The organism is Desulfoplanes formicivorans (genome assembly GCF_001748225.1).
GTDB lineage: Bacteria > Desulfobacterota > Desulfovibrionia > Desulfovibrionales > Desulfomicrobiaceae > Desulfoplanes > Desulfoplanes formicivorans.
On record NZ_BDFE01000020.1, the window covers coordinates 132,138 to 247,480 of the forward strand.

The 115,343-nt window shown below is 54.1% G+C and carries 105 protein-coding genes and 2 tRNA genes (1 of these 107 only partly in view); 74 read left to right on the top strand and 33 right to left on the bottom strand.

Annotated elements, in window-relative coordinates; translation table 11 throughout:
- From DPF_RS12115 to DPF_RS12170, 12 genes are all read left to right on the top strand, one after another.
- A partial coding sequence (locus DPF_RS12115) for an ABC transporter permease subunit (protein ID WP_069859940.1) occupies nt 1-876 on the top strand: 876 nt, incomplete at its 5' end.
- 34 nt (nt 877-910) lie between these two features.
- The gene (locus DPF_RS12120; protein WP_069859941.1) at nt 911-2,104 is read left to right on the top strand and encodes an ABC transporter permease subunit; all 1,194 of its coding nucleotides are present in this window, start codon (nt 911-913) and stop codon (nt 2,102-2,104) included.
- Nucleotides 2,105-2,142: 38 nt separating this feature from the next.
- Entirely contained in the window at nt 2,143-2,943 is an 801-nt protein-coding gene (locus DPF_RS12125; RefSeq protein ID WP_069859942.1) for an ABC transporter ATP-binding protein, read from the top strand.
- Entirely contained in the window at nt 2,936-3,643 is a 708-nt protein-coding gene (locus DPF_RS12130) for an ABC transporter ATP-binding protein (protein ID WP_069859943.1), read from the top strand. Before DPF_RS12125 ends, DPF_RS12130 begins: the two co-directional genes overlap by 8 nt.
- A 119-nt stretch (nt 3,644-3,762) precedes the next feature.
- Nucleotides 3,763-5,226, top strand: coding sequence for an IMP dehydrogenase (guaB, locus tag DPF_RS12135; protein WP_069859944.1), 1,464 nt, complete (start codon nt 3,763-3,765; stop codon nt 5,224-5,226).
- A 129-nt stretch (nt 5,227-5,355) separates the two neighbouring features.
- Nucleotides 5,356-6,903 (top strand): glutamine-hydrolyzing GMP synthase, encoded by a 1,548-nt coding sequence (guaA, locus tag DPF_RS12140; protein WP_069859945.1) that lies wholly within the window; start codon nt 5,356-5,358, stop codon nt 6,901-6,903.
- Nucleotides 6,904-7,084: 181 nt separating this feature from the next.
- Entirely contained in the window at nt 7,085-7,423 is a 339-nt protein-coding gene (gene tatB, locus DPF_RS12145) for a Sec-independent protein translocase protein TatB (protein ID WP_069859946.1), read from the top strand.
- Nucleotides 7,424-7,495: 72 nt separating this feature from the next.
- Nucleotides 7,496-8,254: a twin-arginine translocase subunit TatC gene (gene tatC, locus DPF_RS12150; RefSeq protein WP_069860158.1), complete on the top strand. Its 759-nt coding sequence runs from the start codon at nt 7,496-7,498 to the stop codon at nt 8,252-8,254.
- Nucleotides 8,255-8,301: 47 nt separating this feature from the next.
- Nucleotides 8,302-8,892: an imidazoleglycerol-phosphate dehydratase HisB gene (gene hisB, locus DPF_RS12155; protein ID WP_069859947.1), complete on the top strand. Its 591-nt coding sequence runs from the start codon at nt 8,302-8,304 to the stop codon at nt 8,890-8,892.
- Nucleotides 8,889-9,530, top strand: coding sequence for a hypothetical protein (locus DPF_RS12160; protein WP_069859948.1), 642 nt, complete (start codon nt 8,889-8,891; stop codon nt 9,528-9,530). The genes hisB and DPF_RS12160 overlap by 4 nt, the downstream gene beginning before the upstream one ends.
- The gene (gene hisA / locus DPF_RS12165) at nt 9,527-10,276 is read left to right on the top strand and encodes a 1-(5-phosphoribosyl)-5-[(5-phosphoribosylamino)methylideneamino]imidazole-4-carboxamide isomerase (protein ID WP_069859949.1); all 750 of its coding nucleotides are present in this window, start codon (nt 9,527-9,529) and stop codon (nt 10,274-10,276) included. The genes DPF_RS12160 and hisA overlap by 4 nt, the downstream gene beginning before the upstream one ends.
- An 84-nt stretch (nt 10,277-10,360) precedes the next feature.
- Nucleotides 10,361-11,845 (top strand): UTP--glucose-1-phosphate uridylyltransferase, encoded by a 1,485-nt coding sequence (locus DPF_RS12170; RefSeq protein ID WP_069859950.1) that lies wholly within the window; start codon nt 10,361-10,363, stop codon nt 11,843-11,845.
- Nucleotides 11,846-11,925: 80 nt separating this feature from the next.
- Here DPF_RS12170 and DPF_RS12175 read toward each other — a convergent pair whose 3' ends face one another.
- Complete coding sequence (locus DPF_RS12175) at nt 11,926-14,379, bottom strand: ATP-binding protein (protein ID WP_069859951.1); 2,454 nt, start codon at nt 14,377-14,379, stop codon at nt 11,926-11,928.
- Nucleotides 14,380-14,445: 66 nt separating this feature from the next.
- Nucleotides 14,446-14,877, bottom strand: a complete 432-nt coding sequence (locus DPF_RS12180) for an Hsp20/alpha crystallin family protein (RefSeq protein WP_176724261.1) — start codon at nt 14,875-14,877, stop codon at nt 14,446-14,448.
- A gap of 134 nt (nt 14,878-15,011) precedes the next feature.
- Here DPF_RS12180 and DPF_RS12185 point away from each other — a divergent pair, with 134 nt between their 5' ends.
- The 3 genes from DPF_RS12185 to DPF_RS12190 all read left to right on the top strand — a co-directional run bounded on the left by DPF_RS12185 (nt 15,012) and on the right by DPF_RS12190 (nt 18,718).
- Nucleotides 15,012-15,893, top strand: coding sequence for a deoxyribonuclease IV (locus DPF_RS12185; protein WP_069859953.1), 882 nt, complete (start codon nt 15,012-15,014; stop codon nt 15,891-15,893).
- 95 nt (nt 15,894-15,988) lie between these two features.
- Entirely contained in the window at nt 15,989-16,222 is a 234-nt protein-coding gene (locus tag DPF_RS13930) for a hypothetical protein (protein ID WP_141721126.1), read from the top strand.
- A 45-nt stretch (nt 16,223-16,267) separates the two neighbouring features.
- The gene (locus DPF_RS12190) at nt 16,268-18,718 is read left to right on the top strand and encodes a methyl-accepting chemotaxis protein (RefSeq protein WP_069859954.1); all 2,451 of its coding nucleotides are present in this window, start codon (nt 16,268-16,270) and stop codon (nt 18,716-18,718) included.
- Between the two features lie 240 nt (nt 18,719-18,958).
- Here the strand turns inward: DPF_RS12190 and DPF_RS12195 are convergent, their stop codons facing one another.
- On the bottom strand, nt 18,959-19,393 hold the full coding sequence (locus DPF_RS12195; RefSeq protein WP_069859955.1) for a hypothetical protein: 435 nt from the start codon (nt 19,391-19,393) through the stop codon (nt 18,959-18,961).
- A 195-nt stretch (nt 19,394-19,588) separates the two neighbouring features.
- Here DPF_RS12195 and DPF_RS12200 point away from each other — a divergent pair, with 195 nt between their 5' ends.
- The 8 genes from DPF_RS12200 to DPF_RS12235 all read left to right on the top strand — a co-directional run bounded on the left by DPF_RS12200 (nt 19,589) and on the right by DPF_RS12235 (nt 28,159).
- Nucleotides 19,589-20,359 carry an enoyl-CoA hydratase/isomerase family protein gene (locus DPF_RS12200; RefSeq protein WP_069859956.1) on the top strand — a complete coding sequence of 257 codons (771 nt, stop codon included), beginning with the start codon at nt 19,589-19,591 and terminating at the stop codon, nt 20,357-20,359.
- Nucleotides 20,356-21,594, top strand: a complete 1,239-nt coding sequence (locus tag DPF_RS12205) for a two-component system sensor histidine kinase NtrB (RefSeq protein ID WP_141721127.1) — start codon at nt 20,356-20,358, stop codon at nt 21,592-21,594. Before DPF_RS12200 ends, DPF_RS12205 begins: the two co-directional genes overlap by 4 nt.
- Nucleotides 21,595-21,895: 301 nt before the next feature.
- Complete coding sequence (locus DPF_RS12210) at nt 21,896-22,522, top strand: FMN-dependent NADH-azoreductase (RefSeq protein ID WP_069859958.1); 627 nt, start codon at nt 21,896-21,898, stop codon at nt 22,520-22,522.
- Nucleotides 22,523-22,769: 247 nt separating this feature from the next.
- Nucleotides 22,770-23,687 carry an ArsR/SmtB family transcription factor gene (locus DPF_RS12215; protein WP_069859959.1) on the top strand — a complete coding sequence of 306 codons (918 nt, stop codon included), beginning with the start codon at nt 22,770-22,772 and terminating at the stop codon, nt 23,685-23,687.
- Nucleotides 23,688-23,916: 229 nt separating this feature from the next.
- Nucleotides 23,917-25,338, top strand: coding sequence for an adenosylhomocysteinase (gene ahcY / locus DPF_RS12220; protein ID WP_069859960.1), 1,422 nt, complete (start codon nt 23,917-23,919; stop codon nt 25,336-25,338).
- Nucleotides 25,339-25,452: 114 nt separating this feature from the next.
- The gene (locus DPF_RS12225; RefSeq protein ID WP_069860159.1) at nt 25,453-26,145 is read left to right on the top strand and encodes a DUF502 domain-containing protein; all 693 of its coding nucleotides are present in this window, start codon (nt 25,453-25,455) and stop codon (nt 26,143-26,145) included.
- Nucleotides 26,146-26,161: 16 nt separating this feature from the next.
- Nucleotides 26,162-27,331: a methionine adenosyltransferase gene (gene metK, locus DPF_RS12230; RefSeq protein WP_069859961.1), complete on the top strand. Its 1,170-nt coding sequence runs from the start codon at nt 26,162-26,164 to the stop codon at nt 27,329-27,331.
- A 213-nt stretch (nt 27,332-27,544) separates the two neighbouring features.
- Complete coding sequence (locus DPF_RS12235) at nt 27,545-28,159, top strand: metal-dependent transcriptional regulator (RefSeq protein ID WP_218069987.1); 615 nt, start codon at nt 27,545-27,547, stop codon at nt 28,157-28,159.
- A 210-nt stretch (nt 28,160-28,369) separates the two neighbouring features.
- On the opposite strand, the gene DPF_RS12240 is transcribed toward DPF_RS12235, so the two are convergent.
- A complete protein-coding gene (locus tag DPF_RS12240) occupies nt 28,370-30,214 on the bottom strand; it encodes an SLC13 family permease (RefSeq protein WP_069859963.1) in 1,845 nt (614 codons plus the stop codon).
- A 740-nt stretch (nt 30,215-30,954) separates the two neighbouring features.
- Here DPF_RS12240 and DPF_RS12250 point away from each other — a divergent pair.
- From DPF_RS12250 to DPF_RS12290, 9 genes are all read left to right on the top strand, one after another.
- Nucleotides 30,955-31,242 (top strand): FeoA family protein, encoded by a 288-nt coding sequence (locus tag DPF_RS12250; protein ID WP_083254701.1) that lies wholly within the window; start codon nt 30,955-30,957, stop codon nt 31,240-31,242.
- Between the two features lie 4 nt (nt 31,243-31,246).
- Entirely contained in the window at nt 31,247-31,486 is a 240-nt protein-coding gene (locus tag DPF_RS12255; protein ID WP_069859965.1) for a FeoA family protein, read from the top strand.
- On the top strand, nt 31,483-33,825 hold the full coding sequence (gene feoB / locus DPF_RS12260) for a Fe(2+) transporter permease subunit FeoB (RefSeq protein WP_069859966.1): 2,343 nt from the start codon (nt 31,483-31,485) through the stop codon (nt 33,823-33,825). Before DPF_RS12255 ends, feoB begins: the two co-directional genes overlap by 4 nt.
- A gap of 68 nt (nt 33,826-33,893) precedes the next feature.
- The gene (locus DPF_RS12265) at nt 33,894-34,115 is read left to right on the top strand and encodes a FeoC-like transcriptional regulator (RefSeq protein ID WP_069859967.1); all 222 of its coding nucleotides are present in this window, start codon (nt 33,894-33,896) and stop codon (nt 34,113-34,115) included.
- 289 nt (nt 34,116-34,404) lie between these two features.
- On the top strand, nt 34,405-34,569 hold the full coding sequence (locus DPF_RS14160) for a hypothetical protein (RefSeq protein WP_176724262.1): 165 nt from the start codon (nt 34,405-34,407) through the stop codon (nt 34,567-34,569).
- A gap of 77 nt (nt 34,570-34,646) precedes the next feature.
- Complete coding sequence (locus tag DPF_RS12270; protein ID WP_141721129.1) at nt 34,647-35,036, top strand: hypothetical protein; 390 nt, start codon at nt 34,647-34,649, stop codon at nt 35,034-35,036.
- 341 nt (nt 35,037-35,377) lie between these two features.
- Complete coding sequence (locus DPF_RS12280; protein ID WP_083254703.1) at nt 35,378-36,064, top strand: HD-GYP domain-containing protein; 687 nt, start codon at nt 35,378-35,380, stop codon at nt 36,062-36,064.
- 743 nt (nt 36,065-36,807) lie between these two features.
- The gene (locus tag DPF_RS12285; RefSeq protein ID WP_176724263.1) at nt 36,808-37,449 is read left to right on the top strand and encodes a DUF1007 family protein; all 642 of its coding nucleotides are present in this window, start codon (nt 36,808-36,810) and stop codon (nt 37,447-37,449) included.
- The gene (locus DPF_RS12290) at nt 37,446-38,342 is read left to right on the top strand and encodes a nickel/cobalt transporter (protein ID WP_069859971.1); all 897 of its coding nucleotides are present in this window, start codon (nt 37,446-37,448) and stop codon (nt 38,340-38,342) included. The genes DPF_RS12285 and DPF_RS12290 overlap by 4 nt, the downstream gene beginning before the upstream one ends.
- Nucleotides 38,343-38,443: 101 nt before the next feature.
- Here the strand turns inward: DPF_RS12290 and DPF_RS12295 are convergent, their stop codons facing one another.
- The 3 genes from DPF_RS12295 to DPF_RS12305 all read right to left on the bottom strand — a co-directional run bounded on the left by DPF_RS12295 (nt 38,444) and on the right by DPF_RS12305 (nt 41,915).
- On the bottom strand, nt 38,444-40,216 hold the full coding sequence (locus tag DPF_RS12295) for a VTT domain-containing protein (RefSeq protein ID WP_141721130.1): 1,773 nt from the start codon (nt 40,214-40,216) through the stop codon (nt 38,444-38,446).
- Nucleotides 40,217-40,386: 170 nt separating this feature from the next.
- Nucleotides 40,387-41,220, bottom strand: a complete 834-nt coding sequence (locus DPF_RS12300; protein WP_069859973.1) for a sulfurtransferase — start codon at nt 41,218-41,220, stop codon at nt 40,387-40,389.
- Between the two features lie 11 nt (nt 41,221-41,231).
- Nucleotides 41,232-41,915, bottom strand: coding sequence for a TVP38/TMEM64 family protein (locus DPF_RS12305; RefSeq protein ID WP_083254731.1), 684 nt, complete (start codon nt 41,913-41,915; stop codon nt 41,232-41,234).
- 873 nt (nt 41,916-42,788) lie between these two features.
- Between DPF_RS12305 and DPF_RS12315 the strand changes: the two genes are divergently transcribed.
- From DPF_RS12315 to DPF_RS12325, 3 genes are all read left to right on the top strand, one after another.
- Entirely contained in the window at nt 42,789-43,760 is a 972-nt protein-coding gene (locus tag DPF_RS12315) for an ABC transporter substrate-binding protein (RefSeq protein WP_069859976.1), read from the top strand.
- 110 nt (nt 43,761-43,870) lie between these two features.
- Complete coding sequence (locus DPF_RS12320) at nt 43,871-44,554, top strand: ABC transporter permease (RefSeq protein WP_231702181.1); 684 nt, start codon at nt 43,871-43,873, stop codon at nt 44,552-44,554.
- A gap of 2 nt (nt 44,555-44,556) precedes the next feature.
- A complete protein-coding gene (locus tag DPF_RS12325; protein ID WP_069859978.1) occupies nt 44,557-45,312 on the top strand; it encodes an ABC transporter ATP-binding protein in 756 nt (251 codons plus the stop codon).
- Nucleotides 45,313-45,502: 190 nt separating this feature from the next.
- Here DPF_RS12325 and DPF_RS12330 read toward each other — a convergent pair whose 3' ends face one another.
- From DPF_RS12330 to DPF_RS12345, 4 genes are all read right to left on the bottom strand, one after another.
- Nucleotides 45,503-47,023, bottom strand: a complete 1,521-nt coding sequence (locus DPF_RS12330; protein ID WP_083254733.1) for an MltF family protein — start codon at nt 47,021-47,023, stop codon at nt 45,503-45,505.
- Between the two features lie 313 nt (nt 47,024-47,336).
- Nucleotides 47,337-47,846, bottom strand: coding sequence for a GNAT family N-acetyltransferase (locus tag DPF_RS12335; RefSeq protein ID WP_069859980.1), 510 nt, complete (start codon nt 47,844-47,846; stop codon nt 47,337-47,339).
- On the bottom strand, nt 47,843-48,121 hold the full coding sequence (locus DPF_RS12340; RefSeq protein ID WP_069859981.1) for a type II toxin-antitoxin system TacA family antitoxin: 279 nt from the start codon (nt 48,119-48,121) through the stop codon (nt 47,843-47,845). Before DPF_RS12340 ends, DPF_RS12335 begins: the two co-directional genes overlap by 4 nt.
- A 235-nt stretch (nt 48,122-48,356) precedes the next feature.
- Nucleotides 48,357-48,443: transfer RNA gene (locus DPF_RS12345), tRNA-Leu, on the bottom strand.
- 192 nt (nt 48,444-48,635) lie between these two features.
- Between DPF_RS12345 and DPF_RS12350 the strand changes: the two genes are divergently transcribed.
- Complete coding sequence (locus DPF_RS12350) at nt 48,636-48,974, top strand: hypothetical protein (RefSeq protein ID WP_141721131.1); 339 nt, start codon at nt 48,636-48,638, stop codon at nt 48,972-48,974.
- Between the two features lie 81 nt (nt 48,975-49,055).
- Here the strand turns inward: DPF_RS12350 and DPF_RS12355 are convergent, their stop codons facing one another.
- A complete protein-coding gene (locus DPF_RS12355) occupies nt 49,056-50,036 on the bottom strand; it encodes a hypothetical protein (RefSeq protein ID WP_069859982.1) in 981 nt (326 codons plus the stop codon).
- A gap of 235 nt (nt 50,037-50,271) precedes the next feature.
- Here DPF_RS12355 and ybgF point away from each other — a divergent pair, with 235 nt between their 5' ends.
- The 6 genes from ybgF (at nt 50,272) to DPF_RS12385 (ending at nt 55,394) form a co-directional block, all read left to right on the top strand.
- Complete coding sequence (ybgF, locus tag DPF_RS12360) at nt 50,272-51,024, top strand: tol-pal system protein YbgF (protein ID WP_083254706.1); 753 nt, start codon at nt 50,272-50,274, stop codon at nt 51,022-51,024.
- 11 nt (nt 51,025-51,035) lie between these two features.
- A complete protein-coding gene (gene dprA / locus DPF_RS12365) occupies nt 51,036-52,211 on the top strand; it encodes a DNA-processing protein DprA (protein ID WP_069859984.1) in 1,176 nt (391 codons plus the stop codon).
- 64 nt (nt 52,212-52,275) lie between these two features.
- Nucleotides 52,276-52,632, top strand: a complete 357-nt coding sequence (locus DPF_RS12370) for a hypothetical protein (protein WP_069859985.1) — start codon at nt 52,276-52,278, stop codon at nt 52,630-52,632.
- Nucleotides 52,629-53,459 carry an HDOD domain-containing protein gene (locus DPF_RS12375; protein ID WP_069859986.1) on the top strand — a complete coding sequence of 277 codons (831 nt, stop codon included), beginning with the start codon at nt 52,629-52,631 and terminating at the stop codon, nt 53,457-53,459. The genes DPF_RS12370 and DPF_RS12375 overlap by 4 nt, the downstream gene beginning before the upstream one ends.
- A gap of 98 nt (nt 53,460-53,557) precedes the next feature.
- Nucleotides 53,558-54,493 carry a GGDEF domain-containing response regulator gene (locus tag DPF_RS12380; protein ID WP_069860163.1) on the top strand — a complete coding sequence of 312 codons (936 nt, stop codon included), beginning with the start codon at nt 53,558-53,560 and terminating at the stop codon, nt 54,491-54,493.
- Complete coding sequence (locus DPF_RS12385; RefSeq protein WP_069859987.1) at nt 54,468-55,394, top strand: tyrosine recombinase XerC; 927 nt, start codon at nt 54,468-54,470, stop codon at nt 55,392-55,394. The genes DPF_RS12380 and DPF_RS12385 overlap by 26 nt, the downstream gene beginning before the upstream one ends.
- A 71-nt stretch (nt 55,395-55,465) precedes the next feature.
- Here DPF_RS12385 and DPF_RS12390 read toward each other — a convergent pair whose 3' ends face one another.
- The 13 genes from DPF_RS12390 to DPF_RS12455 all read right to left on the bottom strand — a co-directional run bounded on the left by DPF_RS12390 (nt 55,466) and on the right by DPF_RS12455 (nt 75,409).
- Nucleotides 55,466-55,888: a response regulator gene (locus DPF_RS12390; protein ID WP_069859988.1), complete on the bottom strand. Its 423-nt coding sequence runs from the start codon at nt 55,886-55,888 to the stop codon at nt 55,466-55,468.
- A 210-nt stretch (nt 55,889-56,098) separates the two neighbouring features.
- A complete protein-coding gene (locus tag DPF_RS12395; RefSeq protein ID WP_069859989.1) occupies nt 56,099-57,538 on the bottom strand; it encodes a sigma-54-dependent transcriptional regulator in 1,440 nt (479 codons plus the stop codon).
- A gap of 10 nt (nt 57,539-57,548) precedes the next feature.
- Nucleotides 57,549-59,018, bottom strand: coding sequence for an ATP-binding protein (locus tag DPF_RS12400; RefSeq protein WP_069859990.1), 1,470 nt, complete (start codon nt 59,016-59,018; stop codon nt 57,549-57,551).
- A 257-nt stretch (nt 59,019-59,275) separates the two neighbouring features.
- Nucleotides 59,276-60,613, bottom strand: coding sequence for an ArsB/NhaD family transporter (locus tag DPF_RS12405; RefSeq protein ID WP_069859991.1), 1,338 nt, complete (start codon nt 60,611-60,613; stop codon nt 59,276-59,278).
- 134 nt (nt 60,614-60,747) lie between these two features.
- Complete coding sequence (locus DPF_RS12410; protein ID WP_069859992.1) at nt 60,748-61,239, bottom strand: CBS domain-containing protein; 492 nt, start codon at nt 61,237-61,239, stop codon at nt 60,748-60,750.
- A 330-nt stretch (nt 61,240-61,569) separates the two neighbouring features.
- Nucleotides 61,570-62,556, bottom strand: coding sequence for a DUF4434 domain-containing protein (locus tag DPF_RS12415; RefSeq protein WP_231702182.1), 987 nt, complete (start codon nt 62,554-62,556; stop codon nt 61,570-61,572).
- A 14-nt stretch (nt 62,557-62,570) separates the two neighbouring features.
- The gene (locus DPF_RS12420) at nt 62,571-66,236 is read right to left on the bottom strand and encodes a tetratricopeptide repeat protein (RefSeq protein ID WP_069859994.1); all 3,666 of its coding nucleotides are present in this window, start codon (nt 66,234-66,236) and stop codon (nt 62,571-62,573) included.
- The gene (locus DPF_RS12425; RefSeq protein ID WP_083254708.1) at nt 66,236-68,506 is read right to left on the bottom strand and encodes a glycosyl transferase family protein; all 2,271 of its coding nucleotides are present in this window, start codon (nt 68,504-68,506) and stop codon (nt 66,236-66,238) included. Before DPF_RS12425 ends, DPF_RS12420 begins: the two co-directional genes overlap by 1 nt.
- Before the next feature lie 25 nt (nt 68,507-68,531).
- The gene (wecB, locus tag DPF_RS12430; protein ID WP_083254709.1) at nt 68,532-69,707 is read right to left on the bottom strand and encodes a non-hydrolyzing UDP-N-acetylglucosamine 2-epimerase; all 1,176 of its coding nucleotides are present in this window, start codon (nt 69,705-69,707) and stop codon (nt 68,532-68,534) included.
- Between the two features lie 1,219 nt (nt 69,708-70,926).
- Nucleotides 70,927-71,631, bottom strand: coding sequence for a hypothetical protein (locus DPF_RS12435; RefSeq protein WP_069859996.1), 705 nt, complete (start codon nt 71,629-71,631; stop codon nt 70,927-70,929).
- 411 nt (nt 71,632-72,042) lie between these two features.
- Nucleotides 72,043-72,285 carry a hypothetical protein gene (locus tag DPF_RS12445; protein ID WP_141721132.1) on the bottom strand — a complete coding sequence of 81 codons (243 nt, stop codon included), beginning with the start codon at nt 72,283-72,285 and terminating at the stop codon, nt 72,043-72,045.
- A 1,372-nt stretch (nt 72,286-73,657) separates the two neighbouring features.
- Nucleotides 73,658-75,160 (bottom strand): transporter substrate-binding domain-containing diguanylate cyclase, encoded by a 1,503-nt coding sequence (locus tag DPF_RS12450; RefSeq protein WP_069859999.1) that lies wholly within the window; start codon nt 75,158-75,160, stop codon nt 73,658-73,660.
- Nucleotides 75,161-75,332: 172 nt separating this feature from the next.
- A tRNA-Pro gene (locus tag DPF_RS12455) sits at nt 75,333-75,409 on the bottom strand.
- A gap of 262 nt (nt 75,410-75,671) precedes the next feature.
- On the opposite strand from DPF_RS12455, the gene DPF_RS12460 reads away from it, so the two are divergent.
- The 10 genes from DPF_RS12460 to DPF_RS13835 all read left to right on the top strand — a co-directional run bounded on the left by DPF_RS12460 (nt 75,672) and on the right by DPF_RS13835 (nt 85,021).
- On the top strand, nt 75,672-76,781 hold the full coding sequence (locus DPF_RS12460) for an NAD(P)/FAD-dependent oxidoreductase (protein ID WP_069860000.1): 1,110 nt from the start codon (nt 75,672-75,674) through the stop codon (nt 76,779-76,781).
- On the top strand, nt 76,778-77,467 hold the full coding sequence (locus DPF_RS12465) for a TIGR04283 family arsenosugar biosynthesis glycosyltransferase (protein ID WP_069860001.1): 690 nt from the start codon (nt 76,778-76,780) through the stop codon (nt 77,465-77,467). The genes DPF_RS12460 and DPF_RS12465 overlap by 4 nt, the downstream gene beginning before the upstream one ends.
- Nucleotides 77,468-77,482: 15 nt before the next feature.
- The gene (locus tag DPF_RS12470; protein WP_176724264.1) at nt 77,483-78,208 is read left to right on the top strand and encodes a TIGR04282 family arsenosugar biosynthesis glycosyltransferase; all 726 of its coding nucleotides are present in this window, start codon (nt 77,483-77,485) and stop codon (nt 78,206-78,208) included.
- 70 nt (nt 78,209-78,278) lie between these two features.
- The gene (locus tag DPF_RS12475) at nt 78,279-79,241 is read left to right on the top strand and encodes a phosphotransferase family protein (RefSeq protein WP_069860003.1); all 963 of its coding nucleotides are present in this window, start codon (nt 78,279-78,281) and stop codon (nt 79,239-79,241) included.
- A complete protein-coding gene (locus DPF_RS12480) occupies nt 79,217-80,179 on the top strand; it encodes an ABC transporter ATP-binding protein (RefSeq protein WP_069860004.1) in 963 nt (320 codons plus the stop codon). The genes DPF_RS12475 and DPF_RS12480 overlap by 25 nt, the downstream gene beginning before the upstream one ends.
- Nucleotides 80,180-80,401: 222 nt before the next feature.
- Nucleotides 80,402-81,625 carry an ABC transporter substrate-binding protein gene (locus DPF_RS12485; protein WP_069860005.1) on the top strand — a complete coding sequence of 408 codons (1,224 nt, stop codon included), beginning with the start codon at nt 80,402-80,404 and terminating at the stop codon, nt 81,623-81,625.
- Between the two features lie 10 nt (nt 81,626-81,635).
- Nucleotides 81,636-82,502 (top strand): ABC transporter permease, encoded by an 867-nt coding sequence (locus DPF_RS12490; protein WP_069860165.1) that lies wholly within the window; start codon nt 81,636-81,638, stop codon nt 82,500-82,502.
- Entirely contained in the window at nt 82,499-83,290 is a 792-nt protein-coding gene (locus tag DPF_RS12495; RefSeq protein ID WP_069860006.1) for an ABC transporter permease, read from the top strand. Before DPF_RS12490 ends, DPF_RS12495 begins: the two co-directional genes overlap by 4 nt.
- Before the next feature lie 130 nt (nt 83,291-83,420).
- On the top strand, nt 83,421-84,926 hold the full coding sequence (locus DPF_RS12500) for a sodium-dependent transporter (protein ID WP_069860007.1): 1,506 nt from the start codon (nt 83,421-83,423) through the stop codon (nt 84,924-84,926).
- Nucleotides 84,926-85,021, top strand: a complete 96-nt coding sequence (locus DPF_RS13835) for a MetS family NSS transporter small subunit (protein ID WP_088178346.1) — start codon at nt 84,926-84,928, stop codon at nt 85,019-85,021. Before DPF_RS12500 ends, DPF_RS13835 begins: the two co-directional genes overlap by 1 nt.
- Nucleotides 85,022-85,123: 102 nt before the next feature.
- Here the strand turns inward: DPF_RS13835 and DPF_RS12505 are convergent, their stop codons facing one another.
- Nucleotides 85,124-85,987 carry a DMT family transporter gene (locus DPF_RS12505; protein WP_176724265.1) on the bottom strand — a complete coding sequence of 288 codons (864 nt, stop codon included), beginning with the start codon at nt 85,985-85,987 and terminating at the stop codon, nt 85,124-85,126.
- Between the two features lie 420 nt (nt 85,988-86,407).
- Here DPF_RS12505 and DPF_RS12510 point away from each other — a divergent pair, with 420 nt between their 5' ends.
- The 15 genes from DPF_RS12510 (at nt 86,408) to DPF_RS12580 (ending at nt 98,315) form a co-directional block, all read left to right on the top strand.
- A complete protein-coding gene (locus DPF_RS12510) occupies nt 86,408-87,487 on the top strand; it encodes a phosphotransferase family protein (RefSeq protein ID WP_069860008.1) in 1,080 nt (359 codons plus the stop codon).
- A 65-nt stretch (nt 87,488-87,552) separates the two neighbouring features.
- Nucleotides 87,553-88,176: an adenylyl-sulfate kinase gene (locus DPF_RS12515; RefSeq protein ID WP_069860009.1), complete on the top strand. Its 624-nt coding sequence runs from the start codon at nt 87,553-87,555 to the stop codon at nt 88,174-88,176.
- A 69-nt stretch (nt 88,177-88,245) separates the two neighbouring features.
- Nucleotides 88,246-89,580 carry a tRNA (N6-isopentenyl adenosine(37)-C2)-methylthiotransferase MiaB gene (gene miaB, locus DPF_RS12520; protein ID WP_069860010.1) on the top strand — a complete coding sequence of 445 codons (1,335 nt, stop codon included), beginning with the start codon at nt 88,246-88,248 and terminating at the stop codon, nt 89,578-89,580.
- 41 nt (nt 89,581-89,621) lie between these two features.
- Nucleotides 89,622-90,068, top strand: coding sequence for a bifunctional nuclease family protein (locus tag DPF_RS12525; protein WP_369689598.1), 447 nt, complete (start codon nt 89,622-89,624; stop codon nt 90,066-90,068).
- 22 nt (nt 90,069-90,090) lie between these two features.
- On the top strand, nt 90,091-90,813 hold the full coding sequence (locus DPF_RS12530; RefSeq protein ID WP_083254711.1) for a histidinol phosphate phosphatase domain-containing protein: 723 nt from the start codon (nt 90,091-90,093) through the stop codon (nt 90,811-90,813).
- A gap of 77 nt (nt 90,814-90,890) precedes the next feature.
- Nucleotides 90,891-91,601: a MotA/TolQ/ExbB proton channel family protein gene (locus DPF_RS12535; protein ID WP_069860012.1), complete on the top strand. Its 711-nt coding sequence runs from the start codon at nt 90,891-90,893 to the stop codon at nt 91,599-91,601.
- Nucleotides 91,602-91,608: 7 nt separating this feature from the next.
- Nucleotides 91,609-92,019 carry a protein TolR gene (gene tolR, locus DPF_RS12540; protein ID WP_069860013.1) on the top strand — a complete coding sequence of 137 codons (411 nt, stop codon included), beginning with the start codon at nt 91,609-91,611 and terminating at the stop codon, nt 92,017-92,019.
- A gap of 116 nt (nt 92,020-92,135) precedes the next feature.
- Nucleotides 92,136-92,858, top strand: a complete 723-nt coding sequence (tolA, locus tag DPF_RS12545; protein WP_069860014.1) for a cell envelope integrity protein TolA — start codon at nt 92,136-92,138, stop codon at nt 92,856-92,858.
- A gap of 274 nt (nt 92,859-93,132) precedes the next feature.
- Nucleotides 93,133-94,488 (top strand): PD40 domain-containing protein, encoded by a 1,356-nt coding sequence (locus tag DPF_RS12550; RefSeq protein ID WP_069860167.1) that lies wholly within the window; start codon nt 93,133-93,135, stop codon nt 94,486-94,488.
- 122 nt (nt 94,489-94,610) lie between these two features.
- Nucleotides 94,611-95,219, top strand: coding sequence for a peptidoglycan-associated lipoprotein Pal (gene pal, locus DPF_RS12555; protein WP_069860015.1), 609 nt, complete (start codon nt 94,611-94,613; stop codon nt 95,217-95,219).
- A gap of 338 nt (nt 95,220-95,557) precedes the next feature.
- Nucleotides 95,558-95,818, top strand: a complete 261-nt coding sequence (locus DPF_RS12560; protein ID WP_083254714.1) for a sulfurtransferase TusA family protein — start codon at nt 95,558-95,560, stop codon at nt 95,816-95,818.
- A complete protein-coding gene (locus DPF_RS12565) occupies nt 95,815-97,017 on the top strand; it encodes a cysteine desulfurase family protein (RefSeq protein WP_069860016.1) in 1,203 nt (400 codons plus the stop codon). The genes DPF_RS12560 and DPF_RS12565 overlap by 4 nt, the downstream gene beginning before the upstream one ends.
- Nucleotides 97,014-97,409, top strand: a complete 396-nt coding sequence (locus DPF_RS12570; protein WP_069860017.1) for an RrF2 family transcriptional regulator — start codon at nt 97,014-97,016, stop codon at nt 97,407-97,409. The genes DPF_RS12565 and DPF_RS12570 overlap by 4 nt, the downstream gene beginning before the upstream one ends.
- A 34-nt stretch (nt 97,410-97,443) precedes the next feature.
- A complete protein-coding gene (locus tag DPF_RS12575) occupies nt 97,444-97,890 on the top strand; it encodes an iron-sulfur cluster assembly scaffold protein (RefSeq protein WP_083254715.1) in 447 nt (148 codons plus the stop codon).
- Nucleotides 97,887-98,315: an MOSC domain-containing protein gene (locus DPF_RS12580; protein ID WP_069860018.1), complete on the top strand. Its 429-nt coding sequence runs from the start codon at nt 97,887-97,889 to the stop codon at nt 98,313-98,315. Before DPF_RS12575 ends, DPF_RS12580 begins: the two co-directional genes overlap by 4 nt.
- 92 nt (nt 98,316-98,407) lie before the next feature.
- Here DPF_RS12580 and DPF_RS12585 read toward each other — a convergent pair whose 3' ends face one another.
- The 3 genes from DPF_RS12585 to DPF_RS12595 all read right to left on the bottom strand — a co-directional run bounded on the left by DPF_RS12585 (nt 98,408) and on the right by DPF_RS12595 (nt 103,985).
- Nucleotides 98,408-99,472, bottom strand: coding sequence for a phosphotransacetylase family protein (locus DPF_RS12585; RefSeq protein WP_069860019.1), 1,065 nt, complete (start codon nt 99,470-99,472; stop codon nt 98,408-98,410).
- Nucleotides 99,473-99,690: 218 nt separating this feature from the next.
- Nucleotides 99,691-101,802 (bottom strand): acetate--CoA ligase alpha subunit, encoded by a 2,112-nt coding sequence (acs, locus tag DPF_RS12590; RefSeq protein WP_088178350.1) that lies wholly within the window; start codon nt 101,800-101,802, stop codon nt 99,691-99,693.
- A gap of 662 nt (nt 101,803-102,464) precedes the next feature.
- Nucleotides 102,465-103,985: a sensor domain-containing diguanylate cyclase gene (locus DPF_RS12595; protein ID WP_069860021.1), complete on the bottom strand. Its 1,521-nt coding sequence runs from the start codon at nt 103,983-103,985 to the stop codon at nt 102,465-102,467.
- A gap of 77 nt (nt 103,986-104,062) precedes the next feature.
- Here DPF_RS12595 and DPF_RS12600 point away from each other — a divergent pair, with 77 nt between their 5' ends.
- Nucleotides 104,063-105,724: a glycosyltransferase family 4 protein gene (locus tag DPF_RS12600; RefSeq protein WP_069860022.1), complete on the top strand. Its 1,662-nt coding sequence runs from the start codon at nt 104,063-104,065 to the stop codon at nt 105,722-105,724.
- Between the two features lie 111 nt (nt 105,725-105,835).
- Complete coding sequence (locus DPF_RS12605) at nt 105,836-106,921, top strand: glycosyltransferase (RefSeq protein ID WP_069860023.1); 1,086 nt, start codon at nt 105,836-105,838, stop codon at nt 106,919-106,921.
- An 11-nt stretch (nt 106,922-106,932) separates the two neighbouring features.
- Here the strand turns inward: DPF_RS12605 and DPF_RS12610 are convergent, their stop codons facing one another.
- Nucleotides 106,933-107,400, bottom strand: coding sequence for a 23S rRNA (pseudouridine(1915)-N(3))-methyltransferase RlmH (locus DPF_RS12610; protein WP_069860024.1), 468 nt, complete (start codon nt 107,398-107,400; stop codon nt 106,933-106,935).
- A gap of 59 nt (nt 107,401-107,459) precedes the next feature.
- Here DPF_RS12610 and DPF_RS12615 point away from each other — a divergent pair, with 59 nt between their 5' ends.
- The 3 genes from DPF_RS12615 (at nt 107,460) to DPF_RS12625 (ending at nt 112,085) form a co-directional block, all read left to right on the top strand.
- A complete protein-coding gene (locus DPF_RS12615) occupies nt 107,460-108,080 on the top strand; it encodes a DUF4390 domain-containing protein (protein WP_069860025.1) in 621 nt (206 codons plus the stop codon).
- 391 nt (nt 108,081-108,471) lie between these two features.
- Nucleotides 108,472-110,706, top strand: a complete 2,235-nt coding sequence (locus tag DPF_RS12620; RefSeq protein WP_069860169.1) for a sensor histidine kinase NtrY-like — start codon at nt 108,472-108,474, stop codon at nt 110,704-110,706.
- On the top strand, nt 110,703-112,085 hold the full coding sequence (locus DPF_RS12625) for a sigma-54-dependent transcriptional regulator (RefSeq protein ID WP_069860026.1): 1,383 nt from the start codon (nt 110,703-110,705) through the stop codon (nt 112,083-112,085). The genes DPF_RS12620 and DPF_RS12625 overlap by 4 nt, the downstream gene beginning before the upstream one ends.
- A gap of 53 nt (nt 112,086-112,138) precedes the next feature.
- Here DPF_RS12625 and DPF_RS12630 read toward each other — a convergent pair whose 3' ends face one another.
- From DPF_RS12630 to DPF_RS12635, 3 genes are all read right to left on the bottom strand, one after another.
- On the bottom strand, nt 112,139-112,462 hold the full coding sequence (locus tag DPF_RS12630; protein ID WP_069860027.1) for a hypothetical protein: 324 nt from the start codon (nt 112,460-112,462) through the stop codon (nt 112,139-112,141).
- A 44-nt stretch (nt 112,463-112,506) separates the two neighbouring features.
- Nucleotides 112,507-112,680, bottom strand: coding sequence for a hypothetical protein (locus DPF_RS14165; RefSeq protein WP_176724266.1), 174 nt, complete (start codon nt 112,678-112,680; stop codon nt 112,507-112,509).
- Nucleotides 112,681-112,979: 299 nt separating this feature from the next.
- Nucleotides 112,980-113,792 carry a hypothetical protein gene (locus DPF_RS12635; RefSeq protein WP_069860028.1) on the bottom strand — a complete coding sequence of 271 codons (813 nt, stop codon included), beginning with the start codon at nt 113,790-113,792 and terminating at the stop codon, nt 112,980-112,982.
- A 298-nt stretch (nt 113,793-114,090) separates the two neighbouring features.
- Between DPF_RS12635 and yihA the strand changes: the two genes are divergently transcribed.
- Together yihA and upp are read left to right on the top strand one after the other, a co-directional pair.
- Nucleotides 114,091-114,693, top strand: a complete 603-nt coding sequence (gene yihA / locus DPF_RS12640) for a ribosome biogenesis GTP-binding protein YihA/YsxC (RefSeq protein WP_069860029.1) — start codon at nt 114,091-114,093, stop codon at nt 114,691-114,693.
- 284 nt (nt 114,694-114,977) lie between these two features.
- Nucleotides 114,978-115,343 carry the 5' portion of a uracil phosphoribosyltransferase gene (upp, locus tag DPF_RS12645; RefSeq protein ID WP_069860030.1) on the top strand. Its footprint extends 261 nt past the window's final position, so the window shows 366 of its 627 coding nt (coding positions 1-366); the start codon lies at nt 114,978-114,980; its stop codon lies off the right edge, out of view.

Below are 115,343 nucleotides of genomic sequence, written 5' to 3' on the forward strand. Positions count from 1 at the left end.
GGCGGGCTGACCAGGGGAAGCATCTATGCCCTGATAGCTCTGGGCTATACCATGGTATATGGTATCATCGAGTTGATCAACTTTGCCCACGGCGAAATCTACATGATAGGCGCGTTCACCGGACTCATTGTTGCCGGTGTTCTTTCCATGGCCGGGTTCAGTGGGTTGTCCCTTTTGCTCCTTGCCGTGCTTGTTGCCGTGATTTACGCATCCGCCTACGGCTTTACCATCGAGAAGATCGCCTACAAGCCCTTGCGCGGAGCCACCCGGCTGGCGCCGCTCATCAGTGCCATCGGCATGTCCATTTTTTTGCAGAACTACGTTCTTTTGGCCCAGACCTCAGATTTTCTGCCCTTTCCCAGCCTTATCCCCGAGTTTGCATTCATGGAGCCCTTTGCCTGGTATCTGGGCTCGTCGGATCTGGTCATCATCGTGACAACCGTTGTGGTCATGATCGGCCTGACCCTGCTCATCAAGTTCACCAAGATCGGCAAGGCCATGCGGGCCACGGCCCAGAACAAGAAAATGGCCATGCTCACCGGGGTCAATGTGGACCGGATCATCTCCACGACCTTCATCATCGGCTCGGCCCTGGCAGCCATAGGCGGTGTGCTCATTGCCACGCACATTGGTCAGATCAATTTTTATATCGGGTTCATCGCCGGGATCAAGGCGTTTACGGCCGCCGTACTGGGCGGCATCGGCAGCATTCCCGGTGCCGTTCTCGGAAGTCTGGTCCTCGGATGGACGGAAAGTTTTGCCACGGGGTATATTTCCAGCGACTACGAGGACGTGTTCGCTTTCTGTCTTTTGGTCCTGATCCTGATTTTCAGACCGGCCGGTATCCTGGGACGTTCCACGACCCAGAAAGTCTGATGCGGCCTTATCGTCTAATTCCCAAGGAAGAAGTATGTCCGGCTTGAAAAAATCTCTGCTTGTAGCCGTCTGGTTCATGTTCTTGACGTTTCCCCTCCTGGTCATCCGCGTGGATACCATTGAGAGGACCATCCAGTGGCGTTGGCACAATCTGTTTTATATCGGCCTTGGCGCCTTTGTCCTGTCCTTTGCCTGGCGGTTTCTGATCGCCCGCAAGGAAGCCGGGCAGGCTGCCGAAGCCGGAGGGCAAAGCCAGGAAGGCTGGACCCATCGCATACTGACCGAGCCCAAGATCTATCGGCCCGTTGTGGTGGCCCTGTTCGCCCTGGCCGTGGTCTTTCCCTTTCTGGGTGACACCTATCAGACCAACATCATGATTTCGGCTCTCATCTATGTGGTCCTGGGCCTTGGCCTGAACATTGTTGTTGGTCTGGCAGGACTTCTGGATCTGGGCTATGTGGCCTTTTACGCTGTAGGGGCCTATTCCTACGCATTGCTCAACTACCATTTCGGCCTGGGATTCTGGACTGTCCTGCCCATTGGTGCCTGTCTGGGCGCGCTGTTCGGCATTGTCCTCGGTTTTCCGGTCCTGCGGCTTCGCGGGGATTATCTGGCCATCGTCACCCTGGGTTTCGGGGAGATCATCCGTCTTGTTCTGGAAAACTGGAATGACTTTTCCTTTGGTCCCAGCGGGATCGCCAACATTCCCCGCCCCGGATTTTTTGACATGCATCTCTCCATGCACTCGGCCACCCTGTATATCTATTATATCATGGTGGCCATGGTCATCTTCACCATTTTCGTGGTCAACCGGCTCCAGAATTCCCGCATCGGAAGGGCCTGGCTCGCCTTGCGCGAGGACGAAATAGCGTGTCAGGCCATGGGGATTGATCGGACCAAAACCAAACTGACTGCCTTTGCCCTGGGAGCAACCTGGGCGGGCATGGTCGGGGTTGTTTTCGCGGCCAAGACGACGTTCATCAATCCGGCCAGTTTCACCTTCATGGAGTCCGCTATCATTCTGTCCGTTGTGGTCCTGGGCGGCATGGGTTCCATTGTCGGGGTCATGCTGGCCGCATTCATCCTCATCTTGCTGCCGGAATATCTGCGCGCCTTTTCCGAGTACCGGATGCTCATATTTGGTGCGTCCATGGTTCTCATGATGGTGTTCAGACCCCAGGGACTCATTGCCAATGTGCGCAAGAAATATGCGTACAAGCACTCCTGAGGGGTCATTTCTTTCAAATCCAACATGCATCCATACGTATGAGCACTCAATCCTATCCCTTACTTGATGTATCCGGTCTGACCATGGACTTTGGCGGTCTGCGTGCCCTGAACAGCGTGGATCTTACCGTGAATCCAGGCGAAATTGTTGCCCTTATCGGCCCCAATGGTGCCGGGAAAACCACGTTTTTCAACTGTATCACCGGCATCTACAACCCAACCAGAGGCGATATCCATATTTCCCGTGATGGTAAGACTCGTCGACGGATCAACGGGATGAAGCCCAACAAGGTTACCCAGCAGGGCATGGCCCGGACCTTTCAGAATATCAGGCTGTTCCCCAACATGACGGTTTTGGAAAACGTTATTGTCGGCCGGCATTGCCGGACCCGTTCCGGGATTTTGGGGGCGGTACTGCGCAATCAGCGTACCCGGCGCGAAGAGCAGGAGAGTGTTGACAGAAGTTACGAACTTCTGGAAAAGGTCGGCCTTCATCAGGTGGCCGACGAAGTGGCCAAGAACCTGCCCTATGGTGATCAGCGCCGGCTGGAGATCGCCCGGGCCATGGCCACGGACCCCTTTCTCCTGCTTCTTGACGAGCCGGCAGCCGGGATGAATCCTCAGGAAACCGCCTCTCTGGGCGAATTGGTTCTGCGCATCAGGGACAAGGAAAACATAGCTGTTCTTCTCATTGAGCACGACATGAAGGTGGTCATGAGTCTTTCGGACAGGATTTATGTTGTGGAGTACGGCCAGGGCATTGCCGCGGGAACGCCCCAAGAGGTGAGCAAGAATCCCAATGTGATCAAGGCCTATCTCGGGGAGGAACACGATGCTTAAGATTGAGCGGATCAATACCTTTTACGGCAATATCCAGGCCCTCAAGGACGTAAGCATCGAGATTGCCGAGGGAGAAATCATCACTCTTATCGGCGCCAATGGTGCGGGCAAGACCACCACCCTCATGTCCGTATCCGGTGTGGTTCCGCCCCGGTCGGGACAGATCCTTTTCAAGGGACAACCCATCCACAATCTCTCTCCCGACAGAATCGTTCCCCTGGGCATTTGCCAGGTTCCCGAGGGCAGGCTCATTTTTCCGTACATGACGGTCATGGAAAATCTGGATATGGGAGCGTATCTTCGGAAAGACAAGGATGGGGTGAAAAAGGATCTTGAGTATGTCTTTGATCTTTTTCCCATTCTTGCCCAGCGCAAGAATCAGGCTGGCGGAACGTTGAGCGGTGGCGAACAGCAGATGCTGGCCATTTCCAGGGCTCTGATGGCCCGGCCCAAACTTTTGCTGCTGGATGAACCTTCCCTGGGGCTCGCCCCCCTGATCATCAAGCAGATTTTCGAAATCATCCAGAAAATCAACACCGAAAACAATACCACGGTTTTTTTGGTGGAGCAGAATGCGAACCAGGCCCTCAAGGTTGCTCATCGGGGATATGTCATGGAAAACGGGACCATTACCCTGTCCGATTCCGCCCGGGCCCTGATGAACAACGAAGACGTGAAGCGGGCCTATCTCGGATTGTAATGTTGGCCGGCCCGTATCCCGTTCACAGACGCAAACCTCTGGTGGATTCGAATGCTTTTTCGAATCTGTAGTTCCAGAGGTTTTTCATAATATATAATCAAGCATACGGAGAAAGCCCTATGGAAAAGATAGTTGGAACGGGATTGACATTCGATGATGTTCTGTTGGTCCCCCAATATTCCGAAGTGCTCCCCGACCAGGTTGACCTGGCCACCTACCTCACCCCCTCCCTCAAATTGAACATACCGCTTGTCAGCGCGGCCATGGATACGGTCACGGAGTCACGCATGGCCATCTCCCTGGCCAGGGCCGGAGGAATCGGGATTATTCACAAGAACATGCCCATTGAGCGCCAGCGTCTGGAGGTGGAAAAGGTCAAGAAATCCGAAAGCGGGATGATCGTTGACCCCATTGTTGTCCACCCCGACGATGCCGTGGGGCGTGTACTCGAGCTCATGAGCGAGTACAGAATTTCCGGTCTGCCTGTGGTGCGGGAGGGGCAGCTGGTGGGGATCATCACCAACCGTGATGTCAGATTTGTCACCGACATGGGAACCCTGGTCAAGGAAGTCATGACCAGCGAAAATCTGGTTACCGTACCTGTGGGCATTTCCCAGGACGAGGCCAAGAGGCTGCTGCACAAGAACCGGATCGAAAAGCTGCTGGTGGTGGACGAGGACAACAAACTCAAGGGGCTTTTGACCATCAAGGATATTGAAAAGGTTCGCAAGTATCCCCATGCCTGCAAGGACCATCTCGGTCGTCTGCGGGTCGGCGCTGCCATCGGTGTCGGAAGGGATCGCGATGACCGGGCCGCTGCCCTGATAGAAGCCGGCGTCGACGTCCTGGTTCTGGATTCGGCTCATGGTCATTCCGCCAATATCCTCAAATCCGTTGAGGCCATCAAAGCCAGGTATCCGGAGTGTCAGCTTGTGGGTGGGAACGTTGCCACCAGCGATGGGGCCCAGGCCCTCATTGATGCCGGCGTGGACACGGTCAAGGTGGGCATTGGTCCCGGATCCATCTGCACCACACGCATGGTTGCTGGTGTGGGTGTTCCCCAGGTCACGGCCATCATGGATGCGGTGCGCGTCTGCCACCAACAGGGGAAATGCGTTATTGCGGATGGCGGGGTCAAATTTTCCGGAGACTTGGTCAAGGCCATGGCTGCGGGTGCTGATTCCGTTATGATGGGCAGCCTGTTTGCCGGAACCGATGAAAGCCCGGGTGAAGCCATCCTGTATCAGGGCCGCCGGTACAAAATCTATCGGGGCATGGGTTCCATTGATGCCATGCGCGACGGCAGCAGTGACCGGTATTTTCAGGACAAGAAGGATACCCACAAGTTGGTGCCGGAAGGCATTGTGGGCCGGGTCCCGTACAAGGGATCGGTGATCGACAATATCGAACAGATGATTGGCGGTCTCAGGTCGGGCATGGGCTATCTCGGCTGTCCCTGCATCAAAGATCTGCAGACCAAATCGCAGTTTGTACGTATTTCGCCGGCAGGTCTGCGTGAGAGCCATGTGCACGACGTGATCATCACCAAGGAGGCTCCCAACTACAGGGTTGAATCCTACTGAGTGAAAAAGCAGGCAGGAGAGGATACCAGGACCATTGCGTCTGGCGTACGCTGGTGAGCGCAATGGTCCTGATCATGGCATGAACACGCATAGAGGCGGCTTGGGCCGCCAGTATAGGACAACGTAGGTATGGAACGACAAGATTCCGTCATCATTCTCGATTTTGGTTCCCAGTACACCCAGCTCATTGCGCGCAGGGTGCGTGAAGCCGGGGTGTATTCGGAAATCCACCCCTGTACCCTGGAACTGGACAAGATTCGGGAGCTTGATCCCCAGGCGATCATCCTTTCGGGTGGACCGGCATCAGTGACTGATTCCGAATCGCCGAGCATAGATCCGGAGATTTTTACCTGGGGCATTCCCGTTCTGGGCATTTGTTACGGCATGCAGCTTACGGCCAAACTTCTGGGCGGGGAAATCGCTCCGGCCAGGGACAGGGAGTACGGCCGCTCTGAAATCGAGTTCTGCGGCAACACTGCCCTGTGGAAGGATCTCAATGCCGGCAAGAAACTCAATGTGTGGATGTCCCACGGCGACAAGGTGCTCACCCCGCCTCCCGGATTTTCGGTAGTGGGAAAGACCGAAACCGTGGAAGTTGCGGCCATGGCCGATGAAAACCGGCGTATCTATTGTCTGCAATTCCATCCCGAGGTCATGCATACCGAACAGGGCGAGGCCATTCTGGGCAATTTTCTCTTTCACATTGCCGGGCTCACTGCTGGCTGGTCCATGTCCTCGTTTGTGGATAGCGTCATTCCGGCATTGCGTGAGCAGATTGGTGACGCCCAGGTGGTGTGCGGGTTGAGCGGGGGAATTGATTCCACGGTTGTTGCGGCGTTGCTGCATCAGGCCATTGGCAAGCGTCTGCACTGCATCTTCGTGGACAACGGACTGCTCAGAAAGAACGAGGCCCAGGAAGTGATCGGGTTCCTGCGCGAGCATTTCGATCTCAACCTGATCCATGTGCAGGCGCAGGATCTTTTCCTGAACCGTTTGCAGGGAGTCAGCGATCCCGAGGAAAAACGCAAAATCATCGGCCATACCTTTATCGAGGTTTTTGACAAAGAGGCCAAGGCCATTCCCGGGGTCTCCTTTCTGGCCCAGGGGACCCTGTATCCCGATGTCATTGAGAGCGAATCCTTCAAGGGCCCTTCGGCCGTGATCAAGAGCCATCACAATGTGGGCGGACTGCCCGAAAAGATGAACCTTGCCCTGGTTGAACCCCTGCGGGAACTTTTCAAGGACGAGGTCAGAAAGGTGGCCCAGCAGCTCGGCATGCCCGATTCCATTGTCTGGCGTCATCCCTTTCCCGGGCCCGGTCTGGCCATCAGGATCATTGGTGAGATCACCAAGGAGCGGCTGGATGTGCTCAAGGAAGCGGATGCCATTGTCACCTCGGAGCTCAAGGCCACCAATTGGTACTACAAGGTCTGGCAGGGTTTTGCCGTGTTGCTGCCCCTGAAGACGGTTGGTGTCATGGGTGACGAGCGGACCTACGAGAGCGTGATCGCCCTACGCATCGTGGACAGTGTGGACGCCATGACCGCAGACTGGTCCAGGATTCCCTCCGAAGTGCTGGCCAGGATTTCCAACCGGATCATCAATGAGGTCAAGGGTGTCAATCGTGTGGTCTTGGATATTTCTTCCAAGCCACCGAGCACCATCGAATGGGAGTAGAAAATCCGTCCGGAAAGACTGGTTTTTTGGTCGGTATTTTTGTACACGTCAAAACCGCAGGATGTGGAGCATGCACCAATACCGGCGCAAGCGCACGGCCTGCGGTTTTGACGTCTTGTTGGCGGGAATCGTCCCCCATGGACGCATCTTCCAGAACATCCACTTCAGCAACGGTTGAATCATGTTTGGAATAGGTACTACTGAAGTTCTCATTATTCTGGTCGTGGCCCTCATTGTCATCGGCCCCAACAAACTTCCCGATGTGGCCAGGACCCTTGGCAAGGCTCTGGGAGAATTCAAGCGCATGAGCTCCGATGTCAAACGGACCATCGACCTGGAGGCTGAACGGGCCGAAGAGGCTGCCAAAACCCGGGAGGCGGAAAAAGAACTCTATGACAAGCAAAAGAGTGCGTCTTCGAAAGCACCTGCAGCTCAGGTCGAGGTGGTGGACGAGGGTAAAGGTTCCAACGACCGGACCAAGGAAACCGCAGGCAGCGGTGTGACCGGCAAGGAGGCCTGATCCGTCATGGCTGAAGATCAAACGACCACTGCGTCATCGCCTTCCGATTCTTCTGCCGGAAAGAGCGATGAAATGACCTTTACGGGTCACCTGGACGAACTCCGGCAGCGTCTGATCCGGTGCATCATTGCCTCGGTCATCGGTTTTCTGGGCTGTTATGCCTTTGCCGAGCGCTTGTTCAACCTTCTCATGGCTCCTCTTATCGAGGTGCTGCCTCCCAAAAGTACCCTCATCTTCACCTCCCTGCCCGAGGCCTTTTTCACCTATCTGAAAGTTGCCTTTGTGGCCGGTCTGTTTGCCGTCAGCCCCTATATCTTCTATCAGATATGGAAATTTGTGGCCCCGGGGCTTTATGATTCGGAGCGGCGTTACTTCATCCCCATGGCCATTTTTTCCGCCCTGTTTTTTGTCAGCGGGGCCCTGTTTGGATACTTTGTGGTTTTTCCCTTTGGATTCAAGTTCTTCATGGGCTTTGCAACGGATTTCATCCGTCCCATGCCCACCATCCGGGAATATCTCGGTTTTTCTCTGAAACTGCTCATTGCCTTTGGGGTCATTTTTGAACTGCCCCTGTTCATTTTTTTCCTGGCCCGTCTTGGCATGGTCACGGCCCCGGGCCTGAGGAAAAAACGCAAATACGCTGTTTTGTGTTCCTTTGTTGTTTCCGCCATCCTCACGCCACCGGACGTGGTTTCCCAGACCCTCATGGCCGGACCCCTGGTCATCTTGTATGAATTGGGCATTTGGGTGGCGCATTTTTTCGGCAAGAAAAAGAAACAACCCCCAACCGATGAGAGCGACCTCAATGATGATGTTGCTGTTCAAAAGTAGACACCTGTTGCTGGAATCACCCTTGGCTTGACAAAGGAAATCATCTTATGCGCACACGACATGCCCACCTGGAGCGGGTTACCAACGAGACTCGTATTGAAATCGATTGCACCCTTGACGGGACCGGCAAGACGTCCATCCGAACCGGGTACGGGTTTGCCGACCACATGCTCGCCCTGATGGGGTTTTGGGCCGGATTCGACCTGGAGGTCCATTGCAAGGGGGATTATCATATTGATGCCCACCACAGTGTGGAGGATATTGGCCTTGCCTTGGGGGAGGCCTTTTGCGCGGCCCTGGAAGACAAGTCCGGCATTGCCCGGGTGGGCTGGGCCAAGGTGCCCATGGACGAGGCCCTGAGCGAAGTGATCGTGGATATTTCCGGTCGACCCTATCTCGTGTACGAGGAACGCGATCTGCCGCCGCTTATTGCCGGTCAGGAAAAGGATCTCTGGCGTGAGTTTTTCAAGTCCTTTGCCATGAAGGCGGGCATCAATCTGCATATTCACATTTTGTACGGGATGAATGGCCATCACATGCTCGAATCCGCATTCAAGGGGCTGGGGCTTGCCCTGCGGCAGGGTCTGGTCCGGACCGGAGATGCGGTGTTCAGTACCAAGGGGGTTTTGGACTCATGAAGAATGTGGCACAAGTCGTTGGCGTTCTGATGGTTGTTGCCCTGGTGGCGTCATGCGCTCCCAAGGCCAGTGTCACGCCGGTTCCGGGCAATGTTCGCCTGGCTGTTGCCGGGGTTTTCCAGCCTGCCCACGGGTGGGAGCTCATGGCGGGTCATCTGCCCGAAGACATGACTGCCTTGCCTCCTGAGGCCCTTGGATTCATGGATTCGGAATTGGCTGCCCAACTGGCTGGCCGCAAGCATGCAGCTCCCTTTATTGCTCCGGGAGTTGTCAGGCAGTGTCAGGAAATCCTCTGGGGGCAGCAACGTCGGTCCCGGCCGTCGGCCTTTTCCTTCTGGATGGAGGTGGCCAAATGCGTGCCGGCAGATTACATCCTGGTGCCCTATCTTTTTCAGTGGCAGGAAAGGCAGGGAAATGACTGGAGCGTCAACCAGCCTGCAGGGGTTGTTTTTGATCTCTATCTGATCGATGTGAAAAATGAATCCGTCCGACGGGCCCATTATGAAGAGGTGCAGCATTCCCTGAGCGAGAATCTGCTTGATGCAGGAACATTCTACAAGCGCAAGGGCAAATGGGTTACTGCCGAACAGATGGCCAGGGAAGGTCTGGCAACATGTCTTGAGGAGCTCGGATTATGATCTTGTTCCCTGCAGTGGATATCAAGGATGGCCAATGCGTGCGCCTCAAACAGGGGGTCGAGGATCAGGTCACTGTGTTTGCCTCAAGCCCGGCGGCCATGGCCGAACAATGGGCCGGCATGGGGGCCGAGTGGCTACACGTCATTGATCTGGATGGGGCCTTTAGCGGACGTCCCAAGAATTTCGATCTCATCCGAGACATGTGCTCCCGCATCAACATCCCCGTGCAGCTGGGTGGCGGGATACGCGATCTGGAGGTGGCCGGTGCCTATCTGGATGCCGGGGTCACCCGACTGATTATCGGGACCATGGCCCTTGAAGATCCGGACCTGTTCGAACGGTTGTGCCATGCCTTTCCCGGTCAGATAGGCGTTTCCCTGGATGCCCGGGATGGTGTACTTAAAACACGGGGCTGGGTGGAGGATGCCGGAGTGCGCGTGGAGGATGTTGTTCCCAGCCTGGAGCGTTCCGGTGCCAGTTTTTTCATCTACACGGATATCGCCCGGGACGGGATGCAGTCCGGAGTGAACATCAAGGCCATGGAAGAACTGGTGGATCTGGCCTCGGTTCCCGTGCTTGCTGCTGGTGGCATTTCCACCCTCAGGGACGTTCAGGAGTTGTATCCCCTTGCCCAACGCGGTTTGCAGGGAGTCATCACCGGCAAGGCCATTTATGCAGGAACCCTGGATGTTCGTGTGACCCTGGCCTGGCTGACTGCCCAGAGACAGGCCAACGATCCCTCGTGACCCGATGCCAGGATTCTCTTGTCGTTACTTCGGCAGGGGCAACGTTGGGTCCATACGAACGATCGGATCGCCCAAGGAGGTTGCGTGCAAGAAAGCTCTCCCCTCATACGATTTTTGAAGGTCAACACCTTTGCTTCGACCCAGAAGTTCAAACCCTTCGAGTTGAAGATGGAGGCCCACGGACTTCCGGATATCGTCATCAATGTGACCAAGTACTATTATAACCAGGTTCTTCACGGTTCCCTGGGCAAATTGGATGAATCGGATATCGAGCCGGTTTCCCGGGAAGACATCCCCACCTATGATCAGGCGCTCGAATGCGTCGACATCGGTGAACACGCCCTGGGCAAACTGGCCATCATCAAACTCAATGGCGGGTCCGGGACCTCCATGGGCCTGGAGAAGGCCAAGAGTTTGCTGCCGGTTCGCGGGGATCGGACCTTTCTGGATATTATTGTCCGTCAGGTCCTCAGGTTGCGGGAACGAACGGGTACGGAAATCCCCCTGGTGTTCATGAACAGTTTCAGAACCCATCTGGACACCATGCTGGCCATTGAGGGGTTTGACAACGGATCCACCCGGGTTCCCCTGGCCTTTATCCAGCACAAGTCCCCCAAAGTCATGCAGGAAGATCTTTCCCCGGCCCAGTGGCCCCAGAACCCCGAACTGGAATGGAATCCGCCGGGCCATGGAGACATCTACACCTCCATGGTTACTTCGGGAACCCTGCAAAAGCTCCTGGAGGCCGGATTCGAATACGCATTCATTGCCAATTCGGACAACCTCGGTGCGGTGGTGGACCCGGCTATTTTCGGGTTCATGGTCAAGAATGATCTGCCTTTTCTCATGGAAGTGGCCGACAGAATGCCTTCGGATAAAAAAGGCGGGCATCTGTGTCGGCTCCGGGAAAACGGCCGTCTGGCCCTGCGCGAGATTGCCCAATGTCCGGAAAAAAGCCTTAATGCGTTTCAGGATGTGAATAAGTATTGTTTCTTCAACACCAATTCCATCTGGATCAATCTGAAAGTCCTGGAAAAGGTGTTTGTCTATCACGGCATGATGCCTCTGGATCTCATCGTCAACAGCAAGCATCTTGATCCCAGAGACGAGGATTCTCCCTGGGTTTTTCAGCTTGAAACCGCCATGGGTTCGGCCATTTCCTCGTTTCGTCATGCCCAAGTTCTCCAGGTCCCACGGACGCGGTTTGCCCCGGTCAAGACCTGCAACGATATGCTTAATGTCATGTCAGACAATTTCGTGCTTTCAAAGGATGAAACCGTGGTTCCCAATCCCAAGCGAACCCTGGGGCCCATTCTCATTGATCTGGACAAGCGGTATTTCATGAGGGTGGATGATTTTCTGGCCCGGTTTCCCCATGGAGCCCCTTCCCTGCTTGCATGCACATCCCTTACCGTGGAAGGAGATATTGTTTTTGCCAAGGACATTGTGCTTAAGGGTGACGTGGTCATCAGAAACCTGACCGAGAATCAGATCGTGGTCTACCAGGAAGAACTTGAGGACAAGCATTTCAACCTCTGTTTCCAGTCCAGGTACGTGACTACCTTCTGATACCTGCTGGTTGGCACTCCTCAAACACAAAAAGCCCCGCATTATGCGGGGCTTTTTGTATATCCTGTTTTTAACGCTGGTCATGATTTCCCGGGAGGTGTTGTGTCCTCTGACGTACCGAATTTCTTGAGTCCCTCGGCCAGGACCGTCAGCTTGGCGTCCACAGCATGATTGATACTCCCCTGAGGATACCTGCCGTCAGCCTGGCGTGTGCCCGGATCGGTGCCCGTGAGAATGCGCATGCCCTCGTCCACGTTGGAAACCGCCCAGATGTGAAAGGTTCCCTTTGCAACGGCCTCGACCACTTCATGGCGGAGCATGAGGTCCTTGACGTTGCTTTGGGGGATGATGACGCCCTGTTCGCCGGTTAAGCCCATGTGCTTGCAACAGGAATAGAACCCCTCGATTTTCTGGTTCACGCCACCTATGGCCTGGATTTCCCCCTTCTGGTTGACGGATCCGGTGACCGCGATTCCCTGTTTGATGGGAATATCGGCCAGACTTGACAAGAGGGCGTACACCTCGGTGGAGGAGGCACTGTCGCCGTCCACGCCGGAATAGCTCTGTTCAAAGGCAATGGACGCGCTCATGGCCAGGGGTTTGTCCTGGGCGTATTTGTCCCGCAGATATCCGGACAAGATGAGCACGCCTTTGTTGTGGGTGGCTCCTGAAAGATCGGCTTCCCGCTCGATATTGATGATCCCGGCCTTGCCCATGGAGGTGGTCGCTGTAATGCGGCTCGGCTTGCCGAACATGTAATCCCCGAGGGCGTACACGGCCAAACCGTTGACCTGACCCACCACGGCACCCTGGGTATCAATCATGATCGATCCGCGATTGATCATCTCCTGGATTTTTTCCTCGATGAGGTTGGATCGGGTGATCCGGGCCTCAATGGCCTGATGAACATGCTTGTCCGTGATCTTGTCGGCCTTGTCCTGGGTGGCGAAATAATCCGCTTCCAGAATGAGATCACCCAGCAGGGGAAAGGTGGTGGCGATTTTTTCCTGCCGCCCGGCCATGCGCACGGCCTGCTCCACCAGGGCGCCCACGCCCATGCGGCCAAAGGGCTTGAGACCGTGTTTGTCGGTCTGGCTGCGCACAAAGGCCGCCAGGGAAAGAATCGACTCCTCTGTCTTGTCCATGCTCTGGTCAAAATCCGCCCTGACCTTGAAGATCTTGGCCGTGTCTTCGTCATAGGCCCGAAGCAGCGAGTATACGTACCTGTTGGAAAGAACGATCACCTTCACGTCCATGTCAATGGGTTCGGGTTTGAGTCCGGTGGTCGTGAAGAGATAAAAGGGATCATAGGTTTCGATTTCCATTTTCCGGCTTTTGAGGGCCCGCTTGAGGGCGGGCCAGACTCCCGGCTCCATGAGGGCGTCCATGAGATTGACGATGAGATACCCGCCGTTGGCCTTGATAAAGGATCCCGCCTTGATCTTGCTGAAATCCGTGCGCCACATGCCGCTTCGGTCCACGATACGTTCAATGGACCCGAACAGATTGCGATAGGTGGGATAGTTTTCCACAATGACCGGCACCCCCTTTTGATCCGTGTGATCCGTCAGCACGTTGACCGTATACTGGGTGAAGGGATCGCCCACGGGCATCATGGCCTGGGCCATCATGGATTCCTTGGAGGGTGCCTGGAAGATGCGCATGTTTTCAAGCATGTCCTCGATCATGTCCGATAGATGGGTCGCAAGAATGTCGGAATCATAGGATGCCGTCAGATTGTCGATGTGTTCGCGGACAAGATTGGTGAACATGACATGATCAATCTGTTTGTTCTTTTCATAAATTTCCTTTTGCAGCGCCCGGATATCCCTGAACGTGGCATCAATCTGCTGACGTATTTCCTGGTAGTTGTGCTTGAGCTTGGCCAATTCGTCCTTGGGAAAGCGGCCCTTTTCCACCATTTGTTCCACCTTGGCCAAGGGCATGGGCTCGCCGTCCACCAGCGGCATGACATCGGGTGGCTGGCCCTGTCTTCCCTGGATGGTCACCAGTGCGAAACCGGCTTCCTTGACCTTTTTTTCCAGGGCCATGAAAAAGCTGGTTGTCTTTTTTTCATAGGCGTCGCTGATTTCGGTTTTCCGGTTGATGTATTCCTGGCTTTCGAAGAGTTGCGGAACTTCCTTTTTCAGGGTCTCGATGAGATCGTGCATGTCCTTTTTGAGCTGCTGACCCTTGCCTGGAGGAAGACGGAGCAGGACAGGTGCTTCGGGATGTTTGAAATTGTGCAGATAGCAGAGATCATCAGGCACGCTGGTTTGTTTGGCAGCCACCTCCTCCACCAGTTGCCGGACGGTTTCGGTGCGTCCGGTGCCTGCCTGACCGGTGACAAAAATGTTGTAGCCGTCACGGCGCATGCCAATGCCGAAGTGCAGGGCCTCAATGGCCCTGTCCTGGCCGAGAATGGTGGTGAGGGGATCGATTTCACTGGTATCGTCAAAGGGTAGGTCGGCCGGATCCATGCGCCATCTGAGCTGGGCAACAGGTATCTTGTACGTGGTATCGTGTTCACTCATGGCAGTTCTCCTTGGCAAAAAGTCGTTCCTTGTGGTCCCGAGGGGTGCCTTTCAGATGCTGATCGTTCATGACGGAATGATCACCTGGATTCTGCGTGGTTTGGGCATTGATTTCTTGGGCAGGGTGATGATCAGGGTTCCTTCCCGATAGATCGCTTTGATGCCTTGTTCCTGGATGTGGCCGGGAAGGCTGACCCGAAAGGAAAAGCTCTGGGTTGTGGGACCGTGCGGGCCCGCAGGCGATATCTCCTGATTTCCCTGAATGATCAGATCGTGATTGATGATGGTCACCTCAAGGCTGCGGGTACACAGGGCGGGGATATCCATTTTGACGAAGAAGGACGTCTTGTTTTCAAAGGTGATGAGCTTGGGGTCGCCTGTCCGCATGTCGTGGGGGAAGGGGTGGCTGAAGTCCCGCATGAAGCAGGACAGCAACTCGTCCATGTCCTGTTTGATCTTCTGAAGTTCTTGATTTTTCCATAGGATCAGGTCAGACATATCGTGCCTCCGGAAAAGATGGGTCGATGGTGGATGGTCGATCGTTCTTTTCCCGTACACCCTGTTTGGACTGTTGACCATGATTTTTTGTTCCTGCAGGACCATCCTGCCTGTCATCAAGAGAGACCCGCCCCATGCTCACCCCGGTTCCTTCTGTTTTTACGGACCGTTTTGTCGGTGCCCACATGTCCATTTCCGGAGGACTGGAACGGGCCTTTGAGCGTATCCGCCATATCGGGGGGACCGCCTTGCAGATCTTTTCCCGCAATCAGCGGCAGTGGAAGATTCCCCCTTTGGATGCCGGCACCTTGAGTGCGTTTTCCCGGCAATGGAAAATCTGGGGCCCCTATCCGGTGTTTGTCCACGACTCCTATCTGATCAATCTGGCAGGCACGGATGCGGTCAAGGTGGGACGATCCGTTGACGGATTTGCCGTGGAACTTTCCCGGGCCGAGGCCCTCGGGGTATCCGGCCTTATCACGCATCCCGGGTCCCATTTGGGGGCAGGGGTGCGCAAGGGATTGGCAAACTATGTGCGGAATCTGGATCGGGCCTTTGAGCAGAGCCAGACCCGTCAGGTAACCGTGCTTGTGGAGACAACAGCCGGGCAGGGCACCAATTTGGGCTCCCGATTTGAAGAATTGACCGCCATTCTGGAGGGTTCGGCCTATACAAACCGGTTGGGAGTGTGTTTTGATACCTGCCATGTGTTTGCGGCAGGCTATGATCTGACCACCCCGGCAGGCCATGAAGCCACCTTTGAGAAGTTGGATAAATTGATCGGTCTGGATCGCATCGGGTGCTTTCACATGAATGATTCCGCGTTTCCCTGCGGGTCGAAACGGGACCGCCATGCCCATGTGGGCCAGGGGCATATAGGGCTGCAGGGGTTCTCCCTGCTCATGCGCGATGCAAGGTTTCTGAAGGTGCCCATGATTTTGGAAACCCCCAAGGACAAAGCTGGGGGCATGGATCGGGTCAATCTGGCCTTGTTGAAAGAATGGGCAGAGGGTTAATTCCTGTTTGAGTAAAATTTTGGTTTGATTATTGCTGATTTTATTGATCGTCGGTAGTGTTTTCTCTGCATATTGCTTGATCCAAAGGCGTTGGTTTGACTATGGTTGTGCCGCCGGATCTCTCTATCCTGCATACGGTGCTGTTTTTTCATTGTGGCGGCCAAGGGCAGGCGTATCCTTCAGGAAACAAACATGCCCGTAAACCAGGTCTTACTAAAATGAATGACCGTTATGAACATTTGATAACGGAATTGAAAATAACCTTGTATGAGAATGAACATTTTTGTATCGCCCGCCGCCTTGGAGCCAAGAGTCGTGTTTGCAGGTGATGGTTCCACATATCCCCTCATGTCCATTTCCTACCCGGAGGAATCATGCGTTTGAATTTTTATCAGAAGATCATCACGGGAATCGTGTCGGCAATGATAGTTTTGGTCATTGGAATATGCACCCTCAACTATCTGCAGTCCAAAGAGACCCTGTATACCTTGGGTAAGGGATCGTTGAACACGGTATCTAGAACGCTCTCCAATTTTTTGGCCATGCAAAATCAGGCTTTGCAAAAGCATTTCAATGGCCCCTTGGCCACCATGCTCAGTGATATCGAGAGTGAGGGGGGGATTTTCGTCAACAAGGAACAGCTCATGGAGGTGACGGTTCGGAATCAGAGCACCCTTGAATCCGAAACCATGTCCATCCCCACATTGTATGTTGGCCTGAGCAAGGGGTATGAGTCCACCCAACTGGTGGACAAGATTGATGCTGTTTCCTCCACGGCAGCAAGTGTTTTTCAGGTTGTTCCCGGAAAGCTTATTCGGGTGAGTACGACCATTAAAAACGATCAGGGCAAGCGGATTGTTGGCACATATATCCCTTCTACAAGTCCGGTTTATCAAACGGTGATGCAAGGCAACGATTATCGGGGCATGACCGATATTTCCGGGGAAAAGTATCTCGCCCTGTATCATCCGGTGCTTGATCAGGACGGGAAGGTGGTGGCTGTTCTTTTTGTGGGCACCAAAGTGCTGACTCCGGAATTCGAGCGCTTTTTTGCTTCCATCAATGTGGCCGGCAAGGGGCATGCCTTTTTGATGGATGAGCAGGGCCAACTGCTTCTCCATTCGGACAGGGAGAAGGTGAGGCGTTCGTTGCCTGCGGCCATCTGGGATGACATCCGGGGACACGAGGAAAGGGATCTGCAATACAAGGTAGACGGGGTGTTGTGGTCCGCGCATGCGCGCCAGTTTGAACCCTGGGGCTGGTATGTGGGTGTTGCCCTGGACGAGGGAAGCATGCTTGCCGGAATGGATGCCAAGGCTCTGGTGACCGGGATTATTGTAGTCATCGCTTCGACGATCCTGTTTACCATCATTATCATGGTCATGCTTCGCTTCTTGATGCGTCCCCTGCTGTCCCTGGCTGAAACGGCCAAGAAAATTGCTGCAGGAGATCTTGACGCCCGAACCGAGTACGATCGCAAGGACGCCATTGGCGATACCACCCAGGCGGTGAACGTCATGGCCGTGGAGATCAAGAAGAAGCTGGGCTTTGCAGCCGGAGTTCTCGAAGGGATCACCTTGCCGGCCGCTGTCATTGATCATCGCAACCAGTTTACCTTTATCAATCAGGCCATGATCGACATTCTGGGTACGGATCTGACCAGAGAGGATTGTCTGGGTAAATCTTCCGGCGAGGTGGTCAACCATGGTAGGGGCGGGGAAACCCTTGCCGAACGCAGCCTCAAGTCAAGGGAACAGATCAACGAGGAAATCGTGTACACCACCCCGCATGGAGTACAAAAAAACGTTTCCATCTCGGCAACCCCGGTATTTGATCTGGATGGTAATCTGCTGGGAGTGCTTTCGTTGTGGGTGGATCTTACGGAAATTCGTGCCCAGCAGAAGCAGATTGAAGAGCAGAATAGGAATATTGCCGAGGTGGCCAGAAAAACGGAAGGCGTGGCCGAACAGGTTTCCACAGCGGCCGAAGAATTGGCCGCCCAGGTTGAGGAGTCCAGCCGGGGTGCTGATCAGCAGCTTTCCCAGGCCGAAGAGACCCAGGTGGCCATTGAGCAGTTGAGCACCACAGCCATTGACGTGGCCCGCAATGCGTCCATTGCGGCCAATCTGGCTGAGGAAACAAAAGCCAACGCCCAGGAAGGGGCTGTGGTTGTCACCGAAATGGTGGAGCTCATAGAGACCGTTGCCCGGGTTTCCGGGGAAATGCAGCAGGACATGGAGGAATTGGGCAAGCAGGCGCAGGGAATCGGCGATATTTTGGGTGTGATCACGGATATTGCCGACCAGACCAATCTGCTTGCGCTTAATGCGGCCATTGAGGCTGCTCGTGCAGGCGATGCCGGACGGGGATTTGCCGTGGTGGCCGACGAGGTCCGCAAGTTGGCGGAAAAAACTATGGTTGCCACCAAGGAAGTCAGTTCGACCATTGGGTCCATTCAGAAAAGTGCCCAGGCCTCCATTGAAGCGACCAGAAGATCCGGGAAGCTGATTGAACAGACAACGGGATTAGCCGACCGTTCGGGTAAATCTCTGGAGTCAATGGTCGACAAAATTCAGGAAAACGCTGATCAGGTCATGCGTATTGCCGCGGCTGCCGAGGAACAATCTGCCGCCAATGAGGAAATCCGCGAAGCCATGCACTCCATCCGACGCATTTCCGAGGAAACAGCCAATGCCATGACTGAATCGGCCCGTGCCATCACCGAATTGGCCCAGCTGTCCCTGGAACTCAAGGCAGGTATGCAGGGTATGGTGGCGGGAGAGCGTTCCCGATCGGATGAAGAGTTGGCGGTCACCGAGGAGTAGGGCGGGCATGCCCCTCTCCTCAGACAGCTGATAGATGCACGATGCACAAAGGCCCCGGATGATCCGGGGCCTTTGTTTTGGTTCCTGCGGTTGGAAATACTGTGGGTGTTTCGTGATTTCTGTCCCTTCTGACCAGAGCATGAAGGGACTCTGTCATGTAATCTGTTCTGGTGCCGGGAAAGGATCCTGCATCTTGAAGGGCATGCAGACTTGTCCCGGAAGATTTCTGGTGCTCATTGGTTAGTTGGTAGAAGTAGCGGACGCAGCGGCTTCCTGCAAATCTTTGGACAGGACGCTGCGCACCGCGTCGGCAAATTTGTCCAGTTCCTTTGCATGCAGATGGGCTTCAATATCTTTGGCCGACTCGATGTCGGCAAAGGAACAATGCAGGGTACACAGGAGATTCACGGAAATGGCCTTGCCGTTTTGTTCAACAATGGACAGGATATTCGAGGTCTTGAATCGCTGTTTCATGTCTCTGGGGAACAACCCCATGTGCAGCAGTTCCTTTTTGGGGAAGAACAGATACCGGATGGCCATGACCTGGTTGGAAAAGGCCTGATTCTGGAAACCCGCATCCAGATCAAGACCCTGCTCACGGGAGGTGGATATCATGGCAAAGATGTCGGCAGCTATGCTTTGGGCATAGGACATGGTTTCACTGGGAGATTCCATGGGTCGCTATCCTCGCTTGGGGTAAGAAAAAAGATGGCGGAAAGCATTGCATCCATCGTCGATGCGCTGCATAAGAACAGTAAGCAGAAAGGGACATTGTCCTTGATTGGCCTGCAGGTCAAGTGATACGCAGGTATGCAGGCATCCATCCCTGTGGATGAGCCCTGGACCGTGGCAACAAGGAGGTTCGTCTTCATGCCCGTGACCGATTACACCCGCGATTCTGAGTATTTTTCAGCATCTCAGCAAGGGGATGTTGTTACCTTTCGTTTCAAGCAAAACCGTTTGATGCATGCCTCCCTGTTCGAGGCCAAGAATGCAGTCCTTGGGTATCTCGAGGAGGTGTCCCGGGCCGACGCGGTCAAGGTTGTCATCATCATGGGCAATGCTGGTCATGATGATTGCGATCAATACCGTTCGGTCTGTTCCATGATCCGTTCCGGTGAACTGCCGGAAACAGCGATTCTGCGCATGTTCAGGGCGGTTGATCAGCTCATGCTCACTCTGGTGGGTTCTTCGACCATGTTCGTGGGGGTGAGCGCCGGGGAAACCGTTCCCCTGCTTTTGAGCGTCAATCTTGCCTGCGATTACCGGATAGCCGGCCAGTCCCTGAGGGTTCGCCATCTCTATCAGGATGAGGGCCTGCTTCCCAAGGGCGGCCTCCCCTTTTTCTTTGGCCGTCGCGTGGGCAGGAGCAAGGCGCTGGAATGGCTGGTTCTCAAGGATCGCATCAGCGCCCGGGATTGTCTGGACCTGGGTCTGGTGGACCGGGTTGTACCTGATGAGCTTCTTGAATCAACGGCGCAGGATATTGTCCGAACCTTGTCCAGGTACCCCAAGCCCCTTTTGGCCCGGTTCAAGCGATTGCTCAATCGCTCCCTTGAAGGGCTGCCCGAGTATCTGGAAGAGGAAAACAGGGAATTGTGCTTTGTTTTGGAAAATGCAAACTGCTTGGGGGGGGCATGAGGCATACGTCAGACCATTTGGAAGAAGGCGTGGATGTTGGCGAACAGACCCTGCCAACGGCCTGTTCGTCGGTGTCCCGGGCGGGTCATGGTGATCTTCTGCGGTTCAGCAAGATCCTTGATCTCAGCCATGATCTTCTGATTCTGGCCGAGTGCAGCAATGGACGGATTGTGGATGGCAACCGAACGGCCTGCACCCGTCTGGGCTATGAGTATGACCAGCTCACGCGGTTGCACCTTGATCGCATCCTTTCTTCCCGGGTCATGGAACGGGTGCGGGGAATGCTGACACTCCAGGGTGCAGAGTTCGCCGAGATCACGGGGGAATTGATCACCTCTTTTGGAGAAGGCATTCCCGGGGAGATTGTTCTGCAACGGATGTTACGGGAAGATGCCTGTTACCTGGCTGTCGTGATCAGGGATAGTGGTCGGCTGATGCGGGTCCAGGAAGACAAGCTGCGTCTTGAGCAGCAGCTTTTGGAGGCCCGGCGCATGGAAACCATCATAACCTTTGCCGGAGGACTTGCTCACGATTTCAACAATCTGCTTCAGATTGTCTCGGGAAATATTCAGATCCTCGGCCTGAAGAACAGGGATGCGAATCTCAAACGGCATATTCAGGCCATTGAGCAGGCCACCCTCACGGCGAGCCAGCTGGTACAGCGACTGCGGACCATCAGTCGGAAGGGTGAGCGCAGCAAACACCTGGTTCATCTCAATGATGTCATCCGGGAGGTCTTACGTCTGCGCAAACAGCATATTCCGGAAAAGGTCGTCGTGGACCTCCAGCTGGATTCTTCGTTGCCCGGGATTCTGGCAGATGGTGTGCACATGGAGCAGCTTTTCTTCAATCTGCTGCAAAATGCCCTTGATGCCCTGGATGGTCAGGGACGCATACACGTGGCCACGTGTTTGCAAGAGCTGTCTTCTGAGGATGCGCACGCGTATGGTGATTTGAAACCCGGGCCGTACGTCCGGTTCTCCTTTGCCGACACCGGCCAGGGCATGGTCGAAGAGGTGCGAACCAGAATTTTCGAGCCCTTTTTCACGACCAAAAAGGCGGGTGAGGGTACAGGTCTGGGGCTTTCCACGGTATACGCCATTGTCCGGGATCACGAAGGACATGTTACCTGCCGTTCGGTACCCGGACAGGGGACAACGTTCAGGTTTCTTTTTCCGGCTGTCCCGGAGGCAGCCGTCCCGCAAGAGCATAGGGGCATGGATAGTCAGGCATGAACGTCCTTTGGCCGGGGACGTTTTCGAATGGTGGGCTGCACAGTGACCAGAAGGTTCGGATGTCCGGTGGTCAATGAGAGTGATGGGATTTTTGGCGACACCACAAGGGGCGGAGGGTGGCCCATCGCACTGACGGCAGGGGGGGCCATCCAGATCCTGTCAGCAATGTGCACCATTACGGGGCTACGGCGTGGCGCTGACCGCCTTCTGCCGATGCTGTCAGAGGGAGTTCCTGACCGGTCTTTCCTGAAGCATGTGCAAAGGACTGCGGATCCATGAACAGCCAGACAAGGAGGGCACTATGACCAAAATCATGTATATCAAGGCATCACCTCGAGGGAACCGTTCTCACGCCACCCATGTGGCCGATTTTTTTGTGGAGGAATGTCTTCGGATCAACCCGGAAACCGAGGTGCTGGTCCGGGACCTCTTTACCATGGATCTGCCTCTGCTGGACGGGGCCATGCTTGAGGCCAAGTACAATATCATGCACGGTCGAGAACACACCTCCGAGCAGCGTGATCGCTGGAGGGCCGTGGAACGGGTGATCGAAGATTTCAAGAGCGCCAACCGGTATGTTTTTGCTGTTCCCATGTGGAATTTTTCCATCCCCTATCATTTGAAGCATTTTCTTGATGTGATTTCTCAACCGACCTATACCTTCAATGCCGGACCCCAGGGGTACGAAGGCCTTCTCAAGGACAAGAAGGCATTTGTGGCCTATGCCCGTGGCGGAGAGTATCCCGCTGGCACCCCGCACGAGGCCTTTAATTTCCAGGCCCCGTATCTCGAATTCATGCTCGGATTTATGGGCATTACCGATGTGGTTACCGTTGCCGTGGAACCGACCCTTGGGGATATGGCTCTTCGGGATGCGGCCCGGGACAAAGCCCTGCAAACAGCCCGCAAGGTTGCCGCGGATTTTTGAAGGTTCTGCCCCTTGTGCCTGTTGTGCGCGTCGCATGGACATCTGTTGTGAATGTCCATGCGACGCGCTGTTTTTGGGCCCCTTTTTCTTGGAGGGCGGGCCTGACCGCTTTGCACGGTCTTGCTGGAACACCTCTTTTACCCCCCTGTTTGCTTGCGGATTTTGCTTGACCCTGGTGGGGTTCAAGAATATGAAGATATTTCAATATCAGCATATCTTGATATAGATATTTCAACATTCATGAATCATGGACATTCTTGCCTGCTGTAAAGCTTTTGCCGACATGACCAGGGCCCGGCTGGTCAACGTGCTCCACCACTATGAACTCAATGTGGGGGAGCTTGTTTCCGTTATGGGCATGGGCCAGTCCCGCATTTCTCGGCATTTGAAGATCCTGACCGCCTGCGGATTGCTTGTTTCCCGGCGGGACGGGTTGTGCATGTTTTACCGGACGGCTTCTGAAGGTCCGGCCGGCACGTTTTTGCAGTGTGTGCTGCCCCTCATGGAGCAGGAGCAGGAAGAGGTGTTGGGCGGCGATCTGGTTCAGGCTGCCGAGGTGGTCCGGGACCGGATCAACAGGACCCGCCATTTTTTCGACTCCATTGCTGTTTCCTGGGATCGGCTGAGTAACGAGGTGTTCGGGGAAATGGATATTGTCCATGAGGTCCTGAGCCGGATTCCCCGGTGCACGACCATTGCCGATCTCGGGTGCGGTTCCGGGAGCCTGCTGACAGGTCTGGGACAAAAAGCCGATACGGTCATCGGGGTGGATTGTTCGTCCAAGATGCTCGAACTGGCCGAGCAGCGGGTGTTTTCCCACGGCGGGGTCAGCCTGCGCATAGGCGAGCTGGAGCACCTGCCTCTTCGGGACGGGGAAACGGATTTTGTGGTCATGTCCATGGTCTTGCATCATATCATCCATCCCGAGGCCGCTATTGGTGAAGCTGCCCGGATTCTGGAAAAAGGGGGCGGCCTGTTGCTTGTGGACTTCAAACGGCACGCCAACGAATCCATGCGCACCGAGTACGGTGACCGCTGGCTCGGGTTTGCCGACGAAGACGTGCACGCCTGGCTGGATCGCGCGGGGTTTGTGGTCTCTGCCCTGGATGCCTTTCCCGTGAACAAGGGGCTGGTGATCAACATGTTCCAGGCCAAAAAGGTGTAGGCCCTTTGAGGCTGCAGGCAACAACAGGGAATGTTTTCCTGGTTGGCGGCCTTCATGCCTGAAGGGGCTGATCCTGCAATGTGACATAACGGTATTTTTTCCACGAGTGAAACCGGTTTTATACCCAATGGCCCGCAGGTGAAGGAGAAAACGTGCGGTGCCCCGAGGGGACAGGTTTTTCGCGTACAGCTTCAGACATCAAACATACAACTATTCAAGGAGAATCGAGATGGTACAACCATATGAAGGCACGCTGCAGTACAAGGTGGCGGATATTGCCCTGGCCGAATGGGGACGCAAGGAAATGGATCTGTCACAAAAGGAAATGCCCGGGCTCATGGCCCTTCGGGAAAAATACGGCAAGGACAAGCCCCTGGCCGGATTTCGGGTGACAGGTAGTCTGCACATGACCATTCAGACGGCCATGCTCATCGAAACCTTGCATGCCCTGGGCGCGGATATCCGGTGGGCTTCCTGCAATATTTTTTCAACCCAGGACCATGCAGCCGCTGCCGTGGCCAAGGAAGGGCTGGCCAAGGTTTTTGCCTGGAAGGGCGAGTCCCTTGAAGAGTATTGGTGGTGTACGGAACAGGCCCTTACCTGGCCCGATGGATCAGGTCCCCATCTGATCGTTGATGACGGCGGCGATGCCACCCTGCTTGTGCATCAGGGCGTCAAGGTGGAAAAGAATCCTTCCCTTGTGGAAAAGACCTACGAGGTCAGGGAGTTCCAGATCATCATGGATCGTCTTGCCCACAGCCTGAAGGTCGATCCCGGCAAGTGGACCCGCATTGCCAAGGAAATCCGCGGGGTTTCCGAAGAGACGACCACGGGTGTACATCGTCTGTATCACATGGAAAAGAATGGGGAGCTTTTGTTTCCGGCCTATAATGTCAACGATTCCGTTACCAAGTCCAAATTCGATAATTTGTACGGGTGCAGGGAGTCCCTGGCCGATGGGATCAAACGGGCCACGGATGTCATGGTTGCCGGCAAGATTACCGTGGTCTGCGGATACGGTGATGTGGGCAAGGGGTGTGCCCAGGCCATGCGCGGACTCGGTTCCCGGGTGCTGATCACTGAAATCGATCCCATCTGCGCCCTGCAGGCAGCCATGGAAGGGTTCGAGGTGGTAACCATGAACGAGGCCGCGCCTTTGGGAGACATCTTTGTCACGGCCACGGGCAATTATCATGTCATCCGGGGCGAGCACATGGAAATGATGAAAGATGAGGCCATTGTCTGTAATATCGGTCACTTTGATAGCGAGATTGAAATGAGCTATCTGGAAAACAGTGATGTGTGCACCAAAGAGGAAATCAAGCCCCAGGTGGACAAGTGGACCCTCAAATCCGGTCGGTCCATTATTGTCCTGGCCGAGGGCCGGCTGGTCAATCTCGGATGCGCCACGGGTCATCCCAGCTTTGTCATGAGCAACAGCTTCACCAACCAGGTTCTGGCCCAGCTTGATCTGGCAGCCCATCGCTACGAGCCCAAGGTCATGGTTCTGCCCAAAATTCTGGACGAGGAAGTGGCCCGGCTTCATCTAGACCGGCTCGGAGTCAAACTGGACAAGCTGACCAAGGAACAGGCCGAATATATTGGTGTGCCCGTGGAAGGACCGTACAAACCGGACTATTATCGCTATTAAGGCGATTGCCGGTGGTACTGGCTGCGCCTCTGGGGAACGTATCGGGTTTCCACGGGGGTGCTCAGATCAGCCACCACCTTCAACTTCAAACCTCGCATTGCAAGCCACATTTCAATGACCACAACACAACCAAAACGCAAGCGCTCCTTTTTGAAGGGCATTCAGGCCTTTTTCAAGGCCAATCTCATCGCGGGGCTGCTCTTTTTGACCCCCCTGGTGGCCACGTTCTTCTTCCTGCGCATGCTTATCCAGTGGATGGACAGGATTTTGCTTGTCATCCCCCAAGGGTATCGGCCCGAAGATGTGCTTCCCTTTCCGATTCCCGGCCTCGGACTGATCATCATCGTCCTGTTGCTCCTGATTACCGGCATGCTTGTGCGCAATTATCTGGGTCGCCGTCTGGTGGCCATGTGGAATTATATCATTGCCCATATCCCTCTTGTGAACAAGTTCTACGTTTCGGTGCAGCAACTGGTGGAAACGGTCGCCAACGGGGGGACCAAGGATTTCAAACGGGTCGTTCTGGTGGAGTTCCCCCGGACCGGCGTGTATTCCCTGGCCTATGTCACCGGAGTTGCCGTGGGCGAACTGCAGGAAAAGACGCATAAGAAGGTTATCAACCTGTACGTCCCGACAACGCCCAATCCCACCTCGGGCTACTATCTCATTGTTGACGAAAACGAGGTCATCGAGCTGGACATGAGTGTTGAGGATTCGTTCAAACTTCTTATCTCCGGAGGGATTATCAATCCGGATAATGGCAAGAACCATTCAAAAAATCTCAAGGGCCGTCGCGCCAGAAACTAGTGAGGACACAAGAACCATGATCATGACCACAGACCGCTATCTGTTTACATCCGAATCCGTGACCGAAGGCCATCCGGACAAGATTGCCGATCAGATCTCCGATGCCATTCTGGATTCTCTGCTGGATCAGGACCCCAACTCCCGCGTGGCCTGCGAAACCCTGGTGACCACGGGCATGGCTTTTATTGCCGGTGAAATCAGCACCAGTGCGTATGCCGATTTTCCTTCCATCGTCCGGGACACCATCCGGGAGATCGGGTACACGGGGTCGGATATGGGGTTTGATGCGGACACCTGTGCCGTTGTCTCCTCGGTGGACAAGCAGTCTGCCGATATCGCACAGGGCGTGGACCGCAAGGCCCCCGAAGAGCAGGGAGCCGGTGATCAGGGAATGATGTTCGGGTTTGCCACCAATGAGACCAAAACCCTCATGCCCGCACCCATCTATTATGCCCACAAACTGTCCAGACGTCTTGCCTATGTGCGCAAGAACAATATCCTCGATTTCCTCCGTCCCGACGGCAAAACGCAGGTTTCCGTGGAATACGCCGGGGGCAAACCCGTGCACATCGACAACGTGGTGGTGGCCTGTCAGCACAATGAGAATATCGCTTATGCCGATCTTGCCGATGCCGTGCGCGAAGAGGTCATTCTGAAAAGTCTTCCCGAAGATCTGCTGGATGATGCCACCCGGATTTTCATCAATACCACCGGCCGGTTTGTGACTGGTGGTCCGGTGGCCGACTGCGGTCTGACCGGTCGGAAGATCATCCAGGACACTTACGGCGGCATGGGCAACCATGGCGGCGGGGCTTTCTCCGGCAAGGATCCGTCCAAGGTGGACCGGTCTGGTGCATACATGGCCCGGTACATTGCCAAGAACGTGGTTGCCGCAGGCCTTGCACCCACATGCGAGGTGCAGATTGCCTATGCCATTGGCGTTGCCGATCCCGTGTCGGTTCTGGTGACCACTGGCGGCAAGGGCGAGGTTTCGGACGAGGCCTTGAGCAAGGCCGTGCGCGAAGTTTTTGACCTGCGTCCCTATTACATCGTCAAGCAGCTTGATCTGCTCAGGCCCATCTACAAGAATACGGCATGCTATGGTCATTTCGGTCGTGAGCGGGTGGAATTTTCCTGGGAAAAGACCGACCGCATTGAAGACCTGAAAACCGCGGTCAAGCTGTAGATCATACCGGTACACGGTTGACTCGACACCCCGCTCGTCTGCAAGGATGAGCGGGGTATTTTTTTGAAAAAAAAAAGGGTTTGAAGGCTGGACTGATAGCCGCAACCGGCATCATGACCAAAAACAGTGCGTCATGTCTTGTGTCCCCATTTGCATCCTCTTTTTTACCCTTGACTTCATGGACGTGTATGCTATCCGTTTTGCAACTCGAGTTTGAAATCTCTAACAAAGATTGAGGATTTCATGGTGCCTGCAGCCAAGAAGGATTCGGACAATCGGCCTCTTACTCCGGCCATGGAAGATTACCTGGAAGCCATCTATCAGATCGGTCAGGAAAAGAAGATCGTCCGTGTGAAGGATATCGCCGTCAAGATGGACGTGAAGATGCCCACCGTGACCAGCATGCTCAAAAATCTCGGGGGGCGTGGTTACATCAACTACGAAAAATACGGGTACGTTGATCTGACCGGGGAAGGCATTTCCGTGGGCAGGGAGATCTGCCGCAAGCACGGGGTCCTGTACCATTTTCTCAAGGATATCCTGAATGTTGACCCCAAGACCGCTGACGAAGAGGCCTGCAAGATGGAGCATACCCTGTGCAGCTCCACCCTGGATCGGCTGGTCAAGTTCATGGAATTCATCCAGGCGTGTCCCCGGACAGGAGAGGGCTGGCTGGAATATTTTGAAGAGTTCATCAGGGACGGACGAACGCATGCAAAGTGTGCCAGGTGCACAGAGGATTTCACCCTCGAGTTCAAGGAACGGGTCGAGTCCCTGAGGGGACAGAAGGAGGAACCCGACAACGATTCCAGGGACATCCAGGTTTGATACAGGGATTCGCGTTGTTTTACATCTGATAGCTGTTTGAACGGGCATGCGGCCCTTAAGCCGCATGAGCCGTGCAACTCGTTTGCAAATACATATCCGGTACAGGGTAACCTGTGCCGGATATTTGTTTGTGGGGTTGCAGGGACGGTTTGGTTCAAGGGAGAAGAACAGGGTGGTCTTTTCCTGGGGAGTGTTGGGAGGTCAGTCCGCTCACGGATTCCCCCACAAGGGCACGCTCAGCAGCAAAGAAAGGGTTGCCCACATGATCAGGACCAGGGGAATGCCCACTTTCAGAAATTCCCCAAAGGTATATTCGCCGGCGTTCATGACAAGGAGGTTGGTCTTGTAGGCCATGGGAGTGGCAAAGCTCATGTTGGCTCCGAACAGGACGGCCAGGATGAAGGGTTCCGGGGGCAACCCCATCTGGCTGGCTATGGATGCGGCAATGGGTGTTCCTATGACTGCCGTGGCGTTGTTGGAAATGATGTTGGTGAAGATGGCCATGAGCATCATCAACGCGCTGGTAACCACGGCCGGAGACGCGTTTCCGAAGATACTCACAAAGAGTGCTCCAAGATATGCGGCCCCGCCGGTGGTGAGCATGGCCGTTCCCAGGGCCAGGCTGGTCACGACAATGAGAATGACCTGGGCACTGAGGGCGCGGGTTGCATCCCGCCAGCCAAGACAGCCGGTCATGATCATGAGCAGGGTACCGCACATGGCACTGATGGCGATGGGCAGGATATCCAGGGCCGAAATCGCGACAATGCCAATCATGATTCCCATGGCAATGGGTGCCTTGCGGGAATACGGGAGATCAACAATCGCATCCAGCACCATGACGTCCTTGGTGGTTTTGATGGCGGCAATTCTGTCTCGGGGGCCCTGAACGAGAAGGATGTCCCCTGATTGCAGCCTGATGGTCTCAATCTTGTCCCGGGAACGCTGGAAGCGTTTTCCGGATCGATGCAGGGCAAGGGGCATCAATCCGTAGCGGTCCACAAAACCAGCGCTGTCCAGGGTGGTTGCGGCGAGTCGGGAACCGGGAAAAATGGCGATTTCCGCGATTTGCTGATCGTCATCATGCAGGGGGTTATCGTCGTCAATGGGGGTGTCTTCTGATCCGGCCGGAAACAGGGTGCCCTGGAGGATTGTTTCGAATTCCTTGAGATTCTCCGGAGTATCGTCAATGACGAGATGATCGCCGGCCTGGAGGATGACGTCGGGCAGGAGCATGATGCCATTTCCCTCTCCCCGCTCCAAGGCAATGACGTGCATTTTGCCGTCGGTCAGGGACAGGGCCTTGGATAACGGTTTTCCCACAACCGGGCTGTCCTGGGTGATGGCCAGATGCGCCGTGAAGATGCGCGCCGAAGAGTCGCTGATGGCGAGTTTACGCTGGGGAAGAAGGCGGGGTGCGATGAGCCAGAGGTAGGCAATGCCGACACTGCCTGCCAGCGAGGCCGGAACGACAAAGTCGAACATGTTGAATTTTTCAAGGCCCATTTCAGCGGCCACCGCCACCACAAGGAGGTTGGTGGACGTGCCTATGGTCGTGGTGGTTCCGCCAAGGAGAGTTGAAAATCCCATGGGCATGAGAATGGGGGCCGGGGAGGTGCCGGTTTTCAGGGAAACACTGACAAGGACAGGAAGCAGGAGAACCACCACCGGAACGTTGTTGATGAACGCGCTGATGACCGCCCCGAGCAGCAGGGTCAGCAGAAGGGAGCCTTTTGGACTTTTGCGCCAGAGTTTCGCCAGGAACCTGCCGATGGGTTCCAGGGCTCCGGTGCGCAATATGCCGTGTCCGGCAATCATCAGCGAACAGACAGCGATCAAGGCTTCATTGCCAAAGCCGGTGAAGAAGTCGACGGCATGCAGGGTTTTTCCCTGGGCATGAAAGGGAAAAAGTTCGAACCCCACGGCAAGGGCCACGAGAACGAACAGGCTTGAGGACTCCAGGGAGATGTTTTTCCGGCTGAAAAGCACAAGGGCCACGGCCGTCAGGGCCAGCACCGCCATGGCGTGCAGGTTGGGGGGTGGGGGAAATGGCATCTTGCAGGCCCTCCTTGGCTGAAAACCTTGAGATGGTTGCTGCCAACGGATTGTTCAATTCTGCCTTTTGCCAGTCTGCCCTATCCTGTCAAAAAAAGTCCAGCCTCTTTTCCATGGGCACCGTGCTGTTGTGTCCACGCTGTTCGTTTGAGAGCAGGGTGTATTCCCATGAACAGCAGGCAGGGAGTACCGGAGTTACGAAAGTGAGCTGCTTGTGTTCCGTGTTTGGAGTTGATGGACATGGTACCGGTACCTTTGACTGAGAGCTCGTTCATTACTTCTACCGTTGCAAGGTATTCGGCCGTGTGCATATGAACTCATGTATTGGAGTTCTGAGCGGTTGGCTGGTCTGGAAAAAAATGGCGTTTTCTGGAAAACCGAATGGATGCCCTTATGGGGTTTGCTGTGTGCCAGATTGCGTTCTCTGGTCGTTTGGAGAGGGTACGTTCTGTCAATTCATGTCAAACCAGTTTGAATTGTCTAATTTGGCTTGACATCTCTATTTCTCTAATATAGGCGTCTAACTTCAAACGGCATTTATAAGTTTGTGAGTAGCTATCGTGCTGAAAACTATGGCCCCACACATGCTGGCTGATTGAGTTTCCCGAAATCTTCATACACCCATTGGGATGTAGAAGCGTTTGGTGGGTCTACATCCATATCAAAGGGGACATGCATGAATATGGAGTGCGATACATACCAAGCGGAAAGAGTATGTATGAAAATATGGAGACATCGTGATGCAAAGACATTGTTGTTGTAAATGTGCGAGGAAGAATCACGTACCAGGAGGCAAAGGCCTCTTCTTCCCTCTGGCAATAGCGGTGATTGGCGATCATGTACGTGTTGCAGCCATCAGGGGAGGAACGAGCTGCAAGGAACGTTTGTTCAGTATGGGAATTCAGCTTGAAGATGTTGTCCAGGTTGTTCAGTCCCGCCCAAATGGAGCGGTCCTGATTGCCAAGGGCGAAAACCGTTTGATGTTGGGAGGTGGTATGGCCCAGAAAATATTTGTCATTAAGGAGTGATATTATGGGAAAGACACTTGCTGACTTGGGGGTGGGAACGCGTGCCCGGGTGGTTGGTTTTGACAGAGGATCCAGGGACTATCGGAAGAAACTGCTGGCCATGGGGTTGATCAAGGGAACGGAGTTTATGGTCCACCGGGTGGCACCCATGGGTGATCCCATTGAGATTGAGGTAAGGGGTTATAATTTGAGCCTGCGAAAACATGAAGCCGTAACGCTGACAGTGGAGGGTGTGTCATCATGAGTGATTTTACCATAGGTGTAGTCGGCAATCCCAATTGCGGAAAGACTACCCTTTTCAATGCCTTGACCGGAGCAAAACAACGCATTGGCAATTGGCCGGGGGTAACGGTTGACAGAAAAACCGGGGTGTACACCCATAACAACCACACCATTGATGTGGTTGATACCCCCGGCATCTATTCCCTTTCTGCCTCCTCTGTGGATGAGGAAGTGGCACGAGATTATGTTCTTTCCAAAGAGGCGGATCTCATCGTCAATATTGTGGATGCCTCCAATCTGGAGAGAAACCTCTATTTGACCAGCCAACTCATGGAAATGCGGGTTCCCCTTCTTGTTGCCCTGAACATGATGGACATTGCCGAGGACAGGCTCATCAAGATTGATGTTGAGGGGTTGTCTCGCCAGTTGGGCTGCCCGGTGATCCCCATGGTTCTTCCCAAGGGTCGGGGGGTTGTGGAACTCAAGGATGCCATTGATGCGGAAGTTACCAAACCCAGGACCACTCCTGCGGCATCTGTCACCCATGCGGTTGAAGTTGAGGAGGGCGTGTTGGAACTCCTGCCTCTGGTGGAGCAGACTGCAGGGGCAAAAGGCTGGGATCCCAAGTGGATGGCCGTCAAGATACTTGAAAGGGATGAGCAAATCATGGCGGCCGCTTCTGAGGATGCTGTCAGCAGGGCACTGGAGTTACAGCGTAGTATTGAAGACAAAACAGAAGACGATCTGGATATTCTGATCGCTTCTGCCCATTACGGATTTATCAACTGGCTGACCAGGGATACGGTGAGCAAGAAAGGGGAGATCCAGGCATCTGTCTCGGATAAAATAGATGGGGTTGTTCTCAACCGGGTTTTCGGTATCCCCATTTTTCTTTTGGCCATGTACCTGATGTTCATGTTCACCATTAACCTGGGTGGAGCCTTTATTGATTTTTTTGATCAATTGGCCGGAGCCCTTTTTGTGGATGGGTTGGGGAATCTGCTTGCCTCGGTGGGCGTACCTGTATGGCTGAAAACCATACTGGCCAACGGTGTTGGGGGCGGTATTCAGACCATGGCCACCTTTATTCCGCCCATTGGGTTCATGTTTCTTTTTCTCTCTTTTCTCGAAGATTCCGGGTACATGGCACGAGCAGCCTTTGTGATGGATCGTTTCATGCGGGTTATCGGTCTTCCCGGGAAATCCTTCATCCCCATGCTGGTGGGATTTGGTTGTAATGTTCCGGCCATCATGGCCACCAGAACCCTGGAAAACCAACGTGACCGGACACTGACCATCATGATGAACCCGTTCATGTCCTGCGGCGCCAGACTGCCGGTTTATGCCCTGTTTGCTGCAGCCTTTTTCCCTTCGGGCGGCCAGAATCTGGTTTTTCTCCTCTATCTCATCGGCATAGCCTTTGCGGTTCTTACGGGACTTATCCTGAAGAACACCTTGCTCAAGGGAGAGATCACACCTTTTGTCATGGAGTTGCCCCCGTATCATGTACCCACAGTCAAGGCTGTTCTTCTGCGGACCTACGACCGGCTGCAAACCTTTTTGTTCAAGGCTGGCAGGGTGTTGATACCAGTCATTGTTGTGCTGGCATTTTTGAATTCTCTGGGTGTGGACGGAACCTTTGGGAATGAAGATACGCCCAATTCAGCCCTTTCTTCCGTGAGCAGAACCATAACACCGGCCTTGTATCCCATGGGGGTAACCGATGAGAACTGGCCGGCAACAGTGGGCATATTTACCGGTATCTTTGCCAAGGAAGCCGTTGTTGGCACCCTGAATTCCCTGTACAACGGGATGGATGTTGCAGCAGCCGGCGAAGCCAATGGGGGGGAAGAGGCCGAAGATGATCCCGGCTTCTGGGATGCCATTGGTGCTTCCTTTGCCACCATTCCTGCCAATCTTTCGGATCTGGCCGGGACGGTCCTGGACCCCCTGGGGCTGTCCATAGGCGACGTGTCCGATAAAGAGGCGGTTGCCCAGGAAATGGAGGTCAGCGTGGGCACCTTTGGCTCCATGGTGACCCTGTTTGGCTCCAAAGTGGCCGCTTTTGCCTACCTGCTCTTCATTCTGCTTTATTTTCCGTGCAGTGCAGCCATTGCCGCCGTGTACCGGGAAACAAACCTCAACTGGACGCTGTTTTCAGGCTTCTGGACCACGTTTCTGGCCTACTTTGCCGCCACAATGTTTTACCAGGTGGCAACCTTTGCCAGCCACCCCGCGCATTCCCTGATGTGGATCGTGGGTGACCTGTTGGCTCTGGGAATTGTTGTGGCCATCATGAAAGCCCTGGGTGCCAGGGACAAATGTGTTGTTTCTCCCTTCAGGGCCGCTGCAAAAGCTTAATTCCGTTATATGACAAGAGCGGGCATGAGGCTTACGCCCTTGTTTCCCTTTTATTAAAGGATATCACCATGACTCCTATTGAAATCCGAAAATATCTTCAGGAAAGAAAACTGGCCACATTGCACGATATTGCCCTCCATTTCAGGATGCCGGCACAAGCTATTATTCCCATGCTTGAATTATGGGTGGACAAGGGTAAGGTCAGAAAGCATTCGGGGAAACTGGGATGTGCAAAAGGATGCTGCAAGTGTGATCCTGCCACCATAGAGACCTATGAATGGCTCTCTTGAATCTCCTGCATGTCTGGGACGTCATTTCCCCACGTGATGCTGGAGAGAATCGGATCTGACAGGTGAGGCAGGATGCTGGTTGAACGAACCAAATTTTTTTCATCTGCGAGTTAGATCTATAAAACAAAAACCGTTTTGCGTGGTTTTGAAACCGGTTTGATTCATCTCCCCGGATGCAAGCGGTTGTGAGACCATGAGGATGCATACCTGGTGGCTGCGGCCAGCTCCGGGAAATAACGACATCTGTTTATGGCCCCTGGGCGTATGCACCAAGGGCAGGGAGAAGAGCATGAAACTGGAAAAAAGTCGTCAGGAATTGGATTGGCTCAAGGTTATCAAAGGGAGACAATGCGGTTATCTCAATTGTCGCTCCAGGTTGGGCAAAAGTTCTGTTTCCGGGGAAATAGACCGCATGCTTCGATCCAGAGATGGGGGCCCCAAGGAACAGTCATGACCCGTGTCATGTTTCTGTACTCTCCGAAAAGCCATAATGCATTGCATGAAACAGATAATTTTCAAGGAGCATCTGCAATGAGTTCGATGTTTTCCATTGCGCATCGCACCCGTCACGGTAATGTGCATATCAGCCCCCAAGGGGTTTTTGATGGGAATTGCGCCCGGGAATTGATCCATCTCATTGGTCATCTGTACAAGGGAACCGGACGGATTTTTATTGATACCCACCGGATTGATACCTTGTGCCCTTTGGCATGCCATACCTTCAAAACCAGTATGGATCTGAAGACCATGGGCCCGGGCAGGTTGTATTTCAAAGGGCCCAATGGGTTCAAATTGGCTCCCCATGGAAGTCGGGTCCTTGTGGTTTCCCGGGATGCGAAAAAAAACAAACGTTTCAAAAAGATCAGAACCATGGTGTGCAGGACATGCCCGAAGAACATGGCTGGTGCCATGGAGGAATGATGAGCAGGTTTGATGATCAATGGATCCGTGTGGAGATGCGAGCGGATGTGCTGCAGGATCTCATGGCCAAGAGTCAGGCATGTGCTGCGGATTTTCGCTGCCTGGATGCCAGGAGCAAGGAATCTCTTTGGCGTTTGTGTCTGGATAGTTGCAGGACATGCAGGTGTCCCAAAAGAAACGCAAGGGGCTCATACTCCACCTGCGGGAACACCAGATGCAACATCAAGCATTTTTTAACCAAATGGGGTTCTGCCGAGAACAAGGAGGGGGCTCAGGGTGGTTTTTCGTGGAGCAATACAGACAAATGATTTTTGGCCAGCTCATGGCCGGCAAGGTAGTGCATGATGACAATGAATCTTCAGCCTGCAAACAGGCTTGACTGTCAAAATCTTCAGGACTTCAGGGATTGTCCCGCCATAAATGCCTGTTCAGGCATGGTGCACGATTTTGCCGAGTCCCTTGGGCTGGCTCTGGATGCCCGGGATGAAAATACCCATGACCATTCCAGACAGGTGGCCGAAACGGCCCTACTGCTGGTCAAGGGGCTGGGATTGGACAGATCCAGGGCCGAACTCATCCATGTTGCCGGTCATTTGCATGATATTGGTAAGATGGGATTGCCCGACAGTATTTTGAAAAAGCAAGGGGCCCTCAACGATGAAGAGTGGCGAATCATGAAGACCCATCCGGTCATTGGGGCCCGAATCGTTGCCCCCATTAAGGTATTCCAGGGAAAAAACAGCATTCAGGCCATCATCCTTCACCATCACGAACGGTACGACGGCAAGGGCTATCCCTGTGGCATCCGTGGGGACAAGGTTCCCCTGGGTGCCCGGGTTATTGCCGTGGCCGAGGCACTGTCTGCCATGATCCAGAATCGTCCGTATCGTCAGGGCATGACTTTTGAGGATGCCGCTATAGAAATTTTTAATAATACGGGAAAGCAGCTCTGCCCCATTGTAGTCAATGCCTTTGCCAGAAATATGGAGAAAATACATGATTATTATGCGCCTAAAAATATGACTTGAGATGTATTTATTCCATAAGATGGCTTATTTTATCTATCTGTAATAATGGTATTTTGTAAATGCAAATAATAGGAAGATATATTAAGGAGTGTATCCGAAAAACAGTATTCTATTTTTGTCGGATGCATCATTTATAGATAATGTTACTATCACGTTGATAGTGCTGCCTTACAGGTTACGATATAAGGCGAAACAAGTGAAGGCACGACCAAAATCATATGATACGATATTGGTCGTGCCTTTTTGGTTGCAATATTTTGGATTCTTTAAATAATGTATTTCGAGGCATTGTTGTTCAAAAATTTCAACAAACCATAATTAGCAAAAGGAGAGAAAATCCAATGAAAAAAATGCATGATGTTCGTATGTGTGATGATGTGCGGAATAGTATGCCTGGCACTTGCTTTCGCCGGATGGGTGGATACCAATGACCTGATGCAGGAGATTCAGGCCATCAAGAACCGGATGCAGGAATTGGAGATGAGTAGTCTTCCCTAGGGGATCATTGGGGAAGATATGCATTCAAGTACCCTAGAAAGACACCCGTTGACCGTCATATAGATCCAGGGCATATTCTCCGCTCTGACTTCCTGGAATCGTTGGGTAATTGCGAGTTGACGATTTGTCGTCCTGATGCTGATGAGCATTCCGCATTAACAGAAACAAGGCAACCTTTGTCTTTGCATTATATTTTCAAGAGGTGTGTCTTTTCCATGAGAATATTTTTTTTGAGGCCGATTTGCTTGTCCTTTTGTACAATCTGCTTGGCCCCGCTTTTGAAAATCAGGGAGGACAAGGTATGCCTGTCGGTCCTGGCCTGTCTGTTTTGGGGAATGCCCTGTCCGGTTTCAGCCCATCCTCATGTGTATGTGGACGCCCGGGTGGATGTAATATTTGACGATGCGGGCCTGTCCGGTTTCAGGGTTACCTGGGTTTTTGATGAGATGTTCAGCAACATGATTGCCTTTGATTTTGATACCAACGGCAATGGCCGCTTCGATGCCGGGGAGGTGGAAGGGGTCAGGAAGGGGGCCTTTTCCAATCTTCGGGAATTCGGGTATTTCACCCGCATCCGCATCGGGGGGAAACCCTTTGCCGTGCAATTTGTAAAGGATTTTTCCGCTACCCTTCATGATGGGGTCATGACCTATGCTTTTTTTATTCCCTGTCATGTGCGGGCTGCGGCTACTGTCAAGAAGATTCGGCTCTCCATGTACGATGACACATATTATACGGACATAGCCCTTGCTTCGGACCCGGTGAAGATGGTGGGGGCGGAGCGGTTTGGTGCTGACTGGGAGGTCAAGGAGAACCCGGCCGACGCCTTTTATTACGGTCAGATTTTTCCCGAGGACATTATTATCACCTTCAAGGAACGCCCATGATCAGATTGTTCCTGGCGATTTTCCTTTTTCTGCTACTTGTGGGTGGTGCTGTCCCTGCCGGTGCAGGCAATCCCTTTCAGGGGGGGGAGCAAGGAACGGTTGTACGCCAATCCACAGAGAATTCCCCGGCCGCTGGTTTTTTTGTGCGCATCGCCCAATACCAGCAGGAACTCAGGCAACGACTCGGCGGGTTGATCCGTGAGGCCCGGCAGGGGATCTCCCTGCGTCCTTTGATGCTCATTCTTGTGTTCGCTTTTGCCTATGGGATGGTGCACGCGGCCGGTCCGGGCCATGGCAAGGCCGTGGCCATGACCTATATTCTGTCCCAGAACGCCTCCATCGGCGGAGGCATCCTTTTCGGTGTGTCCATCGCCCTGATTCATGGTTTTTCAGGGGCGATTTGCGTGCTGGGGCTGCACTACATCCTTGAACAAAGTGTCAGCGGGACCCTGGCTTCAGTAACCAGGACAACGCAGCTGGTCAGCTTCGGACTTATTACCCTGCTTGGAGTATGGATCGTATGTTCTCATCTGCGGGAATGCTTCCAACAAGTGGACGGGACCCACGGTAAAGACATGAAAAAGGGGAAGACGCGACTTCTGCCCTGGGCCTTGTCCGTGGGCATGGTTCCCTGTCCCGGGGTGGTCATGGTCATGCTTTTTTGTTTGTCTATGGGGGTATTTTCTTTGGGCCTCATGGCAGCCCTTGCCATTTCCCTGGGCATGGCCGTTACCATTTCACTGGTGGTGATCTGCGTGGTTCTGGGGCGCACTGCGTGTGTAGGCAGCTTTTCGGCTCAGAGAGCCCGGCGGCTGGAACAGATCTTGGGAATGACTTCGGGGCTGGCTGTGGCCGTGTTGGGGTTTGTCTTTTTCCGGGCAGCCATGGTCTGAGGGCTGGGGGAATCCGCCCTTGTGTATAATAAGACCGTGGGATGGAGAGAAAGATGTGCAGGGTGGCGCTGGGCAGGACACAGGGGCCAAAAGGGGCAGGCTTATAGTTCCTTGTTTTTCAACCCCTGGGGCACATATTTTTTAACCACCATGGGCAGGAAAGCAAGAAGCACAAGAAGTCCTATGCCGGCAAGGCATTGGGTAGACCATTTGCCCTGGAGCAGATCAAACAGGGAACTGGACAAAAGGATGTAGGCCACGCATCCGGGCAGCATGCAGATAAATGAGGTGAAAAAATAGGTGGAAAATTTGATCCTGGTGAGCCCGAGGGCATAGCTGAGCAGATTAAAGGGGAAAAGGGGCACAAGGCGGGTAAAAGCCACTATTTTCCATCCGTGCTGTTCTGTCTGCTGTTTGAGTTTCAGAAAACACGGGTTGGTCATTTTTTTTTCCACCCAGTCCGAGGCCACATACCTGGCCACCAGAAAGGCCAGACAGGCACCGGTTGTGGCACCGGTAATGCCGTAGACAACGCCCCATACCGGGCCGAAGATCACGCCGCCGGCAATGATGAACGGCGCTCCAGGCAGAAAAAAAGCCGGAGCAAGGGTGACCAGAAGAATAAAGGCCGCCGGAGCAAGGATTCCGAATTCCCCCACAAGGCGATGGATGTTTTCCTGGGTGGCCAGTCCATCCACCCCGGCTATCCTTGCGCCCACAATGCCTGCAACAATGAACAGCAGCACAAGGAGCCTGGCCGGACTGATTCCTGACCTGGTGCAGGTATTGACCGGAAGTTCCTTTTCCAGGACGTCTTTCCGGTTGGAGCTGGTCAGCCTGGATTTGAGCCAGAGGCGTGCGAGATAGGTAAAGGGAGATACCGTGCTTTTCACCCGGTTGTTCATGGTTTGCTGCGGCTCAAAAAGAAGATCCAGCACATGGCTTGTGTTCATGGATTTTCCCAGAAATTCGCAACACCCGGCACAATAGGTAATCACCTTCCGGTTACCGGCCTCGGCTTTTCTCCTGCTCTGCCAGTTCAAGGCCAATGGGGGGGCAACCGGATACACCGTGCCTCCCTGGCCGCAGCAGATGGTTTTTTCACCGGAGTGGGGCATCTCATGGATTTCAAGGCCGGTTTTTCTAACCAACTGGCGCACGCTGGCGTGGATGTCCTGGTTGCATCGGGTGCCGCAGGGGTCATGGATGGTCACCTGGCCGGTCAACACCCTGTCATCGGGCCAGGTTTCGGCCATGAGATCATAGGCTGAGCGAACGGCCAGTTTCTGTGCATAGGTTGCAAATATGCGGTAACAGTTGGGGCAGGCCGTGATGACTCCCTGGACCCCGTGTTGCTCCAGAAATTGTTCCTGGGATGAAAAATTTGATTGGAAGAAGGCTTTGCGGCCCAGATCGTGGGAGGGTTTGGCGCAGCAGTCCAGAACAATGCCCAGATTGGGCACCCGGGTTTTCAGCCATGCATAGACCTGCAGGGTTCTTTTGGCCCGGGTGCCGGCAAGGGCACATCCGGGCCAAAAGACCTGGGTACAATTCTTGGGTATGGTGTACAGGGAAAAACGTTTGGAGAGTCCTCTTTGTTCGTAGGCCATGATTTGTTTGTGCTCTGCGAACACCTTCTGGTTCTCTTCAAACACCATTTGCCGCATGTGCAGAAATATCCCGGCCGGGTTGAGTCCCTTGGGACAGGTTGCAGCACAAAGGCCACAGAGGCTGCATTGAAAGGCGATCTCTTTGTCAAGAGATCCTTCCAGGACCTGCCGGACAATGTCCCCGGGATTGCCGTATTGTTGCAGAAAGAGGCAATTTTTGACGCAAAGATTGCATCCGGCACAGTCATGGGCAAATGTTTCCATGGATTTTCGGGCAGACAAGAGGGGTCCTATTGGGGCTGATATTCCCCGGTTTCCATCGGCATGTTGGGATCTGCAGCCCACTCGTAAATGGATGCTTCGTAGTTTCTGACGTGCTCAAAGCCAACTGCTCTGAGGATCATGGATGTGAATCCAGATCTGATACCCATAGTTCAGTAGAGGACAAAATCATCTTCCGGGTGGATGCCCACCCCGGCCATGATCTGCTTGATCTCCTGGGCGGATTTGACGCCAGCATCAGGGGTGAGAAGTGCGGTCCATTCCAGCCATTTTGACCCTGCAATATGACCGCCCCTGGCCTCTCCCCTGGAGGTGTCCTCACCGGTATACTCCTTCAGGGATCTGACATCCACAATCTTGAGGGTGTCCAGGTTGTCATAAACATAGGCCTGGTCGGCCTGAAAGGATGTGTCGTAATCCTTGAGCACCAGTCCTGTGGCAGGGACCGGGGTGGTGCGGGTGGTGGAGAGGGGGTAGCCCTTTTGTTTCCACATGGCCAGCCCACCGTATAACAGCCGGGCATTTTCAAAGCCAGCCAGTTTCATCTGCCAGACGGCCCGGCCGCCGCCACCTGGGCCTTTGAAAATATCGGAATAGGCCACCACTGTTTTGGTATTGTCCACGCCCAGGGATTCAAGTTTTGCTTTAAGTTTTTCCTTGGGCAGAATGGTTCCCCATCCCTTGTCGCCGGGTTTTCCGGTACAATCCGACAACCCCTTGAATCCAATGCTGATGGCTCCTGGAATATGTCCCTTGGCATAGCCTCTGGGATGGCTGGCATCCAGAATGACAATATCCTTGGAACCCAGTTTGGCGTAAAGCTCGTCCGGAGTGATAAAAATATCTCCCTGGGTCACAAATTCGGGAATTTCCACCGGGCCCGTTTGGTGGGGGGCATTGGAATCTCCCCATTTGGTTTTGGCCATAAAGGCCAGGAGTGCGGCAATGGCAACTCCTGCAATGAGCATACACGTTTTTTTCTTCAAAATGCCTCCTTTTAACTCTGAGTCTGAATCTTTTCTGTTTTGGGTCGGCTTGTTATTTTTTTCAATAAAATGGTCAAGATGCTCAGGGCGAAGAGTATCAAAAGCCCCATGACAAATTTCTGGGTGCCGCCCACAAGCATTTCCCCTGCATAGGAATAGATCAGCGTGGCCGGAAGCTGTCCCAGTCCGGTGGCCCAGAAAAAGGGCCAGAAGCTCATGGACGTGAGACCTGCGGCATAGCTGACAATATCAAAGGAGATAAAGGGCAGCAGGCGGGCAATGAGGATGGTGTACTGCCCATATTGTTTGAAAAAATCATCAATGCCCTCCAGGGCCAGCTTGGAGGTCATCCGTTCGACAAATCCTCTGCCAAGCCATTTGGCCAGGAAAAAGCAGAGGGCTGCACCGGCCATGGCGCTGGACCAGGAGAGGATGGCTCCCTTGATCCATCCGAACAGTGCCGCATTGGCAAAAGTAATCAAAAAGGCGGGCAAAGGGGCGATAACTGACTGGAAAAGCATGAGGCAAAAGGAGATCACAGGTGCCCAGATGCCGAAAGAAACAATGTAGCCCTTTATATAGGCCACATCGTACATGCCAAAGAGGAAAAACAGCTGTTCAATGGTATCCCGAACGGGTTTGATGAGAAAACAGGCAAGAATGACAACCACAAGGCCACAAAGGGCTATGCGCATTTTTTTCAACAAAAGACTCCTTTTACAATTGGTTGCAAATTGTAGTCGTCTATTGAGGTTACAGGTTTTTTGTCCAGTTGATAATTTCCATTGAAAACGCAGAAACGTATCGAGAATGTCGATAGCATGGGGTCGGTCCTGAACCGGTTTGTCCCGACTGCACCTGCCTTGCCGCCAGACGAGGAAAAAGGGGTCTGCAAATGGGCTTGCTTCAGTGAGTTGCGAAACATATCGGTTTCCCATGTGATTACAAATTTGTGTCAAACAAGACGGCTGTACCAGATATACGGGGTTGGCTGGTCCGTTGATTTTACAATTTGGTGTAAAGTGTCCGGATGTTAAGTGTCTGTTGGTAGGAAAGCCAGTTTCAAAATTTTGAAGGGAAGGATGAATCGGTCTTTGGCTTGCGTTTTGCCTGTTGTTTTATTACGTTATAACCTTTTCGCCCATTCTTCCGGCCCTTGGAGTCATGCATCTGGACAACATGATGATTTTCAAGGATAAAATCATCCTGGTTGCTGCAATGTACGGAATTGTGAAAGACATTGGGGAGGCGTTTCTCCCCGTGCAGGGCAGGGTCCATCTGTTCCGGCCAACAGGGACCATCTTTTGACCGGCCATGACGCATATCGCCGGGCTTCACGGGCTTGTGCTCGGGGTGTGCTCCATGGGGAGAGATGACCACTGGTTTGCCTCCCTGTCTTGCACAATCCGGGCGCAACCAGAGCTGATAACAATGGTTTTCGGATGAATAGCCCGTGTGAAAGGTGATTGGCCGTGTCCCATGGTTGGGTCGGAATGGTTGTTGCTTTGGTTCGTGGCTTGGCAGATCGTTTTTTCTCACCATGTTACCCCTCTCCCAAGGAGACGATAATGAAAAAAATGCTCACCGCCGTTATGGCCGTTTGTTTGCTGGCTCTGCTTGCCGGACCGGCCTGGAGTGACGTGGAGCTCAAGGTGGCCCACGCAACCTGGGTTGGCTACGGCCCCCTGTATATTGCCAAGGAAAAGGGATTTTTTGCCCAACAGGGGCTGGACGTCCACCTGTTGATTATCGAGGACGAATCCCAGTACGCAGCAGCCATGGCCTCGGGAAATATCGACGGCCTGGGCAATGTTCTGGATCGGGAGATCATCCACTTTGCCAAGGGGACCCCGGAAGTGGTCCTCTTTGCCATGGATGAGAGCACGGGAGGCGACGGCATTGTGGCTTCCCAAGAGATCAAAAGCCTGGAAGACCTCAAGGGAAAGAGCGTGGGGCTGGACAAGTCGTCCACATCGTACTTCTTCTTTTTGACCGCCTTGCAGAAGGCCGGGGTTCCTGAGGACAGTGTGACCATTCATGAAATGGGTGCCAGTGACGCAGGAGCCGCCTTTGTTGCCGGACGTCTGGATGCCGCAGTGACATGGGAGCCCTGGCTGGCCAATGCAGGACAGCGTGAGGGCGGTCACGTTCTCGTCTCCAGCAGAGATCTTCCCAGCACCATTCTGGACGTCTTTGTCCTGAGAAAGGACGTGCTGGACGCCCATCCCGAAGTGGGCCTCAAGCTGACCACCGCCTGGAACAAGGCTGTTGCCTGGTATGAGGAGCACCCCCAGGAGGGGATCGCCATCATGGCCAAGGCCATGGGCGTGAGCAGCGAGGAAATGGCTGACATGGCCTCGGGCGTAACCTTTTTCAATGCCGCGAAAAACAGAACGTTTTTTGATAAAACCAGTGAGAACAACATCTACGAGGTAGCAGCCAGGGCTGGAAAATTCTGGCAGGAGAAGAAAATCATCACCAGTCCTGTGGCCATTGATGAGCTGATCACCTCGCAATTTGTCAATCAGGCTGCGCAGTAATGGCTCGGTCCATGGTTCATGTGGTGCGATGGGTCACAGGGCCCGTCGCCCTTTCTCTTCTTTCTTTCGGGATGATCCTTGCCCTATGGGCGGGTCTCTCCTGGACGGGCATGGTCAAACCCCTTTTTCTACCCCGGCCCGAAGCCGTGCTTTCGGCCTTTGTTGCCATGCACCGGGAGGGCATTCTGTGGTCGTACACGTGGGCATCCACCTACAGGGTCATGGTGGGCTGGTCCCTGGCGGTTGTGGCGGCCCTTCCCCTGGGGGTGCTCATTGCCTCCTCCAAACGGGCCGCAGGTTTTTTGTCCCCCCTGTTCGAGTTCTCCAGATACCTTCCTGTTGTCGCCCTGGTTCCCCTCACCCTGCTTTACTTTGGTATCGGGGATGGTCAGAAGTTCATGGTCATCTTTCTGGGTACTTTTTTTCAACTCGTCCTCATGGTGGCGGACTCCGTGGCCAATGTTCCCAGGGATCTCATCAGGGCATCGGCTACCCTGGGAGCGAACACCTGGCAGACGTACAGGCTGGTTCTCCTTCCGGGGGCTCTTCCCGGCATCATGGATGATCTGCGCATCACCATCGGCTGGGCATGGACCTACCTTGTGGTGGCTGAACTCATCGCGGCCAACTCAGGACTCGGGTACATGATCCTGCGGGCCCAGAGGTTTCTGGCCATTGACCGGATATTTGCCGGGCTCATCATCATTGGCCTGCTGGGGTTGGGCACCGACTATCTGTTCAAATGGCTTACCCGGGTGAGCGTTCCATGGTCTGAAAAAACGGCAGGGAGATAAGGATGCTCGAGATTGTCAATCTGACCAAGACCTATGGGACAGGGGAGAATACGGTCACAGCCGTGGACAAGGTGAACATGCACGTGGCCAAGGGCGAGCTGGCTGTGGTGGTTGGTCCCAGCGGGTGCGGCAAATCGACCCTGCTCAATATTGTTGCCGGACTTGAGCCGCGCACATCCGGTGAGGCCCGGATCATGGGCAGGGATATCCAGGGACCAGGAGCCGACCGGGGCATGGTGTTTCAGTCTTACACGCTGTTTCCCTGGCTCACTGTGCAGCAGAATGTGGAGTTCGGCCTGCGCATCAAAAAAATGCCTGCTGCACAACGGGCGGAAATCGCCCGCCATTATGTGAAGCTGGTTGGTCTTGAAGGCAGGGAAAAGGCTCTTCCCAAAGAACTCTCGGGCGGGATGAAGCAGCGGGTGGCCATTGCCCGTGTTCTTGCCAACAAGCCCGAGATGCTGCTCATGGACGAACCCTTTGGAGCCCTGGACGCCCAGACGCGATTACTTTGTCAGGACCTCCTGCTGGACGTCTGGCGTGACGAGCGGCCCACTATCCTCTTTATCACCCACGACATTGACGAGGCCATCCTTCTGGCGGACACGGTATCCATCATGTCCCGCAGACCCGGAAGGATCATCGAGAAGATTCCCATTCCCATTGAGAGACCGCGCAACCACAGAACCATGCTTGAAAAGGAATTCACGGACATGAAAAAAACCATCATGGAAACCCTGTGGCATGAAATCGGATGACCTGAAACCGGCAGGATCATCAGATCGTATCTGACGGATGCCCGTGGGATCGCCTGGCACGCCAACCGGGTCTGCTGGTTGCCATCGTCCTTGTCGTCCGGTGCGATGGCTGGGACATGTCCCAGGTTAACGCAGGTCAGCCGGGCGCGGATTATAGCCGTGATGCGGGATGATTGGCATACGGATGGGATTATTGCTGTTTTGTGGAGAGCTCCCTGTTTTGGGCGTCCATGGCCGCAATAATTGCCTGTTCCTCGTTGAAAATGGTGGTGTACAGGATATAATATTTGTTGATGTTGCTCACGTAACGGACGGTCTCCCGCCCAATGGTCTTGAGCACGGCCAGTTCCACGTTGCGAAACCAGCGGTTGGGATCAAGGCCCATGCGCTTTGCCTCCTGGCGGGCCTTGCGGATGTTGCCCGGCCCGGCATTGTAGGCGGCCAGGGCAAACCGGATCTGGTCCCTGGGACGGATGGACGGGTCATCAAAGTATTGGGTGCGCAAAAAGTGCAGGTACTTGACCCCGGCGTGAACATTGTTGTCCAGTTTGCGGACATTTTTGATGTTGATGTTCTTGTCGGCTGCCGTGGACGGGCGGATCTGCAAAAGACCCACTGCCCCGGCATGACTGGTCTTGGTGTTGTCCAGCCCTGATTCCTGAAAGGCCATGGCCAGGATGAGCAGCCAGTCGAATCCGTATTTGTCAGCGTATTTCTGGATGACCTTTTTATATTTCTTGAGTTTGTCCCAGTTGGCCAGTTCCCTGGGGTTCTTGAGTCCCTTGGAAGGCGCATAATACCGTTCAAAGTAGATGTTTCCCAGGCGGGTGCCCTGTTTGTGGGACTGGAGAAAGGTATTCAGGCTGGCCAGAAGTTGCGGGCTGTTTTTGCGCACCATCCAGGCGATCTGGCCCCCGGTTCTGACGGCCAGATCGTTCACCACAATGTTGGGCAATGCTTTGGACCAGGCCTGGGCGATGTGTTCGTCGGCCACGGTGACAGGAATGGCCCCGGCATTGACCATTTCAAGAATGCTCTCGGTTTCAATGTGCTCGTCCATGGCCTTGATACGCACCGGGGCGAGATCCTTTTCTTCCAGCATCTGATTCAGCCGAATCAGACTTTCATGATAACTGCTGCTTTGGCGCACATAAATTGTCTGTCCGGCCAGATCCTCAAGGGTTTGAGGCGTTAATCCTTGTTTGTGGGTGACAATGACCTCTCGTACATCGGTCAGGTAGGGGATGGTGAAGTCCACCCGTTTGGCCCGCTTGGGCGTGATGGTCAGTCCGGCAGCTGCAATGTCTCCATATCCCTGTTCCAGCTTGGGTATGAGCTCGTCCCGTTCAACCGGAATGTACTCGAGAACGATCCGCAATCCCTTGGATTTGTAGCGGCTGTTCAGGAATTGCTGATACTTGTTGAGCAGGGCGTATTCAAAGCCCACCAGATGACCCTGATCCAGAAAGAAATTGGTCCGGTTTATGGTTGTCAGCACCCGGATGTACTTGCGTTTCAAAAGTCCGGGAAGATCGTCGGTGTAGGATTGGGCAAGATGGGCGGCCAGGGGGTGGAGAGGGGCTGTCTCCGTGTCCTGGGAAGACTGCTTGTCAGGAGAAAGTGCCTGTCTCACAAGGAAAATGGCCACGACAACCAGGAGGATACACACCAGCAGGCAGATGAGCCTGGATGTAAAACGTTTCGGGATCATGGTCATCTGGAAAAAGTCGATATCTGGTTGATAGGAGTATGCTGGATAGCCGAAGAAAGACCATTTTCGTAGCCGAGGTAGCTAGCAGATGCAATACATGTGAGGCGGGTATTCCTTGGTGTCAGGGGATGTATTCACAAAGGGAAGGGCCAATTACCTGTTTGGGAAGCATGCAACAGGCGTGGCTTGCAGGATTCGGTGTTGTGTCCCCACCGTGGATTGGTGAGCGGGCAGAGGCGATGGGTATTATGTGTAGTAGTTCAGACTTGATCAGCATCCGGAAAATTTCTCCGGCATCCCCGGCATTCCGTCCCTAATCCTTACCCAGTATTTTTTTGAGATCTTTAAGTAGCAAAAAAAGATGATATGGATCTGTCGGGCTAGGCTCAAAGTCCCAAGAGGCATACCACTTCCGTGCCGATTCATCCTTGGCATGTACCAACAAGGCTCGAATCCCAGCGATATCGGCAGCCTGAACTGTGCGTAACAACGCATCTTTCAGCAAAGCCCGTCCAAGTCCCAATCTTTGGTGATCAGTATCCACTGCCAAACGAGCCAAAATCATTACCGGAACAGGATGACGAGCTAGGCCTTTCAAAACTCGAGGCGGTGCGACTTCATGAACAACGCTTCCAACAGCCAAGCTATAATATCCAACCACAACATTTTCACGACAGCACACATAAGTTTGAGCACTGTTTGCCTTCTGGTTTACCAGTGCATGCCGTTGTAAAAACAGATTAAGTGCTGTCTGACCGCAATCAAAACCATTAACATTATCCGAGGCCGAGAGCTTCCGTACCGGTTCGTATGCGATTGTCATTCAAGCAGTCCTGGTGTGGTGAGCAGGTCTTTAAGACGCGGTTTGTCTTGAACAGGACGATCCAATGCCTGCTCAAATGCTGCCCACTGCTTGTCATCCAAGACAAAAAGTCTTCGATCGGCAAGAGTCTGATTAGCTGCAGTGATTCCGGCATCCAACAAAAATTCACTGACATTTTTATGACTGACTCGAGCGGCCTCTTGCAAGAGCAACTTAACGGCACTGCTCGTCCGGACATCAATTCTCTCATTCTTCGTAGGTCTTAGCGCAGGCATACTCGCCTCCTCTTTTTGTATGTACCCTCGTTATATAGTGTCCGGATAATGTCCTGACAAGTCTTTTTTGGCTCATCCGGTAAAAGCGTATTTTTGGTCCTGCTATAGACTTGAGAAGTCGGAGTTAAGTCACCTTGCGTTCAAAATGGGCCACAGATGGTCCACAAAACAAAAGATCGCAAAAAAGGACTTGGAGAGATTCATTGAGAATCTTCTCCAAGTCCTTTTTACCTGCTGGTACCCGGGACGGGAGTTGAACCCGTACAGCCTTGCGACCGAGGGATTTTAAGTCCCTTGCGTCTACCAATTCCGCCACCCGGGCATGAGGTGCTGTTCATAGCCGGGTTGGAATCAAGCGTCAATGAGCACGGTTCATGAGACCTGAAAAAAAGGGGCAGCAGGCAACCGGACCCCATCGCGGCCATTTTCTTTGTCGGGGTATTTTGTTAGGCCCATGGCCGATTCAAAACATTTGGTGGTTTTTGCCTGCAATGGAATAAACAAGGAACAGGTTATGAGTATGTTGCGCAGTGAGATTTTGGCTTTGGATGCAAGGGCCTTGCTGGACATGGTGGCGGAGAAGTTCGGTGTCAGGCTGGCGGGTCTTGAAGATGTCGGCAATCTGGGCGAGGCATGGAAGATTGTGGAAAAGCTTGATCACATGGGTTGGGCCGTGGATATCCGGAACATGAAGGGCCGCAAGACAGTGGACGCCCTGGGGTTTCAGGATGGCGGACCGGTGACGGTGTTTGCCCGGTATGGAGAAGATCCTGATTTTTCCAGTGTGTGTGAAGGGATTTGCAAGACCGGATTGATCATTCTGGAGGAGACCAAGACATCGGCCATGCAGTAGAAAAGGGTTGTGCATGCATCAAGGGGCCGATTCACGTGGGTGAACCGGCCCCTTGATGCATGGTGACGTATCGGCCTTTATTCAGCTCAGGCCGAGATAGGTGAGCAGATCCCCCACAAAGGAATGGGGGACGTACACTCCCGTGTATCGGCCCAGTATCTCCCAGAGGGTGGCAACACTTCCCACCAGGAAGGTCCAGGCAAACAGGCCGCTTGCCAGGATCATTCCCTTGAAACGCAGGGGCGTGGCGGTTTTCATGATCACCACCCAGATGATGATGCACACAATCAGGCTCAGTTCCCGAAGGGCCAGGGCAGCCCACAGAGAGGTCATGTCCGGAGTTTGGATGGCCGGGGCAACCAGGGCCGCTATCCAGGCACAGGTGGCGAGGTCGGCCACCACGGGAAACAGGGCCCATTTGGCACATACGGGCAGAGCGAATTTGTAGTAATCCCGTCCGAAATCGTCACGGTAGCGCCTGATGAGCAGATACAGGGATCCGAGCACGGCCGTCAGGGTGATGGCCATGAACGCCCATTGCACACCAATGGGCCAGAACAGGGAATGGGCCGGGGGAATGGCTGGAAGGATCTGGCCGGAGGTGGTCACAAACAGGTTCCTGACCATCAGGGCCGGAACCCAGAACAGGGGCTTGATGAGCACAAAGCCCACAAGGCCCATGATGATGTGGATGGGTTTTTTGTCTTTTTTGAGTTGTTTCCAGGTGGTGAAATAGGCGATGAGCAAACCCGTTCCCACAAGACCGAGTCCCAGGGTGGACAGGAGAAACCGGGCCAGGGGGTTCGTGAGAGCCAGGCTTTCAGGATGGGTGTGCCAGAGAACTGCTCCTCCTGCCACACATCCGAGCCATATTCCCGTGTGGATCAGGACGCCAAGACGGGCCATTTGCTGGGCCAGTTTGTCCAGGAAAATCCGTTTGGTCATTCTGCCTGCCATTTCGCAGACAAGAGCGATAAAGGGGCATCCCCAGAATCCTGCAAACAGCAGCAGGAGCATAGCAGCAAGGGCGGCCTGGGAAAACAGGAGATGATGGGCAATCATGAAAAAAGCTCCTCAAAACAGAAAGATATATGCAAGGGAAAAAGTGCGGAAGCACGCATGCGCTCTTCTTCCCCCGTGGTCAAAGGGGGACGTGACCGGCACGTCACGGATGGTGTTCGTTGCGTCTAGTGCCTGAAAATGAGGGTTTTATCAAGGATGGGGCCTGGGCGATTCCTTGAAAGTTTGGTCGTATTGGCATAGGAAAATCTGAACTTTCAATAAGTGGAGATGACGTATGCGAGGATTGTGTCAAACGGCAATGGCATTGGTCATGGTGACCCTCTTGTGGGGGTGTACCGGCATGCAGGATCGATCACGTTCCACCCTGCTGGAACAACGACTCCAGCAGATTGAATCCAGACAGGAGGAGTCCCGCACAATGAGCGAGCAACTCCGGCAGGACAATGCCCTTCTGGCCGAACGCGTGGATACGCTGAGTCTGGAAGTGGTTGACCTGTCCATGGAGCTTCAGCGGTTGCAGGCAGCCACGGCCCATGGCCGATCTCTAGGGCCGGAACCTTCTGCCAAGCCAGCGTCTTTGCCTGTCCCCAAGGAGGCTCCCGATATCAAGAAGCGTGCGGAAAAATCTGCGCCCATCACGCCGGCAGACAAGGTGGCCGCCGATGAAACGTATCAGAAAGGCCTTGGTCTTGTGCGGGGCGGCAAACCGGTTCAGGGCCGGCATATCCTTGTTGGTTTTATCCGGAAGTATCCCCACCATGCCCTTGTTCCCAATGCCCATTACTGGATCGGCGAATCCTATGTTGATCAAAAAATCTACAGTGATGCCATCCTGGCCTTTAAACAGGTGCCCGAGCATTTTCCCCAACACCCCAAGGCCCCGGATGCCCTTTTGAAGATTGCCAGCTGTTACCAGTTTCTGGGAGACAAGCCCAACGCTTCGTTTTACCTGGGCATCCTGGTTAAAAAATATCCGGATGCTCCAGCCACCAAGCTTGCCAGAGAGCGGTTTGCCGATCTTTTGTAGGCGGGTGTTCCATGACGACCACCAACCGTTGGCCCTTGTCCCTTTCGGATGATGCTGCCCGGGTGCATGCGGAATACAGATCCTGTCTGGCCATCCGTCACACCAGGGGAATCGGGCCCCGTACCTGGAAGGGGCTGCTGGATCACTATGGTTCGGCTTGTGCCGCGGTGGAGCATGTCCAGGCATGGAAGGACGAGGGTTTGGCAACCCTTGCCCAGATGCAGGCCTTTGAACGGGAAACCTGGAAGAACGAAGCTGCCTGCGAGGAAACCCAGGTCTGCCAGGCGGGCATGTCCTATGTGCTCTACACTCAGGGCGCCTATCCCGAGCGTCTGCGGGAGATTCCTGATCCGCCCATCCTGCTCTATACCCTTGGTGATATTGCGGTACTTGGCCGTCCCTGTCTGGCTGTTGTTGGCTCACGCCAATGCACGTCCTATGCCCGGCGTATGGCCGCCCGGTTGTGTTCGGATATTGCCCGGGCCGGCCTGACCCTTGTTTCCGGTTTTGCCCAAGGCGTGGATCGCATTGCCCATGAAACCGGTTGCCGGGAACACGGCTCGACCATTGCTGTTCTGGGAACAGGGCTGGACATTGTCTATCCTGCCTCCAACCGCGATATCTGGGAGCCGGTGGCTTCTTCCGGGCTCATTGTTTCGGAGTTCCCACCTAAGACGTTGCCCGAGGCAAAACATTTTCCCTACCGCAATCGGATTATCAGCGGCCTTTCCCTGGGCGTGCTTGTTGTGCAGGCAGCAGCCAAAAGCGGGAGCCTGATAACGGCCCGTTGTGCCATGGAGCAGAATCGTGAAGTCTTTGCTGTTCCCGGGCCTGTTGGAAGCGGGTATGAGGGATGTCATGAACTCATCCAGAGTGGCGCCAAACTGGTGCAGGAGTATGATGATATTCTCGAAGAACTGGCCCCCCTTCTTCAGGGGATTGGACAGGATCCCCGTCCTGCTCCCTCAAGGGAGGAGCCCTGGGAGTCCGCATGGCCGGACGCTTCCCTGGATGAGCAACAACGACAGGTTGTTTGTTGTTTGAAAAAACACGGAAAACTGCATATCGATGCCTTGACGCAGCTGCTTGGATGGGAGAGCAACAAGGTAAGCCAGACCCTGGTCATGCTTGAGGTTCTTGGACGACTTGAACAACATCCCGGCAAGCTCTATTCCCTGTTGCCATGATCCCGGGAAGTCATGGCAACAGCAACACCTTTCATATTCACGATTGACGAGCGGATTGAACGCCATGCAAAAAATACCCTTGCCCTTGGCTGAACCGGACATGGTTCTTGAAAAGCCTGTTACGCGGGAAAACGGCATGATCCTGGTGGGACAGGGAACCGTGCTCACCGAATCCCTTATTGCCCGATTGAAGAACATGGGCATTGCTTCCGTTGTGGTGCAGGGACACCCCCTGGATCTTGATACCGGTGGAGGGGGAACCTCCATGGGCCGACGGGGGGAACGTCTGGAACATCTGTTCCGACATGTTGACCAGGATCCGTTCATGCATGGCATCCGGTTGTTTTTGAACGATTATTTTACCCGCAAAGGGGCTTTGGAAGGTATGGCTCCCCAGGCAGACGACGGCAGGGAGGGGTGATGGAAGATCTGCGAACCGAGTACAAGGGGAAGCTTCTTGCGGTCAAGGATCTGCCCACCCTGCCGACTGTTCTGGCCAAGGTTTCCAAGCTTGTGGAAGATCCCAATTCGTCCACCGAGCAGATCGCCCGGCTCATTTCCATGGATCAGGTCCTTTCGGCCAAGGTGCTCAAGATGGTCAACTCCCCCATCTATGGATTCCCGGGACGTATCGGCACCATTCAGCATGCCCTGGTGCTTCTGGGGTTCAACGTCATCAAGGGAATCATCATCAGCACCTCGGTTTTCGACATGATGGAAGAAAGCATGAAGGGGCTGTGGGACCACAGCATGGGGTGCGCTCTGGCCTGTTCTGCCGTGGCCAGACATGTGGGATTCAAGGACCCCGAGGAATATGCCGTTGCCGGATTGCTGCATGATATCGGCAAGGTGCTGGCCGTGGTGCAGCTGCCCGAATGCAAGGACGAAATTGTCAATGCCGTCAGGGAGAACGATCTGAGCTATATCCAGGCCGAAAACAAGGTTCTGGGTTTCGGCCATGATCGGATCAATCTCTGGATGGCCGGGCACTGGAATCTTCCCCTGAGGCTCAAGGAAGGGCTGGCCTATCACCACAAACCGTCATTGGCCAAGCATTATCCCGATGTTGCCCAGGTGGTCCATGTGGGCGATTTTCTGACCCGGGTGTTTGAAATCGGTTCCGGAGGGGATGATCAGGTAAGTCTGCTTGACCGGGAGGTTCTGCTCAAGCTCGGGATCGATTTTCCCCTGCTGGAGAAGATTCTTGATGCGTTGGTGGAGGAGTTTGAGGAACTGGCTGTTTTCTGATCCTTCATCTGACCGCGCAGGCAAGTCCTGGTCGGGCGAACAGGTTGGTCTGCCATGAGAAGCTATGTGCGGGTTGGGCGAAGCACTGGGGGAACCATATGGTCCTGTCGAGGAAACAACATTTTTTTCTGATCAGCCAATCCCAGGAACTTCGGGAGATTCTGGGGGCCTTGTGGCCCCAGGATGAGGTTTTCTGGACCTTTTTTTCCCGGGGAGCCGAGGCCCTGGAACATCTTTTCCACTGTCCCCCGGATCTTCTGGTGGTGGACAATCATCTGCCTGATTTCAGGGGTGAGGATCTGGTTCGGCTGATTAAGAGCGAAAATGTCTATCGTCAGGTGCCCGTGGTCCTCTGTCTGGAACCCTCGGATCTTCCCCTGCCTGTTGCCCGGGTGGAGATTGATGATTTTCTGGTTCGTCCTCTTCAGGGAGATGTGGTCAAGAGTCGGTTGGATCTGGCGGTGGTGCGCGCTTCCCGGGAACTGGATGCCAGCCCCCTGACCAAGCTGCCCGGCAATACCTCCATTATTCACAAGATCCAGACCCTTATTGACGCCAGGGAGCAGTTTGCCCTCATTTATGCGGATCTGGACCATTTCAAGTCGTTCAACGACAAGTACGGTTTTTCCCGGGGGGACGAGGTGCTCATGATGACCGCCCGGGTGATCGTGAACACCATCCGCGGACTTGCCCGCATGCATTCCTTTGTGGGGCATGTGGGCGGGGATGATTTTGTGTGCACCCTGCCTGCCGACAAGGCCGAACCGGCGTGCAAGGCTCTGATCGAAAACTTTGATTCCATTGTGCCCCATTTTTATGACCGCGAGGACAGAATGCGCGGATCCATCGTGTCCAAGAACAGACAGGGGCACGAGCAGACCTTCCCCCTCATGGCCCTGTCTTTGGCCGTGGTCTTTAATTTCAATTGCAAATTGACCCATTATGGGCAGGCCTCCCAGATCGCCATGAATCTGAAAAAAGAGGCCAAGAAGAATCCCGCGAGCAGCTATGTCCTTGACAGACGATGTGCCTGAACTGGTCCGCACCTATCTGGATCATCTGCGTTATGAACGTGGATACAGTCTGGCAACGGTCGAAGGCTATGCCCGTGATCTTGTCCAGTTCCACACGGTGCTGCAGGCCCAGGGGCTGGATCTCGGACAGCCTGCTGACATCGGTACCCGGCAGGTTCATGCCTATCTGGTGGAGTTGCATCGCAGGGGCTTGGCCAAAAGTTCCGTGGCCAGGAAACTTTCCAGCCTGCGGGGCTATTTCAGGTATCTGATCGTGCGCAAGCTCATTGCCCACGATCCGTGCGAGGGCGTGCACAATCCCAAGCAGCTCAAGCCCCAGCCCACCTTCCTCAACGTGGATCAGGCCATAAGTCTCATGCAGGCCAGGGTACAGGAGGGCCCTCAAGGGGTGCGGGATCAGGCCTTGGTGGAACTGCTGTATGGTTCGGGACTGCGTATCAGCGAGGCATTGGGCCTTGATGTGGGTGATATTGATCCCGGACGTCTGTTCATCAAGGTTGCGGGCAAGGGAGGCAAGGAACGCATTGTTCCCCTGACAGCCGTCTCGCTTGAGCGCATCAACGCCTATCTTCAGGTCCGGTCCGCCCTTGCCCCGTCTCCCGGGGAAAAGGCCCTGTTTCTGGGCCAGCGCGGCAAACGGCTTTCCCGTCGTCAGGCCGCGCGGATCATCAAATCCCTGTGCGTGGCTGCCGGTCTTCCCCAATCCGTGTCTCCTCACGCCCTGCGCCACAGTTTTGCCTCGCATCTTCTGGCTTCAGGGGCGGATCTGCGCAGTGTGCAGAAACTTCTGGGCCATTCCCGTCTCGGCACCACCCAGCGCTACACCCATCTTCAGCTGGAACAGCTCATGCGCATTTATGATCAGGCCCACCCCCGCGCATCTTCCCGCAAAAAGGAATAACCCGGCCTGAGGCCGGGGTTGCAAAAAGCAGGAGGGAAACAAAGGGTGCGGGGGTCGCCCCTTGGCAGCCGTTACCACGCCATCTTGTTGTCATCCTGGTCAGTCCGCTGTCTCCAGCCTCTGTTTTCCCGTTCATTCATGCTTTCTATTTTCCACACCTGTCCCAGGGTCATGATCAGATCACCCAGATCGCTTTGTTTTCTGGCCACAAAGAGATTGTTATCATGGGCAAATCCGTTTTCATCGTCAAATGTGTGCACAATGATGGGTTGGTGGGGACGGTGCTGGCGAATGGCCGCAATGGCCTGGTGGATATCCATGTCGGCCAGCTCGCGGTCAATGATGATGGGATCACCACTCGCGGTGGTAGGGAGTTCTTCCAGGAATTCCTTGCCATTTTTGAAGGACCGGACACCATAGCCCATGGTTTGGAGTTCTCGGGAAATGAATTGGCGAACGTGTTTGTTCCGTTCGACGAGGATGACGGCTTTCATGCACAGCTCCGCAAGGGGGGAAGTATCTTTCCCAAGGCAATGACCGTGCCATGAACAACCGGCAATGGACTTCACGGCTGAAGATTAGGATAGTCCATCATGTCGGAGGGTTGAGATGGAGGACCCCCGAAGGGAACAGCTTCGTTGTGTTGGTTTTCTTAACACAATGTAAAAAAGGCAGGGATGTATGACCGCAGGAGGTGCTGTGCCTCACGGGGCGCTGTCGGCCTTGACCACCGTCTGAGTGGTGATGTTCAGCTTGTCGATCTTGGCCAGTAGGGTGGGGCGGGAGATGCCCAGATACTTGGCTGTTTTGGAATGATTGCCCTGGCAGATTTTGAGGGCTTCTCCAATGATGATGGCGGACAGGGTGTTCATCATGTCCGAATAGGGCGTTGCCGAGGCGTCCTTGATGGAGAAGAGGGTTTGCCGTGCCCATGCATGGATATCCATGAAATGGGAATCCGATGTTTCCTGGCAGGGCGTTGCCAGGGCCTTGGCGATTTCCTCTCCGGTCAGTGGACAGCCCCGATTGAAGATGAGGGCCTTTTGAATGGTGTTGGAAAGTTCGCGAACGTTTCCCGGCCATTCATATTGTTGCAGGGCCTCCACGGCCTCCCTGGTGATGCCGGGATGCTGCATGTTCATGGACAGGGCAAAGTGGTGCAAAAAGTATTCGGCCAGCAGGGCAATGTCCTGGCCCCGGTCGCGCAGGGGAGGAAGATGCAGGGTGACCACCTTGAGACGGTAGTACAGGTCTTCCCGGAAGAGTCCCTTGGCCAGGGAGGCTTCAAGGTCCCTGTTGGTCGCGGCAATGACCCGAACATCCACGGGAATGGGATGCCTGCCGCCCAGCCGTTCTATACTCCGTTCCTGGAGCAGGCGCAGAATCTTGGCCTGAATGGACATGGGCATGTCCCCGATTTCGTCAAGAAAAACAGTGCCGCCGTTAGCCTGTTCGATTTTGCCCACCTTTCTGGTGGTTGCGCCGGTAAAAGCCCCTTTTTCATAGCCGAACAGTTCGCTTTCAAGCAGGGTTTCGGGGATGGCCACGCAATTGATGATGAGAAAGGGGCGTTCGTTGCGCAGACTGTGCTGATAGATGGCTCTGGCCGCGAGTTCCTTGCCCGTGCCTGATTCACCGCGGATGAGTACGGTGGCATCGGTTGAAGCCACCCGGCCTATGGCCTTGTACACGTCCTGCATGGGTTTGCTGCGGCCGATGATGGTATCGCCCTGGGCGCTTGCCTCCGGGGTTCCGTCCAGACGGACCTTGGAGCGCATGAATCGTCCCGCTTCAAGTCCCTTCTTGATCAGTTCCAGGATGTCCGGGATGTCAAAGGGCTTGATGATGTAGTCGAAAGCACCGAGTTTGGTCGCCTCAATGGCCGTATCCATGGTGCCGAAGGCGGTCATGATGATCACCGGAAGCTTGGCGTCGAGCTTCTGGATTTCCTTGAACCCTTCCAGTCCGGTCATGCCCGGGAGTCTGAAATCCATGATCACCAGGTCAGGGTGATTTGTCCTGACGGATTCGATCCCTGCTTCGGCTGACGGCGCCGTGAGCACGTCATACCCCTCTTGCTGCAAAATGCGTTCAAAGCTCTGCCTCAGTTGGGGATCATCATCCACGACCAGTATCTTTTGCATGCTGCGTTTCCTATTGCCTGCTGCAGGGCAGGGTGATGGTAAACGTGGTTCCCTGATGGGGTGTTGAAGCGGCACTGATCCAACCGCCATGGTCTTCTATGATCCGTTTGGCGATACTCAGTCCCAATCCGGTACCCTCTTCCTTGGAACTGAAAAAGGGCTGAAAGATCTTTTCGCTGACTTCCTTGGGGATGCCCGGACCGTTATCCGCCAAGGTGATGACAATGACGTGTCCCAGGGGTTCCACAACCCCCTGTTTGGCACTGATGGTTATGGTTCCGCCGGTGTTCATGGCGTCACAGGCATTCTCCAGAAGGTTGACCAGCACTTCCTTGATTTGGTCCTGGTCGAGCATCAGTCGGGGAAGATTCTGGGCGATGTCCGTGGTGATGGTAATGCCGTAGGATTCAAGGCGGTGTTTCATGAGCTGCAGGGCCAGGGTGATGATGCCGCGTACTTCGGTGGGCTGGGGCTTGAGCTTGGGACGGCGGGAAAATTCGAGAAAGTTGCTCAGGATGGTGTCGATGTGGCGGATTTCCTCGGAGATGACCTCGAAGTCCTCGCTTTGAACATCATTGAGATCCAGGGAGCGCTGGAGAGAAAACAAGCGCATCTTGACCGAGGTCAGGGGGTTGCGCACGCTGTGAGCCACGCCCGCCCCCAATTTGCCGATGGTGGCCAGTTTTTCGGTCTGCTGAAGATGTTCGCGACTGGCTTCGAGCTGTGATCTGGTCAGATTGGCGTCCCGAATGAGCCGTTTGACGCGTCTGCGCAGTTGGATGATTTCGTTTTTACTGCCGGGAAAGGATTCGGTCAGCGTCTTTTGCAGAGACACGACCAGCTCATGAACAGGAGCAAGAACCCGGTTGAAGATGATGAACGCCAGAATGCCCGCCAGGATGATGCCGACCAGGAACAGGGAACCGCTGATGACGTTGAGCCGGTGTTTCTGTTGGGCCACCTGGGCAAAATGTTCGTTGATGCTGGCCTTGTAGATACGCTTGTATTGGGAACACAGGTCCACAATGTTGAAAAACTGGTTGCGCACGGACCAGTGCAGTTTGGCTCCCTGATCGCGTTTCCCGTCCTTGTACAGCTGGATGACCTGGGCCCGCGCCAATGCGTAGTCAAGATACTTGGACTCGATGGTGTCCAGAATTTCCCGGGATGCATAGTTCTGGCTGGTCTGTCTGGCCTTTTGCAGCCAGCTCTGGAAGGAGTCGTTGTATTGCTCGAGTTTATCCAGCCAGTGCGGTGTTCCCTGGAGAAAGTAATAGGTCACGAACCCTTTTTGCATCACAAGGGCGGTCTGCAATTCCTCGGCGGCCTGCAGGGCGGTGATATCCTCGTTCACCACCTCGGAAAACAGCCTGTCAATGTGGTAGAGATGCCAGACCGTGACCAGAAAGGTGGCCAGCAGGCAGCAGGCCAGACCGATGATCAGAATGCGGAATTTGACGCGCAGGCTCAGGAGCTCCATGGGAATCCGCCGGGTTCAGGATTGAGGTTCAGAAAGGAGCAAAAAGTACGTTGTTCATGGCCATACTGTATGGTGACGTGGGCAGTCCATCATTTGTATCTGATGGTGCACGTGCGTTGTATCGGGTGGTACGTGATGTTGTGGGCGGTCCGGCAGGTGAACCCCTGCCGGACCGCTTGCCTTTTCAATGCATCTGGCGCGGCCTAAATTGCTGGAATGTCATGTTGTTCCGGTACGTCCGGCGCGCTTTCCAGGGCTTACCAGCCCAGGACATAATACCTGACATAGACATAGATCATGGACAGAAAAACGGTCAGAATCATGACCGGAAGACCGTATTTCAGAAACTCCATGAAGGTAATCTTGTGTCCGGCCTTTTCGCTCATGCCCACGACAATGACGTTGGCCGATGCGCCGATGGGGGATCCGTTGCCGCCAAGGCAGGCACCCAGTGCCAGGGCCCACCACACGGGCATCATGGCCATGTGTTGGATGTGTTCGGGCGAGGCCGTACCCGGGGCAACGTTGTAGACCTTGTGGATCATGTCGATGAGCAGGGGGTTCATGGTGGCCACGAACGGGATGTTATCCACAATGGCCGAGGCAATGGCCGAGAACCAGAGCATGACCATGGCAAGCAGAGTCATGTCGTCGGGTTTGGGGTTGGTGATGGCGATCATGGCCTTGGACATGTCCTCGACCAGACCGACTTTGACGATGCCGCCAATGATGATGAACAGACCGATGAAGAAGAAAATGGTCGGCCATTCCACTTCGGCCAGGATGCCGTGGGGTTCTTCCCCGGAGATGAGCAGCAGGGTGGCCGCGCCCATGAGGGCGACACTGGCGGGTTCATAATGGAAAAAGCCGTGGAGCATGAACCCGAGGATGGTGGCTCCCAGGACGACCAGGCTTTTTTTGAGCAGCAGGGGGTCTTTGATCTGTTCCTTCTCGTTCAGGGACATGACCCGTTTCTTGAGTTCTTCGCGCACGTGGAGCCGCTTGCCAAACAGCAGTTTCCACACAAGCATCCAGATGACGAAAATGATCACAATGGCCGGGGTCAGGTGGACGATGAAATCCATGAAATTGAGCCCTGCCTTGGAGGCGATCATGATGTTCGGGGGATCACCGATCAGGGTGGCCGTGCCACCGATGTTCGAGGCCAGGGCCTCGGTGATCAGGTAGGGAACGGGGTTGATTTCCAGCTGATCGGCAATGAGCAGGGTGACCGGGGCAAGAAGAAGCACGGTGGTCACGTTGTCCAGAAAGGCCGAGCCAATGGCCGTGATGATGGCGAATATGGTCATTATCCTGAAGGGTTCGCCCTTGGCGATCTTGGCACATTTGATGGCAACGTACTGGAATACGCCTGTTTTGGTCATGATATTGATGATGACCATCATGGAGATGAGCAGGAAGATGACGTTCCAGTCGACACCCAGGTCGATGTCGTGAAAGGCTTCGTGCTGGAGAAGAACCTTGGTGATCAGGGTCAGGGCCGCACCAAAGAGGGCAACCTTGGTCTTGTGGATTTTTTCGGAAATGATGACCGCATAGGCCACCAGAAAAATGGTTGTAGCTGTCCAGAACATGGGAAACTCCGTATATGTATGTAAAACATGTCATATCTTTCGGATGACTGATGTGCGTGGGACCATGGGAATCCCTGCCGATTACAGCCATCGGAAACGAGACAGAGAGAACAATGAGAAAACGGACAAGACGGTTACATCTTGGAAAGATCGATGAGTTCGATGTCGTCGTGTTCGAACTGCAGACAGCTGTTGACCAGGTGCAGCAGAATATCTCTTCGGGTGATCTCGCCAAGCAGCCTGCCCTGGTCGTCGAGCACGGGCAACGTGTTGAAACCCTTTTCAACGATCAGTGCATCGGCTTCGAGGAGCTGGTGGTGGGGGCGCAGGGAAACGACATCAGTGACCATGATGTCTCTGGCTTTTTTGTCTTTGGTTTTTTCAACCTGTTTTTTCAGAAAATCGGCACCATCGGTAATGGACCGGGCAAGATCCGCGTTCATGTACGAGGGCATGATCTCCTTGAGCAGATCCACTGCAGAAACAATGCCCAGCAGTTTGCGGTTATCGTCCACAATGTACACTTGTCGTGGCATGGGAGACGCGATCTTGCACAGCAGACTTTTGTAGTCGCATTCCGGCTTGGCAAGAATCAGTTTGGTCTTCATGCATTTTGAAACGTCCATGCTTACCTCTCTTTTTCCATTGTTGTACGTGCAACTCTCTACGCTGGTCCCCTCGGGGCCAGATCGTTTGAGAAGGAACAACATGTCCCTTCCTGTAGTTGACCCAAATAAATGCTTAGTTATTACGAAATCAAAGTCTGACTGGCAATAACAAATATCAGGATCTTGCCGCTTTCCGGCATCGTGTACGGGCACCACATTGAGCCAAACCAAAAGGGGCTACGATGATCGTAGCCCCTTTTGGTTGATGGGGAAGGCCGGAGGTGTGCCAAAGGGCCTTGATCCTCGTCAGGAAGAAGAATGGAAAGAAATTCGGGCCTGGCGTCTGTTTTACAGAACCTTGGAAAACTGCATGAAGTTTTCCAGCAGTTTCTCGGCTTGAGGGCCGCCGTACTGGCTCATATATTCCATAACGCTGAACAGGATGACCCCGTCAGGGGCGTAGGGCAGTTCGGCTTTCAACTGGCGCCGGATGCGGTCCGGCGAAGCAGGGACAGCTGAGAACTGTTCGCCGTCCTGCTGGTCGAACAATTCGAGAACGGGTTGGACCGTACACGGGACGTCCGTCAGGGCCGTCTGCAGGGCCTTGAGATAGATCGGGACTTCATCCACCTCTAGTTTGTGGGCGCCCACGCCGTCCTGAAACAGGATGCGCGACAGGGACGTGCGCTCAGCCACTTCCCGCCAGAACGCGGCGTTTTTTTCCGGGGACGCCCAGGCATTGGAAAAGCCGGAAATGGAAACAGGGCCGGGCGCCACGGTCTGCAATTCCGCATATATGTTATTAATAAAGGAACACAGGATATCCTTGAAGGCTGGGGTGAGCCAGGTCCGGTCATCAATTTCCTGGGAGATATACCATCCTGAGAACGCCGGGCTGGCCTTCAGAATCGGGGCCACACGGGCCAGGGCTTCCCTGGTTCCTTTTTGCACGCGTTTGAGATGTACTTTCATCAGATGGGGTTTGGACCGGATGCGTTCCCAGAAGGAACTCAGGAACACGTTGCCGATGGTCACGTGCATGTTCCGCCGGGCGGCATGGACAAGGATATTTTCGATCAGCTCCGGTGTGTAGCCGCAGGGTTGGTCGCAGTATGCATAGGAGTCACTGTAGTCGATCCACTGGACGATGACTTCACGAATATGCAACTGTTCATACGTATCAAATAATGTGTCCCAGTCGGTTTTGTCCCATTGTTCCATGGCGTTGGACGGTTGGAGAAAGGTGCCTCCGACACGGGTTGCCCCGGCATGGACGGGGAGCGTCCACATGAGGGTCATGACAGTCAGAAAAAGGCACATGCGTATACGGTTCATGATCATGGGCAGCCTTAAAAAGAAATGTTGAGATTGAGGGAAAGGCCGGAGATTCTGCTGTCGTCACCGGAGAGGTACTGACCGTAATTGTATCTGACGAGACATTCCCATTCCCTTTGGTAGGACACACGGGCGTTTTCACCTTCCAGCCACCGGATGGACAGGGCGGGACCGCCCTTGATGTGGTCGGTTTCCTCCGTGTCCGGGGAAGTGTGCTGGTAGGTGACGAAAAGGTGCGGGGTAATGAGCCATTGGTCATCGATATTCCACGTATGTCCCTGGCGGCCATGAATCGTCAGTGCCGTGCGCCTGGTATCTTCAACATACTGGTCCACCTCTCCGTAAACAAAGGTGTGGTTCCAATGCTTTTCTGCAGCCCGCATGGACCAGCCATTGTTCCATGAACCCATGAGCCTCAGCAGGGTGTTGTTTTCTGCCTGGTTGCCTATCTTGAAGAGTTTTTCCGCTCCAACAGCGATGTTGGCAAAGCTGAACGGTTTGTAGCGAATCCCCAACGCACCCTGGAGCGTATCAGATTGCATGTTCAGGGACTCATCTTTCTTGGTGCCGAGGCTGGCACGCCCGATGATCTGGAATATCTTGCCGTTTCTGAAACCAAAGGATTCGGGAATGTAGCCGACTTCGACTCCGGCCGAGTTGTCCAGCACGCCCACGCGGCTTCCTTGCCCGTCTGTGGTTGTTGTGGATTCGTCAGCAGAGTAGGAGAAGAAGCCTGTAACGTCCCAGCGGTTGCTCAGATTCCGTATCTCCTCTTTGAAGTCATAGATCTTTTTTCTCAGAGACTGCGGAGTCTGGTCCGGATAAAAGGGTTCGTTGTTGATGGACTGTTCGAACCATGTGATGGCGTCGGCGTTTTCATACAGACGTTTATTGATGTATGCCAGGTCTTCCGCCAGATTGATGTAGTCAGGGTCGCGGTTTACCAGATCTTTGAAAATGGTGGCTGCCTGTTTCAGATCCCCGTTGTTGTAATGGGCGTAGCCCAAGGATACTGCGTAGATGTCGTAGTTGTCCATGGTATACGCTTTGTGGAAGGAGGCGATGGCCTCATCCAGGCGGGCGCTTTGTTCCTGGGTCTGGCCCAGTTGATAGACCCGTTCTGAATCCGGATCCAGTTCGATGGATTTCTTCAACAACATTTCCGCCTGTGCCAGATCGTTTTTGTCTTTGGCTATTCTCCCCAGTTCTTCGTAGTATTGCGCTCTGTCCCGGATTGTCAGGTTGGCGGGTACAACAGCCTGGAGGGTGGTTTTTGCTGCATCAGGATCACCGCTCAGGCGCTGAGCTCTGCCCAGTTTGAGCAGCCGGTCCTGGCGCGGGGAAATATCCAGGGCTTTTTGATAGTTTTCGATTGCTTGGGCATAGCTCTCTTGGCTCATGTACAGGTAGGCCAACTGGTCGTACATGGCTGCAACGTCCTGTTGATCGGTCTGGGGAGCGGCGTGTGCTGCCTGTTCCATATAGTAGAGGGCCAAGCCGGGTTTGCCGAGTTTGTCATAGCAGAACGCCAGAGCCGAATCCACCTTGTGGCCGCCTCCGAGTTCCCTGGCCCGAAGCAGGTTGCGCACGGCTTCCCTGTTGCGACCGATCCGGTACAGAGCCTGGCCGATGGCAAGGCGAAGGTCGGGGGTCTCACCCCCCACGTTGATGGCCTGTTTCAGATACTCGATGCCTTTGTCCGTCCGGCCCTGCTTGAAGGCGATATCCCCCAGCCTGACAAGAAAACCCTGGTTCTGTTCCGGGGAGTAGTTGCCGGAGTCGAGGGCCTTCTTAACGATCTGCGTGGCCTGATCATAGTGTTGTTGTTCGGTGTAGATGAAGCCGAGCATGTTGATGGCCTCGGGATCATCGGTTCCAGGGTTGGCCTCAAGATAGTGTGTCAGGGATGTCAGGGCCTGATCATATTGTTTTGCGGTGAAAAAGGCTTCGCCGGAGCGGAGAAGCAGGGACGGTTTGCGGCCGTGGCCTTTTGCGTAGGCCTGGGCATACAGCGTACCGGCCTGAGCCGGTGCGCCCTGTGCCATCTTGAAGGAGGCCATGCGTTCGAGAACGGCTGCGGTTTGGTTTGCAGGAAGGTTCTGCTGGAGGAGGGATTCGTAGGTTTCCAGTGCCAGGTCGTTTCGACCCGTTCTTTCGTAGAGTTGGGCCAGCATGGTCAGCGTTGTGACATCCGGTGTCCGTCTGGTGAGGTCTTCAAGGACTGTTTGGGCCTTGTCATATTTTCCGGACTTGAGGGCGGACCGGACCAGTCCCAGCGAGGCCTGGCGATTGCCCGGCCGCAGGCGCACTATCTTTGTAAACGTCTGTTCCGCTTTGGTATACTCCTTGTTCTGATAATGGAGATAGGCGACCTGTTCCAGGGTATTGACCCGTTGTTCTGGAGTGATTCCCGTGGAATCAGCCAGGGCGTTGAGTTCGGCAATGGCCTGGGCCGTCTTCCCGGCTTTCAGTTGCAGCTGGGCCAGGTCTGTGCGGATTTCGATCCGGCTGCCCGGTGTGGTTTCCAGGGCCAGCAGTCTGCGGTAGGCATGCTCTGCAGCATCCCATTGTCCGTCGAGCTCCCGGGCCTTTGCCAGGGCTTTGAGGGAGGAGATGTCATCAAGGATGGCGTTGGCCTGTTGAAAAAGCGTGGCAGCCAGATGATTGTCGTTGGTGCTGGAGGCCAGAAAGCCCTTCTGCATCAGCAATTGTCGTTTTTTGGCCGCATCAGGGGCACGCGTGAGCAGGTCGTCGATGATGACCATGGCCTCTTTTTGTCGCCCCATGTCCGTGAGAATGAGCGCCTTGAGGCCGGATGCGTTGATGTCATCCCGGGCTTTGAGGGAGCGGTCGATCCAGGTCAATGCCTGAGGAAGATCGTTGTTTCTGCGTGCCAGTTCCGCCAGGCGGTAACTCACCGAGGGGTGGTCGGGATCAAGGGCATAGGCCTCCAGCAGACTGCGGCGGGCCTCCTCTGTTCTGTTTTGCTTTGCAAAAATGTCTGCGCTGTCACTCAGGGCGATAACCCTGTCCTTCACGGAGATGGAGCCATCTGTTGAGGACAAGGCTTGCTGGTAGGCCTGCAATGCATCACCATCGTTGCCCAATCCCTTGTTGACCAGGCCTGTGACAAAGAAGCGGCGGCCAATGGGGAAGGCCGAGGGATGGGCTGTCAGCAGCACCTTGGCCTGCTCGAAGTCCTGCTGTTTAATCAGAAGATCCATGGCCATTGTCGCCAGGGTGACGGCGTCGGCCTCGGGCAGATCAGGGGAGTCCAGAGCATTGACAAGCAGGTCCGCTGCTTTGTCCGCCTTGCCTGTCTTCTGGTAGGAGATGGCTATCCAGATAAGCGCCTTGACGTTGCCAGGGGCTGTTTTGCGAAGTTCAGAGGCCTGCTGGAGGAGCTGATCATACCAGCCCAATGTTTCCAGAGTCTGGCAATAGTCGAGTCGAACAGCAGTATCAAACGGGTCCAGTTCCAGGGCTTTCTTGAATTCCGCTGCGGCCTCTTTGGTTTTTCCCGCCTTGAGAAGTTCGTATCCACGATCTTTGAGTGGATAGCTCTTCAGTTGCGAGATTTTGCGGTTGAACCAGCTTCCCTGGCTGCTCTGTACGGCATGGCAGGGAAGGGGCAGGAGGATGGTTGTCAGAAGCAGGGTTGCGATCAGTCGAAGCAGCATCACGTCTCCGGGTGGTTGAGGATCTCTTCAAGCTGTGGCCGCGAAATGGCACCTATCTCCACAAGCAGTTCTCCCAGAGGAGGACAGTTTCTGTTGCGTTCGTCCAGAGCCTCCTGCAGCTGGTCGGATGAAGCCCATCCGTTTTGTTCCCAGAATGTGAGTAATGTTTGTTTGGTGCCCTGTTTGTAATATGTCTCAATGGATTGCTCCACTTGTTCCCGGGTCATAATCTTTTTTTCGATCAGGATTTCCCGAAGGGGGCGGTGACGCTTCCGTTGCAGCTTGAGCGCTTCAAACAGTGTCTGTTGGGTGATTACCCCCTGTTTGACCAGTCGTTGTCCGATAAAGATTCTGTTTTGGGGAGCGGTTAGTTGTTCATACCCTCGCTGGATGGCAAAAGAGATATCACTTTTGATCGCCAGTTTTAAAGCAATGGATACGCCGGTCTCCTGTTCAAGGACGCGCAGGGTTGCATTGTCGGGGATATCGTTCGTTGCCACCACAAGTTGTCCCCTGTCCAATCTCAGGGGATACACCTGATAGCGGAGGGCCAAGTTGAGCGGGAGCATTTCCAGCAATTCCACGGGTGTTTCAAAGGGATCTACAACCTGGGTTTCCACCTGGAACTGTATGCCAAGGACCTGGATGAGATGTTCTTCCGTGATGTAGCCCATTTCCAGAAGGATTTCGCCCAGTTTCTTGTCGGAGTTTCGTTTGACCTCAAGGGCTTCATCCAATTGGTGAATGGTCAGGAAACGGCGATCCAGCAGCAGGTCGCCCAGCTTTCTGCGGTAGGCTCTTAGTTCCTCTTCCGAGGGGTAGACGTGGTGGGTTTTGTCCCAGGTGGCTTTCTGGCCGGTGATGACGGATTTGGCATACTGATAGATCGCCCGGAAGGTGGCTACAAAGTTGATGATATTGGCCCAAAAAAGTCGGGGAATGGCCCATAAACCCTGGATCCAGTTGTAGGTTATGGTCACGAAAACAAACCGCATGCACATCCGCCAGAAGAGAAAGAAAAGACACGTATTGATAAGGATATTGGTGAACAGGGACGGGTTGACCAGCGGTGGCAATCGGTAGGTGGTTGAGAATTGGTTGTACCCGATCATGGCGAGGATGATGACGAACAAGGCGTTTCCCGCCAGGTTGACGATATTGGTGAGGACACTTTTGCGGTCGCGTATGAGCATGTAGCGAGAGGCAAGTCCGCCGCGCCAGCCCAGAGTGGTCCAGCCCTGCAGGGCGATACCCATGACCCATCGGGATTTTTGCCGGATCGCCGTGGTGAAGGTGGTCGGAAAAAATTCCCTGATGGAGATGAATTCCTTGACCAGCTTTTCCTTGGGTCTTCTCGACCAGAAATGCTTGACCAGTTTTTTCCGCCAGACCCATTGGCGGACAAAGGCCTGCCGGAGTCCGAATGCACTCATCTTGAGGCCAAAATCGTAATCTTCAGTCAGGGAGTCGATATTGAAAAGCTGTTGCTTCTGGGCCTTGGCTACCGTGAGTAGAGCCTTTCTGCTGAATCCGGTCCCCACCCCGGCCGAGGGTACGGTTCCGGTCAGCATTTCCCTTACGATCAGGTCGCGCGTGTGATTTTCAGCGAATTCGTCCATGTAATGATTGGCCGTGAAATGCGTCCAGCTCCGGACCATGGGGTGGACAGGTAATTGGATCATGTCCAGTTTGGGAATCACATAGTTGCACAACTTCAGCAGGAGTGGGTGGATGATGTCTTCCGAGTCCTCCATAAGAAAGATGTCGAACTGCATGTCATGGTCCTGCTCGTAGACCTGGATCCCCTTGTAGAGCCAGTTGAGGCAGTCTGCCTTGCTGGACGGCCCGTCTTTGGGGGTCACGATCCGTTCAACATTATCGTACATGCTGCGGACCATATCCACTTCGTGCTGGGTCTCGGGGTCGTTGGGATATGTTCCGACAAAAATGACGTAATTGGAGTAGTTGAGACTTTTAAGGGTATTCTCCAGCATGCGACGGATCACGGCAGATTCGTCCCAGCAGGGGATCATTATGGCCACGGCCTGTTCCGGTTTGGCGAGAAGTTGTTCTTCGGTCAGACGGCTGTATTTGCGGGTGATGAACAGTTTCCTGTACAGCTCCCTGCCCAGATAACACAGATCCACGAACAATTCGTCCAGACCGCTCAGGACAAAGACCACGGCTACGCCGTAAAAGAGGAATTTGAGACCGAGAAAAAGAGTGAAAAAGATGTCCTGCAAAATGGGGGAGCCGAAACTGAAAGGCATGTGAGAGTATTCCGTGAGACCTGCTTTATTTGGTCGTAATCGTGGTGTTTGGTGAAAAGCTTTCCTGGGGAGTCAGGTACGGTTTTTTGCCTTCATGCCAGGCCAATATGGCCTTTACAATGCGTTCGGACGCCTTGCCGTCCCCAAAGGGATTGCCCGTCTTCCAGGCCGAGTGCCCACCGTCCCAGGCGAGATGGCGCGTGGCCTGGCGGATGATTTCCTCGGTGTCGGTGCCCACCAGAGCGGCCTTGCCTGTATCGAAAACCTCGGGGCGCTCCGTGTTTTCGCGCATGATGAGGACCGGCGTCTCAAAGGTGGGAGCCTCTTCCTGAACGCCGCCGGAATCGCTGAGCACGAGATCCGCGTATTTCATGGTGGAAATGAAATCAAAATAATCCAGCGGTTCGATAAGGTGGATGCGCTCATGTCCCGCAAGAATGGGGAAGACCACGTCGCGGACCGCCGGGTTTTTATGGACCGGAAACACGACTTCCGTTGCGGGAAATGTTGTGACGATTGTGTCAATGGCCCGGCAGATATGTTCCATTGGCTTGCCCCATGATTCCCGACGGTGTGCTGTCACCAGAATCAGACGCCTGCCTAGGGTGACCAGGCGCTTGACGCTTTCGGGGAGACCGGTGATGCGGCCTGCAATGGTGTTGAGCGCATCAACCACGGTATTACCCGTGACCACGATGATGTCGTCCCGGACGTTTTCGGCGAGCAGTTTTTGTCTGGCATGTTCTGTGGGGGCGAAATTCAGAGAAGCGAACAGGCTGATGAACCTGCGGTTGGCTTCTTCGGGATAGGGATTCATTATATCGCCGCTCCGCAGCCCTGCCTCCACATGGCCCACGGGGATTCCTTTTTGAAAGGCGGCCAGTCCTGCTGCAAAGGCCGTGGTGGTATCGCCCTGTACAAGAAGCATGTCCGGGGAAACGTTTTCGAGAATGCCATCCATCTCCTGGAGCACACGACCTGAAAGTTCATTGAGATTGCTGGTCTTGTTCATCAGGTCCAGGTCGATATCCGGAGTCAGGTTGAAGCGTTCAAAAACCTGGTCCAACTGGGAGCGGTGCTGTCCTGTGGATATAAGAGAGAATTGCAACCGGGAATCTGTTGCCATGGCCTGACATAAAGGGGCCATTTTGATGGCCTCGGGACGCGTGCCAACAACCATGGCGATAAGGGGTGTGCGCATAGAATGAATAATTTGTCCTTGTGGTTTAGTTACAGGTTACAATCAGAAAATATATTGAAGTCATAGTATGTTTGATCGGTGAGGAACGTACGCATTGGTGTTGCCTCTTTTGAGACAATAAGATCATAAAACAAGTTGTATCCAACAAAAGATATGGAAATCATATCGATTTGTAGATGATAACCAAGGAATGTCCGGGCAGTGCTGTTTTGTTCTTTTCCCTTAATAAAAATAAAAGAATGTAAAGCGTTGTCTGTCTTACAATTAACATGATTTTTGTCATGTAGTGCATAAAAGATGTATCATGACATTGCCATTAACCCGGGATGCGAAAAGTGTTCATGTATACATTGTTCCGATCATGTTGTTTTTGTTGGAGAAATTTTTTCGTTTTTTGGCGTTCAATCCATTAATGATCCTGAGCCATTTCTGAATGATTCTACCTTGTCGCATCCTCATGCAAAAAAAACATCGAACTTTTGACTAGGATGCAACCATACACAGTGGTGTATGACTTTGCAATGATTTTGTGAAAAATCTTGTGAAGTTTTTTGCTGTGCGACGTGACAATTGGCCCTGCTACAGGCCTCTTGGAGTGATGTCTGTTTTGCACGGATCGTCTGTCAGTCCGATCCTTTCTTGGACTTGGTGTGCATGACTTGCCAGTAACGTTCGCATTATCCGCAAAAGCCTTTAGAAATCTGGAGGCTACTCATGAATGGGCTGCCTCATTCGTGGCCAGGATAGTGCGGTGCATCTTTATTGTGTGTGGGCTTTGGTGGTAGCTTTGAAGGGTCGTCACCAGGGAGTGGCGGGCAGCTATCGGGCGGAACGGCGTCGCCCCCTATCTGGCTGTTTGGAAAATCGGCCCGAGCGTTGGTCTGGAAAGATCTGAAACAGGTCTGTTGTGGGCGCGGGGAACTCTACCCCAAATCCACAAACAATCACCTGAAAAGAACGTTGCATGGGCGTCAAAAAAAGCGACAACTTCTTTGACAATTACCGTCGCCATAACGGCCCACAGATGAGCGGTGGCCGCGGGGGCAAGTTTACTTGGATCTGCGGACATCCGCTCGATCCGCTTGTTGTGAGGCTCTTTGCGCCGAGCAACAAGCGGATGGTATCCGCGGGCCGCTGTTGCTGGCGCGAAGCGTCCGGCAACAACGTTTTAATAAGCCGCGCCGTCTTTTGGCGTCGGCTTGATTTGATTGTTAGGCTATTATGTTAAAACTGCAAAAACAGTAGAAGCAGATAATGACACAATAAATGCCACCACAACTCCCCATCTCACATTCTCTTGCACTCTATGTCTTTCGAGGCCTTGTCCTATTGCAAACGAAGCAAAAGGGAAATAAACACTTCGGAGGCGATTTAATCCCCATATTGTTAGCGCGATTGCTGCGAAAATACCTAATAGAGCTAATATCATTTTTATTCCATGTGCTAATTCGATTGCTATGCTATTGGTGGTGTCAGGTGTTATTATGTCGAGTAGCATAAATGCAAACCAACATACAAAACCGATGATATAAAAGAAGTCTAGCTTGCTAATGATGGAATACCATGGTTTCAGTCCATCAATTATTTCGTTGATGTTGTCTCCAAAAGAGGTTATGGCCTTATCTTCACCAGTGGCTGTTATCTCTATAGGTCTATATTTGCTATCTGAGAATAAAACACGCGCTCTATTATTATTAGTGTCACTTCTACCATAAATTTCTATTCTTTTAATTTTCTTGTTTATTGAATTTTCAAAAGACATTAAATCATTAAATGACTCTACTTTTCTTTCAATCGAGTCATTGAAGCTAATTTCGGCAGAAACAGTCCCAATATCTTTTTCGAGCGATGTCCATATTTTTTGCAGATCGGCTTCTGTAACGACAAAAGCGTGCGCTCTCTCGGTTCTTAAATGTGCTTCCAATATTTAAAACTCCTTTTTGAGCCTAACGGACTTTTCACAGGCGCCGGCTGTTTGGCGTCCTGTGAAAAAGATGGGTTATGTGTTCTTCAGAAGCTTACGGCCAAGATCTACAGTTCCGCGACGTAAAAACAATATATCTTCATCTAATTCTTGATAAAACTGTACCCCATGGCTACCTTTCATTTTTAATGAATCATGATCAAATTTAGAGTTCTTTGTACTTAGTGGATATTTAAATGCTTGATAATACATGTCGACATCGATTCCAGATTTGTCGAAAAAAGTTATCAACAAATTTGGCATACATTCTCTTTTTATGTATTTTTCAAAAACCTGACAGAGATCAGAATTCTGATAGTTATTTTTAAAATTATTAAGTAGTAAACTCAATTTGTGAGCTGATTTTGGGTCTTATCCCGAAGCGTATAAAAATCCTTTCAGCAAAAGTTCTAAGCCGTGATACAAGTTGAATATTAGAGGTATTGAAAGTCGATAGTCAGACCATCGGGTAGCTTCGAAAAAATCATCACCAATGAATTCTTCATCAGAAATCATGAAGTTTGCATTATTTTTTTCTACAATTTTTCTTGAAACCGATTGCGTTAGATTGATGTATTGAATTCCTGTCTCCCAAAATTCAGTAGCATTTTCCATATATTGTTTCATATTTCTTTCACATAACAAGTTATTATGTGGTTTCCTGCTAACTCCAGGAAACCCTTCCCATTGACAAAAATTTAAGATTGGATGTTAGTAGTTCCTAATCTGATAACTTTGAATTTGGCATGTTATCGAGATCTTTTTAGCGATCAAAGGCTATGATTAACATCCCAAACGATTTTCGAGACAATTTTGAGAAATGCCTGGCTCAAGAGTCCATCCCAGAGGGGGTGAGGCATTTCTCCCGTAATGGCTGGGGTATTATTTTGATTTTTGTCCTAAGTATCAGCATGACCTATCAGGCCGGACAAGTTTGAAGCTTTTTGTAGAGAAGGTTGCTGCGAAACATCAATTGATCTGGTAGCCAAGCTGCTATATGGTTGCGAGCTCGGGCTCTTCGAATGCCAGAAACTGTGGGTGCAGGATATCAACTTTGACGCTATGGTCCTCACTGTCCATAACGGCAAGGGCAAGAAGGACCGCGCTCCCCCCTCTGCCTGAGACAATCCTTCCTGATCTCAATGATCAACTCCGAACCGTGGTCCACCTATACCCATACCTTCAAGAGCACGACCCAAAAAGAGAAAGAGTCCTCTGGATTTTTGATTCCGGAGCGGTCTTCAGTTGCAAGAACGATCAGTGAGCCCCCGGCTTATGGTAATAGTCGTATCCTTACTGTGCGATTGGTCATGTATGGACTGACCATGGAATGTGCTGGCCTGAAAGATATCTCGTCTGGTTGTCTGATGCTTTCCAGATGTATAACAAACAATATTTGGTCAGGTATTATATTGCACTGAATCGGCCTATATCGTCATCATTATGTATGACACAAGGGGCCGTCTCGATTTTTTTTGATTTTTTTGAAGGTTCTTCGACGTGTTGTGTGAAATGCATGCCGCAACCTGAAACTGAATCGGAGCCGCAATCAGGTAGACCTTGGTGATAAAGTTCTCCATGTTTCGATAGCCACGCCCGGGCTCCTGAGCCTTGCACGCGGCACCGCATTCTGGCCACGGGGGCAGCGGCTCTCCGTGGCAGTCGATCTTCAGGTGGAGCTTGGTTGGTGTATGGCCATCAAGGCGTTGACTCGTAAGTTCTCAAATCTGTGTAAGGCCAGGAGCTTGGGCAAAAATCATTCAGCAAGTCTGACTTGAGATGGAGGCCAAACTCGATACGATCGGTCAATTCCACACAAAACGTCGAAGAACCAAAATAAAGAACTTACGTGTAAAGCGTAAGTCCTTTATTTTTGTTCTCGTTTTCTCCCCATCCTCTCCCCGCTTTTTTGTCGCACAACGAGTTGTTTCATGGGGTCTCCGCAAAATGGTGCGGGACCAATGGGGATGGACTGAAATACAACAACTTATTTGGGCAGGAAAGTGTGCCTTTGAGCATGATTTTTGCCATTATTTTTTGCGTGATAAAGAGCATCATCTGCATTTTTGAACAACAAGCTCATATCTTTGGTTGAACTGGTGCTGTGTATGGATGCTACTCCGATACTTACTGTTAGCTTGTTGCCAATCTTTGAGTAATTGTGCTCTATATTGCTTTGGCAAATGTTATTTATTATATTGTTTGCGATATTGTATCCACCATCTTCGTCTGTATATGGAAGAAGGACAACAAACTCCTCGCCTCCATAGCGAAAAACAGTATCTGTATTTCTTTTAAGGCTGCGCTTAATAATTTTTGCTATGGCTCTTAGTGCATTATCGCCTTGTTCGTGTCCGTAATGATCGTTATATGCTTTAAAATAATCGATATCGGCTACAAGCAGGCAAAGGTCGGTTTCGCTTTTCCTTGTAGATAGTATTTGTTTTTTTAGCTCGTTTTCATATTTTCTTCTGTTCCAAAGACCGGTTAAAGAGTCTATTTCGGACAGATTGTGTAATGCGTGATTGGCAATGCGCAATTTTTTTTCTATTTCTTTTCTCTTTTCTATCTCGCTAGCTAATGATTTTTCTCGTTTCAATAAAGTTTTATTGATTTTTTTGACTCTGTTTGCAAATATCAGAACAAAAAATGAAGCAATACTTGCTATGGCGGATACTATGCCAATCACCCAGTAGAGATGCAGTGTCTCTTTGCTTAATGTGACAATTTCTTTTCCTGACCATTTTTCTTCAATGCTTTTTCTTGTGCCGTCTTGAGCTATCAATCGTAAACCAAGATTAATCTTGTCCAGCAACTCATCATTTCCTTTGGTTACGGCAATAGAGCTGAATTGAACATCAACCGGTTCAGGTGCGTCTGATATGCCTTGAACGCCGCTCAAAAACAGTTGATATTTACCAACCCAGCGATCAACAACCAGGGCATCGATATCGCCATCCTTTATTGCCTGGAATCCTTGCTGCCAGCCAGGGATTGTTTGCATCACTACTTCCGGATAGTTATGGAGAAGGGTCCGGGGGTAGCCTTTTTTTTCTACACCAACAACAAGACCGGACAGAGAGTGTATGTTCTGTATGGCAACTCGCTGGGATTTCCTGAAAATAGCAAATTCAGACATCAAAAGCGGTTCTGAAAAATCATAGAGTTGTTCTCGATCTGAACTGGGATTAATTTGCAGCAATGCATCGATTTTTCCTGCACGCATCAATCGTTGGGCTTCATCCCAGTTCCTTGCCAATATCTCAATATCCAGACCGGCATGTTGGGCAACAGCGCGAACAATGTCGACCACCAGGCCGGCAGGCTTTTCACCTTGGGTAAAAATAAGTGGTGCTAATTCCTTGTTTCCCGCAAAAATGAGCCGGTCAGATTGTTTGTTTGTGCCAGCAAGCAACAAGGAGGATCCAGGCAGCAAGGTGACAACTAGTATCAGCGCTGTAAGAGCTAGAGATAAATACTTTCTTGTCATGAGTTTCTGCATAGTTGTGGTCACCACATTTGGGATGACCAATTGAGCTTTGGCGATCCTCCTACTCCCCGTGGTCCGGGGGTAATTGGTGCATGTGGTCCTGCTACAGACGTCAAAAATTAAACGATACAAAAAAGGGCTTACGCTGTAATTCGTAAGCCCTTGATTTTGTTGGTCGGGAAGACAGGATTTGAACCTGCGACCCTCTGGTCCCAAACCAGATGCGCTACCAAGCTGCGCTACTTCCCGGAAAAAAGGACCACTATTCAAGTCGGGTGTAACTGTCAACCAGAATAACTGGTGGTGCCGTCCTGGGTAAGGGTTTGCAAAGGGATGATTTTTCCAATACCTACGCGTCCATGTCCCAGCCTGAGCCTGTACATGGCAGCTGTTGGGGCTTGGGTGGATGCGGAGCCAGGATGATCCTAGTGCAGGATAATCCTTTGAAGTTTTTCTCGCATTATGTCATGATTTATTTTCTTGTCATGATACCTGCATCCAGGAGGTGGATATGGGAAAGCGTCTTGTTCTTCTCGGCGGCGGTCATGCACACATGACCGTGATGCGCCATATCCCGGAGTTTCTGAAAAAAGATCACGAGGTGACCGTAGTCGGTCCTTCGGTCCATCATTACTATTCGGGCATGGGTCCCGGCATGCTCGGGGGAACCTATGCTCCCGAGGCCATTCGTTTCAATACCGAGGAACAGGTCACGTCCCGGGGAGGAACCTTCCTGCTCGACCGGGCCGTGAAAATCGATGGTGACAACCATGTGGTGCACCTCGCGTCCGGCAGGGATGTTCCCTATGATGTGCTTTCCTGCAATACGGGAAGCCATGTGCCGTCGGACAACCTCACCGTCCGTGGCGAGAATGTCTTTGCGGTCAAGCCCATTGAAAATCTGCTCAAGGGGCAGCAGCGGGTCAAGGAAGGCCTTCTGACGGAAGAGCTGCGCATCGGCGTGGTAGGGGGCGGTCCGGCCGCCCTGGAGGTGGCCGGCAATCTCTGGGGGCTGGGGGTTCGTTTTGGCGCCAAACGGCCACGCATTACCGTGTTTGCGGGAAAGCGGTTTCTGGGCAAATATCCCCAACGGGTTCGCAAGCTGGCCATGCACTCACTGCAGGAGCGTGGCATCGAGATTGTGGAGCAGGGCTATGTGCGCAAGGTCAAGTCCGGAAGGGTTGTTCTGGAAGATGGCTTGTCCCGGGATCTGGATGTGATTTTTCTGGCAGTGGGAGTTGTTCCCTCCGGGTTGTTTGAAGATTCCGGCCTTCCCACGGGCAAGGACGGTGGCCTTTTGGTCAACGAGTTTCTGCATGGCGTTGATCATCCTGATATTTTTGGAGGTGGTGACTGCATTTCCTTTGCCCCGTTGCCTCTGGACAAGGTTGGTGTGTATGCGGTGCGCCAGAATCCCGTGCTCAAGCACAATCTCATGGCCACGCTGGAAGGCACTCCCTTGATGCGATTCGATCCCGGGAAGAACTACCTGCTCATTTTCAATCTCGGCAACAACAAGGGCATCTTTTGGAAAAACGGCTGGATTTGGCATGGTTCCTGGCCTTTTTGGCTCAAAGACTATATTGATCGTCGGTTCATCCAGCGGTTTGCTTCGCCATGACCATTGTTTCGGTGATTGTGCCCGTATACCGGGAAGGGGCAACCATCAACCCCATAATTGACCACCTGCATGCCGGTCTTTCCCCGGAGGACGAGATTCTGGTTGTTGACGGGGCCATGGAGCTGGACACCCTGCACCAGCTGCGCTCCCCTCGTCCCTGTCGTGTGGCCTCGTTGCCCGGCCGGGCTGTGCAGATGAATCGCGGAGCCGAACAGGCCCGCGGTGATATACTGCTCTTTGTTCATGCCGATACCCTGTTGCCTGACGGGTGGCGGGACATGATTGTTCAGGCCCTTTCAGACCCGCGTGTTGTGGCCGGGGCCTTTGAACTGCGCATCCACCATCCGGCCCTGTGGTTTCGGATCATTGAAAGGACCGCCAACCTGCGTACCCGATTCACCCGGGTTCCCTACGGTGATCAGGCCCTTTTTTTCAGGACCGATTATTTTCGGTCCTTAAGGGGATTTCCGGAGATTTCCATCATGGAAGATGTGGCCATCATGGCCGGAATCAGGCGCAGGGGAGACCGCATTGCTTTGGTGAAACATCCGGTACACACCTCGGCCAGACGCTGGGAAAAGGAAGGGGTTGTTTGGGGAACCCTCAGGAATTGGGGGTTGCGAATTCTGTATCACCTGGGCGTTGATCCCGGGATTCTGGTGCGGTTTTATCGAAGACACGCATGAGACGCGGGGATGTTGATGGAATGTGCTGACGATCAGGCCTGCATAGATCCGCAGGACTGCTGCGTCCTTTTGATGGCGCGATTGCCGGTATTGGGCAGGGTTAAAACCCGTTTGGCGCGTGCAGTCGGGGACGAGCATGCCCTGGAATTGTATCGATGTTTCGTGCTGGATACCCTGGCTGTGCTGGATACCCTTTCGGCGTCCCTGATTGTGTGCTTTACCCCGGAAGACGGACGTACGGACATGGCTCGCTGGCTGGGAGAAGAACGTACGTATCTGGCCCAGCAGGGGAGCGATCTGGGTGAACGTATGGATGCGGCCTTTACCCATGCCTTTGCCAGGGGATATGCCCGGGTCCTTCTTGTTGGAAGCGATATCCCGGGCCTGTCGGCGCATGTTCTGGAGCATGGGCTGATCGCGCTTGGTGATCATGATGCCTGCCTGGCTCCGGCGCAGGACGGGGGGTATTATTGCATCGGTTTTACCAGATCCGGGTATTGCCCGGAGGTCTTTCGAAATATGGTCTGGAGCACGGGCGATGTTTTTGTCCGGACCTGCAAAAGGCTTGAACAGGGCGGGGCCTCCCTGCATCTGTTGCCCTTGGCAGATGATGTGGATACCGTCTCTGATCTGGCCGGTTTCTGGCAACGTTCAGCAACAGGCACGCCTTCCCTGACCAGGGCGTATCTGGAACGCACAGGACTGGGGAAGTTGCTGCAAGAGGCGCCGTCCTCAGGGTGACCTTCCGGATCCCCCATGGGGGCCGTGGGCGCGGTGTTGCATCCTGACCCGGCACAACCAGCCAATACACATGTCTATGATCAAACGCATCCATGCGTATCTCAACCAGTCGGGATGGGTGAAGCCTCCTTGGGACATCTCCTTTCTCGCTTCTGGTGAGTACCACGAGAACTATCTTGTTGCAGCTCAAGGGGCGCGGTATGTTTTCCGCATTAACCACGGCAGTCAGCTGGGATTGGCCGACCAGGTGGGGTACGAGTTCAGGGTTCTGAAGGCCCTGGCAAACAGCGGGGTTACACCTCGGCCGTATGCGGTTGATCCGGGGCCCAATGTCTTTGGTTCCGGCGTGTTGCTCATGGAATACGTGCCTGGCGTGCCCCTTAACTATCAAACCGATCTGAAAAAGGCTGCGGCCATTTTTGCCCGGATTCACAGCCAGCCCGTGGTGGCCGGCCTGATTCGTCAGGACGATCCCCTTTCGGCCATAGCCGAGGAATCCCTTGGCCTGGTCCATCGGTATCCTGATCATCCCAGAACCCGGGAAAAGGAGCTGATTCTTCGATACCACGGGAAGATCCTTGAGCTTGTGGAGCACAATAGGGATCTTTTTGCCAATGAATCTCCGTGCATCGTGAACACCGAGGTCAATGCCGGGAATTTCTGCATGGGCCCGGATCGTTCCTATCTTGTGGATTGGGAAAAGGCCGTGATTTCTTCCCGATACCAGGATCTGGGGCATTTTCTGGTGCCCACAACAACCTTGTGGAAAACGGATCACATCTGCACACCTGAGGAACGGCATGTCTTTTTGGAGGCGTACCAGGCTGCGTGCGATCAGGCTTTGGTCCTGGACGAACTGGTTTTCAAGACCGGGATGCTCATGCGGACCATAGCCCTACGGGCCACAGCATGGTGTTTCATGGCCTGGTACGAGTATACCCGGCAGGATCGGGGGCTCCGCCATCAAGGCACCTTCGAGCGCATCACCTCTTTTCTGGACAATCTTGAATGGATCTTCAACTCCGTGGAATAAGCAAGCAGTACAACGGCAAGCCGGTTTTGCAGGATGTTTCCTTTGACGTGGCCAAGGGCGAGTTTGTTGCCCTTGTGGGTCCTTCGGGCGCGGGCAAGACCACCTTGCTCAAGGTCATCGCCGGGCTGGAAGATCCTGATGGCGGCGAGATTCATTGTTCCTTTGCTTCGAGCAAGGAACGGCCGATCATTCTGGTGTTTCAGGATTTTCTTCTCTTTCCCACCATGACGGTCTTTGAGAACATCGCCTTTGGCCTGCGGGCCCGCAAGTTCCCCAAAACGGTGATCAGGGAACGGGTCGAGCATATGCTGCACTATTTTCAACTGGAAAACAGGGCCAACGCGTATCCTGCCCAGCTTTCGGGAGGCCAGCAGCAACGGGTGGCCATTGCACGCGGCATGGTGGTCAATCCGGCGGTCATGTTGCTTGACGAGCCCTTTGCCAATCTGGACAGGTCCCTGCGACTGGAAACAGCCGGGTTTATCCGCAGGACCCAACAGGAGTTCGGCATTACCACCATTGCCGTGACCCATGATCTTGATGAGGCCCTGGCCGTTTCCGACAGCATGGGCGTGCTCATGAAGGGCCGCCTGGAGCAGATGGGAACCCCCAAAGAGGTCTATTTCTTCCCCAAAAATCAGCAAGTTGCCAGGTTTCTGGGACCCATGAACACGATTCCTGCAGACATGTTTCACCTTCTTGATATGGATGTTGCCCCGGGTACAAGGGAATTGCTGGTTCGACCCGAGGCCCTGGATCTTGCTGCCGATCCTGACGGCCCGGGAACGATCCGCGAAGTGCGATTTTCCGGCCATTATCAGGCCTGTGTGGTGGCTGTTGGAGGCCGTGAGCTGGTGATCTATCAAAAGCCCAATGGTCTGCGCACCGGCCATCGGGTTCGGATTCGGGTCAATGCGGATCTGGGCACCAGGGAATAACGCTGGGAGCTGCAACGGGAGAGGCGACAAGGGCGGTTATGATGGCCATCCCGGCAGAAGGATGATGGCGAAGATGTTTTATCTGATCAGACCGGATATCCTGCGCGGTGTTAGGGGTATGGGCACCGTGTGGGAACAGGCTTGTTGCGGTTTTTGTCCCGGGCACTGAGCGTACACCTCTGGGCCTGGATCGGTGTCCCCCTGAACCTGCTGGAGATTGCTATGAATAAAGGGATCTGGTTGTTGCTGGTCATGGTCATGCTGGTTGTCTCCTGTGGCAGCCAGGAGGAAAAAAAGGACTGGTTGCATCAGGATTTTGATGCCATCACCCAGGCGGCGCGCAATACCGAGGTCCGCTGGTATATGTATGGTGGGTGGTCCCATGTGAATTCCTGGGTGGACACCTGGGTCAGCGAAGAGCTTGCTTCAAGATACGGCATTCGTCTTGTGCGCGTCCCCATGGATGCCTCGGTCTTTGTCAACAAGCTCCTTGCTGAAAAAGCGGCCGGCAAAGAGACCGGAGTCATTGATCTGTTGTGGATCAATGGGGAAAATTTCAAAAACGCCAAGGAAGCCGGACTGCTTACCGGACCCTTTACCCCGTTGCTTCCCCATTTCACGACACTTTTTGATCCAGATGCCGCAGCCCATGATTTCGGCTACCCTGTGGACGGGTATGAAGCCCCATGGGGCCGTGCTCAATTCGTGCTGGAGTATGATACCGCCAGGACACCAGAGCCGCCGCACACCCTGGACGAGCTCAAAACGTGGATCAAGGCCCATCCCGGCAGATTCACCTACCCCCAGCCCCCGGATTTCACGGGGTCGGCCTTTGTCCGCCAGGTGTTCTACGCGGTGACCGGGGGAGCGCAGCAGTACATGTCCGGGTTTGATCAGGCCCTGTTTGACGCCCGGGTTCCGGCTCTCTGGGCGTGGCTCAACGAGGTCAAGCCCTATCTCTGGCAGGAAGGCAAAACCTACCCCAAGGACAGTGGGATTCTGGATACCCTGTTTGCCCGAGGTGAAGTGGACATGTCCATGTCCTATCATCCCTCCCATGCCCAGACCAAAATTCTGGAATCCGCCTATCCCTCCACCGTGAGGACCTTTGTGCTCAGGGACGGGTCAGTGGCCAATACCCATTTTCTGGCCATTCCCTTTAATGCGCCCAATGTGCCCGGGGCTTTGGTTGTGGCGAATTTTCTCCTGTCCGTGGATGCCCAGGTTGCCAAATACCGACCTGATAACTGGGGTGATTTCCCCGCCTTGGACATGAATCGGCTCTCGCCTGAAGAAAGAGACCGGTTCGACCAGGTGGATCTGGGCCCGGCCACCCTCAGTGCCCGGTATCTGGCGGATTATGCTGTTCCGGAAATCCCCTCGGCCTACCTGGAGGCCATTGAACAGGGCTGGAACGAACATGTCCTTGGAAACGCGGGGCCGTAAACCAGTGGTCATGACCCGACGAGCTCTTCTTCTTCGGCTTTCTCCCTTGCTCATTCCGTATGTCAGTTTCTTTTGCGCGGGGGTGGTCCTTGCGTTTGTGCAGTCACTGGGCCTGATGAGCCCTGTGCCCCTGCATCAGGACTATCTGGACGCCTATGTTCGTCTGTTTGACTCACCCTGGTTTTATGAGATGTTCGGGTTTTCCCTGTACGTGGCCCTGATTTCGGCCCTGATCGCCACGGCCGGGGGAACCCTGCTGGCCTACGGCATCTGGGGGATGCCGGTTGTGCTCAGGCGGATGAGTGTGGTGTACAAGACAACCCTCATCCTGCCCCATATCGCCATCGGGTTCATCATTATGGTTCTGTGCAGCCAGTCCGGTGTCTTGGCCTCCCTTGCCCATGCTCTCGGACTCATTGCCCGACCCGAAGAATTTCCAAACATGCTTTATGATCAGTCGGGCCTGGGGCTCATTGCCGCGTACACCTACAAGGAAATGCCGTTTGCCATACTCATGGTGCTTGGCCCCCTGGCCGGGTTCGACCGTCGTCTGGTCACTTGTGCGCGGATGTTCGGGGCAACAAGGACGGCGATTTTTTGGCGCATCATTCTTCCCCATATTGCGCCGGCCATGCATTCCGCGTTCATCATCCTCTTCCTGTACGCCTTTGGGGCCTTTGACATCCCGTATATCCTTGGCAGCAGCAAACCGGCCATGCTGAGCATCGAGGTCTACAATCTGTATTTCAAGCGGGATCTGATCAACAGACCCACGGCTCTGGCCATGCTCATGCTCATGCTGCTTTTTTCGGTTCTGTTCATCATGCTCTATTCCAGGGTGGTTGCTTCCCTGAGGGCACAGGAGAGAAAATTGTGAGGCATGTCCTGCTGTTGGCTTTTCTGGTTATTGTTTTTGTACTCCCCTTGGTGGTGCTGGGCGGGTATGCCCTGGCTCCCCGGTGGCAGTTTCCCCATCTGATCCCCGAGGCGTTTGATTTCGGTTCCCTTGCCTTTCTGTATCGCGAGCATGCTTCCCTCATGCGACACATGATGTCCTCGGTGGGGTATTCCCTGGCAACGGTTCTTGTTTCCCTGGTCATGTGCTATGGCCCGGCCCGGGTCATGGCTCGGCAATCGTTTGCCGGTCGGCATCTGCTGGAGGGGTTTCTCCTGGCTCCGGCCCTTGTCCCGCCCATGACTTTTGCCATGGGGTTGCATGTCCTGTTCATCAGGATGTCCCTGGCGGATACGCTGCTCGGTGTGGTCCTGGTTCTGGCCGTTTTCAGCTACCCCTACATGCTCCGGGCCCTCATTGCCGGATTTCATGTTGTTGACAATTCCTATGCCCTGTGCGCGGCAAATCTGGGCGCTTCCCCGTGGACCGTATTTGCACGGGTTGAACTGCCTTTGCTGCTTCCGGCGATTATTGCCGGGGGAAGCGTGGTCTTCCTGGTTGCCTTTTCCGAATATTTTCTTGTTTTTCTCATCGGTGGCGGGGCAGTGCCCTCCTTTACCGGCTATCTCTTTCCGATTCTCTCCTCCTCCAACAGATCCCTGGGATCGGTATTGACTCTGGTTTTTGTGGCCGTTCCCCTGGTGTTTTTTGTCCTTATTGAATGGGTTGTGGGACGTTCCTTTCGCCGCATGGGCGTGGGGAGCATGTAGGTGCTTTTTATCAAAGTTATACATGGCTGTCCTTGACACTTGCTATGCATGGACCTACGACCTCTGCCGGAATAATGCTAAAATGTGGTGGTAGTATTTCTGGAGGATTTCCAAAGGAGGAGTTGATTCAATGAAACGAGAGCAGTGGGGCACCAGGGTGGGTTTTATCCTGGCTGCAGTTGGTTCGGCTATCGGTCTGGGGAATATCTGGCGATTTCCCTATATCACCTATGAAAATGGCGGGGGCGCCTTTTTGATCCCCTATTTTTTCGCCATGCTCACGGCCGGTATTCCGTTCATGATTCTGGAATTTGGTGTCGGGCACAAATTCAGGGGGTCCGCACCCAAGATTTTTTCAGCCCTTTCCAAAAAATGGGAATGGCTTGGCTGGTGGCAGATCGTGGTCTCCTTTACCATCGCTGTCTATTATGTGGCGGTTGTTGCCTGGTCCATCGTGTACTGCTGGCTTTCCTTTGATCAGGGATGGGGAGACAATACCGGTGATTTCTTTTTCAAGAGTTTCCTCCATCTTTCCGGAAGTCCTACCGAAATAGGGAATATCCAGTGGCCCATTCTGGGGGCCATCACGTTTTCGTGGTTTGTGTGCTGGATTTTTCTGTACCGTGGCGTGCGCACGGGTATTGAAACCGCGGGCAAGATCTTCATGCCCCTTCTTTTCTTCATGGTCATCCTGTTCATGGGCCGGGCCATCTTTTTGCCCGGGGCCAGCACCGGACTTGACTGGTTTCTCAAGCCGGATTTTTCCCGAATCCTGGATTACAAGGTGTGGGCGGCTGCCTACGGTCAGATTTTCTATTCCCTGAGCATCGGGTTCGGGATCATGCTTACGTATTCCAGTTACCTGCCCAAGAAATCGGACATCAACAACAACGCCTTTATCACCGTGTTCATCAACTGCGGTTTCAGCATGATCGCCGGATTGATGATCTTTTCCGTTCTGGGCAACATGGCCGTGCAGCAGGGCGTACCTGTTTCCGAAGTGGTTGGTTCAGGCGTGGGCCTGGCCTTTATCACCATTCCCAAGGCCATCAATCTGCTGCCCGCTCCGGTGTTTTTCGGAAGCATCTTTTTCCTGGCATTGGTGTTTGCGGGGTTGAGTTCGGAAATTTCCATCTGTGAAACCGTTATTTCTTCCCTTATTGACAAGTTCGGATGGAACCGGAAGGCCGCGGCCACGCTTTTTTGCGTGGTGGGGTTTGGCGTGAGTGTGGTTTTTTCCACAAGCGCCGGACTGTTGATCCTGGATATTGTCGACCACTTTGCCAATAACTACGGTATCCTGCTCGGTGGTCTGGCAGAAATGATCTTCCTGTCTTGGGTGCTCAATCTCGAGGACGTCAGGAAGTACGTCAATTCCATTTCCGATTTTGCCGTTGGGTCCTGGTGGAACATCAGCCTCAAGTACGTGACCACATTCTGTCTGGGGTACATGGTTATTGCCAATCTGATCAGCGATTTCTCCAAACCCTATGGCGGATATCCCGTGAGTTCCCTGTTTTATTTCGGATGGCATGTGCTTGAATTGACCCTGCTTTTGGCGTTGATCATGCATTTCAAGCCGTCTGCTTCCGAACCCCAGCCCGTCAAGGTTTCCAGTCAGGGAGGTCGTCACTAATGTCCACATCCGCAGTTATCATGCTCATCTTTGGTTTGACCATCACGTGGGGAGGCGCTGCCGTGTGCATCTCCAAGGCAATGAAGAAAAGCTAGCGATCCTTCAGCTTTACTAAACACCCAAAAGGCCCCTGATGCGCTGACGCGTCAGGGGCCTTTTGGGTGTCGGGGCAGGGAGCATCCGGGAGCCCACGCGGGCTATGCCGCTTTCGTGTCGGTATATACCAGGAGCAGCACCGCTCCCAGAATGGTCGAGATCCCGAGATATCCGGTCAGGGTAAACCGTTCCCCCCACCAGAAATAGGCCATGACTCCGGCAACCACTGGTTCCAGCGTGGCCACGATGGCGGCCTTGGACGCATCAAGATGTTTGAGACCGATGCAGTAGAAGGTGTAGGCGCCAAAGGTGGTGGCCAGTCCCAGAAAAAAGACCGCAGCCAGTCCGATGGGAGTCATGGGGTGGAAGTGGATCCAGGGGAGCAGTCCCAAGAGGCCGACCGGAAGGGTATAGGCGAAGATGGTGTGGGTGGGATAGATGTTCAGATAGTGCTTTCCGAAAATATAATACAGGGCATAGCTCAGCCCGGCCACAAGGCCTGCGGCAATGCCCAGGGGGGTGACTCGGATCGCTTGAGTGGCAGAGGATCCCAGGGCCACGCCCGCGACCCCGGCGATGGTCAGGCCGACACAGACGAGCTTCATGGATGTCAGGGTTTCCCCGAGGATCAATCGGGCCAGGATGGCGACCCAGGCCGGCGCGGTATACAGAAGAACCGCTGCCAGGGCGGCCCCGCTGTTTTGAACCGCGATCTGATAGCTGCCGAAAAAAACGGTTACCCCAAGGAAACCGAACCCCGTGATCGCGGGAAGGTCCTTGGGGGCAATCTTGTACCCCCTGGTCCATACCGCCTGGGCAAGAAAAAAAATCCAGCCGAATCCGGCCCGCCAGAAGGCGACCTCAAGGGGGTCCATCCCCTGGGAAAAGGCGAGCTTGGAAAAAGGACCCAGACATCCCCAGAGGGTGGCGGCAGCAACAACCGGTAGAACACCTCGGATGATCATTCGTGCTCCTTAGTGATACGCATGCGCATGATTGACCGGGGATATGTACGAAGAGTCAGACACGCGGGCAAGGGAAATTTCCACCATACTCGGGCGTGTATCCGCATTGCAATCCGCCATGGCACCCGGCTTCCGGGGATTGCTGCTCCGGTTTTCCCTTTACCTGTGAGGCTGATGATCGTAAGAACCCTTGTGCTGATGACGGGCAGGGAACCGGCGATATCTGCCGGGATGATGATCCCGACATGAGTGCCACCGCCTGGACGGTCACGCGGGAACACGCACTACGGGAAGCGGCTGCAGTCAAACGCGTACGCCTCTGCCTTCTTTCCCCTCTTGTGTGGTATCGCTGCCAGCGCGTTGTAAGCGTATGAGAGATATGCCTGTCTGCAATAATCACGAACCGTACAAGGAGTTCCCATGCTTGAAATAACCGTTGACATGATAGAACGTTTTCTCAAGGAGACCCTGCCTGGCACCATCAAGCTGACCGGCCTTGGAGAGATCGGGTCCCTTGATGAACAGGGCATGAAGGATTTCGGGTATGGCAAGCCCATGCTCATTGCCTATGAGCAGGATGGCGTTGCCAAGCAGGCGGTCATTTCTTCCATGCGCGGTGATAAATACGGCCATCAATTTTATTGGGATCGGGCGGCCATCCTCATGTTCCAGTACGAGACCGGAACCAGGATCAAGCAGCATGTCCGTCCTCTTGGCCTTGGGTATGCCGATAAAAAAGGCAAGCTGGTTCCCATGAAAGATCCCGAGGAATTCTTCATCCTCAACGAAAAGGTCGAGGGGCACGATTATTTTCTTGATCTTGAGCGCATACGCAAGGGGCAGGTCACGGACAGCGACAGAGAACTGGCCCGCAAATTCGCCTTGTGGCTGGCAGATCTGCATGCCGAAAAAAGGGATGATCCTGATTTGTATCTGCGCAGGACCCGGCAGCTCATTGGGGATTCCGAATGCATCTGGGGGCTGGTGGACGGGTACCCCCATCCGTATGAACATTTCACGCCCAACCGGTTTATCGCCCTGGAGAAAAAGCTCATCGACTGGCGTTGGAAACTGCGCTCCTTTACCCACCGGTTGCGCGCAACCCATGGAGATTTTCATCCCTGGAACGTGCTTGTCAGGGAAGACAATGATTTTTCGGTTCTTGATTGCAGCCGGGGACTGTGGGGAGAACCGGGCGATGACGTGGCCACCATGAGCTGCAATTACCTGCTGTTTGGCTTGTACGATCAGCCTCGATTATCCGGTCCCTTTGAGTCCATATACCGCACTTTCTGGGACACCTATCTTGATGCCACCGGAGACGAGGAAATGCTCCGTGTTGTTGCTCCCTATTACGTATTTCGCGGGCTGGTCATTGCCTCGCCCGAGTGGTATCCCAACCATCCCCTGGAAGTTCGCAAGGGACTGCTCCGATTCCTGGAAAACGTGCTCGAGGACGAGGTGTTTGATTATGTCCATATCAACAAGTACATGGAGTAATGCGTGCACGGTGCGCAGTTTTGATGTGCAGCCATGCGGGTGAAACAACGCAACAGGACGCAGAAATGGCGGAAAGGGTAGATACAGACGACAGGGGATGGGCCTTGTGGTTCGTGGGCCTGCCCGGGTCGGGCAAGAGTTCCGTGGCCCGGGGGGTTGCAGAGGTGCTCTGGGCCCGGGGGAAGGATGTTGTCCATCTACAGATGGACGAGCGCAGGAAGGTCTATTTTCCCGAGCCCACCTATTCACCCCGGGAGCGGGCCCGGGCCTACGAGATGTTTGTTGACGAAGGTGCCTTGCTGGCGGGTTCCGGCAGGGGAGTCATTATGGACGGGACTGCTCCCAAAGTGGCCATGCGCACCCGTGCCAGGAACAAAATCGCCAGGTTTGCCGAGGTCTATGTTGCCTGCCCCCTGGAAGTGGCCATGCAGCGGGAAAAGAACCGTCCCCAGGGGCTGGTCATGGCCGGGCTGTATGCAAAGGCCCTTGAACGCAAGAAGAATGGGACGCAATTTCCCGGACTTGGTCAGGTCATTGGCGTGGACATTCCCTTTGAGGTGGACGAACATGCCGAATGCGTGGTTGACAATGTGTCCCTGACGTTGGAACAGGCGGTTGCCAGGGTCATCACCTGGTTTGATGGCTGGCAACATGAGCAAGCGGCACGATCCTCCCGGGACCGTTATTGATCGGGTGCCTGGCGCGCTGGCCCGTTTCCAGGGCTGTTTGCAGCCTCCCTTTTACCTAGAAGACAATCCATGAAGTTTCATATCATCACCTTTGGCTGCCAGATGAATGTCTGTGATTCGGACTGGCTGTCCTATTATCTGCAAACCTTGGGCTGGGAACCTGTTGCCGAGGAAGAGGCAGAGTGCTTTATTGTCAACACCTGCAGCGTGCGGGATAAACCCGAGCAAAAGGTGTACAGCCTTTTGGGTCGGCTCAAGGAATACTGGGAAGCCAATCCCCGCTGTTTTGTGGCGGTTGGAGGATGTGTGGCCCAGCAGGTGGGGACGGCTTTTTGGAAGCGGTTTCCCTTTGTCCGTCTGATTTTTGGAACAGACGGGGTTGCCAACGTACCCGCGGCCCTGCAGCAGATCGCCGATGATCCGGACCAGCGCATCAGTCTGCTGGACTTTCTTGATGAGTATCCCGAACGGGAAAACCGTTTTCCCGCTTTTCTGCCGGCACAGGCGTTTGTGAACATCATGCAGGGGTGTGACAATTTTTGCGCCTATTGCATTGTTCCCTACACCCGGGGACGCCAGAAATCACGGGCGAGCAGACTGGTATTGGATGAATGTCGGGCCCTGGTGGATCGTGGAGTGCGCGAGATCTCCCTGCTGGGTCAAAACGTCAACAGTTACGGTCTGGACGATCATGGAGATGGTGTCAGTTTTGCCGAGCTGTTGCACAAGGTGGCGGCCATCCCCGGACTGGACAGGTTGCGTTTCACCACATCCCATCCCAAGGACATTGCCGAGGAGGTCATTCAGGCATTCGGTTCCTTGCCCAACCTCTGTCCCCAGCTTCATCTGCCGGTCCAGTCCGGTTCCGATGCGCTCTTGAAATCCATGGGCCGCAAGTATACGCGGAAACGGTATGAAAAGATCGTCAGGGATCTCCGTGCGGTTTGTCCGGACATCGCCCTGACCACGGATCTCATTGTGGGGTTTCCAGGAGAAACCGACCAGGATTTCGAAGATACCCTTCAGCTCATGCGACTGGTTCGATATGAGAGCAGTTTTTCCTTCAAGTATTCGGACCGGCCCGGCGTGCGTGCCGAACGGATGACCAACAAGGTCCCTGAAGCCGTCAAGCAGGAACGGTTACAGCGGTTGCAGGCGTTGCAGGCCGAGCATACGATCCAGGCCCTTGAGGCCCGGGTGGGCAAACAGGACCAGGTTCTTGTGGAAGGGCGGAGCAGAAAATCCGACGACGAGACCCCGTGCTGGCGGGGCAGGGATCTGGGAGGACGGATCGTCAACTTTCACGGCGATGCCCCGGATCTTGTGGGCAAGATTGTTCCCGTAACCATTACCAAAGCGAAAAAGCACTCCCTTTGGGGAGAAGTGAGTGGTTCCCCATGGTAGAAATGAGCGTCTTTGGATTGGCCCTTGATGAGGATTCCCAGATGCCAATCCTTATCCTCAAGGATGCAACAGATACCCATGTTCTGCCCATCTGGATAGGGGCCATGGAAGCCATGGCCATTTCCATGGCCATCAACAAGGTTACCATGCCAAGGCCCATGACCCATGACCTGGTGCTGAACGTGATGAATGCCTTGGGCGGCAAGCTGGATCATGTGGAGATACTGTCCATTGAAAAGGGCACGTATTACGCATCCCTGGTGGTGACCAAGGGGGATGCGGTCACGCGGATCGACAGCCGGCCTTCGGACTCCATTGCCCTGGCCTTGAAGGCCGATGTGCCCATCATGGCGTCCAAGACCATGCTTGAACAGGCCCTTTCCCAGCAAAAGGGTGAGTATCAGGCGGTCATCGAAGGAGAAGACGCCAAGCAGTGGACAGAGATGTTGGCCAAGTACAACCTTGACGATATCAAATACAAGATGTGATGCCCTTGAAGGAATGCAATACATGATTGATTTGCACACCCATACCATTTTCAGCGATGGAGACCTTATCCCGGCAGAATCGGCGCAACGGGCTGCCGTGGCCGGTTACAAGGCCATGGCCTTCACCGATCATGCCGATGCCTCCAATATCGATTTGATCCTTGAACATGTCCGCCGGGCCAGCGAACAGCTTTCCGTGTATGCGGACATTGAATTGTATTGCGGGGTGGAGTTGACCCATATCCCTCCGGGATTGATCGGTGAAATGACCGAGTATGCCCGTTCTGCCGGGGCCGAGATCGTGGTGGTTCACGGGGAAACCATTGTGGAGCCTGTTCCCGTGGGCACCAATCTGGCGGCCATTGAAGCCGGAGTGGACGTTCTGGCTCATCCCGGTCTGATCACTCCCGAGGAAGTGGCCTTGGCTGCGGCCAAAAATGTGGCGTTGGAGATCACCACCCGCAAGGGGCACAGCCTGACCAACGGCCATGTGGCCTCCCTGGCCCGGGATCTGGGGGCACCTCTGGTGATCAACAATGACGCGCATACGGTGGGGGATATGGTCTCCAAAGCGATGCGGCAGAATATCGCCCTGGGAGCCGGAATGACCGTCAGCGAGATCCGCAAGGCCGAAGGCAACTCGCTGGCCATTGTGCAAAGGATCATGAAACGGCGTCTCAACCGTTTGGGCAAGGCCTCCCAGGCTGTTGCCGGGTCCGGGCAAAAAGCCCCAGACGCATCCTAACCCCGGCCATGATACCAACGCCTGTTACCGTCTGGAATCCAGACCGGAGCAGGCTCAACCGTTGATGGGAATCACGCATGGATATGTTGTCGCAACTTGGTTTTTGGTCCATGGTTTCCGGTGCCACCCTGGTGGTCAAATGTGTGCTTCTTCTTTTGGGCGCCATGTCTCTGGGGAGCTGGACAATCATCTTTTTCAAGTGGATACAACTTGTTGGTGTGCGGCGTCGGGCGGTTCGGGATTTTGACGAATTCGAGGCCACGGCCGATCTTGCCAAGGGAGTGGAAGTGTTGCGCAATGCCAAGGATTCTCCGTTGTATCCCATTGCTTTTGGTGCCCTGTCCGAAATGCGGCAGCTGGAAAAATCATCCCTGCATCCCTCATTGCTGTTCCGGGTATCGGGTGAAAATCTTCACCGGATTCTGCAGCAAGGGGTGAGCAAACAACTCGGTCAGCTCGCTTCGACCCTGTCCTTTTTGGGAACCTGCGCCAACGCGGCGCCGTTTATCGGGTTGTTCGGGACGGTCTGGGGAATCATGCATTCCTTCCATTCCATCGGGTTGCAAAAAACAGCCGCCCTGGCTGCTGTGGCTCCGGGTATTTCCGAGGCGCTGGTGGCAACGGCCATCGGGCTTGGTGTGGCCATTCCCGCAGCCATTGCCTACAATGCTTTTCTCGGGCTGCTCAATGGGATTGAAACGGAACTGAAAGCCTTTGCCGGGTCCTTCTTGAACCGGGCTCAACGGGAGCTTCCCTGGATGCAGGGGGGCAAGACCAGAAAAGAATAGGTAAGGTATGCGTTTTAATCCCCATCAGCGAGGTTTTCTGGCCGAGATCAATGTGACCCCCTTTGTGGATGTCATGCTGGTTCTTTTGATTATTTTCATGGTCACCGCGCCCATGCTCACCCAGGGGGTTGAGGTGGACCTGCCCAGGACAAAAACCGTTGAAACCCTGCCCGAGGACAGCGATCATCTGGTCTTGAGCATCAAAAAGGACGGCTCCCTGTTTCTGGACACCTATGCCGTGAAAATGGATGCCATGGAAACCCACCTCAAGAGGCTGGTTAAAGACAAGAACAAGCTCGTCTATCTCAAAGCCGACAAGGATGTTCCCTACGGTGTCGTTGTCAAGGTCATGGCACGGGTCAAAAAGGCAGGTATCGAAAAACTCGGGGTGGTCGCCGAACCCGAAGATGTTCACTAATCATGAGAGGGTGGCTAGGGCCGTCTTTGCCATGGACGAATATGATGCGACTTGTCAGCCTATTTTGCTCCATCGCACTCCACGCAGTACTTCTTGTGGCGGGGATGTCTGCGTCCATGGGGAGTTCCCTGCACGTTGATCTGGGAAAACGGGTCTATACCGTGGATCTGGTGACCTTGCCCGCTCCTGCGCCGGCCGTGGCATCCAGGAAAACAGCGCCTGTCCGGAAAAAGACTGCGTCCAAGCCCTCCAAATCAAAAGCAGTACCCGCCTTACCGTCCAAGTCCCGGCCCAAACCCAAGGCCAAACCGGTCAAAAAGATCAGCCCGAAAAAAACGCAGGCTCCCCAACGGGTTGCCAGGAAAAAACCCGCACCCCCCAAGAAAACCGAATCTTCCCGGCAGATCATTGCCCAGGCCCTCAAAGGGGTTCAGGGTGAAGTCAGCCAAAAGACGCGCAAGGAACAGCAGGATCTGGCCAGAGAGCTGGCCGGGTTGCGCAAGAGCGTGGATCAGGATAACAGAGCCACTGGTGGAAAAGGCACGACCTCCCAGGAATCAGGGCTTGTTCAGGTGTACGGCCGGATTGCCGAGACCGCCATCAAGGAGCATTGGCGGTTTCCCCGGGTGGGCGGGTCCAATCTGGCGGCCCGAATCGAGGTGCGCATTGATCCCGGCGGCAAGGTGCTCGGTACCAGGGTGCTTGTGTCTTCGGGGCGTACGGATTTTGACGGTTCGGCCCTGCGCGCCATCCATGAGGCAGAACCCCTGCCTGAACCTCCATCCCGGGACATTAAACGTTTGATCATTACTTTCAATTTGAGCGAGTTGCAGGAATAGTCAATTTGTCTGTTACCATCCGATTGCAGGCCGCTTGGTGAGATGGTCGATGTCTGAACAGGGCGAGTGGGAGGCGGAAGACGGGGCTGAAACCGGAAGGCCTGTTGGTATTCCGGAGCCGTTGCAGGGGTGAGTTGTCCGGGATGTGAAACATGTAGCCAGTCAATGGGAAAAGGAGAACCCGCCACCACGGGGCAGGGGTTCGTGTTCATAATCTGTTTTCTCCGTTCCATTGGAATAGCTTCAACAACATGGCATGGTTGTGCCAACCATTATGAATAAAATTCTTTTTGCTTGTCTGATGGTCCTGTTGGGAGGGGTGCTTCTTCCTCAAGGGAGCCTTGCTGCAGAATCCGCCGTTTCCATTGATATTTACGGTCCGGGACAAACCAGTGTCCGTTTGTATCAGGCCGATCCTCTGGCCATGAATGGCAAACCCTTTGCCAGGGTTCCTGCCAGACTTGAAAAGCTGGAAACAGCCCTGGGGAAGAACCTTGGGTTCTTGCCGTTTTTCGATTTTGTCGCCACCCAGGACATCCTTGGTGGCGGGGATCTGGGCGGGTTCAGGGCCCGGGACATGGACTTCAAGAAACTCCAGCTTTCCAAAGTCGATCTGGTGTTGACAACCGCCTGGGCAAGTCAGGGAGAATCTGGAAGGGCATCTGATGACGTTGAGCTGCGTGTCTTTGAGACCTTTACCGGACGTCTGGTCCTTGGTAAGGCCTACTCTATCCTGAATGACCAGCAGGTTCCCGAGGTGGTGACCCGTTTTTGTGCTGCCCTGATGCAGGAACTTACGGGAAGCGAGACCTTTTTCACCTCGCGAATCGCCTATGTCTGTCGTCAGGGAACCGCCAAGGAAATCTGTCTGATTTCACCCCAGGGCAATGATCTTTTCCAACTGACCCACTATAAGGGAATCAGCCTGAGTCCTGCGTGGTCTTCGAATGGCAACAGACTCGCCTTTTCGTATGTGGATGGTTCCGGTCACAGACTGGCCGTGTGGGACAGATCGACCCGGGAAATCACGAAGTACGATCTTCCGGGCCATACCTGTATCGGACCTGCCTTTGATGCGGACGATAATCTGGCCATAAGCATTGACCCCTTCGGCAATCCGGACATCTATCTCCTTGATGGATCCTTCAAGGTCAGGAATCTGCGCGCGCCTCTCATTGAAAACAGGGCCATCGACGTTTCAGCTTCCTTTGATCGCCAGGGCAAGCGCATGGCCTTTGTATCCAGCAGGTTCGGCAATCCGCATATCTTTGTGCTGGATCTGCATACCGGCAAAGTTACCCGCGTGACCTACGAGGGAACCTACAACACCTGTCCCAGCCTCAGTCCCGACGGCAATTTGCTGGCCTTTGCCCGCCGAACCGATGGCGGACACCGCATTTTTGTCACCGACCTGACCACAGGCATGGAACGGCAGGTAACCTTTGGCCCGGGCAATGATGAAGATCCGGCCTGGTCGCCGGATGGGTATTTTCTGGCTTTCACGTCCAACAGGACAGGTACTTACCAGCTGTATGTGGCCACCAAGTACGGTGATAATGCCAAGCATATCCCCACAGGTCCCGGTGATGCCACTGCGCCGTCCTGGTCGCCGGTGGCCTGGCAGAAGTAGGGGATCTTTGATAGCTTGCCCGCTTTTCTGGTGTTGTGGAGTCCGTGAATCAGCCGCTAGCTGAATGGTTATGATACTTGTGTACAAACCGCTCAAACGACATTTTACTCCTGGAGGGATCTATGATGCACCGTGATCTGCGTTGGTTGGTTCTGCTGGTCTTGTCATGTCTTGTCTGTTTTGGTTGCGCCAAAAAACAGATTACGCCCCAGGCAACACCGCCTGCCTCTCAGGAATCCATGCAGTACGATCAGAACGGGATGCAGACGGGAATGGATCAGGCTGTCGAAGCAAAGGAAGCGGCCCAGGAACTGCGTGAGCGTCAGCTCATGGAGGAGCAGCGGGCCAATGAGGAGCGTGCCAGGCAGGAGGCCATGGTAGTGGAAACAGTCCAACGGCTTGAGAACGACCGGATCTATTTTGACTTTGATTCCTTTGAGCTCAAGCCCCAGTCCCGGACCATTTTGCAGAACAAGGCCGAATTGCTCAAACAAATGCCTGACCTCAAACTACGCATTGAGGGCCATTGTGACGAACGGGGCACGGATGAATATAATCTGGCTCTGGGGGAAAAACGCGCTCGGGTGGCCTATGAATTTCTGATCCTGCTCGGCGTTGAACCCCAACGGTTACAGATCATCAGTTATGGAGAGGAATATCCGGCCGATCCAGGGCATAACGAAACCGCCTGGGCATTGAACCGGCGTGACGAGTTCAAGGTGTTCAAATAGTTCAAGGTCATCAAGGGGTCTCCCATGGACCTGCCATGACTTCCCTGCATGCTGATGCAAAAGGCACGGGATTGCGTCAGAGGGCAGGGGGGACGGATCGTATTGACGATAAGAGGCCGTGATTTTGGTGCCGGATTCATTGGGGCGCGGAAATCACGGCCTTGTTGTTTCATAAGCGGCAAGCTGGCGCAGGGCCGGGTTGTGCCATGGCCTTGCTGTCAGGTATGCCGCCCTGTGCGGGGCGTGCATGAAATGTATGGGCGTTTTTCTGTTGACAGGGGGGACTTGGCGCTTTAATTCCTACTTTATTAATATAGATTAACGAGGAGGGATTACTTGTGGAGTTTATCAAGAAACCCGCTGCCGACGAAACCATAGATCTTGTATGTCGGATGTGTCCCATGCATCTCATGGAAGCCGAGGAGCGGATGGAGACCCTTGCCGAGGGGCAGGTGTTGGAAATTCTGACGGATTATGACGGGGCACTGGAAGATATTCTTGCCTGGTGTCGTACCCATGGCCAGGACTTTCTGGGTATGGCCTCATCTGATGACTGCTATCGTCTGTACATTCGCAAGACAGGGGGGGCAGGGAAATGAAATCCATCGTGTATATGGATCATGCTGCGGCAACGCCGGTCGCGCCCCAGGTGATCGAGGCCATGCTGCCTTTTTTCGACCGTGAGTTTGCCAATCCCTCCACGGTCTATGATCTTGGTTTCAAGGCCAAGGGCGTTGTGGACGAGCAGCGGGCCCGGGTGGCAGAACTGATCAATGCCGAGCCCGAGGAAATCCTGTTTACGGCTTCAGGGGCCGAGGCCAACAATCTGGCCATCAAGGGAAGCGTGTTTGCGTCCTACGGGAAAAAAGACCGTATCATCACCTCCGCCATTGAACATCATTCGGTTCTCAACTCGGCCCGTTTTTTCGAACGGCTGGGGTATGAGGTGGCTGTGCTGCCCGTGGATGCGTCGGGGGTGGTCGATCCCAAACACCTTCACAAGATTCTGGACAACGATGCCTCACGAGTGGCCCTGGTTTCGGTGATGCATGGTAACGCTGAAATCGGCACGCTGGAACACATTGAGGCTCTTGCCGCCCTGTGTCACCAGTACGGTGTTCTTTTCCACACCGATGCCGCGGCCACTGTGGGAAATATTCCCGTGGATGTGAAGGACCTGGGCGTGGACCTGCTGACCATCTCGGGACCGGCCTTTGGTGCGCCCAAAGGAACAGGGGCTTTGTATTTTCGCAGGAATACCCGGCTCATGCCCCTGGTCCATGGTGGTATTCAGGAACGGGGGCGCAGGGCCGGGACGGAAAATGTTCCGGGAATCGTGGGGCTTGGCACGGCTGCATCCCTGGCACGAAACGGGCTGGCCGAGCGCATGGCCCTGCTTGAGGAATTGCGGGACAGGTTGATTACAGGTGTTGTTGAACGTGTTCCGCATGTGGTTTGCACGGGTCATCCCCGGATGCGATTGCCCGGGCATGCAAGTTTCTGCATAGAGGCGGTTGAAGGGGAAGCCCTGATCTACATGCTCAGCCGCGAGGGAATCTACGCCAATACCGGTTCAGCGTGCGCCTCCAAGGCGTTGAAGATTTCGCCCGTTCTTGGCGCTTTGGGCGTGCCCGCGGCAACTGCCCAGGGATCGGTGGTCTTCACCCTGAACGAGACCAATACGCCGGAAGAGGTGGACTATGTACTGGAAAAACTTCCGCAGGTGGTTGCAACATTGCGGGCCATGTCGCCCATCTGGAAGGATGGTGCTCCTGTAAAAGACGGAGGACATGCATGAAGATAACCACACGCAGCCGATACGGCACCCGCCTCATGGTGGAGCTTGCCCTGCGTTGGGGAGGGCCGCCCGTGCAGCTGGGAGGAATTGCCAAACAGGGAGATCTTCCTGTCAAATATCTTGAACAGCTCATTATTCCCCTGAAGCGGGGCGGGCTCATCAAGAGCACCCGGGGACCCAGCGGAGGCTATTCCCTGGCATATCCTCCGGAAAGGATCACCATCTGGGATATTGTCAAGGAACTTGAAGGAACCGAGGGCGTGGCGCCCTGTGTGGCTGATCCCATGTCGTGTACCAAGAGCAGGGAGTGTCCCACGCGGGATGTCTGGACCAAGGTGGCTCGGGCCATTGAAGAACAGTTAACCTCCATTGCCCTGTCGGATCTGCTTTGAGAGAGCAGGGCTTGCGAACCATCGGAGACAATATATGTACTCGGAAAAAGTCATGCAGCATTTTGCAACCCCTCAGAATGTGGGGGTGATTGAGGATGCCGACGGTGTCGGTGAAGTAGGCAATCCCGTGTGCGGCGACATGATGACCTTTTACATCAAGGTCAACAACGGGAAAATCGAAGATGTCAAATACCAGACCTTTGGGTGTGTTGCCGCCATTGCCGTGTCGAGCCAGGTGAGCGAGCTGGTCAAGGGCAAGACCCTGGAAGAAGCCAAGTCTTTGACCAAAGGGGTTGTTGCCGAGGCACTGGGAGGCTTGCCCAAACAGAAAATGCATTGTTCCAACCTGGGTGCCGATGCCCTGGCCCGGGCCATTCATGATTATGAAACCAGGACTCATGGGCAACATCCCTGTCCTCACCGCGAGAATCAGACAGCCGGGTGTACCCAGGGGTGTTGTGATACAGGAGAAATCTCATGAAAGTTGTCTCCATTGCGTTAAGCGCGGAAAAAGGAACCAGAAAAACTCCCGTGACAACAGCCAACCTGATCGCTGAACACGGGCTAGAGGGCGACGCTCATGCAGGGAAATGGCATCGCCAGGTTAGCTTTTTGGCCGGGGAGGATATCCAGGCTGCCAGAGACCGGGGGATCGATGTGGATTTTGGTGATTTTGCCGAAAATATTGGCACCCAGGGAGTGGACTGGCCGTCCCTGCCTGTGGGCACCCGGGTGCGTCTTGGCAAGGATGTTCTGGTGGAAGTGACCCAGATTGGGAAGAAATGTCATGTGAAATGTGCCATTTATGAGCTTGCTGGCGAATGTATCATGCCCAAGCGGGGTGTTTTTGCCCGGGTCCTGCATGGCGGCCAGTTGAGCATTGGGGATCCCATCACCATTGAGTGATGGATCCAGAGTCTTCTTAAACTTCAGAGCACAAAAAAGGCGAACCTGTTGGTTCGCCTTTTTTGTGCTCTGGCAAGGGCAATGTAGGGAGGTTAGAGGCCCAGGCCTTCTTTGATGGCCTGAAAGTCCACATTAGAATTGATGATCTGGGTGGCCTGGTTGATTTTGACAATGTCCCTGAGCTTGTGGCTGACTTGGATGTTTTCCATCTTTTTGGCCACGGTATACGTATCATCCCTGACCACAATGATGGGTACGCCCAGAATTTCCGAACGGGTCAGGATGATGTCGTTGGGATAGAGATTGCCGGTGAGGATGAGGCAGGGCGCGCCGCCTTCAAGAGCCACGAGCTGAACATCGGAACGGTCGCCGCCAACAATGATGGCGGCGTTTTTGTTTTTCTTGAAATGGGTCATGAAGTTTTCCACCTGCATGGTGCCGATGAGAAAGCTTTCCACGATCTTGTCCGCCTTGGAACTGACAGAGATGATCTTGCCGCCCAGGCGGTTGGAAAGATCCCTGATGGTGATGGCGCGCATGATGGCATCCGGTGGGATGATCCCGAGCACCTTGACCCCGTTGTTTTCCAGAAAGGGTTTGATCACGTTTTGGACTTCGTCCATGACATGCAGGGGAATGTCATTGAAGATGACCCCGATAAGGGAATCCCCCAGACTTTCCTTGGCGCTCATGAGGTAATCGTAATTGAGTTCCTTGGAATAGCGGTCAATGAGAATGGTTTTCAGCCCCAGCAGTTTGGCCACGGTGGGGCCGTCCACACCGCAGTACTTGCCGGAATGGAGAAAGCTTCCTGAACCGCCCATGACCATGATGTCCACGTCTTTGCTGAGCTGTTCGTAGGCCTGTCTGATTTTGAGAATGGGGGTTCCGCATTGACCTGCAAGGGCCTTGGTCTTGAAGTCGTGGGTGATGACAACCGGGGTAACCAGGGTCGGGTCTTCGTTCAGCCCGAGGACTTCCTGCAGAAAGAAGGCATCCTCGTCGCCGACCTTTTCACCGGCCTTGCCTGGAACCGCGCCCACGGGTTTCATGTACCCGACCTTGAGGCCGTCCTTTTGAAATTTCATACCCAAAGACAGGGCGATCATGTTTTTCCCGGCGTATCCAGTGGTCGATCCTATGTAGAGTCCAATCATATCTGCCCCCTTTGTCGTGTGTGTTCAGGAAATTGGGTATGGAAATAACGGAAAATCACTGACGAATACACAACCTATGACACATTTTTACGGCAATCCCAAGGGAAATGCATGGGAAAAACGGTGATTGGCCGGGCGGTTTTGGTCGTTGGACGTATCCCCGGGGTGATTGGCGACGGGGGTACGTCCCTTCTGGACCCGCACCCGACCTGACCTGGTTACGTGTGCAGGGAGATGCGGACATCAGCCACCACGGCCTTGTCCTTGTTCACCAAAACGGGGTTGAATTCCGCTTCGTAGATCTCGGGAAAGTCCAGAGACAGTCTGGACATGATGAGCAGGATGTTTTCAATGGCCGCGAAATCAACGGACCGTTCTCCGCGAACTCCCTTGAGGAGCATGTAGGAACGTATTTCCCGGATGATATTGTGGGCGTCTTCGCGGCTTAATGGGGCCAGTCTGAAGGCAATATCCTTCAACACTTCCACATAGATGCCGCCCAGCCCGAACATGATCAGCGGGCCGAACTGATCATCGCGCTTGAATCCGATGATGATTTCCTTGGCGCCCTTGGGTGCCATTTCCTGAACCAGACAACCGGTAATCATGGCCTCGGGTCGCATGCGCTGTGCCCTGGACGTGATGTCCATGAAGGCATCCCGGACCGCATCGGCGTCCTTCAAGCCGACCTTGACCCCTCCCACATCACTTTTATGGGATATCTGGGGCGATGCAATCTTCAGCACAACCGGGTAGCCGATGTCCTCGGCAAAGGTCACTGCGTCGTCGCTGGTGCGGGCAAGTCCGGTGCGCGGAACCGGCAGGTTGTAGGCCTGGAGAATCTCCTGGGCCTGGAATTCCACGATTTCGTCCGCCCCCCGGGCAATGGTTCCGGAAATGACTGCTGCTGCCCGGTCCCTGTCCCGCTGGATTTCGGGAATGACCGGCTCGGCCTTGTTCTGCCATTCATGGTACTTGTACATGGCTTCCAGGCTTTCAATGGCGGGTTCCGGAAAGATATAGCAGGGCAGACCGGCCTCCTGGAGCATCTTCTGACCGTCGGAGATCCGTTTCTTGCCCATGAAACAGGGGAAGACCGGTTTGTCCGTGGTCTTGGCCACGTCGATAATGGCCTGGGTAATGTTTTCCAGATCATCAGCGGCTGTGGAAGTGGGGGTGAGCATGACCAGGACGGCGTGAATGTTTTCGTCCCGCAAGACGATATCCAGGGAACTTCCAAAGGCCTGGGCATTGGCGTCCCCGGCAATGTCAATGGGATTGTACAGGGAAGCGTACGGGGGCAGGACTTCCTTGAGCTTGCTCACCGTGGTCGGGCTCAGCGAGGCCATGTTCAGGGCCGAGCGTTCGCAGGCGTCAGCAGCCATGATGCCTGGCCCACCGGCATTGGTGACAATGGCCAGGTTGGGGCCCTTGGGCAGGGGCTGCAGGGAAAAGGCCTGGGCCAGATTGAACAGGGTGGAGATGGACCTGGCCCGGATGACACCTGCCTGGTTGAACGCCGCCGAGTAGGCGTTGTCCGATCCTGCAATGGCGCCGGTGTGGGACGAGGCGGCTTTGGCTCCGGCCGAGGTTGTTCCGGACTTGACCATGATCACGGGTTTTCGGGCCGTGACCTTGCGGGCCGTGCGGATGAATTCCTCACCGGCCGTGATATTTTCAATATAGCCGAGCACCACCTTGGTCTCCGGATCATTGCCCAGATATTCGAGCATGTGGCTTTCCGAGAGCACGGCCTTGTTGCCAAGACTGATGAATTTGGAAAAGCCGACATTTTCTCCCAAAGCCCAATCCAGGATGGAGGAACACAGGGCGCCGGATTGGGAGAAAAAGGCGATGCTTCCGGGCAGGGGTTTGCCCGAGGCAAACGAGGCGTTCACCTTGCCCCCGATATTGATCATTCCCAGACAGTTGGGTCCGATGAGGGCGATATGATGCTTTGTACAGATTTCGGCCACCTGCTGTTCGAGCTTGTAGCCTTCGTGTCCCACTTCCTTGAACCCGGCCGTGATGATGATGGCCGATCTGGTCTTGATCTCGGCCAGTTGTTCCAGAGCCTGGACCACGAATTGTTTGGGAATGGTCAAAACAGCCAGGTCGAGTCCCACAGGCAGGTCGTTGATGGATTTGGTCACGGGCAGACCCAGTATGGTATCACTCTTGGGATTCACCGGGATCAGGGTTCCCTGATACTCCGCCTGGATCATGTTGTGGAGGATGGTATGCCCGACCTTGCCCGGAACCGAGGAGGCTCCGATAACAGCAACGGTCTTGGGATTGAACAGTGCGTGAAGGTCGTACTTGGATTCGATCATGGAAATGCTCGCTTGTCAGGGTTGGCTGATGAACGGAGGGTGAACATAAGGATATGCCTTGGGGAGATGGGACGTTTGCTTCACCCATGGCAGCCCCTTACACCTTTGAGGAGGTTCCTGCAATTTCGGATTTTGAAGGACATTCGGTCTGAAAGCCGGTTCTAAGGGACACGGCATGCAAGCGGACAGCACCGTAACCATGCCTGAAACCAAAGACCTGTGCAACCGGTGCAGCCAAACAAAACGGAACACATTTCAGTACCTGGTGTGGGGTGAAGGCGGGAGAAAATGCTGGGATGGGGAGGCCGACACAAGGGAGAACCCTTGCAACGCGTCTGGATCGTTTTTCCCTTGCGGATCGTGGCGGGTCGGCCCGGGACCAGTTGGCCATCAGATGGGTTTGACAAGAGGTTTGAGCTGACGATCCGAAGGGTCAGGAGGTCATGCGGCAGACACGATCCGTTGAAGTGCTTCCATGAGGCGGGTGGTCTGAGGGATTGCGGTCACAGGATAAGAAACCGCATTGTGTCCGCTTGTGCCCGGGGACAAGGCCCCGGCAGGGGTTGCCTCCTGGCATTTCCCGGAAGTCGAGGGTTGCCAGCGTCCAGCATGCACCAAGGTGGTGAGATTCCGGGCGAAAAAGAGGTTTTCGGTGCAGGCTATCGCGCATCGTTGACGCAACAGGAATGCTCTTGCATGGGAGCGGATCTGCAGACCATGTTTCTGCCGCTGGTTTTGGCCTTGTACAAGGCCTGATCCGCAAGACTGACAAGATACTCGGCCGGTTTGAGCATGCGAGGCTTGATGGATGAAATGCCTATGCACGCTGTGATCTGGAAGGAATGATCATTATACCTGAATGTGTGGGCAGCGATTTCCTGACGGATTCTTTCGGCCAGGATCCAGGCATTTTTTTCCTCGGTATGGGGAAGAATGATCACGAATTCCTCACCCCCGTACCGGGCCGGAAAATCGCAGTCACGGATGGCGTTTCGCAGGATGTCGGCCACTTCACGCAGGACCATGTCGCCGGCCAGGTGCCCGTACTTGTCGTTGATCTGCTTGAAATGGTCCAGATCAAGCATGAGCAGGCTTAATTCGTGCTGATATCGTTGATGCCGGTGGAGTTCCTTGACGATCTGTTTCTCAAAGTTCTGACGGTTGTTGATGCGGGTCAGGCCGTCGTGGTCAGCCTGGTTTTGCATGCGACGATACAGCAGGGCATTTCTGAGGGCCAGGGCCAAATGATTGCCCACGGCCTGCAATACCTTGACCCGATCACGTCCGAGCAATGCTGCCTTGGGAGAGACGATAAAAAGAATGCCAAAGGTCTTGTCATTCCAGATCATGGGGAGCTTGATCATGTTTCCCTGGTCGGGAAGACCAACTTCATGAAACAATGTCTGGTCATGCTCCAATGATTCCACGTGGTAGGTCTTAATGGAGTGTCTTGTGGTGCGCTCTGCCTGGTCCAGAAGATACCCTACCCATTCTTTGCCCTGCTGTTTGTCGAGATTGGGAGGGGTGAATATCTCAGCGGACAAAAATGCCGGGGCATCAATGTTCCAAAATACGCCCATGATGGATGTGACCTCAAGTAAAATGTTCAGGTCACGTCCAGCTTGACTGATGATGGTTCCCGGGTCCAGGCTTTTGCTTGCTTTGGTGAGGATTTTGTTTAAGAAATCAAGCTGCTCGTTTTTACGGGCCAAAAGCTCTCTTTCCAGGATGATTTCATTGGCCATGTTGTAAAGATCGTCGCACATGAGAAGCATTTCACGTGTCTTTTTCAAACAGGTGTTCAGCTTGTCAGTGGTTAGCGGCATGCGTAGGGCACATATGAACTGCTGGGACACGATCTCTTCAATATCGTATCGCACATGATGATCGTTTTCTTCCAACATCAGGACCAGCCTGCAGGCCTCACTGGTGGAGACGATGCGTCGTTGCGCCTTGGACATGCCTGCCCAGGCCTTTTGGGTGATGAGTGTCAGACATGCCTCGTGAGGCCTGTGTTGCAAGGCGTTTGTCAGTTCGTTGACGGTTTGGTGCTGGATTCGAATATTGTAGGGGATCGGGTGAAGCGCGGCTTGTATTTCGTCATTCTTCATCCCGACAATCCAGATACGTTCTTCTCTGTCTGATTCCGGAGGTGTCATCATGGTCAGGGGCATGTGCATGTTCAATCCTTAAGGGAGCTGTGTTTTGAAGAGAGAAAAATGACGCCGAAATTTTCTATGCAATGAAAGGGCCATGTATGACAGCGAAACGAATTTGGGGCACTCTTGATCCCTTTGTGGAAGGGGGAGCGTATATGGGCCGCAAGGTTGCCAATGCTGGCTTTTTGCAAACCCTGATTGGCTCCGGGACCTTTGACGAATATCATTTTTTTCTTGCAGATGGTGCAACAATCTCAAATACAAAGAAAAATTTTCAGCAAATGGCTCTGCCATCCCGGGCGGTCATCCGTTTTTTGGGCCGGCGTCAGCTTCCCGGGCAACTTGCAACTACCCCCTATCATTGCTTTCACCTTTCCGATTGCATCAATTGGCCCGCATCTCTTGCGGCGTTGCGTAACCGGTATGCCCGGCAATTATTTCCCATCACCAGCCTGACCCACTCCCTGAGCCCGACCCGATACGTCCGGGAGATGCTTCCCCAAATCTGGCAGGGAACCACGTCCAGAGACTGCATTGTCTCCTCGTCCACGGCAGGCAGAAGGGTGGTCGAGAACATTTTTGCCCAGGCTCGCGCGTATCTTGGGCGTTCATGGGAGGATGCGCAGGAACCCGTTTGCCGGGTCATTCCCTTGGGAATAGACCTTGACGGTTTTTCACCCCCAACCCCGGAAGAGCGCATGCTGGCCCGTCAGGAACGGGCCGTGGGCGACAAAGAGGTTGTTCTGCTTGTGTTCGGAAGGATCAGTCCCCATTCCAAGATGGATCTGCTCCCCCTGTTGCGAGCCTTGCAGCGGCTTTTTTGGCGGGGTATTTCCCGCCCAAGCCTTTGCCTGTGGGTTGCCGGATGGGTTGATGCGGGTGATGAGTTCCCTGCAACCCTGAAGACCCTGGCCAGAAACATGGGCTTGCGCATGGAGCTGATCCCTTCACCCGACGAAAGGGTCAAAAGACGGCTGTTTGCCGGAGCGGACATCTTTGTTTCCCTGGCGGACAATCCCCAGGAAACCTTTGGCTTGTCCCTGCTGGAGGCCGGAGGCATGGGGTTACCGGTTGTTGCCTCGGATTTTGACGGATACAGGGATATCGTGGTCCATGGTCAAACCGGGTTTCTGGTGCCCACCATGGGAAATCCGCAGACCTCCATGATCGATGAAATGGCTCCCCTGGTGAGCGACTATCACTATCATCTGTGGCTGAGTCAGGGGACGGTTGTTGCCGTTCCTCCCCTGGCGGACCGTCTGTATCAACTCATCCAGGATGTAACGCTGCGTCAGCGCATGGGGTTGGCTGGTCACGAACGCGTTGCCGCACGATTCTCCTGGGAACGGGTTGTGGCCCAATATGTCGAACTCTGGAACGATCTCTGGTCGGTTCCCGTGGACCCTCCCCGCCCATTGCAGACTCATCCCCTGAACATGGCCTACGGGAAGGTGTTTGAACGGTATTGTTCCACCACCCTGTCGCCATCAACTCGTCTGGTCTGGACGCGTTGCGGTCAGGCCACGTACCGGCAGCAGGATTTTCTGCTCATCTATGCCGGATTGGAGGATTGGATAACTCCTGAACTTGTCAGACAGCTTTTGTTCTTCTGCCGCAAACCCATTACCGCGGAAAGGCTCATTAAAAAAATGCAGGAATGGTTCCCGGGGATGGGCGAAGACCGCCTGTATCTGGTGGTATTGTGGGCATGTAAGCAGGATCTGATCACCATGGTGGATGCATGGGAGCAGAACGATTAAAGCGGGCGTGGACAGGGATTGCTGTGGGGTCTGTATGATGGCAGGTGGTGTCCCGGATATGTTTTCGCGGCTTTCAGCGTGTTGTTAGCCTTTTCATGTGTGGAGACGTGTTTGGATCAGACTCTTTTTCTTCATTCCCTGCTCGATTACCAGGGAGGGGCGGCTCGCATAAGTTGGCTCCTCAAGACGTATTGCCGACAACAAGGGCGTGAGGTCTGCAAAAGTTGTGAGATCCCTGACGGTTTGGATGCAACAAGCCGGGTGGTTCTGCCCGAGGCGCTGGGCAGGGAGGCCCAGGACGGTCTTCTTCACGTTCATTCCACGGGCTCCTGGCCCCTTTTGCTCACCAGCCTGAAGCGTCAGGGAATACGACCGGTGATCACCTTACATGATGCGCGTCTGCTTACCGGCGGGTGTTTTTCGCCAGGAGGGTGTCAGCAATGGCGGCAGGGGTGCCCGGGTATTTGTCCCCAGGGCGTTGCCCGATGTAATGCATGGGCCCGGACCATGAGATCGTTGCTGGAGGATATCAACCCGATCCTGGTGGCACCTTCCCGATGGATGGCCACCATGGCCCGGACGGTTTTTCCTGGTTTGAAGATTGTTGTTGTGCCCAATGGCGTTCCCTGGACGCCGGCCCGACCGGTTGGTTGCGGAGCCGAACGGGTTCCCAATGCTCCTGTTGTGCTGTTTGTGGCTCATGGCGGCGAGAAGGCCCGCCTTAAGGGCGGCGCTTCCTGGAAGCCTTTGTGGGAACGCATCAAGGCACGGGTTCCCGCGTGCAAGGGGTTTTTTGTGGGGGGCGAACGGTCCGGGCGACATGGCGACGTGACCCTTCTGCCCTATCTTGCTCCGGATCTTTTGGCCTCGCTCATGGCCGGGTGCTCGGTGCTTGTTTACCCGACCCTTGCAGACAATCATCCCCTGCTTGTTCTCGAGGCCATGGCCCAGAAGCTCCCTTGCGTGGCCTTTGCCGTTGGAGGCATCCCCGAGCAGATTGTGCATCAGGAGACCGGTGTGCTGGTTTCTCCGGGGGATGAGGATGCCCTTGTGGAACAAGTGACAGAACTGCTCATGCAGCCTGCACGGTGCAGGCGGATGGGTGAACGGGCCTTTGAAACGGGGAAAAAACGTTTTGCCCTGGAACGGATGGGCGCCGGGTATGAACGTGTGTACGCGCGCATGCGCAGCACATGACAGGCACCTTTTCAGGCGTGATGGTAGGGGATTTTTTTGAGAATGGTTCCGGCCCGGTACAGTTGTTCGAGCAGGGTGACGCGAGCCAGTTCGTGGGGAAGGGTCATGGGCCCGAGGCTGAGCAGGATGTCGGCCCGGTCGAGCACCTGTTGATCCAGCCCGTAGGCCCCGCCAATGACAAAACAGGGTGCCTTGGCTGGATGTTCGAACCAGGTCTGCAGGGTGTGGGCTAGACCGGTGGAGGTCATGGTCCGGCCGTGTTCATCAAGGCAGATAACAAGATCGCCAGGCGTTATTTTGCTCAGGATGGCTCTGCCCTCGCGGGCGATTTTTTCGCTGGGATCCTTGCCCGCGCCATCCCTGATAATGGTTTCCCGACATTTGTACCATCGCTTGATCCGGTTATCGTAATGGTCGGCCGCTGATCGCCAGAAAGGTGTCTTGAGCTTTCCCACAAAGATGTAATGTATACGCAGCATGTCGCTTGCTAGGCCAATGTCGTGAGGTTGTCAAAGTTGTTGGGATGGAGTAATTTTGCATGATGTCCATACGGTTGCCATCGTCTCGGGTGAAACCTTTTGCCCCCTTTTTTCGTCCCTTCCTCCCCCTGGGGCGGGCAATTCTGCTTGGCATGGTCTTGGTGGCGGTTCATGCAGGATCCCTTTGGGCCCAGTCGCTCGTTTTGAACGATCTTGTGGTGGACAATACCAACGGGACCATGACGGTTCACTACGGGGTGCGCGTTGAGGGTGTTGCGTCCATTGAGCAGGCCCTGTCCGAGGGATTGCATCTGCGATTCAGCGGTCATGCCGCCCTCTACAAGAAACGGGCCCTGTGGTGGGATGCCCTGCTTGTTGAGAATGATTTCATGTGCGAGCTGTGGGAAGATACCCTCAAGCAGGAAGTGGTACTGAGCATGGATGGCGAACAAACCCGGTTTCCCATGACCGACTTTGCCCGGATATTCCAGAAACGGCTGGAGCACATGGTCACCCCCCTGGGACCATGGAGCATGGTGGAAAAGGGTCGACTCTATATTGTCAGATTGACCCTGACCCTGACCCGCATTGACGTGCCCTCATGGATACGGGTTCCCCTGTTTTTCTGGTCGTGGGATCTGGTTCCGAAAACCAGGTTCGAGATGGAGTTTGCGTATTGAGGCCAGGGACCGCCTGCTTTTTTGCGCAGTCTCATGCCATGTCAGCATGTGCACAAACCTCCCTGCCGGTCATGTCCCAGCCGCCAGATGCCCTTGTGGTCTGACACGCTTTGATCTGCTTTTCCAGGAGTCGCATGAAGGCAAACAGTCTGACTGCGTTTTCCGTGTCAGTCCTGAGTCCGGGAACGACCCGCCCGATTTGATCTGATTGGCCTGACGCAGGGGACAATCAGATGGCCGGATGGCAAGTGCTGCCACGATCCGGCAAGGCCCCGGGCATCCACCGCCAGGATATTGTATTCAAGGAACCTGATACCCTACGTGACGTGCCGTGTGTTGTCCGGACCTCGTGTTTGAGGGGCCGGGCGAACCCTTCAACTCTGCCAATCTCATGTCCCAATCCCCCTATCAGCGTATCAGGCTGCATCCCAATATCCAGCATGAACGGAAAAAACGTCAGCGGGAGCTTTGGCTCGCCCTTGTGGGGATCGTGCTGATCGGGGTTTTGAGCTGGGTGGAACTCAAGTTTTTCGGGGTCAATTCCTACCTTTTCCTCGGGCTTTTCAACGTCAATCTCATTCTCCTTCTTTTGGTGCTGTTCCTTGTAGTGCGCAATGTGGTCAAGCTCGCTCTGGAGCGCAAGCGCAACGTGCTGGGAGCAAAGCTGCGCACCCGGTTGGTGGTCATCTTTTTTTCCCTTTCCATCATCCCGACCCTGCTCATGTTTTTCCTGTCCATCAAGTTTGTACAGACTTCGGTGGATTACTGGTTCAAGGCCCAGGTGGAGGGGTCCATGGAGCAGGCCCTTACCGTGGGCCAGGCTGTGTACAATACGGTCAAGGATCGGTTGGAAGGCAAGGGAGAGGGGATCATTGAGACTATCCGCGCAAGCCAATTTGTCTGGGGGGGCAAGGGAATGGATCGCTTTCTGATTTCTCGGAGCAAGGATCTGGACCTGACCCTCATCGGGGTGCTCACCCCTTCCCGCAGGGAACAGAACTGGCACGCCGAACCGGAATGGGAGAGTTCCTGGAGGGATGTCAAAAAGGGCATTGCCTGGGCCGAGTTGCAGGAGAGACAGCGATTCTGGTCGGCTGTCTGGCCTGGAAAGGATGCCGATCTTGTTGTGGGCATCGTGCCCGTGGACAAGGGCGCCACAGGATATCTTGTTCTTGGAGCGACCCTGCCCCAGGGACTTCTTTTCAAGCTCGATCAGATTGTCAGGGGGGTCAACGAATACAAGCAGCTCAGAACCCTCAAGTATCCGCTTAAGGTTGCCCTGTATTTTATTCTGGGCATTATGACCATGATGATCATTCTCGGGGCCACCTGGTTTGGTTTCCGTCTTGCCAAGGAGATTTCAGCGCCCATCCAGGCCCTGGCCATAGGTACCAAGCGCATTGCCCGGGGGGATCTCGGGGTGCGTATTGATGACGAGTCCGGAGACGAACTGGGGCTTTTGGTTCAGTCCTTCAACAAAATGGCCATGGACCTGGAAAACAGTCAGATCGGGCTCAAACAGGCCAAGGAACGCCTGGAGCGGCAGAACGCGGAACTTGAATCCAAGAGCCGGTACATGGAGGCGGTCCTGGACAACATTACCGCAGGGGTCATTTCCCTGGACGGCCAGGGACGGATCAATACCTTTAACAAGGCTGCCGAAACCATTCTTGGAATCGAAGCCTCAAGTATCATGGGCAGCTCGCCCATGAAGCTGTTGCAGGGAGAGTTTGCCCGCATGGTTCAGGAGGTTCTGACCCAGTTGCAGGAAATGCCTTCTTCCCAGTGGCAGCGCCAGATCGATCTCAATGTGGGAGATATGGATATTCGGCTTCTGGTCAACGCCGTTGTCCTGCATCGTGAGGGTGACGAGGATTCGGGGATTGTGGCCGTGTTCGAGGATATTACCGAGCTGGAAAAGATTCAGCGCATGGAGGCCTGGAAGGAGGTCGCCCGGCGTATCGCTCATGAGATCAAAAATCCCCTGACCCCCATCAAGCTCTCGGCCCAGCGTATCGAAAGCAAGTTCGGCTCGAAAATAAGCGATCCCATTCTTACCCAGTGTACCCGATTGATTGTCCGCCAGGTGGAACACCTCCAGGAAATGGTCAAGGACTTCTCATCCTTTGCCAAATTGCCCGAACTCAAGCTCAGGTATGGGGATATCGTGGAGGTTTTGGAGGAAATCGTGGGCATTTTCGAGCAGAGTCATGGCAGGATATCCTGGGATTTGCATGTTGCCCCCCCATTACCGGAACTCAAATTCGACCGTGAGGCCATGAAGCGGGTCTTTATGAATATTTTGCTCAATGCCGCAGAAATATTGGGTGATGATGAAAATGGACGTGTTGCAATGAAGGTTGGCTATGTAGAGGCGTTGCACCGGGTGCGCATCCAGATTGCGGACAACGGACCCGGGCTTTCCTCAGAAGAACGCTCCAGGATTTTTGAACCCTATTTTTCCAGCAAGCGGGGGGGCACCGGGCTTGGGCTGACCATTGTCAAATCCGTTATTGATGATCACCACGGCTATATAAGGGTCCATCCCAACAGCCCCAAGGGAACCACGTTTGTCATTGAATTGCCTGCCGGCAAGGAACAGGCCAGATGGAGTCGTCCCGTATGAATGAAACTATTTTGATCATTGATGATGAAGAGGATATCCGTTTTTCCCTGCGAGGTATCCTTGAGGATGAAGGGTATCAGGTTGTTGATGCAGAGGATGGGGAGGTTGGTCTGCAGGTGTTTGGGGAAGCCGAGCCCAGTCTGGTTTTTCTGGATATATGGCTCCCCGGCAAGGATGGTTTAACCGTGCTTGAGACCATGCAGGCCCAGGCCGGGGATGTTCCCGTGGTCATGATTTCCGGGCATGGGACCATTGAAACGGCCGTGGACGCCATCAAGAAGGGGGCGTTTGATTTTATTGAAAAACCTCTGTCCCTGGAAAAAGTGGTGGTAACAGCCAAAAAGGCCCTGGAGTTTCGCAACCTCAAGGAAGAGAACAGGGACCTGCGCTCGCGTATCAGGGAGCGCCATGTGCATGAAATCACGGGTTCTTCCCAGCCGGTACTCCAGCTCAAGGAAATGATCGCTCAGGTTGCACCCACGGACGCATGGGTGCTCATCACGGGTGAAAACGGCACCGGCAAGGAGATTGTTGCCCGATCCATTCATGCCAGAAGTCCCCGGGCTTCCAGTGCCCTGGTTGCTGTCAATTGCGCGGCCATTCCCGAAGAACTTATTGAATCGGAGCTCTTCGGCCATGAAAAGGGTTCCTTTACGGGGGCGGACAAATCCAAAAAGGGCAAGTTTGAACTGGCGGACAAGGGCACTCTGTTCCTGGATGAAATCGGGGATATGAGTCTCAAGACCCAGGCCAAGATATTGCGCATCCTGCAGGAACAGTGTTTTGAACGGGTGGGGGGGAGCAAGACCATCCGGGTGGATGTCAGGGTAGTGGCAGCCACCAATAAGGATCTTGCTGCCGAGATCAAGGAAGGGCGGTTTCGTGAGGATCTGTATTACCGGTTGCGTGTTTTTCCCCTGGAGGTTCCTCCCCTCAGACAGCGGCAGGGGGACATCGTACTCATCCTCAATGAATTCATGGAGGCCATGGTCAGGGAACATGGATTCCGGCCGATACAGTTTGCCGACGATGCCCTTGCCGTGCTGCAGGGCTATTCCTGGCCAGGAAATGTGCGTGAGCTCAAGAATTTCGTGGAACGGATTTTCATCCTCTATCAGGGGCAGGTTGTGAACGCATCCATGCTTCCCGGGGAGTACCGGCAATCAGTGCCCTCAACATCTGCTGGCAAGGCACAGGATGCATCCGCAAAGGCGTCCTTGCCCGGGGATTTCAAGACAGCGCGCAATGAGTTTGAAATCCGCTATCTCAAACAGAAACTCGCCGAGTGCAATGGCAATATCTCCCGATTGGCCGAGACCATCGGCCTGGAAAGAAGTTATCTGTACAGAAAACTCAAGGCGTACAATATCACTCCGTAATCCTGTTGTCGTGTTGGACGATTGGCAGTGCATTGTACGTGATCAGCCTTGTTTCAGAAGGAGGATGCGCAGGCGGTATCCTTTCTTTCGCACACCAGCAGCCTGATGCCCAGACCGTAGTCCGCGGTCAGTGAATGGACGAGATTTCTTGTCCAGACCACCTCGCCGAGATAGAAGACGTTTGTTTCAAGCGTGCGCAGACCCACCATGGTTTCGTCAGAAAGTCGCAGAATCAGGTTGCGGGAGGGCTGGATGCGGTAGCCTGCCTCCACATAGAGTCCTGCGTCACACACATTGTAGATCATTCCCTGGAAGGCGAAATGGGCCTGATGCTCGATAATTGAAACCGGCACATGGCACTTGGATCGTTCCCACATTCGAGCAGTTGCTGTCATTTGGCTGGTCCTTGTTAGGGGAAGGGTCATTGGCTCCAAAATACCCTGCCGCGTGTGATGGATTCCTGTTCATGGGCCTTGAGCCTTTCGAAGCGGCCGTAGGTGATGCAGTTGTCGGTCTCCGAGCGGGAACGCCGGATGAAGATACGCACCATGCAGAGGATGATGGCTCCAATGAGGATGCTTGCGGCTATGTTCATGGCTGTCTCCTTGCTGATCGGATGCACCTGATTGCAAAGATAAAGAAAGAAACATGCCGAAATGAAAAAACCCTGATTTTACTTGCTTTTCTATGCAGGCCTGATTGTTCTGTCCTGAATTGTCAGACATGTTGGAAGAGATGTCCTTGTTTTCCAGTCACAAGGGACGTTGCAGAAGGCCTGGCGGGAACGTCTCGGAAAGGGGATGCTGCGGGGTGTCGGAACCCAATCCCCACAAGCGGTTTAGTCTGAGGGAAACCGTTTGTGGGGATTGGGTTGATAATGAGGTCGGTTGCGGGCTATTTGGTTTCAGCCGGTTTGATGGGTTCGGGTTCCCATTGGGGGGTCACAATGACCGTGTCCTGCCCGGTGGCGGTTGGCAGGACGGCCGGGGTGACCGGCTGCATGGCAGTTGCCGAAATTTCAAGCAGAAAGATGATGTCGTCACGCTGCACCTCTTTGCTCGACTCTTCGATTTGTGCCAGGCACAGGGAACCCGTGGTTGCCTGGGCGGTGTGCATGGGTTTTTGCAACGACTGGATGATTTTTCCCCAGCCAATGACCTTGAGGAAATCTGGCCCATGGCCGGTGATGGGTTCGGCAATGAGAAAATAGGCCGGGGTCGTGATCGGGTTGGTGGAGAACAGGCGTACTGTTATCCGGTCTTTCATGCTGGCAATGGCCCGATCGTCCTCCAGGCGAATGATCTGGCCGGCCATGGCCTTTTCCGGGCTGAATACCGCCTTGAAGGTCGCTTTCTGGCGATACTCTCCGGTTTGTGGGTCCATGGTTTGCAAAACCCTGCCTGATGGGACAAAAAGTCGGGCAGGGTCCAGGTTTGCTTCGGGCGAGATGACGCCATGAACCAGTGGTGCCAGGCGAACAAATTCCGTTCCCATGATGTCCATGGCCTGGTCGGCGGCTTTGTCCCAGAACAGTTGCGTAAAATCGGGATGCGCTTGTGCCTGGGTGCTGGTCATGGCAACATCGACCCGGGTCGTCGTGACCATGGGCTGGGCTGATCTGCCCTGCATGAAATGGCTCTGGTGAACGGGGCGGGGGCTACAGGCCGTGACGAGCAGACAACAAGCAAAAACGATGATTCGTTTCATGATAGCCTCGTGAAGTGGGGTTGGAAAAAGCCGGTTTTGCCGCAAAAAACGTTGCAAACGAGGGTTGATGAAGTGCGCTGGACCCAGTAGGCAGGGCACAGTTGACCGGGACGTGGCGTCTTTGGTCCAGGAGTCAACTATTTGCCGGGTGTCGGCAGATTTGCGGTGCCACTTCGGGTCATCAATCGGCTGTTTTTTGCATCATGCTGGTATATTCCTTGCCCGACCCCCAAGGCGCGCGTCAAGTAGCATCTTCGTTTTCCAATCATATGTTTTTCAACAAGTTGCAGGAAACATCATGCCCCAGCTTACGCTCGAATCGACCATTTACACAATGGACCAGCTTTCGGTCATGCCCAAGCCTCAGGTGGCCATGGCCGGACGATCCAATGTGGGGAAATCCTCCCTGATCAATTGTCTGGCAGGCCGTCGCAAGCTGGCCAAGATCAGTTCATCGCCCGGCAAGACGCGGAGTCTCAATTTTTATGGTGTCAGTCCCGGGGAGTTCTATCTGGTTGACTTGCCCGGATACGGGTACGCCAGATGCTCCAAGAAGGAGCGGGAAAAATGGCGTCTTCTCATTGCGGCCTATATGGAGGCAAACAGCTATCTCAAAGCCGTGGTGGCCCTGTTTGATTGCCGCTTGACCCCGCAGATGCTGGACATTGAACTGGCTCGCTATGTTACGGCCATGGGCGTGGGGTTGATTCCCGTGCTGACCAAGGCAGACAAATGCAAACAGCGGGACCGGGCCAAGATCCAGAAACAGTGGCAGGAGTTGCTTGATCTGGCCAAACCGCCCATGTGTGTGTCCAGCAAGACGGGAATGAACAGGGATCGTTTGTGGACATTGCTGGGGGCGGCAGCCGGGGTTCATTTTGAAGTGGAGGCCATGAAATAATGTGTCCGGGTTCTGCTTTGGGGTGACGGGTACGGCCTGCGTTCCTTGGGTCGCCGAGGTCACAGGGAAGGGTTTGTGGGGGCACGACCTTTTCATGCCCTTGGTGCAGATCCGGTATGGGCCCGGAACAAGGGGGTTGGCACGGGACAAGGCCCAGGGCGGTCTGGACCTTCCGAAAATGTGCCCGACAAGTTTTCTTGACTCATTTTCATGTTCACGTATAGATTCATCAGTTTTTGTCTGGATAATGTATCGATTTTACCACCTGTTCCAAGGAGGAATATATGCCCGTACATGTTGTTGATCATCCACTTGTCAGGCACAAGCTCGGAATCATTCGAAGGGATGATGTAACCACCAAGAATTTCAGGGCTTTGGCCTCGGAGATTGCCAGGCTTCTGACCTATGAAGCCACCAAGGACCTGAAAATGGAGACCAAAACCATCAAGGGATGGGCAGGGCCTGTTGAAGTGGAGTCCATCAAGGGAAAGAAGATCACGGTGGTTCCCATTCTTCGTGCCGGGTTGGGCATGCAGGATGGGGTTCTCGACCTCATCCCCGGAGCCAAGGTCAGCGTTGTTGGTTTCTACCGCAACGAAGAGACCCTCCAGCCAGTGGAATATTATGTCAAATTGGCAAAGGATATCAAA

Bases quoted from the DNA above. Each gene is read 5' to 3' on its own strand.
- DPF_RS12120 (WP_069859941.1), top strand. From the start codon at position 911: ATGTCCGGCTTGAAAAAATCTCTGCTTGTAGCCGTCTGGTTCATGTTC.
- DPF_RS12125 (WP_069859942.1), top strand. From the start codon at position 2,143: ATGAGCACTCAATCCTATCCCTTACTTGATGTATCCGGTCTGACCATG.
- DPF_RS12130 (WP_069859943.1), top strand. From the start codon at position 2,936: ATGCTTAAGATTGAGCGGATCAATACCTTTTACGGCAATATCCAGGCC.
- guaB (WP_069859944.1), top strand. From the start codon at position 3,763: ATGGAAAAGATAGTTGGAACGGGATTGACATTCGATGATGTTCTGTTG.
- guaA (WP_069859945.1), top strand. From the start codon at position 5,356: ATGGAACGACAAGATTCCGTCATCATTCTCGATTTTGGTTCCCAGTAC.
- tatB (WP_069859946.1), top strand. From the start codon at position 7,085: ATGTTTGGAATAGGTACTACTGAAGTTCTCATTATTCTGGTCGTGGCC.
- tatC (WP_069860158.1), top strand. From the start codon at position 7,496: ATGACCTTTACGGGTCACCTGGACGAACTCCGGCAGCGTCTGATCCGG.
- hisB (WP_069859947.1), top strand. From the start codon at position 8,302: ATGCGCACACGACATGCCCACCTGGAGCGGGTTACCAACGAGACTCGT.
- DPF_RS12160 (WP_069859948.1), top strand. From the start codon at position 8,889: ATGAAGAATGTGGCACAAGTCGTTGGCGTTCTGATGGTTGTTGCCCTG.
- hisA (WP_069859949.1), top strand. From the start codon at position 9,527: ATGATCTTGTTCCCTGCAGTGGATATCAAGGATGGCCAATGCGTGCGC.
- DPF_RS12175 (WP_069859951.1), bottom strand. From the start codon at position 14,379: ATGAGTGAACACGATACCACGTACAAGATACCTGTTGCCCAGCTCAGA.
- DPF_RS12180 (WP_176724261.1), bottom strand. From the start codon at position 14,877: ATGTCTGACCTGATCCTATGGAAAAATCAAGAACTTCAGAAGATCAAA.
- DPF_RS12185 (WP_069859953.1), top strand. From the start codon at position 15,012: ATGCTCACCCCGGTTCCTTCTGTTTTTACGGACCGTTTTGTCGGTGCC.
- DPF_RS12190 (WP_069859954.1), top strand. From the start codon at position 16,268: ATGCGTTTGAATTTTTATCAGAAGATCATCACGGGAATCGTGTCGGCA.
- DPF_RS12195 (WP_069859955.1), bottom strand. From the start codon at position 19,393: ATGGAATCTCCCAGTGAAACCATGTCCTATGCCCAAAGCATAGCTGCC.
- DPF_RS12200 (WP_069859956.1), top strand. From the start codon at position 19,589: ATGCCCGTGACCGATTACACCCGCGATTCTGAGTATTTTTCAGCATCT.
- DPF_RS12205 (WP_141721127.1), top strand. From the start codon at position 20,356: ATGAGGCATACGTCAGACCATTTGGAAGAAGGCGTGGATGTTGGCGAA.
- DPF_RS12210 (WP_069859958.1), top strand. From the start codon at position 21,896: ATGACCAAAATCATGTATATCAAGGCATCACCTCGAGGGAACCGTTCT.
- DPF_RS12215 (WP_069859959.1), top strand. From the start codon at position 22,770: ATGGACATTCTTGCCTGCTGTAAAGCTTTTGCCGACATGACCAGGGCC.
- ahcY (WP_069859960.1), top strand. From the start codon at position 23,917: ATGGTACAACCATATGAAGGCACGCTGCAGTACAAGGTGGCGGATATT.
- DPF_RS12225 (WP_069860159.1), top strand. From the start codon at position 25,453: ATGACCACAACACAACCAAAACGCAAGCGCTCCTTTTTGAAGGGCATT.
- metK (WP_069859961.1), top strand. From the start codon at position 26,162: ATGATCATGACCACAGACCGCTATCTGTTTACATCCGAATCCGTGACC.
- DPF_RS12240 (WP_069859963.1), bottom strand. From the start codon at position 30,214: ATGCCATTTCCCCCACCCCCCAACCTGCACGCCATGGCGGTGCTGGCC.
- DPF_RS12250 (WP_083254701.1), top strand. From the start codon at position 30,955: ATGCAAAGACATTGTTGTTGTAAATGTGCGAGGAAGAATCACGTACCA.
- DPF_RS12255 (WP_069859965.1), top strand. From the start codon at position 31,247: ATGGGAAAGACACTTGCTGACTTGGGGGTGGGAACGCGTGCCCGGGTG.
- feoB (WP_069859966.1), top strand. From the start codon at position 31,483: ATGAGTGATTTTACCATAGGTGTAGTCGGCAATCCCAATTGCGGAAAG.
- DPF_RS12265 (WP_069859967.1), top strand. From the start codon at position 33,894: ATGACTCCTATTGAAATCCGAAAATATCTTCAGGAAAGAAAACTGGCC.
- DPF_RS14160 (WP_176724262.1), top strand. From the start codon at position 34,405: ATGAAACTGGAAAAAAGTCGTCAGGAATTGGATTGGCTCAAGGTTATC.
- DPF_RS12270 (WP_141721129.1), top strand. From the start codon at position 34,647: ATGAGTTCGATGTTTTCCATTGCGCATCGCACCCGTCACGGTAATGTG.
- DPF_RS12280 (WP_083254703.1), top strand. From the start codon at position 35,378: ATGATGACAATGAATCTTCAGCCTGCAAACAGGCTTGACTGTCAAAAT.
- DPF_RS12290 (WP_069859971.1), top strand. From the start codon at position 37,446: ATGATCAGATTGTTCCTGGCGATTTTCCTTTTTCTGCTACTTGTGGGT.
- DPF_RS12295 (WP_141721130.1), bottom strand. From the start codon at position 40,216: ATGGAAACATTTGCCCATGACTGTGCCGGATGCAATCTTTGCGTCAAA.
- DPF_RS12305 (WP_083254731.1), bottom strand. From the start codon at position 41,915: ATGCGCATAGCCCTTTGTGGCCTTGTGGTTGTCATTCTTGCCTGTTTT.
- DPF_RS12315 (WP_069859976.1), top strand. From the start codon at position 42,789: ATGAAAAAAATGCTCACCGCCGTTATGGCCGTTTGTTTGCTGGCTCTG.
- DPF_RS12320 (WP_231702181.1), top strand. From the start codon at position 43,871: ATGGTCAAACCCCTTTTTCTACCCCGGCCCGAAGCCGTGCTTTCGGCC.
- DPF_RS12325 (WP_069859978.1), top strand. From the start codon at position 44,557: ATGCTCGAGATTGTCAATCTGACCAAGACCTATGGGACAGGGGAGAAT.
- DPF_RS12330 (WP_083254733.1), bottom strand. From the start codon at position 47,023: ATGATCCCGAAACGTTTTACATCCAGGCTCATCTGCCTGCTGGTGTGT.
- DPF_RS12335 (WP_069859980.1), bottom strand. From the start codon at position 47,846: ATGACAATCGCATACGAACCGGTACGGAAGCTCTCGGCCTCGGATAAT.
- DPF_RS12340 (WP_069859981.1), bottom strand. From the start codon at position 48,121: ATGCCTGCGCTAAGACCTACGAAGAATGAGAGAATTGATGTCCGGACG.
- DPF_RS12350 (WP_141721131.1), top strand. From the start codon at position 48,636: ATGAGTATGTTGCGCAGTGAGATTTTGGCTTTGGATGCAAGGGCCTTG.
- DPF_RS12355 (WP_069859982.1), bottom strand. From the start codon at position 50,036: ATGATTGCCCATCATCTCCTGTTTTCCCAGGCCGCCCTTGCTGCTATG.
- ybgF (WP_083254706.1), top strand. From the start codon at position 50,272: ATGCGAGGATTGTGTCAAACGGCAATGGCATTGGTCATGGTGACCCTC.
- dprA (WP_069859984.1), top strand. From the start codon at position 51,036: ATGACGACCACCAACCGTTGGCCCTTGTCCCTTTCGGATGATGCTGCC.
- DPF_RS12370 (WP_069859985.1), top strand. From the start codon at position 52,276: ATGCAAAAAATACCCTTGCCCTTGGCTGAACCGGACATGGTTCTTGAA.
- DPF_RS12380 (WP_069860163.1), top strand. From the start codon at position 53,558: ATGGTCCTGTCGAGGAAACAACATTTTTTTCTGATCAGCCAATCCCAG.
- DPF_RS12385 (WP_069859987.1), top strand. From the start codon at position 54,468: ATGTCCTTGACAGACGATGTGCCTGAACTGGTCCGCACCTATCTGGAT.
- DPF_RS12390 (WP_069859988.1), bottom strand. From the start codon at position 55,888: ATGAAAGCCGTCATCCTCGTCGAACGGAACAAACACGTTCGCCAATTC.
- DPF_RS12395 (WP_069859989.1), bottom strand. From the start codon at position 57,538: ATGCAAAAGATACTGGTCGTGGATGATGATCCCCAACTGAGGCAGAGC.
- DPF_RS12400 (WP_069859990.1), bottom strand. From the start codon at position 59,018: ATGGAGCTCCTGAGCCTGCGCGTCAAATTCCGCATTCTGATCATCGGT.
- DPF_RS12405 (WP_069859991.1), bottom strand. From the start codon at position 60,613: ATGTTCTGGACAGCTACAACCATTTTTCTGGTGGCCTATGCGGTCATC.
- DPF_RS12410 (WP_069859992.1), bottom strand. From the start codon at position 61,239: ATGGACGTTTCAAAATGCATGAAGACCAAACTGATTCTTGCCAAGCCG.
- DPF_RS12415 (WP_231702182.1), bottom strand. From the start codon at position 62,556: ATGAACCGTATACGCATGTGCCTTTTTCTGACTGTCATGACCCTCATG.
- DPF_RS12420 (WP_069859994.1), bottom strand. From the start codon at position 66,236: ATGCTGCTTCGACTGATCGCAACCCTGCTTCTGACAACCATCCTCCTG.
- DPF_RS12425 (WP_083254708.1), bottom strand. From the start codon at position 68,506: ATGCCTTTCAGTTTCGGCTCCCCCATTTTGCAGGACATCTTTTTCACT.
- wecB (WP_083254709.1), bottom strand. From the start codon at position 69,707: ATGCGCACACCCCTTATCGCCATGGTTGTTGGCACGCGTCCCGAGGCC.
- DPF_RS12445 (WP_141721132.1), bottom strand. From the start codon at position 72,285: ATGGAAAATGCTACTGAATTTTGGGAGACAGGAATTCAATACATCAAT.
- DPF_RS12450 (WP_069859999.1), bottom strand. From the start codon at position 75,160: ATGACAAGAAAGTATTTATCTCTAGCTCTTACAGCGCTGATACTAGTT.
- DPF_RS12460 (WP_069860000.1), top strand. From the start codon at position 75,672: ATGGGAAAGCGTCTTGTTCTTCTCGGCGGCGGTCATGCACACATGACC.
- DPF_RS12465 (WP_069860001.1), top strand. From the start codon at position 76,778: ATGACCATTGTTTCGGTGATTGTGCCCGTATACCGGGAAGGGGCAACC.
- DPF_RS12470 (WP_176724264.1), top strand. From the start codon at position 77,483: ATGGAATGTGCTGACGATCAGGCCTGCATAGATCCGCAGGACTGCTGC.
- DPF_RS12475 (WP_069860003.1), top strand. From the start codon at position 78,279: ATGTCTATGATCAAACGCATCCATGCGTATCTCAACCAGTCGGGATGG.
- DPF_RS12480 (WP_069860004.1), top strand. From the start codon at position 79,217: ATGGATCTTCAACTCCGTGGAATAAGCAAGCAGTACAACGGCAAGCCG.
- DPF_RS12485 (WP_069860005.1), top strand. From the start codon at position 80,402: ATGAATAAAGGGATCTGGTTGTTGCTGGTCATGGTCATGCTGGTTGTC.
- DPF_RS12490 (WP_069860165.1), top strand. From the start codon at position 81,636: ATGACCCGACGAGCTCTTCTTCTTCGGCTTTCTCCCTTGCTCATTCCG.
- DPF_RS12500 (WP_069860007.1), top strand. From the start codon at position 83,421: ATGAAACGAGAGCAGTGGGGCACCAGGGTGGGTTTTATCCTGGCTGCA.
- DPF_RS13835 (WP_088178346.1), top strand. From the start codon at position 84,926: ATGTCCACATCCGCAGTTATCATGCTCATCTTTGGTTTGACCATCACG.
- DPF_RS12505 (WP_176724265.1), bottom strand. From the start codon at position 85,987: ATGATCATCCGAGGTGTTCTACCGGTTGTTGCTGCCGCCACCCTCTGG.
- DPF_RS12510 (WP_069860008.1), top strand. From the start codon at position 86,408: ATGCTTGAAATAACCGTTGACATGATAGAACGTTTTCTCAAGGAGACC.
- DPF_RS12515 (WP_069860009.1), top strand. From the start codon at position 87,553: ATGGCGGAAAGGGTAGATACAGACGACAGGGGATGGGCCTTGTGGTTC.
- miaB (WP_069860010.1), top strand. From the start codon at position 88,246: ATGAAGTTTCATATCATCACCTTTGGCTGCCAGATGAATGTCTGTGAT.
- DPF_RS12525 (WP_369689598.1), top strand. From the start codon at position 89,622: ATGCCAATCCTTATCCTCAAGGATGCAACAGATACCCATGTTCTGCCC.
- DPF_RS12530 (WP_083254711.1), top strand. From the start codon at position 90,091: ATGATTGATTTGCACACCCATACCATTTTCAGCGATGGAGACCTTATC.
- DPF_RS12535 (WP_069860012.1), top strand. From the start codon at position 90,891: ATGGATATGTTGTCGCAACTTGGTTTTTGGTCCATGGTTTCCGGTGCC.
- tolR (WP_069860013.1), top strand. From the start codon at position 91,609: ATGCGTTTTAATCCCCATCAGCGAGGTTTTCTGGCCGAGATCAATGTG.
- tolA (WP_069860014.1), top strand. From the start codon at position 92,136: ATGGGGAGTTCCCTGCACGTTGATCTGGGAAAACGGGTCTATACCGTG.
- DPF_RS12550 (WP_069860167.1), top strand. From the start codon at position 93,133: ATGAATAAAATTCTTTTTGCTTGTCTGATGGTCCTGTTGGGAGGGGTG.
- pal (WP_069860015.1), top strand. From the start codon at position 94,611: ATGATGCACCGTGATCTGCGTTGGTTGGTTCTGCTGGTCTTGTCATGT.
- DPF_RS12565 (WP_069860016.1), top strand. From the start codon at position 95,815: ATGAAATCCATCGTGTATATGGATCATGCTGCGGCAACGCCGGTCGCG.
- DPF_RS12570 (WP_069860017.1), top strand. From the start codon at position 97,014: ATGAAGATAACCACACGCAGCCGATACGGCACCCGCCTCATGGTGGAG.
- DPF_RS12575 (WP_083254715.1), top strand. From the start codon at position 97,444: ATGTACTCGGAAAAAGTCATGCAGCATTTTGCAACCCCTCAGAATGTG.
- DPF_RS12580 (WP_069860018.1), top strand. From the start codon at position 97,887: ATGAAAGTTGTCTCCATTGCGTTAAGCGCGGAAAAAGGAACCAGAAAA.
- DPF_RS12585 (WP_069860019.1), bottom strand. From the start codon at position 99,472: ATGATTGGACTCTACATAGGATCGACCACTGGATACGCCGGGAAAAAC.
- DPF_RS12595 (WP_069860021.1), bottom strand. From the start codon at position 103,985: ATGCACATGCCCCTGACCATGATGACACCTCCGGAATCAGACAGAGAA.
- DPF_RS12600 (WP_069860022.1), top strand. From the start codon at position 104,063: ATGACAGCGAAACGAATTTGGGGCACTCTTGATCCCTTTGTGGAAGGG.
- DPF_RS12610 (WP_069860024.1), bottom strand. From the start codon at position 107,400: ATGCTGCGTATACATTACATCTTTGTGGGAAAGCTCAAGACACCTTTC.
- DPF_RS12615 (WP_069860025.1), top strand. From the start codon at position 107,460: ATGATGTCCATACGGTTGCCATCGTCTCGGGTGAAACCTTTTGCCCCC.
- DPF_RS12620 (WP_069860169.1), top strand. From the start codon at position 108,472: ATGTCCCAATCCCCCTATCAGCGTATCAGGCTGCATCCCAATATCCAG.
- DPF_RS12625 (WP_069860026.1), top strand. From the start codon at position 110,703: ATGAATGAAACTATTTTGATCATTGATGATGAAGAGGATATCCGTTTT.
- DPF_RS12630 (WP_069860027.1), bottom strand. From the start codon at position 112,462: ATGTGGGAACGATCCAAGTGCCATGTGCCGGTTTCAATTATCGAGCAT.
- DPF_RS14165 (WP_176724266.1), bottom strand. From the start codon at position 112,680: ATGAACATAGCCGCAAGCATCCTCATTGGAGCCATCATCCTCTGCATG.
- DPF_RS12635 (WP_069860028.1), bottom strand. From the start codon at position 113,792: ATGAAACGAATCATCGTTTTTGCTTGTTGTCTGCTCGTCACGGCCTGT.
- yihA (WP_069860029.1), top strand. From the start codon at position 114,091: ATGCCCCAGCTTACGCTCGAATCGACCATTTACACAATGGACCAGCTT.